We start from the raw sequence: 110,993 nt of genomic DNA, 5'->3' as shown, positions 1-110,993 counted from the left end.
GCGCTGTCGGGTCCCGGCGCCTATTCGGTCGAACTGTGCGGCGGCACCCACGTCTTCCGCACCGGCGACATCGCCCTGTTCAAGATCGTGTCCGAAGGTGGCGTGGCTGCGGGCGTGCGCCGCGTCGAGGCCCTGACCGGTGACGCCGCCCGCCGCTTCTTGCTGGATCAGGCCAATGTCGCGCGCCATCTGGCCCAGGGCTTCAAGATCCAGCCCGCTGAGGTTCCGGCCCGCGTTGAGGGTCTGCAGGCCTCGGTCAAGACGCTGGAGAAGCAGGTCGCCGACCTGAAGAAGCAGTTGGCGCTGGGCGGCGGCGCGGGCGCCAATGCGGCCCCTGAAGAGATCGGCGGGATCAAGCTGATCGCCCGCGTTCTGGACGGCGTAGACGGCAAGGGCCTGCGCGGCGTGGCCGAGGACTTCAAGAAGCAACTCGGCTCGGGCGTCGTCGCCCTGGTCGGCGTCACCGACGGCAAGGCGGCCATCACCGTCGCCGCCACGCCGGACATGGCCGGCAAGGTCAATGCGGCCGACCTGGCCCGCGACGCCGTCATCGCCATGGGCGGCAAGGGCGCCGGCGGCAAGCCCGACTTCGCCCAGGGCGGCGCGCCCGACGGCTCCAAGGCCGAGGACGGCCTGAACGCCATCCGCGCCGCGCTGAAGGGCTGATCTTACCCTCTCCCAATGGGAGAGGGCTTGAGCCTCCAAGAGCGCAGCGATTGGTGAAGGCGAAAGGGTGAGGGTTCGCGGGTGAAGTCGGCCGAAGGCCGTCGCTGATCAGCAACGCGACGGCTTACGCCGACTGACGGGACAGCCCCTCACCCTTTCGCGCAAGAGCGATCGCCTTCGGCTCTCGCGCGCTCAAGCCCTCTCCCGCCGGGAGAGGGACATCACTACTCCGGCGTCCCCAGATCAATCCCGGCCAGCTTCCAGCCGAACAGATTGCGACGCTTCATCAGCAGGGCGACCTGCTCATCCGGCCGGTCGTCGCGGGTCAGGGTGACGGCGAAGGTGTCCAGGTCGCGATAGCCCCAGGACTGGCGCACGCGCTTGTTCTCGGACTTCGCCTCCGGAGGCTCCTGGCGCGTGATCTCCGGCTTGGGCGCGCGACCCTCCTGCACCATCATCGAGATGGCCTGCGGCGTGACGAAGGCGTCGACCGCCCCGCCGACGAGAGCCGGCGCCAACAACATCCCCAGCCCAGACAGGCCGCTGTCGGCCAGACGCCGGTCCTTGCGCATCTCGACCATCATGCGGGCGTTCAGCTCGTCCTTGAGGCTGGCGCGGAAGGCGGGAAAGTCGACCTGGCGCTCCAGCGCCTTCTCGTCCCCCGTCCGGGCCGCCTGGATCAACGACCGCGCCGCCAGCAGGGGCGAGGCGGCGTAGGCGAGCACGAAGACGGCCCCCGCCGTCAGCCCCAGACGAATGATCAGCTTGCGGTTCATCGGCCCTCCCCTGCCTTACGAACGCGACGGGACGACGACGAAACGGCGCCAAAATCCCTAAACGGATTAGGGACATGGATCGCAGGCCGGTTCAATGCGTGTTTTCACCGGCTCCGTCCCGCCGTCCCCGACACCCCCGCGCCGTCATCCTCGGGCTTGACCCGAGGATGACGGCGCGCTCGACCTCGCCCACGTTCAGCACGCGGATGGCTGGATCCTCGGGTCAAGCCCGAGGATGACGGCAGAAGGTTGAATGACGCCACCAACAAAAAGGCCCGCCGGATCGCTCCGGCGGGCCTTGATGTCATTCTGAGCTAAACTCAGCCGATGCCCGGCAGAGCCTTCTTCAGGTTCTCGGACACCTTGTCCAGGAAGCCTTCGGTCGTCAGCCAGGACTGCTGATCGCCGACCAGCAGGGCCAGGTCCTTGGTCATGAAGCCCGACTCGACGGTCTCGACCACCACGCGCTCCAGCGTATCGGCGAACTCGGCCAGCTGGGCGTTGTCGTCCAGCTTGGCGCGGTGCTTGAAGCCGCGCGTCCAGGCGAAGATCGAGGCGATCGAGTTGGTCGAGGTGGCCTCGCCCTTCTGATGCTGGCGATAGTGACGGGTCACGGTGCCGTGGGCGGCTTCCGTTTCCATGACCTTGCCGTCCGGCGTCATCAGCACCGAGGTCATCAGGCCCAGCGAGCCGAAGCCCTGGGCCACGATGTCCGACTGCACGTCGCCGTCGTAGTTCTTGCACGCCCAGACGAAGCCGCCCGACCACTTGATCGCGGCCGCGACCATGTCGTCGATCAGGCGGTGCTCATAGGTCAGGCCGCGCTTCTTGAATTCCTCGGCGTAGTCGGCGTCGAAGACTTCCTGGAAGATGTCCTTGAAGCGGCCGTCGTAGGCTTTGAGGATGGTGTTCTTGGTCGACAGATAGACCGGATAGTTGCGCTGCAGGCCATAGGCGAAGGAGGCGTGCGCGAAGTCGCGGATCGAGGAGTCGAGGTTGTACATGCCCATGGCGACGCCGGCGCCCGGCGACTTGTAGACCTCGTGCTCGATCACTTCGCCGTCGTCGCCGACGAACTTGATCGACAGGGTGCCGGCGCCCGGCATCAGGAAGTCGGTGGCCTTGTACTGGTCGCCGAAGGCGTGACGGCCGACGACGATCGGCTGGGTCCAGCCCGGCACCAGGCGCGGCACGTTCTTGCAGATGATCGGCTCGCGGAAGACCACGCCGCCCAGGATGTTGCGGATGGTGCCGTTCGGCGACTTCCACATCTTCTTCAGGCCGAATTCGGCGACGCGCGCCTCGTCCGGGGTGATGGTGGCGCACTTCACGCCGACGCCGTGCTTCTGGATGGCGTGGGCCGCATCGATCGTGATCTGATCGTCGGTGGCGTCCCGGCTTTCCATGCCGAGGTCGTAGTAGTCGAGTTCGAGGTCCAGATAGGGGAAGACCAGCTTGTCCTTGATCATCTGCCAGATGATCCGGGTCATTTCGTCGCCGTCGATGTCCACGATGGGATTGGCGACCTTGATCTTGGCCATGCTTACGCCTCTGTCTCTCAGGGAAGGAATTCGGTGCAGGCGGTATAGCGACCCCTGCGCGCGGGCGCAAAGGGGACGAAAGCCGCACGGCTCGAACCGAACCGCCGGAACGAAACCGCAGCTTGGCCGCTTGGCTTCTTCACGGCTACGCTTGGCGTCGCCGATCGATTAACGCATGGAACGCCTGATGTCGCTTCGCCGCCTGCGGTTCGCCGCCTCCGTCGCCCTTCTTCCTCTCGTCCTTGGCGCCTGCAAGGGCGGCGAGGCCGCCGCGACGCAGGACTCCCCGCCCGCGCCTCCTCCTGCTGAAGCCGCCGCCGCGCCTGCCCCCGCCGTTCAGATCGCCGCCAATCCGCCCAGCATGACGCGCGAGTTCCGCGACTGGACCGCGACCTGCGACAACACCAACCACTGCGTCGCCTTCGGACCGGGCGCGAACCAGATGGGCTTCGTCCTGGTCGCCCTGGCGCCGGGGCCGGACGCCCGCCCGGTCGTCCACATGGGCGGCTGGGGCCTGGAGGACGGCGAGGGCTCCGTCTACGCCGAGATCGACGGGCGTCGCTATGCGGGTCAGAATGCGAAGATGGACGAGGAGGGCGAGATCGTCGCCTTCAACACCCCCTCGCCCCAGCTTCTGCACGATCTGGGCGGCGGCGCGGCCATGGCGCTGAGGCGCGGCGACCGGCAGATGAAGGTCAGCCTGGGCGGGGCCGCCGCCGCCTTCCTGTGGATCGACGAACGCCAGGGACGGCTGGACACCGCCACCGCCCTGATCCGGCGCGGCGAGCGCCCCGCCTCCGAGGTGCCGGCCGCTCCCGCCGCGCCGCGCGTGACCATCGCCTCCGCCGCGCCTCAGGACGGTCTGGTGCAGGACGACCTGTCGCCCGCCCTGCTGGCCCATCCCAAGATCCAGGAATGCCTGGCCACGTCCCGCAAGGGCGAGCGGTTCGAGCCGGACGTCGTGGTGTCCCGCCTGGCCTCCGACAAGCTGTTGTGGAGCGTGCCCTGCGGCGAGGGCGCCTACAACTTCACCCAGGTCTACTTCATCACCCCGGCGGACGGGACTTCGCCTCAGCCGGTCGACTTCCCCACGGCCACGGGCAGCAACGATGAGCTGGTCAACAGCCGCTATGACCCCAAGAGCCGCACCCTGTCCGCCTTCGGCCGCGGACGCGGCATCGGCGACTGCGGCCGCATGGGAAGCTGGGCTTGGACCGGCGAACGCTTCGCCCTGCTGAACGAAAAGGCGATGCCGATCTGCACGGCCGTGCCGCAGGACCTGTGGCCGACCACCTGGCGCGCGGCGACCTGACAGACCGACGACGCCCGACAGGAAATCGGCCCGGATGCGCAAACGTCCGGGCCGTCTTTCGTTTCAGGCCTCAGCCGCGCGTCAGACGCGCATCCGCCCTTCCAGCACCGCCAGCGGCAGGGAGCCGCTGCCCAGCACCTTGTCGTGGAAGGCGCGCAGGTCGAAGCCGTCCCTCGCCTGCGCTTCCTCACGCAGGCGGGCGATGACGGTATGGCCGACCTTGTAGGCGCAGGCCTGACCCGGCCAGACCGAATAGCGGTTGATCTCGCTGTTCGAGGCGTCCAGCGGCTTGGCGCCCGAGGCCGCCATATATTCGACCGCCCGCTCACGGCTCCAGCGTTCGGAGTGAATGCCGGTGTCGACCACCAGACGCACCGCCCGGAACAGATAGGACATCAGGAAGCCGACCCGGCCCAGCGGATCGGCCGCATAGGCGTCCAGGTCGTTGGCCGCCACGGCCTCCGCGTACAGGGCCCAGCCCTCGTTGAAGGCCGAGAAGCCGCCGGCGCGGCGCCATTGCGGCAGTTCGCCCGACTCGCGCTGCAGGGCGACCTGCAGGTGGTGGCCCGGCGAGGCCTCGTGATAGGTCAGGGTCGGCAGGGCGAACTTCGGCCAGTTCCCGCTGTCGCGCAGGTTGATGTAGTAGGCGCCCGGACGCGAGCCATCCAGCGGCGGTCCCTGATAGTAGCCGCCCGGCGCGCCCGACTGGATCGACACCGGCACGCGGCGGATTTCGACGTGGGTCTTGGGCAGACGGCCGAACACCGTCGGCAGCTTCGGCTCAAGCGCGGCGACCTGTTCGTTCAGCCACTTCAGCAGCTCTTCCTTGCCCGCGTCGGTGTTGGGGAACAGCTGGGCGGGGTCCTTGTTCAGGGCCTGAACCCGCTCGCCGACCGTGCCCTGAGTATAGTCCTGCGACTTCAGGATGGCGTCGATCTCGGCCGAGATCTCGGCCACCTGCTCGACGCCCATGGCGTGGATTTCCTTGGCCGAGAGCGTGGTCGTGGTGTTCGACTTCAACCCGGCGGCGTAGAAGGCTTCGCCGTCCGGCAGGCGCCACACGCCCGCGTCGTGCACCGCTTTTGGACGGATCGCTTCCAGCGCCTCGATCTGACGGGCCAGGGCCGGCTTGACCTTCTCGTCCACCAGGGCGGCGGCGCGCGCGTCATAACCCGACAGATTCAGCGCTCCGGCCTTGCGGACCAGCGACTTGATCATGGCCATGTCGGCGGCCGGAGTGTCGCGCAGGGTGCGGATCTGCGGCAGCATCCGGTCGATGATGAAGTCCGGCGGGATCACGCCTAGACCGGCGTCTTCCTGAACCTTGGCCGTCTCGCCGTCCAGCACGCCCGCAAAGGCCTCCAGGCGCGACAGGAAGGCGTCGGCGCCGGCCGCATCCTCGATGCGGTGCTGGTTGTCCATGAAGTCGGGCGTGGAGAAATAGGCGCCCGACAGCTGGGTCACGATATAGGGCGAGGGACGCCCCGGCCCCGAACCATAGTCGAAGCGCGCCGTCTCGGCCGACGTCTCGCGCCCGAAGGCGGCGATGGCGTAGTTCAACGCCCCGGCCTCGGACAGCCCCTTCTGATCGAACGCCTTCAGCTCGTCCCAGCGCCGGACCGCCTTTTCGCGATCCTTGCGGATGGCGTCGGGCCCCGCTTCGCTGAGCTTGGACGACAGGCCGGCGCGGGCGTCCTTGTCCAGGCCCAGGTTGGTGGCGCGTTCAGGCCTCTCGTCGATGTCGGCCTCGAACCAGCCGTCCAGCAAGGCGTTCAGGCGCGCATCGGCGTCGTTTGCGGCGGCGGCGCATTGGGCCAGCATGGGCGCTGCGGCCGCAGTCGCGGCGGCGCTCAGCAGAAGATTGCGGCGATTGATCATTCGGATACTCCCCCCAACAGAGCCGCGCCGCGCCGGGCGTTGCTCTCATCACACTCAATGACGGACCGGCGCGTCCGGGAAAGATCAGGCCGTCAGACCGGGGTCCAGGCGTTCATGGTCCGCTCCAGCACCGTCAGCGGCACGCCGCCGAGGTTCAGACCCGTGTCATGGAAGCCCTTGATGTCGAAGCGGCCGCCCAGACGCTTCTTGGCGTCCTCGCGCAGACGCACCCAGGTGGTGTGGCCGACCTTGTAGCTGGACGCCTGACCAGGCCAGACGCAGTAGCGCTCGACTTCGGTGGCGATGCTCGATTCCTGGTCGCCCAGGGTGTCGACCATGTAGCGGATGCCCTGCTCGCGGCTCCAGCGCTTGTGGTGAAGGCCGGAATCCACGACCAGGCGCGCGGCCCGGAACATCAGCGACTGCAGATAGCCGATCTGGCCGAAGGGATCGTTCTCATAGGCGCCGATCTCGTCCGCCAGCTGTTCGGCGTAAAGGCCCCAGCCCTCGGAATAGGCCGAGAAGCCCATGACCTTCATCAGCAGCGGCGTGTCCGGCTTCTCCTGCTGCAGGGCGATCTGGAAGTGGTGGCCCGGCACCGCCTCGTGATAGGTCAGGGTCGGCAGGGTCCATTTGGGCCATTCGGCCGTGTCGCGCAGATTGATGTAGTAGGCGCCCGGACGCGACCCATCCAGGGCCGGCGGCATGTAGTAGCCGCCCGGCGCCCCGGCCTCGATGGCGACCGGCACGCGCTTGATGTCGCACGGCGACTTGGGCAGACGGCCGAAGTATTCCGGCATGCGCGCCTGGATGGCGACCATCTGCGCATTCAGTTCCTGGATCAGCTCATCCTTGGCTTCGTCCGTGTTCGGATAGACGAAGCGAGCATCCTCGCCGAGCGCGGCGACGCGGGCGCCCACCGAGCCCTGCGTCAGGCCTTGCGCTTTCAGCAGGGCGTCGGTGCGGGCCGAGATTTCAGCCACCTGCTCCAGCCCCATCTGGTGCACCTCGTCCGGCGTCATGGAGGAGGTGGTGTAGTATTTCAGCCCAAACCGGTAATAGGCCTCGCCGTCCGGCAGGCGCCAGACGCCGCCGTCGTGGGTCGCGTTCGGGCGCACGGTCTTGAAGGCGTCGGCCTGACGCTGGATGGCGGGATAGACCTCATTGGTCAGGATGGCCTCGGCCCGCGCGGCCCAGTCGCCGGAAATATCCTTCTCGGCCGTGCGGCGCGCCAGGGACTTGGTCATGACCGAGTCGGCGACAGCGGTGCCGGTGATGGCGTCCATCTGGGTCAGGGTGCGGTCGATGACGAAGTCCGGCGGCACGGCCCCGGCGGCGAACTCGGCCTGCATCCGCGCCCGCTCGGCGTCCATGCCCGCCGCGAATGCGGACAGGCGCGACAGATAGGCCTCGGCGTCGTCGGCCGTCTCGATCCGGTGCTGGCTGTCCAGGAAGTCCGGGATCTGCTGGTAGGCGCCGCCCAACTGGCTGACGGTGTAGGGCGAGGGCGAGAAGCCGCCGCCGTAGGGGAAGTCGTAGCCGGTCATCACCGTGTCGCCGAAGAACTCCAGCGTGTCGTAATAGACCTGATCCGCCGCGTTCAGCTGTCCCTGATCGATGGCCTTCACCGCCTTCATGGCGTCGACGAACTTGGCCTTGTCGGCGTCGATCTTGGCCTGAGAGCGATCGCTCAGCTTGAAGCGGGCGTCGGCTTTCGGTCCCCGGTCCATGCCCAGCATGGTCAGCAGTTCCGGGTCCGACAACAGCATCTCGTCGGCGATGCGGTCCAACAGGGCGTGGAACGCGGTCGTGGCCGCGTTCGGCGCGGCTTGCGTCAAGGCTGTCGAGGCCAGGGCGCGAACCGGGCCGACGGCGGCCAGCGCGCCCCCGGCGGCGACCGACATCAACAGGCGGCGGCGATCCATCATGAGCTTCCTCCCAAAAGCGATGGTCGGGGATGCTAACGATGCAAGGGCCGCCCGCAAGGCTTGATCGTCGCCTTGCGGATTAAGTCTGAGTCATGCGCCCGGTCGGGGCGCGCCCACATGGGCCTTGATGCAGTCGCGCACGGCGCGCTTCAGGTCGCCCGGCGCGTTCGGCTCGTCCACGCCCTCGGCGGCGAAGACGGCGCGGACGGCCGCATCCAGCCCCTTGGGCAGGGCGGCGATGACCTTCTTCTGTCCCTTCTCATGCAGGCAGAAGCCGACCTGGGTGCACAGGTCGGCGAACATGGAGTCGAAATCGGGGGCGGCGTCGGTCATCACACTCAGGCTTTCAGCCGCTTGGCGTGGAAGGCCACATGGTCGTCCACGAAGCTGGCCATGAAGAAGTAGGAGTGGTCATAGCCCGGCTGCATCCGCAGGGTCAGCCCCTGCCCGGCCTTTTCCGCCGCCGCCTTCAGCAGTTCCGGCTTCAGCTGATCGGTCAGGAAGGAATCCGCGTCGCCCTGGTCCACCAGGATGTCGTCGAAAACGCCTTTCGCCGCCCCGCCTTCGATCAGCAGGGCCGCGTCATGTTTAGCCCATTCCGCCCGGTCCTCGCCCAGATAGGCGGAGAAAGCCTTCTCGCCCCACGGACAGCGCGTCGGCGACGAGATGGGCGCAAAGGCCGACACCGACCGGAACAGTTCGGGATGGCGCAGCGCCAACGTCAACGCCCCATGCCCGCCCATCGAATGGCCGAAGACGGAGCGCGTCTTCGTCGTCGGGAACTCGGCGTCGATCAGCTCGATCAGCTCGCCCGTGACATAGCTTTCCATGCGGAAATGCGGCGCCCACGGCGCCTCGGTCGCATCGACATAGAAGCCCGCGCCCTGCCCCAGATCATAGGCCGGATCGTCCGCCACGCCTTCCCCGCGCGGCGAGGTGTCCGGCGCGACGATGATGACGCCGTGTTCGGCGGCGGCCTTGTAGGCCCCAGCCTTGGTGGTGAAGTTGTCCTCGGTGCAGGTCAGGCCCGACAGCCAGATCAGGACCGGGAACGGCCCCTCTCCCGCTGGAACAAAGACCGTCAGCGTCATGGGCGTGCCCGTCGTCGCGCTGTCGTGCTTCAGATAGCGCAGCGTCCCGCCGTGAACGACGTGGCTCTTGACCGTTTCCATAGGACTCAAACTCCAGATCAGTCCGGCCAGACCGTGGCCATGAAGGCGTCGTCCAGTCGGCCGCCGTCCTTCGAGAAATGCGCATACCAGTCGCGCGGGATCGGCGGCTGGGCCCCGGCCGGCGCCGCGCCCCCGCCCCAGGCGTCGAAGCCGATGCCGACCAGCACCGGCCCCTCGCGCACGGCAGGGGCCGGCACGGCCTCGACCGCGGCGACTGCCGCCGCCAGCGTCTCCGGACTGGGCGCCGGTTCGCCCGTGACGACCCAGGCCTTCGACCGACCGCCCGGCTTGACCATCACCAGCACCATGCCCGAGGCGCCGGGCTGGACCGGGGCGGCGCGCACCGCCGTTTCCGCCGCCGCGCCCGCCGCCTGCAGATAGGGCGACAGGGTCGCCTCGTCCGCACGCTTCTTCATCACGCGATCGGGCAGGTAGAGGACCACGTCCTTGCGGACCCAGGCCTCGGCGGACGCTCCGGCCTCCGGCGGCGCAGCGGGCCGATCTCCGCCTCGATCGCAGGCCGACAGGCTGAACGCCGCCAGCCCGACCAGAATCGCCGCCTTCGCCTTCATCGCCTTATCCTCAGCCCGGCCGGTGAACGGCGCAGATCTTATTGCCTGACGGATCGCGCAGATAGGCCAGATGCAGAACGCCGAAGGGGGTGGTGCGCGGCCCGGCCGGGTCCTCGATCGCCACGCCGCCCGCCGCGACCCCGGCCTCGGCGAAGGCGACGACCGCCTCGGGGCTGGACGCCGCAAAGCCGATGGTCCCGCCGTTGGCGTGACAGGCCGCCTGGCCGTCGCGCGGCTTGACCACGCCCAGCATCCCGCGCGGCGTCATGTACCAGACGCCCGGCAGCGGCACGTCGCTGAACGCGCCCGGCTGATGGCCCAGGGCGCCGAGAACGGCGTCATAGAATTTGTGCGAGGCCTCGACGTCGTTGGCGCCGACGGTGACGTGCGTGAACATGGTGATCCTCCCAGATCCGCCCGATCCTTTCGCCGGGCGCGTCCAGCTAAGCCGAGCAGGTTTCATTTGGCAACGAACTTTGCTGCACCTGCTCAGTCCGCCCTCATTTCGGGCGCGCGCCCTCTCGGGCATAGGCGCCCATCAGTTCGCCATAGTCCTCGGGCGGCGGGAATTCCGGATAGCCGACCTTGGCCCCCGACTGCACGCCCGGCAGGCGCTCCGTCGTCCAGGTGTCGGCATGGGGAACGAACCACGCCCCGTCGTCCAGCAGGCTGGGCCTCAGGTTGACGAACTGCCCCCCGGCGATGCCGCGCGTGAACAGCCAGGTCTTGCACGACGGACAGAAGTGATGCTCCGGCACGGGATTGTGCAGGCCGCCGATCTCCGTCTCGCCCTCGACCGTCAGCCCCTCGCTGGGCAGCATCAGGCTCAGGGAATAGGCGCCGCCCGTCAGCTTCTGACAGGCGCGGCAGTGACAGGCGGCGGCAAAGACCGGGGCTTCGACAACCCTGACCCGCACCTGTCCGCACAGGCAGGCCCCCGTCCACGGCAGCTTCCAGTCGCCCATGGCTGAACCCTTTTCCTAGAAAACGATCACCGAACGAATGCTCTTGCCTTCATGCATCAGATCGAAGGCCTCGTTAATACGCTCCAGCGGCAGGGTGTGGGTGATCATCGGATCGATCTCGATCTTGCCGTCCATGTACCAGTCGACGATCTTCGGCGTATCGGTGCGGCCGCGCGCGCCGCCGAAGGCCGAGCCCTTCCAGACGCGGCCGGTGACCAGTTGGAACGGACGGGTGGCGATCTCCTTGCCCGCCTCGGCCACGCCGATGATGACGCTCTCGCCCCAGCCGCGGTGGCAGGCTTCCAGCGCCTGACGCATGACCACGGTATTGCCGGTGCAGTCGAAGGTGTAGTCGGCGCCGCCCCCGGTCAGCTCGACCAGATGGGCCACCACGTCCGACACCTCCTTCGGATTGACGAAGTGGGTCATGCCAAAGCGACGGCCCCACTCCTCCTTGTCGCCGTTGATGTCGACGCCGATGATCATGTCGGCCCCCACCATCTTCAGCCCCTGAATGACGTTCAGGCCGATGCCGCCCAGGCCGAAGACCACGGCGTTGGCGCCCGGCTCGACCTTGGCCGTGTTGACCACTGCGCCCACGCCCGTCGTCACCCCGCAGCCGACGTAGCAGGCCTTGTCGAAAGGCGCGTCTTTGCGGATCTTGGCCACCGCGATCTCGGGCAGGACCGTGTAGTTCGAGAAGGTCGAACAGCCCATGTAGTGGTGAAGGGTCTGGCCCTTGTAGGAAAAGCGCGAGGTGCCGTCGGGCATCAGCCCCTTGCCCTGCGTGCCCCGGATCGAGGTGCACAGATTGGTCTTGCGGCTCAGGCACGACTTACACTGGCGGCATTCCGGCGTGTACAGCGGGATGACATGGTCCCCGACGGCAAGGCTGGTCACGCCTGGCCCCACCTCGACCACCACGCCCGCGCCCTCATGGCCCAGGATCGAGGGGAAGAGGCCCTCAGAATCCAGACCGTCCAGCGTATAGGCGTCGGTGTGGCACACGCCCGTCGCCTTGATCTCGATCAGCACCTCGCCAAAGCGCGGACCTTCCAGATCGACCTCGACGATCTCGAGCGGGCGTTTGGCTTCGAACGCGACGGCGGCGCGGGTTTTCATGATGCTGGTCCTTCGGACGTCCCTATCGCTCGCGACGCGGTCGCTCACTGCTTCAGGGACCAAGGCGGGAGAGGTGACGATTGGCGACCTTACTACGCCCGTTGCGGCCGGGTCGAAACGGCGACAACCGCAAAACATTATTGCTGTTGAGCAATAATCCTGATCCAACGTCCCCATGAGCCGCTGGGACGGGATCGACGAATTCACCGCTGTCGCCGAACAGGCCAGCTTCTCGGCGGCCGCACGGCGTCTGAGCCTGTCGACCTCGGCCGTCAGCCGCGAGATCGCCCGGCTGGAGGATCGCCTGCAGACCCGCCTCCTCCATCGCACCACCCGCCGGGTCGAGCTGACCGACGCAGGCCGCGATTTCCTGGCCCGCTGCCGCCGCCTGATCGACGAACGCGACGAGGCCCTGGCCGCCGTCCAGCCCGACGATCAGGCCCCGCGCGGCCTGCTGCGCATGACCTGTTCCGTCTCCTATGGCGAACGCTTCATCGCCCCCGCCGTCAACGCCTTCGCGAAGCTGAACCCCGAACTGCGGATCGAACTCGACCTCGACAACCGCCTGCGCGATCTGGTCGGCGACGGCTATGATCTGGCGGTGCGGTTCGGCCATCTGACCGACTCCCGGCTGATGGCGCGGCGGCTGGCGTCACGGCGACTGATCCTGTGCGCCAGCCCCGACTATCTGGCCCGCCGCGGCGCCCCGCGCGACCTGTCCGAGATCGCCAGCCACAACGGCCTGATCGGCTCGGCCGAACACTGGCGCTTCACCGAGGCGGGGCGTGAAGTGTCCTTGCGCCCCTCCGGCCGCTGGCGCTGCAACTCCGGCGCGGCCGTGCTGGACGCGGCCCTTCAGGGGCTGGGCGTGTGCCAACTGCCCGACTTCTACGTCGCCGAAGCCCTGTCAGCGGGTGCCCTCGTCTCCCTGCTGGACGAAGCCCGCCCGCCCGACGAAGGCGTCTGGGCCGTCCACCCTCACCCTCGCCACGTCCCGCCCAAGGTCCGCGCCATGATCGACTGGCTGCACGACCGCTTGTCCGCGCCAAGGAGCCCCGCATGAACCTCGTCATCCTGACCGGCGCCGGCGTCTCGGCCGAGAGCGGGGTGCCGACCTTCCGCGCCTCCGACGGCCTGTGGGAAGGGCATCGCGTCGAGGCCGTCGCCACGCCCGAGGGCTTCGCCGCCAACCCGGCCCTGGTGCAGGACTTCTACAACCAGCGGCGACGGCAACTGGCGAGCGTCCACCCCAACGCCGCGCACCGGGCCCTGGCCGATCTGGCGGCGCGGTGGGCGGGCGACGTCCTGCTGGTGACGCAGAACGTCGACGATCTGCACGACCGGGCGCACATGGACACGCCGCCCGCGTCGGGCTTCGAACTGATCCATATGCACGGCGAGCTGAAGAAGGCGCGCTGCACCGCCTCGGGCGTCGTCTGCGACTGGCATGAAGACCTGGAGGCCCTGCACGTCTCGCCCCATCACCCGCACGGACGTTTGCGCCCGCACATCGTCTGGTTCGGCGAAATCCCGCTGGAGATGGAGCGGATCGAGCGGGCGCTGGCGCGATGCGACCTGTTCGTCTCCATCGGCACCTCGGGCGCGGTCTATCCGGCGGCGGGCTTCGTCCAACTGGCGCGCATGGCCGGGGCGCGGACGGTCGAGATCAATCTGGAGCCGACGCAGGGAGCGGGCCTGTTCGACGAGGGCGTCTACGGCCCCGCCAGCGAGACCGTGCCCGCCTTCTTCGAGGCGCTCTAACCCTCTCCAACTGCCGTCACCCTCGGGCTTGTCCCGAGGGTCCATAACCGCCGCCATGGCAGGCGCAGACGCCGACGCTCGAACCGGCAAACCTCGAGGATATGGATCCTCGGGACAAGCCCGAGGATGACGAAAGGAGGGAAACGCCCTACCCCCTCGGCCCGAACAGGATGATCGCCGCGCCGATCAGGCAGACCGCGCCGCCGATGACGTCCCAGCGGTCCGGCGTCGTCTTCTCGACCAGCGCCATCCACGCCAGCGACGCCACAATATAGACCCCGCCATAGGCCGCGAACGCCCGCCCCGCCGTCTCGGCCGGAACCATGGTCAGCAGCCACGCGAAGGCGATCAGACTGAGCACGCCCGGCGCCAGCCACCACGGCGAGCGATCCAGCTTCAACCAGGCCCAGAAGGCGAAACAGCCGCCGATCTCGGCGAGGGCGGCCAGGGGGTAGACGAGGGCGAGTTTCATGCGGTTCCTTCAGAAACGGGCTGCGCGCTCTATCCCCGCTCATCCCGGCGGACGCCGGGACCCAGTGCTTTGGCTTCAAAGCGCAGCGGCTAAGGGTAATGCTTGAGACTGGCGCTCTCACTGGGTCCCGGCGTCCGCCGGGATGAGCGGGTGGAAAAGACCGCCCTACCCCCCTTCTTCGCCGCCTCAGCCCGCTCGGCCGCCAGCTTGGCCAGCACCCGGCCTCGCCCCTTGGCCAGGGCATGGATGGCGCCGCGCATGGTGGCGACCTCCTGCTCGGTGAAGGCGGCGCGGCCCAGCATGACGCGCAGGTTCTGGCTCATCGAGCGCTTCTTCTCGGGCGGATAGAAGAAGCCGCCGTTGTCCAGCTCCGCCTCCAGATGCTCGTACATGCCCAGCAGCAGGTCGTTCGACGCGGGCGGCTCGCCCTCGCGGAAGCGCGGCGGCGGGGCGTCCAGGATCAGGGTGCGCCATTCATAGGCGTTGATCGCCACCGCCTGGGCCAGGTTCAGCGAATGGTGCCTGGGGTCGATCGGGATGGTGGTGATCCCGGCGCACAGGGCGATGTCGGTCGTCTCCAGCCCGGCCCGCTCGCCGCCGAACAGCAGGCCGGTCTTCAGCCCCGAGGCCGTGTCGTCATACAGGATGCGCACGCTCTCGCGCGGGGTGCGCACCGGCTGGCGCGTCTCGCGCGGACGGGCGGTGGTGGCGAAGACGGTGTGCAGATCGGCGACGGCCTCGGCCACGCTGTCGAACACCCTCACCCCGTCCAGCACCCAGTCGGCGCCGGACGCCGTGGCCCAGGCGCGGTCCTGGGGCCAGCCGTCGCGCGGGCTGACCAGCCGCAGTTCCGACAGGCCGAAATTGGCCATGACGCGGGCGACCGCGCCGATGTTGTCGGCCATCTGCGACTTGTCGAGGACGACGACGGGAGGGGTGAGTTCAGTCATGGGCGCTCTTTAATCCTTCTCCCCTTGCGGGAGAAGGTGGCAGTCCTCGGGCTTGTCCCGAGGGCTGACGGATGAGGGGTCTCGCGACCTTTCTAATCACGCGGCTTTGGCCCCGGTCAGAGAAACCCCTCATCCGAGCCCTTCGGGCCCACCTTCTCCCGCAAGGGGAGAAGGAAGAATCAGTCCTCGCCGACCATGGAGGTCCACGGGTCGACGCGGCCCGCCTCGACCTCGGCGACCTTCACCGCCGGCCAGCCGATGCTGCTGTTCGCCGACACGCGCCACGCGGCCGACACGAAGTCGCGCAGCTCCGAGGCCCCGGCCGCCAGCCGCTCGTTGACGAAGACGGCGCCGCGCGGGTCCGCGTCCTTGAACGCTCCCGCCTTCTCCATCCGATAGAAGGGGATCACCGTCGTCAGGGTGGCGTTCAGGTGCGAGGCGGTGCGGGCGCGCAGGTCGAAGCCCTCGACGTTCGGCGGCGCCATGGCCGCCTCGACCGCATCCAGACGCAGGGTCCGGCTGGTGAAGGCGCCTTCGAAATCGCCGTGGGTGCGGCGCGACTTGGTGAAGCCCTCGGGGTTGGTCTCGCCCGCCCAGCCGTTGAAGTGGATGGTCGTGTGGTGCGGCTGGGACGCGTCGCCGACGAAGTGGCTCAGCACGCCGATGTCGCGCAGGATCAACTGCTCGCGGCGTTCGCGGTCGGCGCGATACCAGGCCTGCTTGCCCAGGTCCGGCTCGCGCGCCTCGGCCGCCGTCAGCACGCGCCAATAGGCGAAGTCGCGCTCCAGATTCTGCCAGGCGTCCATGATGGCGTAGGGCAGGTATCCCGCCTTATCCACGTCCAGACCCGCGCGGATCAGGGCGGCGTCGTATTCCGACTTCAGGCGCGGCAGGTCGGCCATGGTCATGCCGCGCGCATCCATCACCCGGCCCTCATCGTCCATGTCGACGAAGTGGGCGGTGTCGCGCTCGCGGTCATGCGGCTGGCCCGCGCCCTTCCAGCGATCGGGCTCGCGCGAATATTCGCCGACGTCGGCGGCGGCCCCGGCCGTGCGCAGGAAGGCGGGCAGATCGCCCGGCAGGTGGCGCATCGCCGCCACGCCGATCACCCGGTGGCCCGAACTGCCCCAGGCCTCGACCTGGACGGCGGGCGCCGCGACCAGCATCAGGGCGGCGGCGGAAATCATCAGTCGTTTGACTTGTCGGTTCATGAGACGGCGCCGTCGGAAATTTCAGAAGGAGAAACGACCGCTTATCGCATTCCCGCGCGCGCCTCCACCCGCCGCCTTCGCCGGGAAGAACGCCGATCACGCACCCGTTATCTTGGCTAGTTCGCCAGCTTTTCTTGCCAATAAAGTGTTAGCGCCGATGATCAAGTCATTAACGATCAAGGCCAGCGCAGAAGTATAGAAATGAAATAGGTCGAATATTTTACATATATAGTCTACCCGAGCCGACACAGACCGGCGATAGACTGGCCCCATTCGCGCCTCATCCATTACCGATACAGCGACTGATCTCATTTGCCGCAATTGCGCCGCAATTGGCCGTCAGAAACTCGCCGCCGGCGCGTGTTGGGACCGGTGCTTCCACGAGTTTGATCGATGTTGAGCACGGCCGCCGCGCTTGCCATGCTGTGGACCATGGCCTTCTCCGGGTCCGGAGAGCCTGTCCCTTACGAAACGGCCGTCGCCCGCGACGCCGCCATCGTAGAAGCCGCCGCGACGGCCCCCGGTTCCATCGATTCCGCCGAAACGGCGGACCTGTCGGCCGAACAGCTTGAGCTGATGGCCGGCGATCCCGACTGGCGCGCCTCGGCCCGCCTCTATCACGCCGGCGGCGGCGGGGCGACCGGCAACGATTCCCTGGGCTGCCGCCCGATTCCGATGCGCACGGTCGCGGTCGACCCGCGCGTCATCCCACGCCGCACCAAGCTGTTCATCCGCGAGACGGTCGGCCTGCGCATGGCCGACGGCACGGTCCACGACGGCTACTGGTACGCCTCGGACACCGGCGGCGCGATCAAGGGCGCCAAGATCGACCTCTACACCGGCCATGGCCGCGCCTCGATGCGCCCCGCCATGAGCCTGAACATGAAGACCCTGACCATCGCCGACGCGGGCGATTTCGACGGCTGCCCCCCGGCGTGGGAGACGGCCTCGAACTGAGGCCTTTCAGCCTGACGACAAAAAAGGGCGGCCGGATCGAACCGGCCGCCCTTTTTCGTTGCGCGCCGCCCGTCGCGCAGCTCCACCCTGCGCCGACGCACTCACCCCATTCCTTATGCCGTCATCCTCGGGCTTGACCCGAGGATCCAGCCACGCCGACGCTTCTTCCCTCGCCCCGCGCCTTAAACGCGCAGGTTGCTGGATCCTCGGGTCAAGCCCGAGGATGACGGCGAATAATGGAGGAATGTCCGCGTATAGTCCGAAGCTGCTGACGGCCTCAGAACTTCCGCTTGCCGCTGACCGTCTCGAAAAACAGGCGGAAGTCGCCCATCAGACTCCACAGCGGATATTTGAACGTCGCGGGCCGGTTCTTCTCGAAGAAGAAATGCCCCACCCAGGCGAAGCCGTAGCCGACCACAGGCATGGCCAGCAGCCACCAGGCGTTCAGGGTGAAGCAAAACGCCAGAAAGGCCGCGATCACCAGCCCCGTCCCGACCACATGGATGCGGCGGCACGTCCGGTTGGAATGCTCATGGATGTAATAGGGGTAGAAGGCCTCGAACGAGGCGTACCGCCCTTGGGGTTGCTCGATGCTCATGACCCCAGCCTGCCCCCGGATCGCGCCGGGAGCAAGTCGCTCGCCCCGGCCGCACCGCTCATCCCCGCGGAGGCGGGGACCCAGTGCTTTGGCCGAAAGCGCGCGGATAGCCGTTCTGAACGATGAGCGTGTCGCTCTTGCTGGGTCCCCGCCTCCGCGGGGATGAGCGGGTGTTTAAGCCCGCTTGCTCTTCGGCCCCTTGGCGAACGGCTTGCCGCCCGCCTTGAAGTCGGGCTTGCCCTTGAAGCCCGCCTTGGGCGTGAAGGGCTTCTTGTCGCCCTTGTCCTTGAAGCCCGGCTTCTTGTTGAAGCCGCCCTCGCCCGGCGCCGCATCGGTGCGGGGCGCATAGGGCTTCTTCTTGAAGGGACGCTCGCCATCGGCGCTGCGGCCTGCGTCGCCCTCAGGGCTCCACGGCTTCTTCTTGAACGGCGGGCGGGCCTGACCGTCCTCGTCGCGACGGAAAGGCTTCTTGGCGTAGGGGCGAGCCTCGCCGTCCTTCTCGAACTTGCGGTTGCGGGCGCCCTTCATCGAACCGGGCGTCGGCGCCTCGGACGGGGTGATCCTCGCCTCTTCCTTGCTCTGGGCCGCCGCCGCGCGGAAGGCGTCGGCGTGGGTCAGGGCGACCTCGAAGCGCGTCTCTTCGGGGAAGGTGCGGATCGAGCCGATCTGCTGCTTGGTGATGCCGCCGATGCGGCAGATCAGCGGGATCAGCCATTTGGGATCGGCGTTGCGGTTGCGGCCGATGTCCAGACGGAACCAGGTCACTTCGTCCGGCTGCAGGCGGTCGCCCGGCCACGGCGCGGGGGCGTAGTCGTCGCCGCCCGCCGCGTCCCGATCCTTGCGCTGACGGCGCTGCGGGCCTTCGCCCGGATCGGTCAGGTCTTCCGGCGCCGGCAGGTCCTTGCGCAGCAGCACCAGCAGGGCGCGGGCCAGATCGTCCGGCGTGCGCTCCTTGACCAGCGTCGCGATCAGGCCCGCATCCTCGTCCGCGCCTTCCTCGGCGAAGACGGGGGCGGCCAGCAGGCGCTGCTCGTCCTGAGCGCGGATCTCCTCGGCGGTCGGAGCGCCGGACCAGACGGCCTCGACCCCGGCCGAGCCCAGCAGCATCTCGGCCTTGCGGCGACGGCTGTGCGGGACCAGCAGGACCGAAATCCCCTTCTTGCCCGCCCGCCCGGTGCGGCCCGAGCGGTGCAGCATGGTCGCCTTGTTGATCGGCAGTTCGGCGTGGATCACCAGCCCCAGATCGGGCAGGTCCAGACCGCGCGCGGCCACGTCGGTGGCGACGCAGACGCGGGCGCGGCGATCGCGCAGGGCCTGAAGCGCCTCATTGCGCTCGCGCTGGCCCATCTCGCCCGACAGAGCCACCGAGGCGAAGCCTCGCTCGACCAGCGAGGCCTGCAGATGACGCACGGAATCCCGCGTCGAGCAGAACACCAGCACCCCCGGCGCCTCGAAATAGCGCAGGACGTTGACCACGGCGCGCTCGATCTCGTTCGGCGCGATCCGCAGGGCGCGGTATTCGATGTCGTTGTGCGGCTGGCTGCGGTCGACGGTGTCGATGCGCACCGCGTCCTTCTGATAGCGCTTGGCCATGATCGCGATGTCGCGGGCGATGGTGGCCGAGAACAGCAGGGTGCGGCGCTCTTCCGGCGCCTGGTCGAGGATGTATTCCAGATCCTCGCGGAAGCCCATGTCCAGCATTTCGTCGGCTTCATCCAGCACGACGACGCGGGCGGCCGACAGGTCCAGCGCCCCGCGATCGATGTGGTCCTTCAGACGGCCCGGCGTGCCGACCACGACGTGGGCGCCGAAGTTCAGCGCGCGCGCCTCCTTGCGGGCGTCCATGCCGCCGACGCAGGTGACGATCTTGGCCCCCGCCTCGGCGTAGAGCCATTGCAGCTCGGCCGCGACCTGCAGCGCCAGCTCGCGCGTCGGGGCGATGGCCAGCATCAGCGGCGTGTCCGGCTGGCCGAACTGCTCGGCCTCGCCCAGCAGGGTCGGCGCCGCCGCCAGGCCGAAGGCCACCGTCTTGCCCGATCCGGTCTGGGCCGAGACCAGCAGATCCGCCTCGCCATGGCCTTCCAGCACGGCCGCCTGGACCGGCGTGGGCTCAAGATAGCCCTTGTTCAGCAAGGCGCGGTCAAGCGCGGGATGGATCGCGGGAAAGGGCATGAAGGGCCTGGAAATTCAGATGAGGCGACCGTTAAACGGCCGCGCCCGGCGAGGCGTCGCAGCCTGCCGGGCGTCGGGAAAGGCGCTCCCTATACACGAATAAGGGCCGCGGTGGGGCGAAATCGCCCGGCGTTCGCCGACACCCCCTTCGCGCGCGCCGCTTCACCCCGTCCCGCCCTCCCTTCCGTCATCCTCGGGCTTGACCCGAGGATCCAGCAACCTGGGCGTTTGAGACGCGGGGCGACGGTGGAGAGGTCGGCGCGGCTGGATCCTCGGGTCAAGCCCGAGGATGACGGCCAATGGGGAAAGCCTCACCCCGCCTTGTCCGGCAGATGGAAGAAGTCGACGAACCGCTCGAACACCGCCCGATCGCCCTCGATCGTCATGGCCCCCTCCCCTTCCAGCGCCACCAGCGGGACCTTGCCGTAAACGGCGCCCGCGATCGCCTGGGCCGGGGCGCGCACCACGACGTCGCAGGCCTCGACCTCGCCGCGCACGGCGTCGATGACGCCGTCGGCCACGCTGACGACCATCCGGTCCTCGCCCACGGCGAAGCCCAGCCGCATGGCGGCGCCCCCGGTCCGCGCGGGATCGAACATGGTCTTGAACGACAGCATGATGGAGACGGCGCTGATCGGCAGCGTCGGGTCGTGCTGGGGCGAGCGCGCGGCCCAGCGGCCCAGCACCATGAACACCGGCTCGATCTCATAGCCCCAGTCGGTCAACTCATAGACCTGGACCGAGGCGGGCGGCGGCAGCTTGCGGCGGCGGACGACGCCCGAAGCCTCCAGCCCCTCCAGGCGTTGAGTCAGCACATTGGCCGACAGGCCGCACAGGTCTTTTCGCAGGTCGCTGAAACGGCGCGGCCCCATCATGAGTTCTCTGATGACCAGCAAGGCCCAACGCTCGCCCACCAGGTCCAGCCCGTGCGCCGCGCCGCAGGCGTCGTGATAGCGCCGGGATCGGGATTCGGACTTAGTGGTTACTTTTTCTAACTTCATGGTTGACTAACATAACATCAAGGCGCAGAACGACCAACATCATAGAGCAGGCCGTCCAGGGAGGGAGGGCCGCGCAAGGGAGGACCACCGCCGATGCCCAAGCTGATCTTCATCAACCTGCCGGTCGCCGACCTGGCGCGCTCCGTCGCCTTCTATGAGGCGGTGGGGGCGAAGAAGAACCCGATGTTCTCGGACGAGACGGCGGCCTGCATGGTCTTTTCCGACACCATCCACGCCATGCTGCTGACGCATGAGAAGTGGGCCACCTTCACCGACCGCGCCATCCCCGACGCCCACAAGACGGCCCAGGTGCTGATCTGCGTGTCGGAGGACAGCAAGGAAGGCGTCGACGCCGTCGTCGATCGCGCGGCCAAGGGCGGCGGCCAGGCCGACCCCAGCGCCAAACAGGACTACGGCTTCATGTACGGCCGCAGCTACGCCGACCCCGACGGCCACATCTGGGAGATCATGTGGATGGACCCGGAAGCCGCCGCCCAGGGGCCGGAAGCCTTCGCCTCCCAGGTCGGCGGGGGCTGAGTCATGAGCGACCTCTACGAACTCAGCGTCAGCCGCTTCATCAAGGCCCCGCCCGAGACGGTGTGGCGGGCCTGGACCCGACACGGGACCGAATGGTTCACCCCCCGGCCGTGGACGACGGTCTCGGTCGACTACGACCTGCGCCCCGGCGGCCGCGCCGACATAGTCATGCAGTCGCCCGAGGGCGAGAGGCATGAATATCGCGGCGCGGTGCTGGAGGTGGAGCCGGAGCGCCGCCTGGTCACCACCAGCGCCCTCGTCGAGGGCTGGGTCCCGCAGGCGGGCGACATGAACTTCGTCCGCATCGACACCTTCGAGCCCGAGGGCGACGGCACGCGCTACACCGCCCGCGCCCGCCACTGGGACGAGAAGGCCATGCTGGCCCACCGCGACATGGGCTTCGAGCTCGGCTGGGGCGCCGCCGCCGACCAGCTGGCCCAGGTCGCCGAGAACCTCACCCCGCAGGAGAGCGCGTCATGAGCGACAAGATCATTCCCTGTATCTGGTACGACCTCGGCCAGGCGAAGAAGGCGGCCGAGTTCTACGTCTCGCTCGGCCTGCCCGACAGCCGCATCGACCGCGTCGTCGCCAGCCCCGCCGACAATCCGTCCAGCCCGGCCGGGTCCGAACTGGTGGTCGAGTTCACCCTCGCCGGACAGCGCTACGTCGGGCTGAACGGCGGCCCGATCTTCCCCCAGACCGAGGCCGTGTCGTTCATGATCATGACCGACGATCAGGCCGAGACCGACCGCCTGTGGGACGCCATCGTCGGTAACGGCGGGGCCGAAAGCGCCTGCGGCTGGTGCAAGGACCGCTGGGGCGTGAACTGGCAGATCACCCCGCGCCGCCTGATGGCCTTCTACGACGACCCCAACCCCGCCCGCACCAAGGCCGCCTTCGAGGCCATGATGACGATGCACAAGATCGACATCGCCGCCATCGAGGCCGCTGCTGACAGGATCGGGTAGGCCGCAAGGCTAAGCCGTCCGACCTGTCGCTTTCGACCAAGACGCCGACCCCGCCCGCCCCGACCATCCGCCCATGCCCCTCAAACAGCGAGCCGCCCCGCGGCGAGCGAAAGGGGTCCATCAAAGGAGAACCACGATGAGCTACGTCACAGGCTTCCTGACTCCCGTGAAGGCCGAGAACAAGGACCGCTACGTCGAGTCCGCCCGCGTCGCCTGGCCGCTGTTCAAGGGCTACGGCGCCCTGGCCCATGTCGAGACCTGGGGCGTCGACGTGCCCGACGGCAAGGTCACCAGCTTTCCCATGGCGGTGAAGCTGGAGGACGGCGAGGTCGTCGTCTTCTCCTGGCTGATCTGGCCCGACAAGAAGACCGCCGACGACGCCTGGGCCAAGATGCAGGACGACCCCGCCATGGCGAACATGGACATGCCCTTCGACGGCAAGCGCATGATGTGGGGCGGCTTCGAGACCATCTTCGACGAGCGCAGCTGACAAACCGCGCCGGGGTCGGTCGCGCACCGGCCCCGACGTCTGCGCCTATGCGCCGCCATGCGCGACGCCCGGTTTCGCCTTGTGGGCGCGCAGGCAGGCAGCGACGCTGAGCGCCACCAGAACGAAGGCCAGCGCCTCCATCGCCGTCGGCAGGCGTCGCTCCCAGCCGAAGCCGTAGATCAGGGCGAACAGGGTCTCGAACAGGATCATCTGGCCGACCAGGGTCAGCGGCAGCAGCCGGCTCATCCGGTTCCACAGGTTGTTGCCGACGATCGAGGCCAGCACGGCCACGCCGACCGAGACTCCCGCCAGCCTCATCCAGTCCGCCGCCTCATGCTGCGCGCCCGAAGCGGTCAACAGGGCGACCGGCAGAAGCAGCAGGCTTTGCGCCCCGGTGACGACGCCGGTCAGCAGATTCCAGTCGTGGGCGGAGACCGTCTCCAGTTGGCGAAGCCGCCGTGCGTTCTGAACCGCGAAAAAGGTCCATGAGGCCAGGGCGCCGACCGCGCAGGCGAAGCCGATAAATCGTGTCATGGGCGAGGTCTCGGCCGGCGCCGCCAGGGCCTGCCAGCCGATGCAGACCGCCCCGGCGATGCAGAGCAGCAAGGGCAGATGCAGCTGCTTCAGCGGCGCCGCGCCGTGATCGCGGCTGCCGATGATGGTCACCGCCACCGGCAGGAAGCCGATGACCAGGGAGGTCATGGCGATGCCGCCCGTCTGCACGGCCCCCGACAGCAGGATGTAGTAGAGGGTGTTGCCGGTAAGGGCGAGCCAGAACAGGTTCAGCCAGTCGCGCCGTCCGATCCGCGCCGTCACCGCCTTCCACCGCGGCGCCAGCAACGCCCAGGCGATCAGGCCATAGGCGAGGTAGCGTCCCACCGTCAGTTGCAGGGGATTGAAGTCCCGCGCCAGCTCGGGCGCCAGGAAGACCAGCCCCCACAGCGCGCCCGCGCCGATGCCGCAGGCGACGCCGAGCGCCGTCCGGTTGTTTCGACCCTGCCCGATGATTTGCGCCGTCATTTCCAGTTCCCGCTTGGCTTGGCGGCGAGCTATACCAAGGGGCGGACGGGGCGTTTCCTCTCGATCACAGGCCCAAACGCAACAAAAACTCGCGCAAAAAAGACCGCTGATGGCCGCACGACCCGCTTCTCCACAACGCTCGCTGGACAGCTTTGATCGCGCGATCCTGCGCATCGTCCAGCGCGACGCGCGGACGCCGCAACGCGCCATCGCCGAAGCCGTCAATCTGTCCGCCGCCGCCGTTCAGCGACGGATCGCGGCCATGGAGGCCAGCGGCGTCATCCGCCGCAACGTCGCCCTGGTGGACCCGAAGTCGATCCCCCTGACCATCACCTCCATCGTCGAGGTCTATCTGCAGGACGAGCGGGCCGAGACGGTCCAGAACGCCAAGGCCCGCTTCCTGGCCGAACCCGAGGTGCAGCAGTGCTACTACGTCACCGGCGGCACCAGCTTCATCCTGATCGTCGTCACCACCGACATGGCGGCCTATGAGGCGCTGACGAAGCGGCTGTTCGAAGAGAACGACAGCATCAACCGCTTCCGCTCCCTGATCGCCCTGGACCGAGTGAAGACGGACGCCTCGCTGATCATCCCCTGAAGTCCCGTCGCAGCGCGCAGCGCCCCAGAACGAAAAACGCCGGCGAGATCGAAACCCCGCCGGCGCACATCTTCGGACGATCAGATCGATCAGCTGTCCAGGAAGCTCCGCAGCTTCCGCGACCGCGACGGGTGCTTCAGCTTGCGCAGGGCCTTGGCCTCGATCTGACGGATGCGTTCGCGCGTGACCGAGAACTGCTGGCCGACCTCTTCCAGGGTGTGGTCGGTGTTCATGCCGATGCCGAAACGCATCCGCAGCACGCGTTCCTCGCGCGGGGTCAACGACGCTAGCACTCGCGTCGTTGTTTCACGAAGATTGCTCTGGATGGCGGCGTCGATCGGCAGGACGGCGTTCTTGTCCTCGATGAAGTCGCCCAGGTGGCTGTCTTCCTCGTCGCCGATGGGGGTCTCCAGGCTGATCGGCTCCTTGGCGATCTTCAGCACCTTGCGGACCTTCTCCAGCGGCATGGCCAGGCGTTCGGCCAGCTCTTCCGGGGTCGCCTCGCGGCCGATCTCGTGAAGCATCTGGCGCTGGGTGCGGACGATCTTGTTGATCGTCTCGATCATGTGCACCGGAATGCGGATGGTGCGCGCTTGGTCGGCGATCGAGCGGGTGATCGCCTGACGAGATCCACCAGGTGGCGTAGGTCGAGAACTTGTAGCCGCGACGGTACTCGAACTTGTCGACCGCCTTCATCAGGCCGATGTTGCCTTCCTGGATCAGGTCCAGGAACTGCAGGCCGCGGTTGGTGTATTTCTTGGCGATGGAGATGACCAGGCGCAGGTTGGCCTCGACCATTTCCTTCTTGGCCTGACGGGCCTCGCGCTCGCCCTTCTGCACCATCTGGACGATGCGGCGATAGTCGTCGATCGGCACGCCCGCCTCGGTGGCGACGGCGGCGATGTGGGCGCGGATGTCGGCGATCTGGGTCGCCTCGTTCTCGCTGAACTTGGTCCAGCGGACGCCCATCTCCTTGACGCGTTCGGCCCAGGTCGGGTCCATCTCCGAGCCGAAATAGGCCTTGAGGAATTCGGGCCGCGAGATGCCGTAGCCGTCGGCCAGGCGCAGCAGCCGGCCTTCCTGACCGATCAGACGCTTGTTGATGGCGTACAACTGGTCGACCAGCGCCTCGATCCGGGCGTTGTTCAGCTTCATCGTCTTCAGGCGATCCGAGATCGCCGTCGACAGGGCCTCATAGGTCTTCTGGTCCTTGGCGGTCAGGACCTCGCCCTTCAGGCGCGCCTCGACCAGCTTGTCCTGCAGCTTGCGGAACTCGCCGAAGTCCGAGGCGATCGCGTCGAGAACCTCCATGACGCCGTCGCGCAGCTCGGCTTCCAGCGCCGAGATCGACATAGCGCCGCCGTCGTCGAAGTCCTCGTCGTCGTCCTCTTCGCCGTCGCCGTCCGGCTCGCCGGTCGGCTGGGCCGGGGCGGGCTGGTTATGCGGCAGGGACGAAGGGTTGAGGATGCCGTAGGTGGCGTCCAGATCGATCACTTCGCGCAGCAGGATGCGGTTGTTGGCCAGTTCGTCGCGCCACACCATGATGGCCTCGAACGTCAGGGCGCTTTCGCACAGCCCCGAGATCATGGCGTCGCGGCCGGCCTCAATGCGCTTGGCGATGGCGATCTCGCCCTCGCGGCTCAGCAGTTCGACCGTGCCCATTTCGCGCAGATACATCCGCACGGGGTCGTCGGTGCGGTCATAGGCGGACTTGGCGGGCGTCTCGGCGACCGAGGTCTCGGCGGCGGCGGCCACGTCGGTGCCGGTCGCCTCGGCGGCGTCCTCTTCGGCTTCGACGACGTTGACGCCCATCTCCGACAGCATGGCCAGGATGTCTTCGATCTGGTCGGGCGTGACTTCCTCGGACGGCAGGACCTTGTTCAGCTCCTCCATCGTCACATAGCCGCGCGTCTTCGCCTGGCGGATGAATTTCTTCACCCCGGCGTCGGTGAGATCGAGCAGGGGCCCGTCGGTGTTGGTTTCGGCGTCCTGCGTCTCGGTCTGCGCGCTCATTCAGTCTGTCTCCACGGCCGGCGGGGGGTGATCAGGCCCCTGCGGCGAAAATACAACGCCCGACGACTTCGTTGGTTACGAAGAAGTCGAGTCTTCCCAAATCGTTCCGGTCTTGATGGCCCGCCGCAAAGCATCGCGCTCGGCCTTCACCAGAGCGAAAGCCGAGTTATCGAAAGCCTTGTGAGCCTCCGACTTCGCCGACGCGAGCGCCTCGTCCAACGCCGCTGCGCGGGTCAGAGCGTCGAACGCCTGCGACCACCGGGTCCTCGCCTCGCCGAGGGGCTTGTCTGTAGCCAGGAATGGCGCGCCGGACTTCGCCGCCGCCTTCTCGACCTCGCGCAACATGGCGTCATGACCCGATTGGGCCAGATGGCGGCGCAGGGCGGCGGAGTCAAGGGTTCGGCCCGAGAAACGCAGCCGCACCATCTCCTGCGCCAGCCCGTCCAGGGCCGGGTCGCCGAAACCGTAGCGCGCCACCGCCTCCATGTGGTCGTCCAGCCGCTCCGGGTCGTCCAGCGCCCCGTGCGCCAGGGCGGCGGCGATAGGCTCGACCGATCGGAACAGGGCCTGCATGGCCTGGGCGCCCTCGACCGTCTGCCCCTGCAGCGGCGGCGGCCCGCGCCAGCGCCCGCCCGGCCCCGGCCGACCGCCCGGCTGTTGCGGCCTCTGCGGCTGGCGCGGGAACAGGGCGTCGAACCGGTCGAACAGGTCGCGGCGGTACTGTTCGGCCAGATCCTTGTCCTGCACCGCATTGGCCGCCTGGCGCAGCCGCCCCTTCAGCCCCGCCTTGCGCTCGGGCGTGTCCAGCGGTTCGGCCTCGACCTCGCGGCGGAACAGCACCTCGGCGAAGGGCCGCGTCGCCGCCATGACCTGACGCAGGGCGGGCGCCCCCTTGTCCCGCAGGATGTCGTCGGGGTCCTGCCCCCCTCCAGCAGGGCGAAGCGGAACGACTTGCCCGGCTTCAGCAGCGGCAGCGCCCGCTCGATCGAGCGATAGGCGGCGCGCAGGCCCGCCGCGTCCCCGTCGAAACTCAGCACCGGCTCGGACGAGACGCGCCACAGCACCGCCATCTGCTCCTCGGTCAGGGCCGTGCCCATCGGCGCGACCGCAGGCAGCCCGGCCCGGTGGCAGGCGATGACGTCCATATAGCCTTCGACGACGATGATCCCCTGCTCGCCCCGGCTCTCGGCCCCCAGGATGCGGCGCGCCTCGGGCAGGCCGTAGAGGGTCGCCCCCTTGTGAAACAGCGAGGTCTCCGGCCCGTTCAGATACTTCGCCCGGTCGTCCGGATTCATCGCCCGCCCGCCGAAACTGACGATGCGCCCGCGCGCGTCCAGGATCGGGAACATCAGCCGGTCGCGGAAGCGGTCGTAGGGCTGCCCCCCGCTCTCGGGCGCGATCAGCAGCCCGGCCTCGACCAGATCGCCCGGCCGCGCCCCGCGCTGGACCAGCGCCTGCTTCAGCCCTTCGCGGTCGTTGGGCGCATAGCCGAGACCGAAGCGCTCCCACTGGTCCTCGGGCAGACCGCGCTTCTCCAGATAATCGCGCGCCGCCTTGCCGACATTGCGGCGCAGATTGGCGGCGAACCACTTCTGGGCCAGGTCCATCCAGTCGGCCAGCCCCTGACGCTTCTGCTCGCGTTCGGCGGCCTGAGGGTCCTCGGCGGGAAGCTGCATCCCCGCCTCGCCGGCCAGTCGGCTGACCGCCTCGACGAAGCTGAGCCGCTCCGTCTCCTGCAGGAAGGTGATGACGTCGCCGTGCTTGCCTGAGCTGAAGTCGTGAAAGAAGCCCTTGTCGTCGTTGACGAAGAAGCTGGGCGACTTCTCCTTCGAGAAGGGGCTCAGGCCGACGAACTCGCGGCCCTGACGCTTGAGCTTCACCGTCCGTCCGATGATGTCGGACGGCCGAAGGCGGGCCTTCAGCTCCTCGATGAACCGTTCGTCAAATCGCACGCCTGACCTATGCCGTCCGATGGCGGGCGAAAGCCAGCCCCGCCCCTCTCCCGGCCGGGACGGCGCCCGTCCAAATACGCCGCTGGGGATAAGTCCGGGGACAACGCCGACTTCCTTCCGTCCTCCGAGTGGGCTTTAACACCCTCAGCCTCGCCGGAGCCCAGCGACCATGCGCCGCCTTCGTCTTCTCGTCCTGATGCTGCTGCCCGTCGCCCTTCTGGCGCTCGGCGCCTGCCAGACGATTCCGCGCCCCGTCTTCGACGCCGCCGACCTGGCGGCCGCCAGCCCGCCCTGGCGTTATGACTTCCTGACCCCCGAGGCCCGCGACCGCTTCGTGCGCGAGACGGTCAACGCCCAGAACGCCACGGCGGACGGCACGTTCGACATCCTGGCCCTGTCCGGCGGCGGGGCCAACGGCGCCTATGGCGCGGGCGTCATGGTCGGCTGGAGCCAGGCCGGCGACCGACCCCAGTTCGAGGTGGTGACCGGCGTCTCCACCGGCGCCCTGATCGCCCCCTTCGTCTTCGCCGGCCCGCGGTTCGACCCGGCGCTGGAGCATGCCTATACCAGCGGCCAGACCGACGACTTGCTGAAGTCGCGCGGCCTGCTGGCCCTGATGCTGCCCGGCGTGTTCAAGCCCGAACCCCTGACCAATCTGGTGCTGAACAACATCTCGCCCGAGCTGCTGGCGGCCATCGCCGAGGAGCACCGCAAGGGCCGCCGCCTCTACGTCTCGACCACCAGTCTGGACACCCAGACTCAGGTCGTCTGGGACATGGGCGCCATCGCCCAGCGCGACGACGCGGCCTCGCGCCTGTTGTTCGTCAATGTGCTGATCGCCTCGGCCAGCATCCCCGGCGCCTTCCCGCCCGTCCTTCTGGACGTCGAATACGAGGGCCGCCGCATCCAGGAGTTGCACGTCGACGGCGGCACGGTCTCCAGCTTCCTGGTCGTGCCCCAGGCCCTGCTGCTGGAGGCCCCGAACGCCCGCCCCCTGGGCGACGCCCGCATCTGGATCGTGGTCAACGGCAAGTGGGACCCGCGCTTCGAGGTCTCGCGCATCTCGGCCATCAGCATCGCCGCCCGCAGCTTCGACACCATGATGAAGGCCCTGCAACGCTCGGACCTGACCGCCATCACCCAGTTCGCCCGGCGCTATGATCTGACGCTTTCGGTGGCCGCCATCCCCGACCACGCCGAGGCCAACACCCTGGACTTCACCCAGGCCCATATGACCGCCCTCTTCCAGACCGGCGAGGCCGAAGCCTTGGCCGGCCGCGCCTTCGAGCGGCGCGTCGATCCGTCCGAGCCGCGCCAGAGCCGCCGCAGACACGGAGCGCAGACGCCGCCCACGGTGGTCATCGCCCCGCCGGTCGATTAGGAATTCATTAACCATATTGACCGCATTGCGGCCACAACCATCTGATTACGAACAATATTTTTCGTATAACAGCGGAACTGTCCACAGCGCCTGTGGATTCTTCTCGCGTCTCTGAGAAACAGAGGCCGTTCCCGACAGCGCCGCCGCAGACCGTGACCGACGCCGTCCGCAGATGGGTTTTCTCATGTTCATCGCCATCGCCCGCCCGGCGGTGGAGCCCCAAGGCCCCGACGCCGTCGCCGTCCCCGGCTCTCCTGCTGTCCCCCTGCTCAAGCCGCGCGCGCTTCACGCCCGCCTGCTGGCCAACGCCGCTCTGAGGCGGCGACGCGGCTGGCGGCGGCGTCAGGAGAACCGCCGCGAAGACGCCGACTACTGGCTGCACGCGGCCGCCGTCGCCGTCGGCAAGGCGGCCCAACTCCGTCGCGCCCAGGCCGCGCCCCTGCCCTGAGCAGGTCAGCGCAGTGAAGGCTCAGCGCAATTCGGGCAGGCGCCGCGCCAGGGATTCCTTCAGCTTGCGCCCGCGCTCGGACAGGCTCTTGCCTCGCCGTCGTTCGCGCGCCTCGAACCCCTGGCCCCAGCGTTCGTGCATGGCGGCCATCAGGGCCGGGTGGCGGTCGTACTGGTGCACGATCGGACTGATCCCGCCGTCCGGGTTCACGATCCGCCCGTCCGCCAACGACAGGGCCTCGCCCGGCGTCAGGCCGACGGTGGCGATCCGGCCGTAGTTGGCCGCCGCCTCGCCTTCGACCAGGCCCAGATGAAGGGCGATGTTGCAGGCCGCCTGATCCGCCCCGAAGGCCCCGCCGATCTCTGAGCGTGGAATGGCCGCCAGCATCAGCAGGGTGCGGCAGAAGCGGATCATGCACGCGCGCGGTCCCATCACGGTGCCGACGCAGACGCACGGCTTGTCCGCCAGGGCGCGCGCCACGTCCTCGCCGCCGACGCCGCGCAGATATTTCATGTTGAAGGCATGGCCCTTCAGCCCGCCGTCATACTCGACGAAGAACTCGGGCTTCTGGGGCGGCGGGTCGAACGGCGGCGCCTGGAAGACCACGTCGCGCACGTCCGTCAGCAGGACGCTGCGCGCCCAGGGCCGCTCGCTCATCAGGGCGTCGAAGGCGGCGAACCGCTGCATCACCGGATGCGGCCGCCATACCCCGTTGCACAAAGACCGCGGCGGCGCCGACTCCACCCCATGCGCCGCCAGGAAGGCCAGCAATTCCGGCTCCTGGTCCGTCACCAGCACGACGGGCCCTGCGTAGACGGCGCGCAGGGAGCGCACGAAGACCGCCACATCCGCGGCTTCATAGCCGGTGGCGTAGCCCAGGATCAGATCGTGCTCGCCCGCCGCAAAGGTCGGAGAGGCCCCCTCTCGCCCGCGATCGCGGCGGCGACCCAGCCCAGGTAGGCCGACTTCGCCGCCGGTGAAGCCATTTACGCCCTCATGGAATCCACGAAACGCTTGAACAGATAGAGGCTGTCGGTCGGGCCCGACGAGGCCTCCGGGTGATGCTGAACGCTGAACACCGGACGGTCCTTCAGCGCAATGCCGCAATTCGTACCATCGAAAAGCGACACATGCGTTTCAACCACCGCCTCGGGCAGGCTGGCGCCGTCGACCGAGAACTCGTGGTTCATCGACACGATCTCGACCTTGCCCGTGGTCAGGTCCTTGACCGGATGGTTGGCGCCGTGGTGGCCCTGCTCCATCTTCAGCGTCTTGGCGCCCAGGGCGATGGCCAGCATCTGGTGGCCCAGGCAGATGCCCATCAGCGGCTTGCCGCTGTCCAGCAGCTTCCTGATCTCGGGCACGGCGTATTCGCCGGTCGCGGCCGGATCGCCCGGACCGTTCGACAGCACCACGCCGTCGGGATCGCGCGCCAGGATGTCCTCCGCCGTGGTCGAGGCGGGCACCACGGTGATCTTCACCCCGGTCGAGGCCAGGGCGCGCAGGATGTTGCGCTTGACGCCATAGTCGACGACCACCACCGACTTGTCGCCGGCCTCGGGCTGGGCGTAGCCCGTCGGCCATTCCCAGGCGCCCTCGGTCCATTCGAAGGCCTGGGTGGTCGAGGCGTCCTTGGCCAGATCCAGGCCGACCAGGCCCTTCCAGTCGCGCGCCTGGGCCGTCAGGGCCTCCAGGTCGAACTTGCCGTCGGGGTCATGGGCGATGACGGCGTGCGGGGCGCCCTTTTCGCGGATCAGCTGGGTCAAGGCGCGGGTGTCCACGCCGGCCAGGCCGATGACGCCGCGCGACGTCATCCAGGCGTCCAGCCCGCCCGTGGCGCGCCAGTTGGCCGGATCGGTCGGCACGTCGCGCAGGATGACGCCGCGCGCCGCGCGCTCGGGCGCCTCGCCGATCTGTTCGACGTCCTCCAGGTTCACGCCGACGTTGCCGATGTGCGGGAAGGTGAAGGCCAGGATCTGGCTCATGTACGAAGGGTCGGTCAGGATTTCCTGATAGCCCGTCATGGCGGTGTTGAAGACCACCTCGCCGACGGCCGAGCCGGTCGCGCCGACGCCGATCCCCGACAGGACCGTTCCATCTGCGAGCACGAGGACGCCGGTGGCGCCGGACAGGATGTGAGTCGTCATGGCGCAGGGCTCCTAGCAGTGAATACGGGCGGACAAACGGCGGCGTCGCTAAAGAGATGAAGGGGGCGTGTCAACACAGGCCTTCGACTATGCCCCCTGCGCGCGTCCCTGTCGCTTGCGAACCCACAGCCAGGCCAGGCTGGTCACGGCGAAGAAGCCGACGCTGGGCCAGATGTAGCCGCCCGCCGCCGCCGCGACCGCAAAGGCCGAGAACACGGCCCCGCCGACGGCCAGCAGGCGCCAGCCCGGCCTGGTCGTCAGCTTCCACAGCGTCACCGAGCACAGGGCGTACAGGCATAACGTCAGCACCGAGGTCACGCCGATCAGCTTGCTGAATTGTTCTCCCAACCTCGGCTGGGTGCTGGCGATCACCAGAACGCTCATGATGACGCCGTTGATCAGGGGATTGGACAGGGGCGTCCTGCCCTTCTGCGCCCCGCCGAACCAGCGCGGCAGCCACCCGGCCTCGGCCGAGGCGCGGGCCGTCTCGCCGCCCATCATGGTCCAGCCCGCGATGGTGCCGGTCGCCTTGATGACGGCGCAGGCCGCCACCAGACCGGCCACCGAGGCCCCCATCACCCGCGCCACCAGATCGGCGTAGGGGCTGGTCGAATGGGCCAGGACGTCGGCCGGAATGACGCCGAACACCGCCACGCTGGCCGCCACATAGACGACGAAGGCTAGCAGAACCCCGCCCAGCGAGGCGCGGCCCACGTCGGTCGCCGGGTTCTTGACCTGGCTGGACAGGGCGGCGGCGCTCTCAACACCAAGGAAGGCCCAGAAGATGACGGCCAGCGACGCCGGAACCGTCTTCATCAGCGGCTCGCCCGCCGGGCTCCACGAGGCGGCGAAGGTCTCGCCGCTGAAGGCGATGACGCCGGCGATGATGGCCAGACCGATCGGGATCAGCCCCAGCACCAGGGTGATCGCCCCGAACCGCGCCGCCGTCTTCGACCCGGCCGCATAGGCCGCCGTCGTCAGCCAGATCAGCGCCAAATTGCTGAGCGCCCCCCACATCGGCTCCTTCAGCGCCGGAAAGAAGAAGGCCAGATAGCCGGTCCCCGCCACCGCCACGGCGACGTTGCCGGTCAGGCAGGCGGCCCAATAGGCCAGCCCCGTCTGATAGCCCAGAAACCGCCCCAGACCGCGCCGGGCGAAGTCCGACAGGCCGTCGGCCTCCGGCTGCATCCGCCCCAGACCGCCGAACACCAGCGCCAGGGTCACCGCCCCGACGCCGCAGACGATCCAGCCGATGACGCTCGAGCTGCCGGTCGGCGCCAGGGTGGCGGGCAGCAGATAGACGCCCGATCCGATCATGTTCCCCGCCACCACAAGGGCGGCCAGACCCCAGCCGATGCGGTGCGAGGGTTCAGGCAGGATGTCGACTTGGCTCATGCCCGCCGCATAGACCGAAATGTCGCAGCCGTCGCCATGAAGATTCTTTCCACATCGCCTCCTTCCTCCCGCTCATCCCGGCGGACGCCGGGCTCCAGTCCTTTGGCTTCAGGCGTACCCTGAGGGCGTCACCCTGCTTTCGATCGGCCGCAGCGAAAAAGGCTCTTACTGGATCCCGGCGTCCGCCGGGATGAGCGGTCGGCGCAGGCGTGCTAATCCCCCGCCGAAATTCTGGAGTTCGCCATGCCCGTCACCACGGTCGGCCTCGATGCCGACGACACCCTCTGGCACAATGAGACCATCTTCCGCCTGAGCCACAAGCGGTTCGCCGAACTGCTGGCCGACCATGCCGAAGAGCCGGTGATGATGGACCGCCTGGCCCAGGTCGAGCGGCGCAACCTGCGGCTCTACGGCTACGGCGTGAAGGGCTTCACCCTGTCCATGCTCGAGACGGCGATGGAGCTGTGCGACGGCTCGGCCCCGCCTCACATCGTGCGCGAGATCCTGGCCGCCGGGCGCGAGATGCTGGTCCATCCCGTCGAGACCCTGCCCGGCGTGGCCGAGACGGTCGCCGAGCTGTCGACGCGATACCGCCTTATTCTGATCACGAAGGGCGACCTGATGGACCAAGAGCGCAAGCTGGCCGCCTCACGCCTCGGCGAACACTTTTCAGCCGTCGAGATCGTGTCGGAAAAGGATCGTTCGACCTATGAACGGGTTTTCGCGCGCCAGGGCGTGACGCCGGACCACGCGGCCATGATCGGCAATCCCATGCGGTCGGATGTCCTCCCCGCCATCGCCGCCGGCGCCTGGGGCGTGCACATTCCCTACCACCTCACCTGGGCTCACGAACTGGCCGACGCCCCCGAAGGCCACCCCCGCTACGTCACCCTCAGCCGCTTTGACGAGGTGCCGAATTGGCTCGCCGATCACACGGAATAAATCGAACATAGTTCTTCAAAATTACCGCAATAACTCGACGTTATTCCGCCTTAATTGGGCACAATTTGTCCCAAATTTGCAACAACGACACATTACCGTCTCGTCATATTCACCTTGCCGTCGATCCAACTTGACCCGCGTCCGATGAGGCAATCCTGTGGCGCTCCATGGTCTATACCGTGACGTTTTGTAAGGCTCATTCGCATGCGTTTTAATCGCTCCTCCCTCCTCGCCAGCACCGTGCTGGCCGGCGTCGTCGCCGCCGCCGCCAGCGCCGCCAGCGCCCAGGTCGATCAGCCGGCCTCTGACGCGCAGGCCACCGAAGTCGGCGAGATCGTCGTCACCGGCTCGCGTATCCGCCGCAGCGCCGCCAACGCCCCGACCCCGATCATCCAGGTCTCGCAGGAAGAGATCCTGTCGACCGGCCAGACCAGCGTCATCGACTATCTGGCCACCATCCCGGCCCTGCAGAACTCGACCGTTCCGTCCGACACCACCGGCTCCAGCCTGAACACGGGCGGCCTGTCGCTGGCCAACCTGCGCTCGCTGGGCGCCAACCGCACCCTGACCCTGGTCGACGGCCGTCGCCACATCGGTTCGTCGGGCGGGGAACTGTCGGTCGACGTCGACGCCATTCCGCGTCTGCTGATCCAGAACATCGAAATCATCACCGGCGGCGCCTCGTCGGTCTACGGCGCCGACGCCGTCTCGGGCGTGCTGAACTTCATCCTCAAGAAGGATTTCGAAGGCCTGGAGATCGACGCCAACTACGGCCAGATCAACGACAACGGTGAAGCTACCCGCCGCATCTCGGGCCTGATCGGCAAGAACTTCTTCGACGACCGTCTGAACGTCTATGCTCACGCCGAGTACGAGAAGATCGACAACGTCGATTCGATGGACATCGACTGGATCCGTCGCGGTCCGGCCCGTCTGGCCATCGACGCCGATCCGACGAACAACCCTTATGACGGCCGCCTCGACGCTCAGGTCTTCTACGGCCTGAACCGCCTGGACATCCTGCCCTGGGGTCAGACCACCCTGGCCAACCTGCAGCGTCCCAGCGACCTGACCAACCCCAACGTCCCGTACCAGAACTGCTTCTCCGACGGCGACTTCACCTATGCGGCCAACTGCTACGGCATCATGCCGGGCAAGACCTTCGTCTACGACGGCGGCGTGGCCCGTGAAGCCAACTTCGGCCAGCGCGTCGGCAACGTCGGCATCAACCGCCCCTACAACATCGGCGGCGACGGCATGCCGATCGGCGAAGTTTCGGGCTTCAGCCGCGTTCCGGCCTCGGAATCGCAGCGCTATCAGGTCGGAACGAACTTCAAGGTCACCGACTCGATCAACTTCCACGCCTCGGCCAAGTACATCACCGAGGAAACCTTCATGCGCGGCCAGCCGACGTTCTTCGACATCGACCTGGACAACAGCTCCTACGGCGCCGGCCAAACCAACTCGATCTGGGCGACGTCGGCCTTTGATCTGCGCTGGGCGGACAACGCCTTCCTGCCGCAGTCGATGAAGGACGCCATCGCCAACAACCGCATCGACGTCTACGCGCCGCCGACCGCCGAGAACGCGGGCGAGCTGATTGACTCCGTGGCCCTGCCGATCGCGCGTCACAGCTTCTTCGGCCCGCAACGCTCGCAGCGGAACACCCGCGACCTGCAGCGTTACGTCGTCGGCTTCAACGGCGACCACGGCCCGGTCGGTTTCGCCAAGTCCCTGTCCTGGGACCTGGGTTACACCTACGGCAAGATCGAGATCGAGAACATCGAGCGCGGCGTGGACGTGCAGCGCATGGCCCTGGCGGCTGACGCTGTGGTCGACGCAACGGGCATCCTGGGAACGCCCGGCGCGATCGTTTGTCGTTCGACGCTCATGAACGCCCGCGGCGACGCCACGATCGCCGACCGCGTCCGTGGCGGCGATCTGCGTGACACCGAGTACGGCCGCAACGCCATCGCCCAGTGCACGCCGCTGAACATCTTCGGCGAAGGCAACCAGTCCGCCGAGGCCCTGGAGTACGTCGACGCCTTCGTCCGCGTCGAGGAAATGAACGAGCAGCACCAGCTCCTCGGCTCGTTCTCGACCGAGCTGTGGGACTTCTGGGGCGCCGGCAACCTGGGCTTCGCCTTCGGCGGCGAATGGCGCAAGGAAACCACCTCGGCCGTCGGCCGCAGCACCACGGCGGGCGACCGCCTGCTGTTCCTGAACACGGGCGCCGACTTCCCGGAAGTCAGCTATGAGTCCAAGGAACTGTTCACCGAACTGTCGGTGCCGCTGTTCCGCGACTCCATCCTGGGCGAATACGCCGAGCTGAGCGGCTCCTACCGCTGGGCCGACTATTCGACCGTCGGCAACGTCGACGTCTACGGCGTGAACCTGGTCTACCGTCCGATCCGCGATCTGACCTTCAAGACCAGCTTCAACACCTCGGTTCGCGTTCCGAACCTGGGCGAGAACTTCTCGCCGTATGGCCAGACGTTCGCTAACGCCTTCACCGACCCGTGCGCTACGACCAGCATCGCCGGTCTCGACGACCAGCAGATCAAGGCCAACCGCGTCAAGAACTGTACGGCGCTCGCCGCGCAGCAGGGCCTGACCTTCGACTTCGCCGGCGACACCGCCACCAACACCGACGACTTCAACCCGAACTACACCTCGGGCATCGCCGGCGTTTCGGGCGGCAACCCCAACCTGGAGCCGGAAGAGTCGGAATCCTTCACCTTCTCGACCGTCTATCAGCCGAGCTACGTTCCGGGCCTGACCCTGTCGCTGGACTACTACGAGATCCGCATCGACAAGGTCATCGCTGCGGTTTCGGCCGCCAGAATCGCTGAAAACTGCGTCAACGGCGCCGAACTGAACATGGACGCCTGTAACTCCATCTTCCGGAACAACCCGGACATCGAGTTCGGCATCGGCGCTCCCTCGGGCGACCCGATCGGCGGCTTCATCGAGCGCTCGTTCAACTATGCGGCCCTGGAAACCCGCGGCCTCGACTTCGGCGCCAACTATTCGTGGGACACTGCGGATTGGGGCAAGAACTGGGGCGCCTTCGACTGGCGTCTGCAGGGCTCGTGGCTGATCGAGCAGAAGCAGTTCCTGAACGAGTCGGATCCGTCCGACTACACCGAACTGGCGGCCAGCATCGGCCTGAGCGGCACCAACGCCTATCCGCGCGTCCGCATGGCCTCGTCGCTGTCGTGGCGTCCGAACGACATCTGGAACGTGAACTGGACCGCCGACTGGCAGTCCGCCACGAACATCGTCCGCGCCCGCGACTTCGTGAACAACGCGGACTCGCGCCTGGTCGACCAGATGAACACCGGCAACTTCGTGCGTCACGACCTCACGGTGCGTTACAACGTCCGTGACGACCTGACGCTGCGCGCCGGCGTGGTGAACCTGTTTGACGCGGAACAACGCGACATCCTGGGCACCACCATCTACTCCAACTTCGACCCCTACGGCCGCCGCTTCTTCGTCGGCCTGAACTTCCGTCCCTTCTAAGAACGGACAAGGTTCGAAACTCTGCGGGGGCGGTCCTTACGGGCCGCCCCTTTTTCTTGAGCGGTAAGGCCGGATAAGCCCTTGCCCCCCGGCCCCTCCCTCTCTAAACGGGCCGCTTAACCGACAACCCGAACGGATCGGCCGCGAGCGCGCTCGCGCCCGTCCGTCTGCGCGCGTGGAGACCGCCGCCCTGACCAGTCATGAAGAAAAGGACGCCATGGTGCGCGCCGCGCTCGCAGAGCAGGGCGACAGCGGGATCACCCCGCGCCATACGCTGTTCTACTTCTACGGCGAGGAAGAGGCGCACGGCGACCTGTGCGAGGTGGCCCGCCGTGCGGGCTTCCTGACGCGGGGCCAGGGCGACATGACCGTCCTGGAGACCACCATGCCGGTCGACGAGGCGTCGTTTTCGCCTGTGTCGGCCATGATGCAAACCTGGGCCGCGGCCTTCCAGCTCGACTACGACGGCTGGGAGTGCGCGGTCGTGACGAACTGAGTAGACGCCGATGCCCAAGCGCACAGACATCCAGTCCATCCTGATCATCGGCGCCGGTCCGATCGTCATCGGCCAGGCGTGCGAGTTCGACTATTCGGGCGTTCAGGCCTGCAAGGCGCTGAAGGCCGAGGGCTACCGGGTCATCCTGGTCAACTCGAACCCCGCCACCATCATGACCGACCCGGAGGTGGCCGACGCCACCTATATCGAGCCGATCACGCCCGAGATGGTCGAGAAGATCATCGCCAAGGAGAAGCCGGACGCCCTGCTGCCCACCATGGGCGGCCAGACGGCCCTGAACACCGCCCTGGCCCTGAACGCCTCGGGCGCCCTGGCCCGTCACGGCGTCGAGATGATCGGCGCCAAGGCCGAGGTCATCGACAAGGCCGAGGACCGTCAGAAGTTCCGCGACGCCATGGACAAGCTGGGCCTGGAATCGCCCCGCTCGCGCGCCATCCACCACATCGAGGAAGCCGACGAGGCCCTGGCCTTCGTGGGCCTGCCCGCCATCATCCGCCCGTCGTTCACGCTCGCCGGCACCGGCGGCGGCATCGCCTACAACGTCGAGGAATTCCACGAGATCGTGGAGCGCGGCCTGGACCTGTCGCCGACCACCGAAGTGCTGATCGAAGAGTCGGTGCTGGGCTGGAAGGAATATGAGATGGAGGTCGTCCGCGATCATGCGGACAACTGCATCATCATCTGCTCGATCGAGAACATCGACCCGATGGGCGTCCACACCGGCGACAGCATCACCGTCGCCCCGGCCATGACGCTGACGGACAAGGAATATCAGATGATGCGCGCGGCCTCGATCGCCGTGCTGCGCGAGATCGGGGTCGAGACGGGCGGCTCGAACGTCCAGTTCGCGGTCAACCCCAAGGACGGCCGTCTGGTCGTCATCGAGATGAACCCGCGCGTGTCGCGCTCCTCGGCGCTGGCGTCCAAGGCCACCGGCTTCCCGATCGCCAAGATCGCCGCCAAGCTGGCCGTCGGCTATACGCTGGACGAGCTGAAGAACGACATCACCATGGTGACCCCGGCCAGCTTCGAGCCGGCCATCGACTATGTCGTCACCAAGATCCCGCGCTTCGCCTTCGAGAAATACCCCGGCTCCGAGCCGTCGCTGACCACGGCGATGAAGTCGGTCGGCGAGGTCATGGCCATCGGCCGCACCTTCCAGGAATCCATGCAGAAGGCCCTGCGCGGGCTGGAAACGGGCCTGAACGGCTTTGACGACATCGAGATCGACGGCGTAACCGGCGCCGAGGACGACGCCGCGATCAAGGCCGCCGTCATCCGCGCCCTGGGCCTGCCGACGCCGGACCGCATCCGCGTCATCGCCCAGGCCTTCCGCCACGGCCTGACCGTGGAAGAAGTTCAGGCCGCCTGCGCCTATGAGCCGTGGTTCCTGCGCCAGATCGCCGACCTGATCCGCACCGAAGGCCACGTCCGCGTTCAGGGCCTGCCTACGGACGCCACCGACTTCCGCAAGCTGAAGGCCAAGGGCTTCTCGGACGCCCGCCTGGGCGCCCTGACCGGCAAGACCGAGGGCGAGGTCCGCAAGGCCCGCCGCGCGCTTGACGTGCGCCCGGTGTTCAAGCGCATCGACACCTGCGCCGCCGAGTTCGCCAGCGCCACCGCCTATATGTATTCGACCTATGAGACCGGCGCCCTGGGCCAGGTTCCGGCCTGCGAGGCCGAGGTGTCGGACCGCAGGAAGGCCGTCATCCTGGGCGGCGGTCCGAACCGCATCGGTCAGGGCATCGAGTTCGACTACTGCTGCTGCCACGCGGCCTTCGCCTTCGACCACATCGACGTCGAGAGCATCATGGTCAACTGCAACCCCGAGACGGTCTCGACCGACTACGACACCTCCGACCGCCTGTATTTCGAGCCGCTGACGGCCGAAGACGTGCTGGAGCTGATCGACGTCGAACGCTCCAAGGGCGAACTGCTGGGCGTGGTCGTCCAGTTCGGCGGCCAGACCCCGCTGAAGCTGGCCCATGCGCTGCAGGAAGACGGCGTGCCGATCCTGGGCACCAGCGTCGACAGCATCGACCTGGCCGAGGACCGCGAGCGCTTCCAGCAGATGCTTCAGGCCATCGGCCTGCAACAGCCGCCCAACGCCCTGGCCCGCTCGGCCGAGGAAGCCGCGATCAAGGCCGAGGAGGTCGGCTATCCGGTCGTCCTGCGCCCGTCCTACGTCCTGGGCGGCCGCGGCATGATGATCGTCCACGACCGCGAGGGTCTGGACCGCTACGTCGGCGAGGCCATGCGCGTCTCGGGCGATGATCCCGTCCTGATCGACCACTATCTGAACCGCGCCACCGAGGTGGACGTCGACGCCCTGTGCGACGACGAGACCGTCTTCGTCGCCGGCGTGCTGGAGCATATCGAGGAAGCCGGGGTCCACTCGGGCGACAGCGCCTGCTCCATGCCCCCTTCTCCCTGCGTCCCGAGACCGTGGCCGAGCTGAAGCGCCAGACCACCGCCATGGCCAAGGCCCTGAAGGTGCGCGGCCTGATGAACGTGCAGTTCGCCATCGAAGAGCCGCACAGCGAGAACCCGCGCATCTTCGTGCTGGAAGTGAACCCGCGCGCCAGCCGCACGGCGCCCTTCGTGGCCAAGACCATCGGCCAGCCGGTCGCCGCCATCGCCGCCAAGGTCATGGCCGGGGTTCCGCTGTCGTCCTTCGGTCTGGTGGACAAGGAACTGGACCACATCGCGGTCAAGGAAGCCGTCTTCCCCTTCGCCCGCTTCGCCGGGGTCGACACCATCCTGGGCCCGGAAATGCGCTCGACCGGCGAGGTCATGGGTCTGGACTGGAAGCGTGAAGGCGAGACCGATCTGGCCCCCGCCTTCGCCCGCGCCTTCGCCAAGTCCCAGACCGGCGGCGGCACCATCCTGCCGACCGAGGGCACGGCCTTCGTCTCGGTGCGCGACGCCGACAAGCCCTTCATCGTCGAGGCGGTGAAGACCCTGCTGGCGCAGGGCTTCTCGGTCATCGCCACCGGCGGCACCCACAGCTACCTGACCGAACAGGGCCTGGACGTCGGCCTGGTCAAGAAGGTGCTGGAAGGCCGTCCGAACATCGTCGACGCCATGAAGAACGGCGAGGTCCAGTTGGTCTTCAACACCACGGACGGCAAGCAGGCCCTGGCCGACAGCTTCTCGATCCGTCGCACGGCGCTGATGATGAAGATCCCCTACTACACCACGGCGTCCGGCTCGCTGGCCGCCGCTCAGGGCATCGCCGCCGTCCGCCACGGCGAGATGGATGTCCGCCCGATCCAGAGCTACAACTGAGATCAGGCCCTGTCCTGAACCAGAAGGCCCCCGCCGAGCGATCGTCGGGGGCTTTTTCGTGCCCCGCCTCGGCGCCGCCACCACCCTATAGTCACCGTCATCCCATATAGTCGCCGTCATCGGGCTTGCCCCGAGGATGACGCAGAGAGGGCGCGCACACGACCTCTTCCCCGGTTGCCCCCTCCCCTCCAGCGGCTAAGGTCGCTCCCGACACCGGAGGGGACACCATCATGAAGAAGACCACGCTCACCGCTATCCTGGCCGCCGTTCTGGCGGCCGGTTCCGCGCCCGCCATCGCCCAGGACGCGGGGCTGAAGGCCGCCGTCAAGGCGGACTACGACGCCAACCTCGGCGCCCTGTTCGACCACTTCCACCGCAACCCGGAACTGTCGGGCCTCGAAGTCGAGACCTCGGCGCGCATGGCGCAGGAACTGCGCGCCCTGGGCTATGACGTCACCACCGGCGTCGGCGGCACCGGCGTGGTCGCCGTCCTGCGCAACGGCCCCGGCCCCACGGTCATGATCCGCGCCGACATGGACGGCCTGCCGGTCGAGGAGACGTCGGGCCTGGCCAACGCCTCCACCGCCCGTCAGGTCGACAGCGACGGCGTCGAAAAGCCCGTCATGCACGCCTGCGGCCACGACGTGCACATCACCGCCCTGGTCGGCACGGCGCGTCAGATGCAGGCGCGCAAGGCCAACTGGTCCGGCACCCTGGTTCTAGTCGCCCAACCGGCCGAGGAGCGTATCTTCGGCGCCCGCGCCATGGTGCAGGACGGCCTTTACTCCCGCTTCCCCAAGCCGGACTACGCCCTGGCCTTCCACGTCTCGGCCGACACCCCGACGGGACGGATCGGCGTGCCGCTGGGCATCACCTCGTCCAGCTCGGACAGCGTGGACATCGCCGTGCACGGTGTCGCCACCCACGGCGCCTCGCCGCATCTGGGGGTCGATCCCATCCTGGTCGCCTCGCACATCGTGGTGGGCCTGCAGTCCCTGCGCAGCCGCGAGACCAGCCCGCTGGAGGGCGCCGTGGTCACGGTCGGCGCCATCAAGGGCGGCATCAAGCACAACATCATCTCCGACCGCGTGGACATGCAGCTGACCGTCCGCGCCGACAGCCCCAAGGTCCGCGCCAAGCTGCTGGACGGCATCGACCGCATCTCGGCCAACACCGCCCGCGCCCTGGGCGTGCCCGAGGATAGGCTGCCGACCGTCGTGCGCTCGCCGCTGGAGAACACCCCGCCCACCATCAACGACGCCGAGACCGCCGCACGCGTCCGCGAGGCCCTGACCGCCGCCCTGGGCGAAGGGGTGCTGATCGACAATCCGCGCACCGGCATGGGGGCCGAGGACTTCGCCGAGTTCGTTACCCCCGAGCTGGGCGTGAAGGGCGTCTATTTCCGCGTCGGCGGCACGCCGCCCGATCAGGTGGACGACGCCCCCGGCCACCACTCGGGCCTGTTCCGCATCACGCCCGAGCCCGCCGTCACCCTGGGCGTGGAAGGCTCGGTTCTGGCCGCCGAGGCCCTGATGCCCAAACGCGCGGAATGAGACGATAAGGCGAGGCCGGGGCGCTGAACCCGGCGGCGTCCCGGCCGTTGCTCCCGCAGGTTCCGCATCCGTAGGAGACGCCGTCCATGCCTCTGCCTCGCCTTTCCGCCCTGCTGGGCGGCCTGCTGCTGTCGCGTCGGGGCCGCAGCCTGGCCGCGCGCCATGCCGGCAAGATCGCCCTGGCGACCCTGGCCTGGCGGTTGTGGAAGAGCCGCCGCGCCCCGGTCCATGACGTCCCGCGCGGCGCCCGCACGACGTCCCCGCCGCCCCATCGGCGCCGTCGCTGGAGCGGGCGGCGGCGCTGAGGTCCGCAAGCCGACCGAGGAAACCCGGCCTGCCCGGCGGCGTTAACACTTTCATGCGTCTGTCTGTTCTCCAGGTCATCGCGGCCCTGTTCGCGGCCGTCTGTCTCGTCATCGCCTTCATCGCCGCGGGCGTCGCGGTCGTGTCCGGCGTCTTCATGCTCCTGGCCGTGGCGGCCCTGGGGTTCATCGCCTGGACGGCGCTGCGCCGCGCCTTCAGCCGGGATCGCCGGCCCTCCGTCCCGCCCGCTCCGACCACAAGGCCGTGAACAGGGACTGAATCGGGGCTGCGCGCTTCCGCCACGCCGAATGGCGCCGGTCGGCCATCTTGAGTTTGGGCGTCGGGCGCCCTACCTTCTTGGGCCGGTCACGCAACGCCCCCGTGGCCGCAGCGGTACCGGAACGTCTCTCACCTGTCTTCGGGCGTAGCAAGAAACTCACGACACAATGGAAAAAGTGCCGATGACGGCCGAGGGGTATCGCGCCCTCGACGATCAACTCAAGCAATTGAAGTCGGTGGAACGACCCAGCGTGATCGCCGCCATCGCGGAAGCCCGCGAGCATGGCGATCTGTCTGAAAACGCCGAATATCACGCCGCCAAGGAGCGCCAGGGCTGGATCGAAGGCTCGATCGCCGAGATCGAGGACAAGCTGTCCCGCGCCCAGGTGATCGACGTGTCCAAACTGTCCGGCGATCAGGTCAAGTTCGGCGCCACCGTCACCTTCGTGGACGAGGACACCGAGGAAGAAGGCGTCTATCAGATCGTCGGCGAACACGAGGCCGACGTGAAGCTGGGCAAGATCTCCATCGCCTCGCCGATCGCCCGCGCCCTGATCTCCAAGGAGGTCGGCGACGTGGTCGAGGTCAACACGCCCGGCGGCGTGAAGGCCTATGAGATCCTCAAGGTCGAGTGGAAGTAACCTCCGCCGACATCGAGGCTGAAGGCAGGGCGCGCGGCATGGCCGCGCGCCCTCTTTCCATCTGGGTCGTGTCCGACGGCCGCACCGGCATCCAGAACCAGGCCCTGGGCCTGGCCGAGGCCGTCGCCCGCCTGACCCCGGCCGAGATCACGGTCCAGACCGTCCGCTGGCGCCCCGCCTTCGACCGCTGGCCCTCGGGCCTGAAGACCCCCGCCATGCTGGCGCCGGGGTCGTTCGATCCGCGCGGCGTCGCCGAATGGCCTGACCTGTGGATCGCCACGGGCCGCGCCAGCCTGCCCCTGTCGGCGCGCGTGCGCGACTGGAGCGGCGGCAGGACCTTCGTCGTCCAGACCCAGGACCCGCGCTGGCGCAACGACCGCTACGGCCTGATCGTCGCCCCCGCCCATGACGCCCTCAGCGGCCCCAACGTCCTGTCGATCACCGGCAGCCCTCACCGCATCACGCGCGAAAGGCTGGCCGAGGCGGCGCCCGCCTTCGCCGCGCGCATCGCCCCCCTGCCCCATCCGCGCGTGGCGGTGATGGTGGGCGGAGCGTCCGCCGCCTTCGACCTGCCGCCCGCCCACGCCGCCGATCTGGCCGGCCGCATCGCCGAGGCCGTGACCGCCGCGAACGGCGCCCTGCTGCTGACCTATTCGCGGCGCACGCCGCAGGCGGCCAAGGCGGCGATGACCGAACGCCTGTCGGCCCTGCCCGGCTGGATCTGGGACGGTACGGGCGACAACCCCCTGTTCGCCATGCTGGACGGCGCTGACCACATCCTCGTCACCGAGGACAGCGCCAACATGGCCGCCGAGGCCGCCTCGACCGGCAAGCCCGTCCATATCCTGCCCATGATCGCCAGGAAGGCGCCAGGCAAGTTCGCCCGCCTGCACGCCGATCTTCAGGCCCGCGGCGCCGCCCGCCCCTTCGACGGGACGCTGACGCCCTGGGCCTATGAACCGCTGAACGAAACCGAGCGCGCCGCCTGCGCCGTGCTGGCGGCCATGCCGAAGCGCTGAGGCCCCAGGCCGCTCCCCAGCGGCCCCTCCCAGCGGCCAAGGTGGCGAAAGGCCCTCGCCGTCCCCATATGTCGGGATCAAGGCAAAACCCGGCCCATGAATCGACGGCGGCAACGCCGGCGGTCGGCTGCGCCTTGGCCGAAGCTCAGTCACGGAAAGGACGTTCTAATTGATCGTGGAAAATTTCATCCGCCTCTACGCCCATGACTTCAGCCAGATGGCTGGCCGCGCCGAGATGGGACAGGATGTCGATGAAGCCCTGGCCCGGCGTGTTCGCGACGCCGACAATCACGCCCAGGTCATGGACCAGCGCAAGGGCAAGGGCCATCTGACCGCCCTGGTGGCCCGCATCCGCGAAGAGGCCGCCCTGTTCAACGGCCGCGTCATGCGTCATGGCGCGGACCCCGCCGAGGCGGCGGAGCGCCGTCAGGTCTTCCTGTCCGACGTCGCGGACACCCTGGAGCAGCTGAGGGCGGCCCGCGCCGCCGACGCCAAACAGCCGGCTCACGCCTGAATCCGGCCTGTGAATGTCGCATCGGCATCGCGCTTGAGGGAATCAGCGCCTAAATAGGCGCCATGACCCAAGCTCGTACCGTCCGTGTCGCCATCATCGGTTCCGGCCCCGCCGGCTGGACCGCCGCCATCTACGCCGCCCGCGCCTCGCTGAACCCGGTGATCATCGCCGGGCTTCAGCCCGGCGGCCAGCTGACCATCACCACGGACGTCGAGAACTATCCCGGCTTCGCCGAGACCATTCAGGGCCCCTGGCTGATGCAGCAGATGCAGGCCCAGGCCGAGCATGTCGGGACCGAGGTCATCCACGACATCGTGGTCAAGGCCGACCTGTCCCAGCGCCCCTTCCGCCTGACGCTGGACTCGGGCTCTGAAATCCTGGCCGAAACCGTCATCATCTCCACCGGCGCCCAGGCCAAATGGCTGGGGCTGGACTCCGAGTCCGAATATCAGGGCTTCGGCGTCTCGGCCTGCGCCACCTGCGACGGCTTCTTCTATCGCGGCAAGCAGGTGGTGGTCGTCGGCGGCGGCAACACCGCCGTCGAGGAAGCCCTGTTCCTGACCAACTTCGCCGAGACCGTCACCGTCGTTCACCGCCGCGACGAGTTCCGCGCCGAGAAGATCCTGCAGGATCGCCTGTTCGCCCATCCCAAAATCAAGGTCGTCTGGGACGTGGCCGTCGAGGAGGTGGTCGGCGTGGTCGACGGCGTGGCCCGCAACGTCACCGGCGTGCGCCTGAAGAACGTCAAGACCGGCGAGATCAGCGAAATCCCCGCCGACGGCGTCTTCATCGCCATCGGCCACGCCCCCTCGTCGGAGCTGTTCAAGGGCCAGCTGGAGACAAACTCCGGCGGCTATCTGCGGGTCCGGCCGGGCACGGCGGCGACCGCCATCGAGGGCGTCTGGGCCGCCGGCGACGTCACCGACGACGTCTATCGTCAGGCCGTGACCGCGGCGGGCATGGGCTGCATGGCCGCCCTGGAAGCCGCCCGCTTCCTGGCCGAGGAAGACCACAAGGCCGCCCAACACCCCATCAGCCACAAGGAAGCCGAGAAGATCGGCGCCTGGTGAACCTCGGCCGCTCCGGCGGCCGATCCTTCCCGCCTCGAAGGGCGGCGGTTCGCGATCAGGGCCGCCGCCTGATCGTCCAATCTCCCTCGCGCGGTCCCGTCGTCGCCATCCACTCCGGCTTCAGCGTCAGGGTCCAGCCGTCCCCCGTCATTCCATCCTGCGTGGCGCTCGCTTCGGCAAGGGCCACGGACAGGCGTGACCAATCGCTCGACAGAAGGGCGCCGCCCTTCTCGACCTCCAGCACGCCCCAGTCCGTCGCGGCGCGAATGACGCCATAGACCGATCCTTCCGGCGGCAGAGGGGTCACCTGATTGGGATCAAAGCTGAAGCCGGCGCCGGATACGGGCGCGACCAGAACGGGACCGTCCACCAGTCCGGCCCTCAGGGCGGCGACGCGCGCCGCCTGTTCGCGCGCCCTTGCCGATTCCTCGGCCTCGATCTGCGCCGCGCCGTATCTCGCCCCGCGTTCCGCGAAGGCCGCGTCATCGGCGGCGACCTCCAACCCCAGCGCGCGCGCCAGCATCCGCCCCAGTCCCTCGCGGCGATCCCAGTCCGCCTTCCAGCCCGGCGCCGCCTCATCCAGAAGGACGCCATAGGCGGGGCCGGTGTAATAGGCGAAGGATCGGGCGTATGCGCGCACCCGGTCGCCCCTGGGCAGGTGCGCGGCGAGGCGGGACGTCATCTGATCATCGCGCGACAACAGGCGGCCGGTGTATTCGGCGACGCCCTCGTTCCGCTCCATGGCGTCCTCGGCGGCCTGCGCCTCCGGGAACCGGGCGTGCCGCCAGGCCCGAAAGGCCAGAGTGTCCTCGACCGCCCGACGGCGCTCCACCGGCTCGACCGCCGCGAGCGCCGCCGACAGGGCCCGCAACTCCAGACGCAGGGACAGCCGCCCCGCCTCGGTCTCCAGTTGAGGCTGGTCCGCGTGGATCGCCTTCAGACCGATCTGGTCCTGGATGCGATGCCAGGCCTCGTGCATCAGCAGGATGGACCGCGCCGTCTCATCCTCCGGCAGCGGCGCCATCAGCATGGTCCAGACCCGACCGTTCCAGCGCACCGCCGTATTGGCGATGGGCACGGCGTCCGGCAGCCGCCCTGTGAAGAGCGCGCCTTCCCGCTCCAGGGGCGCATCGACGCCGTCCGCATTGGCGATGAAGTCGCGCGTCGCCGGATCGGCGATCAGGATCGGCCCGCACAGCGACACGCCCCACGCCCGACCGCCGTCCGCGTCGCACAAGGCCTGGGCCTGTCCGAAGACCGTCGCGGCCGAGGCGGCGTCCAGTCGCGCCTGCGCCAGGGCGGCCTCCGCCGAGAACAGGACCAGTCCCATGGCCAGGCCGAGCCGCCCTCCCCCGATACGCAACGTCATGACTTCCCCTTCCGAACAACAGCCCCCGCACGCCCTCCAGCGCGGGCTCCCCACATATGGTGAAGCTCGAAGCGACGATAGTATGGCCGGAAGCGGGCTGAATAGGGCGATCGCCCCGCCCTCACCCCTGCGGCTTGCCGACCTCTTCGACGGCCATGGGCGTGACGCCGGCGGGCGGCGGGGCGGTCACGGTCACGCTGGGGACGGCGCCGGCCTCGAAGGCCTTGAGGCGCTCGTTGATGGCGGCGATCTCCTCCTTGCCGGCCTGGCGGCGACCGCCCAGGCTGGCGATGCCGACGACGCGGGTCTGGCCGTCGATCTCGACCGTGCGCAGTTCGCCCGACTTGGCCCCGTCGAGCGCCTCTTCCACGCTGTCGGCAGCCGTGGCCAGCAGGACGCGAGACTGGGCGAAGCGGGCCTCGTCGATCGACGGCTCGCGGCCCGCGTATGCGTTGACGAAGGCCGCCGTCTCTCCGGCCGCGCCCTTCCAGCGATAGAAGATGTGCGCCCCGACCTGGGTGATCTTGGCCAGGGTCGGCGACCACCAGGGGTGGACGTAGTCGGCGTGGTAGTGGGTGGCCGTGCCCACGCGCTCGGACACATGGCCGTTCAGGGCGCGCGCCGCGACCCGCTCGGCCCGATCCCAGGCCCAGCGCACCGGCCCGCGCGCCAGGGAGCCGTCGCAGGTGAAGCTGAACTGGCAGCCCGTGGTCCGCTCGGCGCCCTGATAGACGACGCCGCAGACGCTGGAGGGATAGTTGGGATCGCGCACCCGGTTCAGCACGACCTGGGCCACGCCCTCCTGCCCCTCGGTCGGCTCCAGCGCCGCCTCGTAATAGACGGCCTGGGTCAGGCAGCGCAGGGCGCGCCGACGCGACGCCTCGTCCGCCGGACGGAAGACGAAGGGCCGTGCGGGCTGAAGCGCGCCGAAGGCGTTGGGCATGGCGGCGTTCAACTGTTGCGCCGCAACGCCCGCCACGCCCTGATCCAGGCTGGGTTTGCCGCCCAGGGTCAGGCTCTCCCAGCCCGGCGTCAGCCCATACAGTTCGGGCAGGCCCAGGGCCGGATCATGCCGCCGCGCGACGGCCAGCTGCCCCGCATCCATCCGCGCCGTCACCGCCGCCAGGCCGTTCGGGCCCAGGTCGCCGCCGGTGGCGCGGGCCACGGCTTCGGCGGTGCGGTCGATGTCGGGGCGCGGGGTCGAACTGGCCGACATGGCCACGCCCATCGCCGCCAGGGTCACGGCCATGGCGGCAGGCGCCGCTGCCACAGCCCGGCGTCCGGTCGTCTTCAGCGGCGTGAGGCGGCCGAGGTTCATGCGACGTCCGTATAACGACGCCTGACGGCGCCGGAAATCGACGATCTGCATGACCGCCCAATCCGGCGCTTTTCAGACGCGAAGATTACCGTTCCGTGAGGCGAAACGGCGCTCCTCTTCCCGCTTAACGCTCGCCCAGGCTGGAACGCAGCATCCAGGCGGCCTTTTCGTGCGCCGCCAGACGCACGGTCATCAGGTCGACCGACGCCTCGTCCCCGACCTCGTCGGCGGCGTCCAGGGCCGCGCGGGCGGTGGCGATGACCACGCCGTGGTCCTTGATCAGCTCCTTGAGCATCTCGGAGGAATCCTTCTCGGGATCGCCGTCCTTGATCGAGGTCAGGTTGGCGAAGGCCGAGGCGCTCTGCGGCGCCAGTTCGCCCAGGGCGCGGATGCGCTCGGCGATTTCGTCCAGGGCGGCCCAGATCTCGCGATACTGCTCTTCCAGCAGGTTGTGCAGGCTGAAGAACTCCGGCCCGCGCACGTTCCAGTGGTAGCCGTGCGTCTTCAGATAGAGGGCGTAGCTGTCGGCCAGGGCCTTGGACAGTTCGCGCGCGACGTCGGCGCGCTCCTTGGGCTTAAGACCGGTGTCGATGGCGTTCATGACGGCTCCCGTTTGCAGTGCGGTGTGAAGATCAGCCTTGCAGTTAGGTCGTCCGCCCCGCGATCCAAGGGGTCGGCTGCGACCCGCCGCAGGAATCTTCGCCCCTGTAACGTCGAAGCCGCAGGGATGTTGCAACGCAAACCCCTCTCCCCCTGCGGGAGAAGGTGGCCGATCCCGGATTTCAGTCCGGGTGAGGTCGGATGAGGGGTTGCTCGACGCTGGCTTCGCCCCTCGTCAGACTTCGGAGAGCCCCCTCATCCGTCGGCCTGCGGCCGCCACCTTCTCCCGCAGCGGGAGAAGGGCGCAGCCCTTTAGCGCTGGCGCGCCTTGCGGGCGGCGTAGCGGGCGTCGCGCGCGGCCTTCTGCTCTTCCTTGGTCAGCTGCTTGCGCTCCTTGCGGGCCGCGCGCTTGGCGGCGTCCACCTCTTCCTGGGCGGCCATTTCGGCGGCCAGGCGGGCGGCTTCCTTCTCGGCCTTCTCGCGGCGCACTTCGGCCTTGGCCAGTTCGTGCTGCTGGCGGACGGCCTCCTTCTCGGCGGCGCGCTTTTCGGCCAGTTTCTCGAACTCGGGATCCTGAACCGTCGGCTTCGGCTTGAACCGGGCCAGGAGGGCTTGTTTGGCGTCTTTCTGGGCGGACAGGCGGTCGTTGAAGCCGGTGTTCTTGAGGTCGCGCATGCTGAGAGGCGGGTGTCCTTGATAGGGAATGGAGACGGCGAAAGGGGCCGATCGCCGAGGCGACGGCCTTGGATCGGGCCGGGAGGCGCATCTCGACGCGCTCGGCCCGGCGGGAGGCCAAAGCCGAATTTCGCGCCGAAATCAAGCTCCACGGCCCAATTTCATTGGATTTAGGGGGCGGAGAGGCCGCCCGGACGCACAATGCAGCCGCGCGAGGCGGCCGCGTCAGCCTTCAGCGCGGCTGGAATCAGTGCGGCTGGAATCAGTGAGGCTTTTGGGCGTGGCCGACCGCCGCGCCTGCGGCGCCCCCGACGGCCGCCCCGACCGGACCGGCCACCACGGCCCCGGCGACGGCGCCGGTGGCCGCCTTCTGTTCAATGCTGTGGCCGCAGGCCGACAGGGCCAGGGCTCCGGCGCCGGCCAGCGCCAGTACGGCCAGGCGGGAAGCGGTGCGGGTCATGGGGCAACTCCTTGAAATAGCTCAGCTTGGAACGCGAGAATCGACCGCAGGTTCCCATCTATGGCGTGACTCTGACAACCAAGATGTCGACCCCCGGCCAATAGCTTATTCATCCCCCGATCGCTCCAAGCTCAATCTTCGATCAACATACCAATACAGTCTTCGCAAGAATGTCTAAGGCGCAATTTCGTCACGATTAAAACGACGCGGAATAATGACTGATAGGCGTTTTTCTTATGCTGAAGAAATTACAATTCTAGCGAATCAGTCACATTGAGGCCATGATCGGATGGATAAAGGCCCGCCTTCGAGGGTCGGCGTTCAGTCGGCGTTCGCCCGACCCGCTTAAGCGCGACGCGTCCTTGTCGCCGGGGTTCGGGATCTACGGGGGCGGCATCCTCGCCCTGTTGTACAGGACTACGCCTTTGTCTCTCTCCTCGCAGACGCGTGCGCTGATGCACGCCGCCCGCTCATTCCGCCTGCGCCCCACGACGGCAGCGGCGGCGTTCGGCGGCGTCGTCGGCCTCGCTGTCGGAGGGGCCTATCTGGGCGGCCTGGCCGCCCAGGCCTCGACCGTGCGCGCCCAGGCCGAGCGCCTGCAGGGCGCCGGCGCCGGCGGCTATACCCAGGAAGCCCTGGCCGAAGCGGCCGGCGGCCTGGACGCCAGCGCCCTGACCATCGCCCATCGCCATGACCCCTATTCCGTCGCCGGCTCGGCCCAGCGCGACCGTCAGGCCGAACTGCTGACCGCCCGCCTGGAGCAGCTTCAGGGCCAGGACGGCCTGCGCCGCGCCAGCCTGCAAGGCCCCGGCGCGACCAGGGTTTCCGCCGCTCGTCCCTTCCGCCTCGACGGCGCCCTGGACCAGTCGCGCGACCTCGATTGCCTGACCCAGGCCGTCTATTATGAAGCCCGCGGCGAAGGCCGCGACGGCATGAAGGCCGTGGCCCAGGTGGTGCTGAACCGCGCCCGCCACCCCGCCTTCCCCAAGACCGTCTGCAGCGTCGTCTATCAGGGCGCCAACCGCGGTTCGGGCTGCCAGTTCAGCTTCACCTGCAACGGCGCCATGCGCGGCGCCGTCAACCGCGCGGCCTGGAACCGCGCCCGCGACGTGGCGGCCAAGGCCCTGTCCGGCCAGGTGTTCGCCGCCGTCGGCAACGCCACCCACTTCCACACCACCGCCGTTTCGCCGTCGTGGCGCAACAATCTGGTGCGGGTGAACCAGGTCGGCGATCACCTGTTCTACCGCTTCGGCGGCCGCTCGGGCGCCAGCCAGGCCTTCGCCTACAACCCGCGCCCGTCGGGTCCGGCCGAGAACGCCCCGCGTCTGGTCCAGGCCAGCCTCGATCCCGTAGAGGCCGCCCGCAACGCCTCGGGCGCCGTGGCCTACACCGCCGTCCTGGCGCGCGAAGCCCTGGCGTCGGGCAAGACGGAAGAGCGTCCCGCCGCTGCGCCGCGCGCCGCCGCTGCGCCCGCCCCGGTAGCGACGCCCCCGGCCTCGCCCAAGCCCGCCGCCGCGACCGTCATGATCAACGCCGAAGCCTGATCGATCCTGGTCTAGGGATGCGTCTTGCGGTGGGTCGTCAGATTCTGCTGCAGATTGCCGTAACGCCCCTGCTGGCTCAGGTTGACGTCCGCATCGCCCGGCTGGCCGGATTGCACGCCGTCCGCCCGGTCGCGCCGATCCACGGCGGCCGCCTCATCCATCAGCTGGGCGCCGCGGTCGGCGAAGCTGCGTTGCTCCCTGGGCGGCTGTGGGGCCCTGGTCATGGCGTCTCTCCTTCGAGGTCGCGCCCTCCTGCCTTCTGAAAACGGCCCCCCGCCGGGCCCGTTCCCCGAAAAACCCCGGTCCGCGTCCGCTCAGCCGGCGTCCAGCCCGATGTCCAGTTGCATGACCGAGTGGGTCAGGGCGCCCACGGAGATGACGTCCACGCCCGTCGCGGCGATGCCTGCGACCGTGGTCAGGTTCACCCCGCCCGACGCCTCCAGCACCACCGATCCGAAGGCGCTGTCCCGCACCCGCCGCACCGCCTCGGCCATGTCGTCCAGGCTGAAGTTGTCCAGCATGACGACGTCCGGCCGCTCGGGCAGCACCTCGTCCAGCTGATCCAGGCCGTCGACTTCGACCTCGACCTTCATCAGGTGGGGGGCGAAGGCCTTGGCCCGGCGTACCGCCTCGCCCGCCCCGCCGCAGACGGCGACGTGGTTGTCCTTGATCAGGATGGCGTCATCCAGCCCGAAGCGATGGTTCAGCCCGCCGCCGCAGGCGACCGCGTGCTTCTCCAGCGCCCGTAGCCCCGGCGTGGTCTTGCGGGTGTCGGCGATGCGCGCCTTCGTCCCCTCGACCGCCTGCACATAGGTCCGCGTCAGGGTCGCGATCCCGCACATCCGGCCCAGCAGGTTCAGCGCCGTCCGCTCGGCCGACAGCAGGGCGCAGGCGTTCGCCTCGACCGCGATCAGCACGGCTCCGGCCTCGAACGCCTCGCCGTCGGCGACCTTCACCGTCACCGTCGCCTGGGGGTCCAGCGCGTGGACCGCGATCCGCACCACCGCACCGCCCGCCATCACCCCGGCCTGACGCGCGCAGAAGACGGCGCTGAAGCGGGCGTCCTCGGGGATGCAGGCCTGCGCCGTCACATCGCCCGTGCGCCCCAGATCCTCGGCCAGCGCCATGCGCACCACGGGCTCGATCAGCAGGTCCGGCAGGGTTCGGGTCACGGAAACGTCCTTCATCATTCAGATCACGGCCGCCAGGGCGGCGAGCGTCGCCGCCTCGGCCTCTTGGTCGCGCGCAGGCGACGGCGCTGCGCGCATCCGCGTGTGCTCCGCCCTCGGCAGGCTGTCGGGGAAGTCGCGGCGATAGTGGCCGCCCCGGCTCTCGCGCCGGTTCAGCGCCCCCTCGGCGACCAGCCGCGCCGCCGTCAGGCACGCCGCCGTCGAATGCGCCTTCGCCAGGTCGTCGATCAGGGCCAGCAGCGCTGCCAGCCCCGCCTCGTCCCGCACCACGCCCGCATGGCGCGTCATGGCCGCGCGCAAAGCCGCCAGCGCCTCGGGCGGCAGATCCGTCATCGCCTGCACAGCCGCCAGCGGCCGCCGCTCGGGCTGGACCTCGCCCGCCGCCGCCCGACCCGCGCGCCGCCCGAAGGCGCCCGCCTCCAGCAGGGAGTTGGACGCCAGCCGGTTGGCCCCATGCACCCCCGTCGCCGCGCACTCGCCGATCGCAAACAGGCCGGGGACGGTCGTACGCCCCTCGTCGTCGGCGACGATGCCGCCCATGTGATAGTGAGCCGCCGCCGCCACCGGAATCGGGCTGACGCGCGGGTCCAGACCGGCCCTCATGCAGGCGGCGAAGACGGCCGGAAACTCATGCGGAAAGGCCTCGCCCACCGCCTTCGTCGCATCGAGAAAGGCGCCGCGCCCCTCGACCCGCGCCGCGTGCACCGCCCGCGCCACGATGTCCCGCGGCGCCAGATCGGCGTCAGGATGATCGCCCAGCAGGAAGGCGCCGCCGCCATCGACCAGCCGCGCCCCCTCGCCGCGCAGGGCCTCGGTCGCCAGCGGCGCCGGGTCCAGCCCCACATCGATCGCCGTCGGGTGGAACTGCACGAACTCGGGGTCCAGAATTTCGGCCCCTGCCTGCCAGGCCAGCGCCAGCCCCTCGCCGCGCAGGGCCGATGGATTGGTCGTCGCCTCAAACAGGCCGCCGACGCCCCCGGTGGCCAGAACCACCGCAGGCGCGAACACCTCGTCCAACCGGCCTCCGCGCCGCTCAATCACCGCGCCGCGCACCCGGCCGTCGACGTCACGGATCAGGCCGCGCAGCCGGCCGTCTTCCCAGATCTCAATGGCCTTCGTGGCCCGCGCGGCGGCGACCACGGCCGACAATATGGCCCGGCCCGCGCCGTCGCCGCCCACCCGCGCCACGCGCGGCAGGCTGTGCGCCGCCTCCAGACTGACCGAGAAGCCGCCGTCGTCATCGCGGTCGAAGGGCGCGCCCAGCGTCGCCAGCCACTCGACCGTCTCACGCCCGCGCGTCGTCAGGGCGCGCGCCGCCTCGGCCTCGACCAGACCCGCGCCCGCGCCTTCGGTGTCCTTTGCGTGCAGGGCCGCGCTGTCCTGCGGCGACAGGGCCGCCGCCATCCCGCCCTGCGCCCACGCCGAAGAGCAGGCGTTCAGCAAGGGCTCGGGCGTCACCACCAGCACCTTGCCGTCCGACCCCAGCGCCTCGGCCGCCTCCAGCGCCGCCGACAGACCCGCCAGCCCGCCGCCGATGATCAGAGGCCCATCATGCCGCATGCGCGCCATCGCCCTAACGGGCCCCCACGCCGAAGAACCGCAGCCCCATCTCGAAGGCCGGCTCGACCGCTCCGCCCGTCAGCGGCAGCAAGGCGGCGATCGCCGCCGCCGCGCAGACCACGGCCGTCAGCAGGTAGAGGGCCAGGCTGCGCCCCGCCTCGGGCCAGCTCAGCCGCCCCCACGCCGCGCGCCAGACGCCGCGCTTCAGATGGCCGAACACCGCCAGCCCGAGAAAGACCGCCAGGATGAATCGCCCCGTCGACAGTCCCCACCACACGGCCAGACCGCCGACGACCAGCAGGGCGACCTGCTCCAGCCGCGGATGCACCCGCGTCAGCACCGGCCCCAGCGCCTTGGAGCCGTCCAGCGGCGGCGCGGGCAGCAGGTTCAGCAGATTGATCATGGCGATGAAGAAGGCGCCCATCAGCCACTCCGGCGCCTTCAGCGCCAGGCCCACGGCCACGAAGGGGATCATGGCCAGCAGGCCGAACGCCGGTCCCGCCAGCGACACCAGCACGCCGTGCCACTCGCTCTTCGGCTCGCGCTGGCCCTTCGCCAGCCCGCCCAGGAAGGGGATGATGTAGATGCGCGCCGGGCCCATGCCGACCCGGTTCATCGCCAGCACATGGCCGTACTCGTGCACGAACAGGCCGAACAGAACGGCGCCCGCCACCACCCAGCTGCCGGTCAGGAACCACAGGAAACCCGCCATCAGCAGGGTCGAGACCACCGCCCAGACCGGGTGCTGGCCCTTGTCCTCCTGCGGCGTTTCATGGCGCGCGCTGTAGCGCGGCGTCTCGCGCGCGGGCGCAGGCGCCGCCTCTTCCGGACGCGGGTCCCAGGGTCCGGGCCTGCGGCCGCCGGGGGGAAGGGTGTTGTCTGTGTCGCTCATGGATTCGAACTGGGCGCGCGGCGACGGCCCCGCAACGGGCCGCGTCGCCGCAGGGCCGTCAGATCAGCTCCACATCGACATGATGCCGCGCCTTGACCAGGTCATAGCGCGCCGGCTTCGACGGCGGCGGCAGGTCGATCATCCGCTGCACCGCCAGAGCCGCCTTCTCCAGCATCTCGTCCGGCACCGTCACCTCGAACTGCATGTGCAGCAGGCAGTCGCGGATGTTCTCCAGCGTGATGCGCTTCATGTGGGGGCACAGGTTGCAGGGGCCGACGAACTCCACCTCGGGCACGTCCCCCTTGATGTTGGAGGCCATCGAGCATTCGGTGATCAGCACCACCCGCTTGGGCCGACGCTTCTCGACATATTCGGTCATGGCGGCGGTCGAACCGGCGAAGTCGGCGGCGCGCAGGATCTCTTCGGGGCATTCGGGGTGAGCCAGCACCTCGGCGTCCGGCCAGGCGTCGCGCATGTCGGCGATGTCCTGCGTGGTGAAGCGCTTGTGCACCTCGCAGTGTCCCGCCCAGGCGATGATGCCCACCGTCGTCTGGGCCGCCACGTTGCGCGCCAGATATTCGTCGGGGATCAGGATGACCTTGTCGACGCCCCACTCCTTCGCCGCCCATTCGACGACCTGCACGGCGTTGGCGCTGGTGCAGCAGATGTCCGTCTCGGCCTTCACATCGGCCGTGGTGTTCACATAGGTGACGACCGGCAGGCCCGGATGCCGCTCCTTGATCAGCCGCACGTCCGCCCCCGTGATCGAGGACGCCAGCGAACAGCCCGCGCGCAGGTCGGGGATCAGCACCGTCTTGTCCGGCGACAGGATCTTGGACGTCTCGGCCATGAAGTGAACGCCCGCCTGAACGATCACCCTGGCCTTGGACTTGGCGGCCTCCTTGGCCAGCCCCAGGCTGTCGCCGACATAGTCGCCCACCCCGTGAAAAATCTCGGGCGTCATGTAGTTGTGGGCCAGGATGACCGCGTCGCGCTCGCGCTTCAGCCGGTTGATCTCGCTGATCAGCCGGGCCTGTTCGGGCCACTCCAGCGGGGTGACGTGGTCCTTGACCTTCTCCCACACCGGGGCGGTTTCTTCCGCCAGTTCCTTCGACAGACCGAAAGCGCCGTCCGCCATCGTCCCTACTCCCTATCGGCCGTCTGCGCGGCCCCGACTTATGCTCAAACTTAGCATAAGCAGAAACAATGTAGGCTCTTCCGCACCCGGCGCAAGGAAATCAACCACGCGCATCCTTCTCCCCTTGCGGGAGAAGGCGGCTCGCGCAGCGAGACGGATGAGGGGTCTCTTTGCGCCTTCCATTAAGCTAAAGCCCAGTGCTCAAGGTTGCGAAACCCCTCATCCGACGACCTTCGGTCGCCACCTTCTCCCGCAAGGGGAGAAGGACAGGCGCGCAATTTTCATTCTCATGCGTCGCAGCATCGCCTAGACCGGGACACGCTTCATCCTCCCCTGCGCCGCCTGACCGAGATCATCGTGCAAGACACCGTCCGCCGCATCCTGACCGCCCGCGTCTATGACGTGGCCGAGGAGACTCCGCTCGATCCGCTGAAGCGGCTGTCGGCCCGCATCGGCCGCCCGGCCCTGCTGAAGCGCGAGGATCTGCAGCCGGTCTTCTCGTTCAAGATCCGCGGCGCCTACAACCGGATCGCGGCCCTGAGCGAGGCCGAACTGGCGCGCGGGGTCATCTGCGCCTCGGCGGGCAATCACGCGCAGGGGGTGGCGCTGGCGGCGGCCAAACGCGGCGCGGCGGCGACCATCGTCATGCCGACCACCACGCCCGGCATCAAGGTGGCGGCGGTCCAGGGTCTGGGCGGCCAGGTCGTGCTGCACGGCGAAAGCTTCGACGACGCCTACGCCCACGCCCGCGCGCTAGAGAAAGAAACCGGCGCCGCCTTCGTCCACCCGTTCGACGACCCCGACGTCATCGCCGGCCAGGGCACGGTCGGGCTGGAGATCCTGCGCCAGCACCCCGATCCGATCGACGCCGTCTTCATCCCCATCGGCGGCGGCGGGCTGGCGGCGGGCGTGGCGGCCATCGTCCGCTTCCTGCGCCCCGAGACGCGGCTGATCGGCGTGGAACCGGCCGAGGCCCCGACGATGAAGAGCGCCATCGAGGCCGGGCGCGTCGTCGATCTGGATCAGGTCGGCCTGTTCGCCGACGGGGTGGCCGTGCGCCGTGCAGGCGACGAGACCTTCCGCCTGTGCCGCAATCTGCTGGACGAGATCGTGCTGGTCGACACCGACGCCATCTGCGCCGCCGTGAAGGACATCTTCGACGACGTGCGCGCCGTGGCCGAGCCGTCGGGCGCCGTCGCCCTGGCCGGGCTCAAGGCCTGGGCCGCGCGCAACCCCGGATCGGGGGCGCTGGTCGCGATAAACTCGGGCGCCAACGTCAATTTCGACCGCCTGCGCCACGTCGCCGAGCGGGCCGAGATCGGCGAGGGCGCCGAGGCCCTGTTCGCCGTCTCCATGCCCGACCGGCGCGAGGACTACCACCGCTTCCTGCAAAGCCTCGACGGCCGCTCGATCACGGAATTCAACTACCGCTGGTCCGGCGACGGCACGGCCCAGATCTTCGTCGGCGTGGCCCTGCGCGACGGCGCCGCCGAGCGCGAAAGCCTGCTCAGACACCTGACCGCCGGCGGCTATTCCGTCGTCGACATGAGCGACAACGAGACCGCCAAGCTGCACGTGCGCCACATGGTCGGCGGGCGCACCATCGGCCTGCCGCACGAGCGGCTGCTGCGCTTCGAATTCCCCGAGCGGCCCGGCGCCTTCCTGCGCTTTCTCAACAGCCTGCAGCCCGCCTGGGCCCTGACCCTGTTCCACTATCGCAACCACGGCGACGACGCGGGCCGGGTGCTGGCGGGGGTCAGCGTTCCGCCGGACCAGGCGGCGGCCCTGACGAAGGCGCTGGACGAACTGGGCTACCCCTACGCCGACGAGACCGACAACCCGGCCTGCCGCCTGTTTCTGGACGGGGCGGCCTGAACGGCTACGCCCGGCTGATCGCCTCGGCGATCTCTTCGGCCGGCCGGCCGGCCAGGGCCTTGGGAATCTCGCCGACCAGACGCTCCTCCAGCGTCTTGTGCCAATGCTTGCGCAGCTGGCCCAGGGTCTTGGGCGCGGCGACGACGGCCAGAGCCTCGATCTTGTTGGTCAGGGCCATGTGGTTCAGCGCCTCGGCCACGCCCATGGCGAAGCCGTCCTCGGCCTGGGTGTCGTTGTCGGGGTTGGCGTCGCTGGAGCGGCGGCCCGGCGCGCCGGACAGGCGTTCGGGGATCTCGGGCGTCGCCATCGGCTTGAGCTGGATGTCGAGGTTGTGGCCGGTGTTGCGGAACAGGCTCAGCTTCTCGCCGTCGGCGACGGCGACCAGGGCCCCGTTGGGCAGGTTCATCATCAGACTCCAGAAAAATGAGCGCCGAAAGGGAGGGCGCTGTCAGTCCAGCGCAAACGCCCCCTGTCCCGTTCCATCATCGCGGCCGTCCTGCGACGCTTCGTGCGCCAGCAGCCAGCGCTTGCGCTCCAGCCCGCCCGCATAGCCGGTCAGGGTTCCATTGGCCCCGACGACCCGGTGGCAGGGCACGATGACGCCGATCGGATTGGCGCCGTTGGCCAGGCCCACGGCCCGCACGGCGGCGGGCTTGCCGATGGCCTGGGCCAGTTGGCCGTAGCTCCAGGTCCGTCCCGCCGGAATGGTCCGCAGCGCCGCCCAGACCGCGCGCTGGAAGTCCGTGCCGCCGGTCTTCACCGCGAGCCCGTCCAGCGCCGTCAGATCGCCGTCGAAATAGGCGGCCACGGCGTTCCGCACCGCCTCCGGCGCCCGCCCCGGCGTCAGCCGCGCCTCGCCGTAGTGGCGGGCCAGCAGCTTCATCATCCGCGCCTCATAGTCGGTGAAGTCGAAGGCGCGCACGGCGCCGTCCGCATCGGTGACCAGCAGCACCTCGCCCACCGGCGTGGCGATACGGTCCAGGGTGAAGGCTTCAGGCTGCGTCTTTTTCATCGTCGTTCTCCATGATCGTCATGCCGTCGATCCCCGCCTCGCGCAGGTGCAGCACGCCATAGGCCCGCCAGGGCCGCCACCGCTCGGCCCGCTCCGCCAGCCGTTCGTCCTCAAGCCGGTCGCTGGCCATGTCGGCCGCCTCATCGCTCCAGACGCCCGGCAGGCGCAGCCCCGACCGCGCCTCGACCAGCGGGGCCAGCACAGGGTCCGCCGCCAGGTCGCGCCGGATCGCCTCGGGATCGGCCGACAGGTCGAACAGCCGCCGCACCCGCGCCAGCACCCCCGGCAAAACCTTCAGATCGTCCAGCGCCGCCGTCACCGCCAGCCGGTCGCCCGCCTCGAACCGGGCCGAAACCTCGCCCGTCGCCCCGTCCGTCGCCGGGGTCAGGACGCGGCGCCAGACACCGCCCTCGACCGTCTCGCCGCTCGCCTTCAGGGCGGCCAACATAGCCTCGACCTCATAGGGCGGGCGATAGGGCAGGCTCAGCCGCACCCCTTCATTCGACCTGGCGTCCCACGGCCGCTCGGCCCGCGCCCGCAGCGCCGACGGCGGCCGTCCATAAAGGGCCTGAAACGTCTCATTGAAGCGGCGCACGCTGCCGAATCCAGAGGCCATGGCCACCTCGGCCATCGGCAGGTCGGTCTGGTGGATCAAGGCCTTGGCCAGCAGAACGCGGCGCGTCTGGGCCACGCTGACCGGGGCGGCGCCCAAGTGCTGGCGGAACAGGCGGCGCAGGTGCCGCTCGCCCACCCCCAGCCGCGCGGCCAGGGCGTCGACGTCGCCCTCATCGAGCGCCCCCGCCTCGATCAGGTTCAGCGCCCGGCTGACGGTGTTGGAAGTGCCGCGCCACGCGCCCATGTCCGGCGCCGTCTCGGGGCGACAGCGCAGGCAAGCCCGAAAGCCCGCCTCCTCGGCCGCCGCCGCGCTGATGACGAAGGTCATGTTCTCGCGCTTGGGCGTCCGCGCCGGGCAGACCGGGCGGCAATAGATCCCGGTAGACTTCACACAGGTGAAGAAGCGCCCGTCGAAGCGCGGGTCGCGCGTCAGGACGGCCCGGTAACAGGCCTCCTGATCCAGCATGTCGCGGGCGTTTTCCATGCCCGCAACATGCGCCCGCCGCGCCGCCGTGTCTCGCGGTTTTCGGACATGACGGCGCCGCAGCCTGGCGGATTACCCCTCGCGCGTCGTCGCGAGCCGCCAGACATAGGTCGCGATATTGACCACGAAGCTGATCGCCATCACCGCGAACACCCAGGTCAGCACCGTACCCAGCGTCAGGGCCGTCCCATCCAGATCACGGCCCGCATCGTTCACCGCGCGCAGGGCGTCCAGGCTGATGTTCGTCGTCCCGCCCTCGACGCGGGCGCTCGCCGCGCCCTGGGTCAGGGTGAGCCACCAGCCCGCATCAAACAGCCGCCACAGCACCCAGAGCGCCGCGCCCGCCAGCGGGATCTTCATCAGCCAGGTCAGCCGCCCCTCGCGTCCACGGATCAGGCTGACCGCGTCCACCGCCATGCCGCCGACGGCCAGGGCCAGGATGGGGCCGTAAAGGGCCGCCCACACCGGCGCCGCCTCGATCCCCACCGCGCCGCTTCTCAAGGAGAACTCGCCCAGGCCCGGAAAGCGGATCACGCCAATCCACCACATCACGAAGACGCCCCCGACAATCAGGGAGGCCAGCGCCTCCAGTCCCGGCTTGTCATTCGCCGTCACGCCCCAGACGCGCGCGCCCTTCGGCAACCACTCGGACTTGGCCTTCTCGGTTCCGGCCAGGGACGCGCCCCACTTCGCCGGATCGGCCAGGCCGAAGGCCGACAGGTCGCGCACCCGCCACTTCGTCAGCCACTTCGGCTTGATGTCGTAATGCTCCATGATCGCCCCGGCCACCGTCAGCGCCCCCAGCAGGGTCAGCCCTCCGGAGAAGAAGCCGTGGAAGGCCTGGCTGATCGCTCGCCCGAAATCGGCCGGCGCGCCCAGCACGCTGATCAGCAGCCCCAGCGCCTGCACCGCCGCGATGACGATCAGCCCGGCCTTGGCCCCGAACAGCCAATAGGGGAACAGCTCCGGCCCGATCAGGCTGTCCGGGCCCTTGCGATAGCGGGCGGCGACGATCAGCGGGTGGCCGATCTCGTGCAGGATCACCTCCTTCTCCTCGTCGCTCAGCGCCCGGCCCAGCTCCTCCTCGCGCGCCTCGACGCGGCTCAGGATCAGGTCGCGCAGCTCGGCGACGATGTCCTCGCGGTCCTCGGTCGGCAGCTGCGCCGCCACGGCCTCCAGATAGCGTTCGATGATGTCCATCGCGCCCTCTCCCGTCCCTTCAGAGCAATCGTTCCAGCGAGGCGTTGATGCCGCGCCATTCCTCGGTCAGGGCGGCCAGCATGGCCTCGCCCCCCGGCGACAGGACGTAGAAGCGCTTCTTGCGCTTCTCCTCCTCGCGCCATTCGCTGGTCAGCAGCCCCTGCCCCTCCAGCCGCCGCAGCAGGGGGTAGAGGGTGGATTCCTCCATCTCCAGCCCGTCCGCCGCCAGCGCCTGACGCAGGGTGTAGCCGTAGCGTTCGGTCCGCAGGCAGGCGAGCACCGCCAGGACCAGCGTCCCGCGCCGCAGCTCCAGCCGCATCGTCTCGAACAGTTCCCGGTCCACGGCGTCGCCTCACCTGCCGCCACATAGTGTGTGACACACAGTGTATGCGACATACTGTATGAGGCTGTCAACGACCTTCGCTATCCCGGACGGCGAACCGCCTAATCCCTGTCGAAATACGGCGTGCAAAGCGGAAGAAATGACGGCGCGGCGCCGCTTCCTTCGCCTCGGCTCCACGGTTAAGGTCGTCGATCTGAAGGGGGAGTTTTCTTATGTCGTCTCGTCGCCGCGCCGCCTGTTCCTTGCTGGCGCTCAGCCTGGCCCTGGGCGCCGCGCCCGCCCTGGCTCAGCAGAACCCGCCCGAGCTTCAGGCCGTCGTCGGCCACGACAGCGGCGAGCGCATCACCCGCTCGGCCGATGTGCGCCGCTATTTCGAGGCGCTGCGGACCGCCAATCCCGACCGCATGGTCATGGGCGACTACGCCCAGACGTGGGAAGGCCGCCCCCTGTTCTGGGCCGCCGTCGGCTCGCCGCGCAACATCGCCCGTCTGGACGCCATCAAGGCCGCGACCAACGCCCTGGCCGACCCGCGCAGGACCAGCCCCGAGCAGGCTCGCGCCCTGATCAACGACACCCCCGCCATCGTCTGGATGGCCTATTCCGTCCACGGCAATGAGATCAGCCCCGCCGACGCCGCCCTGATCGCCGCGCGCCGCCTGACCGACGGCCTCGACGCCGAGGCGCAGGGCTGGCTGGAGAACGTCGTGGTCGTCTTCGTCCCGACCCAGAACCCCGACGGGCGCGAGCGCTTCATCAACAGCTTCGAAGCCGGTCTGGGCGCCCAGCCCAACGGCGATCCCCTGTCGGCGGAGCGGGCCGAGCCGTGGCCGTCCGGCCGCTACAACCACAATCTGTTCGACCTGAACCGCGACTGGTTCATCCAGTCCCAGCCGGAGACGCAGGGCCACTCGGCCCTCATCCGCGAATGGCGCCCGCAAGTGGTGGTCGATTCCCACGAGATGGGCACCGACTCCAGCTTCTTCTTCCCCCCGAAGCTCAGCCGCTGAACCCGTGGATATATCCGCCGATTCTGGACGCCCGCGAACGCTTCGGCCGCAACACCGCCGGACGCTTCGACCAGGCCGGGCTGGACTATTTCACGCGCGAGACCTTCGACGCCTTCTATCCCGGCTACGGCGACGGCTGGCCCGCCTATTTCGGCGCCGTCTCCATGACCTATGAGCAGGGCTCGTCGCGCGGCCTGCTGGCGCGCCGCTCGTCTGGCGAAATGCTGACCTACGCCGACACGGTCAAGGGCCACCTGACCGCCACCCTGTCGACCATCGAGACCGCCGCCCGCGACCGCGAGAAGCTGCTCAGCGACTTCTACGCCTTCCACCGCGACGGGATTTCGGGCGGTCGCGGCGCCTATGTCCTGTCGCGCTCCGCCGCCGCCGACCCGGCCGCCGCCGACAAGCTGGCGGGCCTGCTGGTGCGTTCGGGGCTGGAGGTCGGGCGCGCGACCGCATCCTTCTCCGCCTGCGGCCAGACCTATCAGGCGGGCGATTACATCGTGAACCTGGCCCAGCCCCAGCGCCGCATGGCCGAGACCCTGCTGGCCAAGGACGTGCCGCTCGACCCCAAATTCCTGGCCGAGCAGGAAGCCCGCCGCGCGCGCGGCCTGGGCGATGAGATCTACGACCTGACCGGCTGGTCCCTGCCCCTGCTGTTCAATGTGCCGAGCCAGCGCTGCACCGGCGCTCCGTCGGTGCAGACGGCCGCGGTCGGCCCCGAACTGATCCGTCCCGCCGCCGTGGCGTCCGGCGACGCGACCTATGGCTACGCCATCCATCCGGGCACGGCGGGGATGCGCTTCCTGACCGCCGCCCTGACCGACAAGCTGCCGGTCCGCTCGGTCGAGGAGCCCTTCACCCTGGACGGCCGCGCCTATCCGGGCGGAACCTTCATCGTGACGCGCGCCGGTTCGCCCGACGACCTGGACGAACACGTCCGCCGTCTGGCCGCCGGCAGCGGCGCCCAGGTGACGCCGCTCGCCACCTCCTGGGTCTCCAGCGGCCCCAGCGTCGGTTCGGACAAGGCGACGATCATCGCCGGCCCGCGCGTCGCCATGGCCTGGGACGACCCGACCGAGCCGGAATCCGCCGGCTCCATCCGCCATGTGCTGGAGCGCGAATACGGCTGGCCGGTCACGGCCGTGCGCACCCGCCGCCTGGCGAACGCCGACCTGTCCCGCTACCAGGTGCTGATCCTGCCGTCGGGCGGAAACTATGAGCAGATCCTGGGCGAAAGCGGCGTCGCCAACCTGCGCGCCTGGGTCCAGGCGGGCGGCGTCCTGATCGGCGTCGGCTCGGCCAGCCGTCTGCTGACCGATCCCGACTCCAAGCTGCTGGAGAGCCGCCGCGAGAGCGCCCTCTCCGGCGACGGCGACAAGGACAAGAAGGACGGCGGCAGCGAGATCGCCACCGACGCCGAATACCTGGCCCTGACCGGCCACCACGGCGGGGCGCCCGATCCGGTCGCGGGCGTCCTCGCCAGCGCCGTGGTCGACAACGAACACTGGCTGGGCGCGGGCGTCGCCCCGACCCTCAGCGTCATGGTGCGCGGCTCGGACATCTACACCCCGCTGGCCCGCGACCAGGGAATCAACGTCGTGCGCCTGGCCGGCCCGGATCAGGTGCTGGCGTCGGGCCAACTGTGGGCCGAGAACCGTCGTCAGCTGGCCTACAAGCCCGTCGCCATGGCCTCCGAGGTCGGTCGCGGCCAGGTCGTCGCCTTCACCCAGGACGTGACCATGCGCGCCTTCCTGGAAGGGCTGAAGCCGCTGTTCCTCAACGCGGTGTTCCGGGGACCGGCGCATACCTCAGGGACGAGGGGCGATTAACCGCCCTTCTCCCCTTGCGGGAGAAGGTGGCCGAACGGAGTGAGGTCGGATGAGGGGTTGCGAGACCTCAGCCTCGGCCTCTCGTCAAACGTCAAACAGACCCCTCATCCGTCCGGCTTCGCCGTCCACCTTCTCCCGCAAGGGGAGAAGGAACAACGCACCAGCTTTGACAACTCGAGCCTACGCAGGCTTTCCTGCTTCCGCCAGCAGGGGAGCTGATGCGCATGACCTTCCACACGCCACGCCCGCCGGCCGACGACGGCGACTGGACCCTGCTGCAAAGCCGGATCGACCGCAGCTTCTGGCAATGGGACCGTCGCCCCGAGCCGGACGCGCCCGTCCTCAGCCGCTTCGTCATCCTGCGCCCGCCCGAGCGGCTCGACTACGACGACTTCGACGAGGCCGAGGCCATGTTCGAAGCGATGGAGGACTAAGGGAGGCGGTTGTCCGTCGCCTCTGCGCCCTCGACGATGCGCACCACGGCCAGATCGGCGGTGACGTTGCCCAGGGTGCGGAAGATGTCGGGCACGACCTCGACCGCCAGCAGCAGCGGCAGCAGCTCCAGCGGCACGCCCATGGCGATGCAGATCGGGGCGATGGAGGCGAAGAAGCTGGCCTGACCGGGCAACCCCACCGTGCCGATCGAGATCAGCACCGCCGTCAGCATGGCCGCCAGCAGTTGTCCCGCCGAAGGCTCCAGCCCGAACAGATGGGCGCAATAAATGGCCACGCCCAGATTGGCGACCGGGCTGGTGATGCGGAACACCGCCACCGCCAGCGGGAGGACCAGGCCCGCCGTGGCCCGCCTGACGCCCAGTTCGTCGACCGCCCGCTCGACCATGACCGGCAGGCTGGCCAGCGACGACTGGGTCGAGAAGGCCACCACCTGCGCCGGCGCCGCCGCCCGCGCGAACCGGCCCAGGCTCACCCGCCCGAAGATGACGGCCAGCGGATAGAAGATCAGGCCGATGCCGATGCAGGCGAGCGAGATCAGCGCCACATAGTGCAGCAGCACCCCCGCCGCGCTCGCCCCCGCCGTCAGCCCCACCCCGACCGACAGGGCGAAGACGCCCAGCGGCGCGACGCTCAGCACCCAGCGGACGATGACGATCATCGTCTCGCCCACCGCCTCGAAGAAGGTGATCAGCGGAACCCGCAGCCGCTCGGGCAGCCCCGAGGCCGCAAAGCCGAAGAAGACGGCGAACACCACCATGCCCAGGATGGCGTCCTCGGCCGCCGCGCGGATCGGGTTGGACGGGGCGATGGTCTTGACGAACTCGCTGAACGGCGCGCCGGCGCCCAGACCCTCGGCGCCCTCCGGCTTGATCGCCAGCAGCAGGCGCGCGCCTTCGGGATCGATCGGCCAGACGGCGTGCAGCCCATAGGCCGCCGCGACGGCGTAGACGGTCGCAAAGACGATCAGCCCCCCGAACCAGGCCACCGCCTTCAGCGCCAGACGCCCGGTTCTCGCCGCATCGGCGATGGAGGCGATGCCCGTCACCAGCAGGCTGAACACCAGCGGGATGATCGTCATCCGCAGCGCATTCAGCCACAGCTGGCCCAGCGCCTGGATGAAGTCGGCCGTGACATGGCCGCCCGGCAGACCCCACTTCTGCGCCGCCGCCCCGGCCAGCAGGCCCAGCACAAGCGACAGCAGCACCAGGGTGCTGAGAGAGGTCAGAAAGGAGAGCGCCGATTTCATACCGGCCACGCTAGCAGCCGCCGCGCCGCGCGCCAGTGCAAAACGCCGTAGACGCCACGCCCTACTTCGGCGCGCCCGAGTTGGCCGGGTCCAGCGGCAGGCCCGCCGCCTGGCGCGCCTTCATCACCCGCAGCCAGCCGTGCATGGCCTCTGAATCCAGCCCGTGCATCATCAGCCGATAGCCCGCCTGCAGCGTCGACAGCGCCACCAGCGGATGGCCGTTCTTGACGAAGGCCATGTGGTAGCTCGTGCCCAGAATGCGGGCGATATAGATGGCCATCACCTCATCCAGCTGCAGCGAACTGGACGCCCGCACGAAGTCGTCGCGCGGCAGCATCAGCGCATAGATCGGGGTGTAGAACTCCACCGCCGTCTGCACGTCGACGAAGTTGTGCCATTTGCGCGGAAACTCCTCGAACGGCGGGAATTCGTCCGAGATCATGGAGAAGTCGATCCGCTCGGGCGGCGTCAGCTCCCGCCCCTCGGCGCGCAGGGCGGCGTTCATCTCGATGACGAAGTTGAAGATGTTCAGGTCGTGCTGAAGGAACAGGTCCGGCTCGATGTCCTTCAGCCGCGTCGGCGTCAGCGGCCACTTCGTCACCTTGTCGCCCACGCCCGCATTCTCGCGCACGAAGGCGGTCAGTTCGGACCCGACGTGGAAGTGCCGCAGGATCACCCGGTTGCCCTCGGGCGTCACAAAGGTCCGCAGCCCCCAGTGGATGGTCTTGTGCAGCAGGCCGTTCAGGTTCGGATATTTCGGCGAAATGACCCGCAGCACCTTCACCAGACAGAAGAACAGGAACACCAGCGGCCGCGCCACCGGGAACAGCCAGCGCCGCGACCGCGACCGCGCCCCCAGCAACAGATCGCGCTTGGCCCCGTCGTCGATCGGCAGACTGTGGTCCAGATACAGCGCCATCCACGGATCGGGATCCTTGGGGTCGAACCGCGCGGGGTCGAACGGATCCTCGTGCGGCTTGTAGTATCTCACGCCGCGATCTCCTCGATCTGCAGGGCGTAGAGGCGGGCCGTCACCTTGGCCGTCGTGACGATGCGTTCGGCGATGAAGGGATCGGGCAGGACCATGCCCAGCATCTCCTCGAACTCCTTCATGTGCTCGGCGTCGTTGTCGCCGTGATACAGCAGGAAGCGCACCGCCTCGTCGGGCAGTTCCAGCCGCTCCTGCACCTTCAGGCCCCACGGCCGCGCCTTGATCGAGCCCAGCCCCTCGATGATGAACATGGCGCCCAGCAGGCCGAAGGGATCGGGCTTCGACGCCTCATGGAACATCCAGGCCGACAGGGCCTCGGACCCCACATTCTTCGGCGCCGACTGGATGTCGTCCAGCGCCCCGCCCGAGGCTGTGAAGTCCGCCTCCAGCAGACGGAAATCCCGATGCTCCGTCACCGCATGGCGCATCAGGGTCGAGCGCAGCTCCAGGTGATCCTCGCCGATGTTCGACGCCGCCCGGCTCATCCACAGCGCCCCGTCCTTCACCTGCTGGCGCAGGTTGATCAGGAAGGCGTGGTAGTCGGCGACCTCGAACCGCCCCCGCGTCAGCTTGCGGATCAGGGGCGTGGCCTCCAGCCGCTGCTCGAAATCGGCGAAGACGACCGCCAGCTTCCGCAAGCAATCGGCCACCGCCGCCTCGGCCAGTTGTTCCGCCATCACACAATCTCCAGCATCATGAAGCCGATCATCGCCCGCCCGCTCTCGGGCACGATGCACAGCACCCTGTCTCCGCGCTTTCCGCGTCCCGACTTCAGGAAGGCGTCCAGCATGACCCAGATCGAGGCCGAGCCGACATTGCCGCTGTCGGACAGGGTCGTGAACCACTTCCCTTCCGGGATCATCGCGGCGGTGCTTTCCAGCAGGCCGACGATCTCCTGACGCAGCGACCGCGCCGAGTAGTGACACAGCAGATGGTCGACCTGATCCGGGACGATCCTTCCGGCGTCCACCTTCTCCAGCCAGACGCCGATCCAGGCGCGGATGACGATCTTCAGCAGCTCGAAGTCCTGCAACAGGGCCACCGCCCCGGCCGCATGGGCCGCCGCCGGTCCGGCGTGGCTCCAGGCGCTGGTCATGTCGGCGCGTGCCTGCGGCGTCGATCCCGCCCACATGCAGGGATCGAAACGCCCGGCCAGCGAGGTCATGTCGATCCACTCGACCTTGAGGCTCAGCCCCTCGGGTTTCGGCCTCGGCTCCATCACCACGGCGCCCGCCCCGTCCGACAGGGTGAAGCGCAGAAAGTCCGCCTCGATCCGCGCCCGGCCCTTCTCATCCACCAGCGCCGTGCCCTCATAGAAATGAGGGCGGAACCAGCGTGACGAGAACTCGCCCGCACAGGCGGCGGCGACCTCCGCCTCCCCCGCCCGCACGCTCAGCCACGCCCCCTTGGCCGCCATCAGGGCGCTGGCGCAGACGGACTGATAGCTGAACGCCTCCAGCGGCCCCGCGCCCAGTTCGGCCTGAACCGCGCTGGCGTGGCCGGGCACCAGATAGTCGCCCTGCGTCGCCGCCGCGCCCAGATGCTGCAGATCGCCCAGGCTTAGCCCCGCCCCATCCAGCGCCGCCCGCACCGCCCCGGCGCACATGGAGGCGTTGGAGTGCAGCGGTTCGCCGTCAACGTTCAGGGCGTAATGCCGCCCCTCGATCCCGTTCCAGCGCAGGGCGCGGCGCCCGACGGCGGACGCCCGCCCGCCGATGCGGCCGATGAAGTCCTCCATCCGATCGTTGCCGATCCGCTCGCCGGGCAGCACGGCGCCGGTCCCGGTGATGAAGACGTCGCGAAGCATACTCATGGCGCGAACCTTGGCGACGCGCCCGACGCCGCACAAGCCGGAAAGCGTCGGTTCGGACGCCGCGCTTTATCGGAATCGCCGTTCCGCTCGCCCTAGCGTCGCGCAGGCGCACGCATTACCTTCATGTTCATGGCCCGTTCTCCTGCGAAACCGACCAAGCCCGTCCACACGCCCAATGCCGGCCTCGGCGAGGCGCCCGTCGCCTTCGACCACGGTCGTGCGCCCGCCTTCGCGCCGGTGAACGGGCCGCGCCTGACGCCCGAGGAGGCGCCCGCCGCCCCCGCCGACTGGGTCCCCCACCGCCCCGACCGGCCGACCAACAAGAAGCGCATCCCCTTCCGGCTGGAGACGAAATACCAGCCCGCCGGCGACCAGCCCTCGGCCATCGCCGAGCTTGTGGCCCAGGCCGACGAGGGCGATCGCGAGCAGGTGCTGCTGGGCGTGACCGGCTCGGGCAAGACCTTCACCATGGCCAAGGTGATCGAACAGACCCAGCGCCCGGCCCTGATCCTGGCCCACAACAAGACGCTGGCGGCCCAGCTCTATTCCGAGTTCAAGGCCTTCTTCCCCGACAATGCGGTCGAATATTTCGTCAGCTATTACGACTACTACCAGCCTGAGGCCTACGTCCCGCGCACCGACACCTACATCGAGAAGGACAGCTCGATTAACGAGCAGATCGACCGGATGCGCCACGCCGCCACCCGTGCGATTCTTGAGCGGGACGACGTCATCGTCGTCGCCTCGGTCAGCTGCATCTACGGCATCGGCTCGGTCGAGACCTACACCGCCATGACCTTCGGCCTGAAGGTCGGGGACCAGATCGACGAGACCAAGCTGCGCGCCGACCTCATCGCCCTGCAGTACAAGCGCAACGACGTCCACTTCGAGCGCGGCATGTTCCGCAAGCGCGGCGACACGCTGGAGATCTTCCCCGTCCACCTCGAGGACCGCGCCTGGCGCATCAGCCTGTTCGGCGACGAGATCGAGGCCATCGACGAGTTCGATCCCCTGACCGGCAAGAAGACCAATGCGCTGGACGAGGTCACCGTCTACGCCGCCAGCCACTACGTCACCCCGCGCCCGACGCTCAATCAGGCCGTCAACGGCATCAAGGCCGAGCTGAAGGAGACGCTCGACTGGATGGTCGAGAACGGCAAGCTGCTGGAGGCCCAGCGGCTGGAGCAGCGCACCCGCTTCGATCTGGAGATGATGGAGGCCACCGGCTCCTGCGCCGGCATCGAGAACTACAGCCGCTGGCTGACCGGCCGCGCGCCGGGCGAGCCGCCGCCGACCTTCTTCGAATACATCCCCGACAACGCCCTGCTGTTCGTGGACGAGAGCCACGTCACCGTCGGCCAGATCGGCGCCATGTTCCGCGGCGACTACCGCCGCAAGTCGACTCTGGCCGAGTACGGCTTCCGCCTCCCCTCCGCCATCGACAACCGCCCGCTGAAGTTCGAGGAATGGGACGCCATGCGGCCCCAGACCGTCTTCGTCTCGGCCACCCCCGGCGCCTGGGAGCTGGACAAGACCGGCGGCGTCTTCACCGAACAGGTCATCCGCCCCACCGGCCTGATCGACCCCCCGGTCGAGATCCGCCCCGTCTCCGGCGCCACCCGCAACCAGGTCGACGACGTCATCGACGAGGTGAAGGCCACCGCCCGCGCCGGCTACCGCTCCCTGGTCACCACCCTGACCAAGAAGATGGCCGAGGACCTGACCGAATACATGCATGAGCAAGGGGTGCGCGTCCGCTACATGCACTCCGACGTCGACACGCTGGAGCGGATCGAGATCCTGCGCGACCTGCGCCTCGGTTCATTCGACGTCCTGATCGGCATCAACCTGCTGCGCGAGGGCCTCGACATTCCCGAGTGCGGCCTGGTCGCCATCCTCGACGCGGACAAGGAGGGCTTCCTGCGCTCGGAGACCTCCCTGATCCAGACCATCGGCCGCGCCGCGCGCAACGTCGACGGCCGCGTCATCCTCTACGCCGACCGCATGACCGGCTCGATGGAGCGCGCCATCGCCGAGACCGACCGCCGCCGCGAGAAGCAGCAGGCCTACAACCTCGAACACGGCATCACGCCCGAGACGGTCAAGCGCGACATCAAGGAGATCCTCGACAGCCCCTATGAGTCCCGCGACCTGGACCGCCTGACCCGCCCCGGCGTCGCCGAGGAGGCCAAGCCCTTCGTCGGCTCCAACTTCCAGGCCGCCCTCAAGGATCTGGAAGGCAGGATGCGCGACGCCGCCGCCAACCTCGAGTTCGAGGAAGCCGCCCGCCTGCGCGACGAGATCAAGAAGATGAAGCTCCTCGACCTCGAGTTCGCCAACGAAGCCCTGACGGGCGCAGGCGAGGAAGTCGACAAGTCAGCCCCCAAACGCTGGCGCAAGGAGGCGGCGGCGGAGAAGGCGGAGGCGTTCAGGAAGGGGCGGTAGGGGGCGGCAAGTGAAACCCTAGTCTTCTAGATACCGCCTCAAACGCCGACCAAGTGCTCCAACATCACGAGCGAAGGCATCCTGCCTTTTGGACGCACGGCCACGTGCAGCGTTGTCAAAGCATGACTGCTCCACGAGCATCTTCAAACCGGATCGAGCCGCGATAGCCCACGGATCTTCTTGTCGAAAATCACCCGGTCGGTTCTCGTGAAGATTTTCCGTCGCACTGACGCAAAGCAGATGCGCACTAATCGGCTCAGGCGACCTTTGAATGAGTTGGAACATCATCGATAGATTGGTCGCAGCCCGAATAGTGGCAACAGCTGGATCATCAGACGCAAAAGCGCGCATCATATCCCTCAGAACATCGGCAAATTTAGCCGAGATAAATTCCGCGTTGGCATTGGCTTCCAAAATTAGCTCGCCGTATTCGCTCGGGTTGTCCCAGTCGGTCACTGTACGTTTCTAAGCTCCAGATTTTTTCTCAGCTGCCGGGTCTGTATGAGCCGAATGTTACCGTCATTCTCCCTTTGCGGAAGAAAGTGTCAGCCTGAGGCTGACGGATGAGGGGGCTCGCGACGCCTGCTGGCGAGCGGTCTTCTTCATCCGCCCCCAGACACTCCCCCGAAAAGGAGAACCAGCCCTGAATACTCAACTCGTGTGGCAGGATCGGCTGCAAGTGTAGCAGCCATTAGACTGCGAATAATATTGCTTGGCCTTGGCGACAGCCGTGCTGCAGCCAGCATGCTCGCCTAAGTAGGTGCGATCCGCCGGCAGATAGATACAGCTCGACGTATGCACCTCGTGATCGCCGTTGGGCTGAGCTTTGTTGTTTACGTAATACGACGTCATTTATCGTGCTTCCATACAGTGTGGCTGACCCGCGCCAACCTCAATCGTCGCGAATCTGGTTCCCAATATGTTCTCACCTCTTGTACTTACGTCAATGTAATTTGCAAGCTTGCCGCACACTATCAAACGGCTCCCCTCGCCCCATGGACGACTGGCTGCACTCTCGCGCCAAGGCGATGCGTCGCGAACCCGCCCTCTATGAGCGGCGGCCGTGGGCCATTCTGCGGGACCGGCGGCTGGAGGGTCTGAAATTCCGGCGACAGGTCGTGATCGGGCGCTATGTCGCCGACTTCGTCTGTCTGCGTCATCGCCTGATCGTCGAGGCCGACGAGCCGCAGCACGATGCGCGCGCCGAGGACGCCACTCGCGACGACTGGCTGCGCGGCCAGGGATTTCAGGTATTGCGCTTTCCCAACTCGCAGATCGAGAACCGCCCCCACGAGGTGCTGGCGGCGATCATTGCGGCCGCCGATGAAAAGCTGACGCGCGACTGATCCTTCTCCCCTTGCGGGAGACGGTGGCCGAGCGGAACGAGGTCGGATGAGGGGTCGCGCTGTGGGTGGCCGATCGCCTTCGTCCTCGAGTGAGAAACCCCTCATCCGTCGGTCTCCGGCCGCCACCTTCTCCCGCAAAGGGAGAAGGACGAACCCGCCAACTTCCCCGCCCCAAGCCCAGCAAATCCCCGCCTTTCCTCCTCCGCTATCCCCTTTCAGCCCGCCCTACCTCGCCGCCATGCCACCCTGTCCTCGTTCCGTCGCATGGAGGGCTCGTGAGGCCTGCGACCTTGCGGGCGGCGGGAGCGGATGGAGCGGGGTTCTTGTCGGACCGCGCGGCGTCCGTCGCGGCGGCCGGTCGAGGGCGGGAGCCCAGCGGCGCGTCGGGCGGAGCGCGCCGGGCGGTCCAGGATGCGAAGGGCGACGATGCGGGCGAACGCCGGCGCCGGCGCCCGGCTTGCCACCCAACGGGCGCTGGCTGCTTTCGCGGCCTCAAGTAGCCCGAAGGGCGGTAGGCCGCACCCAACAAGAAGCCGACGGAGCCTAGCGACGGGGCGTTCGACCCGTCCGTCAGAGAGGCTTCGGCCAGGGTCGCGGGGGTTACGCGGACCGTTCCGGGAGGCCTGTCGCAAGCAGGCCCCCGCCCGCCGCGGGCGCCGGGGGTAGCCGATAAGACCGGCGCCTGCCCCGAGCTCGTGGAAGCCCGTCCGCGCGGAGCGTCTGTCGGCGTCGAAACGGTACTACACATCAAACTCCGGGCGTCGGCCCGGCGCTCCGCTCAGCCCTCCAACCGCCCGCCGAAAGGCGCGGCAGCCAAACCCGTGCGCCCAATCTCCCTCCCCTTCATGGGGAGGGCGGCTGAGGGCCAGCCGAAGCCGGGTGGGGGCGACGCCGCCAGCCACACGCCGCGCCCAGCCCTTGCCCTCCCCACCCGGTCGCTGCGCGACCACCCTCCCCATGAAGGGGAGGGAGAAAGAGGACCCCATGACCCGTCCGCGACCGCCGCGCGCGCCTGCGTCCCCGCCTGTCCCCGATGACGACGACCGGCCCCTGCATCCGGCCGAGGAACGGCGGCTGCGGCGCGAGCTGGCCAGCCGCATCGACCATCTGTGGGCCATCGCGGAGCGGCGTCGCGCGCGCTGGGCCGCGCCGCCCTTCATCCCCGATTCATGAGGCCCGGTTCATGAGGCTTACGGGCAACATGGCGGCGCGCCGTCGAGCTTGGCCGCAAAATGGGATGCGACCTTGCGGCGAAAATGCGGCATGGTGCGTTAAGGAGAGACGCCGATGACCAAGTCCAGCAATGAATCCGACGCCCGCGCCGCCCTGCGCGTGGTCTCCTCGCCGGAAGCCGAGGTCTATGACCTGATGCGCGCGCCCGAAACCACCGCCGAACGGGTCAAGCGCCTGCAGGCGGAAGCCCGCGCCCTGGCGCTCGAACAGGTCGAGGCCCTCGAGGTCGCCCTGTGCAAGGCCGCCGACATGGCCAAGGAGATCGCCGACGGCGGCGACGCCTATCCCGTCGGCGCCCGCGAACTGGCCGCCCGCCTGGTCGCCGACCTGCCGTCCAAGGCCGAGACCATGAAAGCCATCGTGGCGAAGAGTCATTCCTGATCGGCCGCGGTCAGAAGGCTCCGCCTTCTCGACCCGACGCGAGTGATGTTAGCGGGCCGCGGTCAGAAGGCTCCGCCTTCTCGACCCGACGCGGCCTGGGCGCTTTGCCGCGCCTCTCCCTTCAACGCCGTCATCCTCGGGCTTGACCCGAGGATCCAGCAGGCGCGCCGCTACGCCCCCACCACGTCTTCGTACTCGGGATGGCGCTTCAGCCAGGCGACCGCATAGCTGCAATGCGGGATCAGGGTCAGCCCCTCGGCGCGGGCGTGCTCGGCCAGGGCCTGCATGAAGCGGCCCGCCGCGCCCGAGCCGCGCAGGGCCGGGTGGGCCTCGACGTGCAGGATGACGCGGGCGTGGCCGCGCACGGCATACTCGGCCCAGACAGGATGCTCGGTCCCGTCCGCATCGGCGAACATCTGCTGGAAGCGGCGATCGGCGGCGTGGTCTTTGAAGGCGGGCACGGCGGCTCCTCCCGAATGGATCAGTTCAGGCCGGCCGGTCGCTCAGCAGGGCCAGCAGACCCAGAACGCTTTTCACCGTGAACCAGATCGACACCAGCAGCAAAAGAAGCCCGAACAGCAGAAGGAACGGAATCCCGATCAGGAAGGCCGAGGCCACGGCGCTGACCGCCACCAGCACCCACAGGACGGCGCTGATCCAGAACACCGACCAGAACAGCCTGATCTGCGCCTCGACGTGCTGGGCCGCCAGCCCCGTCGCCGAGCCCCGGTTCACATAGGCCAGCACCAGTCCGACCAGCACCAGCACGTTCGCGCTGGGGATCGACAGGATGTAGAGAATCCACGCCACCACGGCGCCGTCTCGGCCCGCGACCGGCGCGGCGGTGTTCTGATCGCTCATGACGGCGGACCTTTCAGTAGAAGAGACGACGCGGCTCGGCGATGGGCCGCCCGGTCAGCAGATCCTTCAGCCCCAGGGCGCCGCGCACGATGGTCCAGACCGCCATGACGAACAGGACGAAGACCCCGACGTTGACCAGGATCAGCACCGCGCCGGCGATGATGGCGCACACCGCCGCCAACAGGGTCCGCTGCTGGAAGACGAAGTGGCTGCGCAGCATCGGATCGGCGGGCGCCGGTCGGCGCCACACGCGCAGCAGGCCGATCGCCGCCGCCGCCCCGAAGGTCGGCGCCGCCAGCAGGATCAGGGCGTAACCCGCGTAGAGGCCCGTCAGGTCGGCCGAGACCTCGCCGCCGCTGTTGCTGCTGTAATCGCCGGACTGGACCATCGGAACCTCTTGTCAGGCCGGGATGATGGCGGGACGAACGGCCCCGCGCAACCGGCCTCAGCGGGAATAGGCGACTTCGCAGGCCGCCGCCGCCGCATCGGGAATGGCGCCGGGCTTCTCGACCCGCACGACGACGCTCAGCACGCGGGGATCGGCCAGGCAGGCGACGGCCGTGCGCTCGGCGAAGGTCTCGATCAGGGCGATGTGCGGCCCCGCCGCCAGCTCGCGCACGATGCGGGCCACGCCGTCATAGTCCAGCGTATCGGCCAGCCGCTCGACCGGCGCGGCGCCCAGGTCCAGCTCGACGTCCACCACCAGGGGCTGCAGCCGCCCATGCTCATGATCATAGAAGCCGATGGAGGCCTCGACCTTCAGGGCGCGCACCATGACCTTCAGGCCCAGGCGGCGCGGTTCGACGGACGGCAGGGGGGTGACGACGGCGCTCAAGACCAGGTCTCCGACGGCAGAAGATCATTGATGCTGAAATCGGCCCGGTCGCACCAGGCGCCCAGATCCCAGGCCCGCTCCGCCTCGGTCAGGCCGCGCGCCAGGACGGTGTTGGTCGGCGTCTCCTCAATGGCCAGCTCGGCCAGGCGGAAGGGCGGGCCTTCGGCTTTGAGGATGGCCTCCAGCTTGCGCCACAGGGCGATGACCAGGGCCTCGGTCGTCGGGTCGCCGTCCACGGTCAGCACCTGGTTCAGGCGATGCGGCTCATGCTTCTGGAACCAGGCCAGCAGGGGATCGGCGCGGTTCAGCTGGAAGGCGTGGTCCAGACTGCGGTCGACGAAGCCGTGCCAGCGCGCCTTCAGCCGCTCGAACGAGGCCGCATGATTGGCCCCGCCGAAATCGATCTCTGCCGTCGGCTCCAGCGTCACCGTCACGAACTCATTGTGCCCATGCGGCACGGCGCATTTCGACCCCGCATCGGCGATCAGCCGGTGCGCCATCGAGAAGCGGCGGGTGAAACGGACAGCGGGCATGAAGATCTCAGGATGAACGGCGGCAGCTAAAGCACCAACCTATCGGCAAATAAAGGTCATGTGGCGGCGAAGCCGACGAGGCTCAGGCGAACTCCAGGTCTCGGTCGCGGGGCGTCAAGCCGGCCCCGGCGTCCACCACCAGGTTCTGGCCGGTCAGGCTGCGCGTCGTCAGGATGAAGGTCAGGGCCGCCGCCAGGTCCTCGACCGCCACCGGCCGCTTCAGCGGCGTCGCCTCCGCCCCGGCCTCATAGTCGGCCTCGGGCCACCCGGCCGAGGGCAGGGTCAGACCCGGCGCGATGCCGCAGACGCGGATGCGCGGCGCCAGGGCCAGCGCCAGGGCGCCGGTCATATGGGCGATGCCCACGCGGCTGACCGTATAGGAGAAGAAGTCGGGGTTCGGAGCCGTGACCTTATAGTCCAGCATATTGACCACCACGCCCCCCTCCCCGTTCTCGTCCCCGTCCGACAGGCGCGCGGCGAAGTCGCGGATCAAGGCCAGGGGCGCCAGGACGTTGACCTCGTGATGAAGGCGCAGATCCGCCTCACGGAAGGTCTCCAGCTGGTCATAGACGAACAGGGAGGCGTTGTTGACCAGCGCCCGCAACGGCCCGAAGGCGGCGGCCTGGTCGATCAGGGCGGTCCGCGCCGCGGCGTCCGTCAGCTCGGCCTGGACGGCGACGGCGCGCCGTCCCATGGCCTCGATGGCCTGGACGACGCCCTGTGCGCCGTCCGCGTCGGAACGATAGTGGACGACGACGTCATAGCCCGCCTGGGCCGCCGCCTTCGCCAGCACCGCCCCGATCCGGCGCGAGGCGGCCGTGACCAGCGCCACGCCTCGAAACGAGGCGTCAGCCGACCTGAAGTCAGTCAACCCGGCCGAACTCGAAGTAGTTGAAGGCGGCGATGACGGCGATGAAGGCGAAGATGATGGCGATGGCCAGCATGATGGGTCTCCTGATTTTGTCCCCGAATAGGGGCAAGCGCGCCCCTGTTCAAGCCGCCCGACGACAGCCTATCGTTCGCGCATGGCGAACTGGCGCACCCGCATCGAACCCTTCACCCGTCCGCTGTTCTTCGCCTGGTCGCGGATGAGCCGAGGCATGACGCTGGGCGTGCGCGGCGCGGCGGTCGACGACGAAGGTCGGGTGCTTCTGGTCAAACACACCTATCTGGAGGGCTGGTGGCTGCCCGGCGGCGGAGTGGACAAGGGCGAGACCACCCAGGCCGCCGTCATCCGCGAACTGCGCGAGGAGGCGGGGCTGATCGTCAGGGGCGAGCCGCGCCTACTGTCGGTCCACTCCAACGAACGCTTCTTTCCGGGGGATCACGTCCTGGTCTTCCGCATCGACGCCTTCGACATGACCGAGCGGACCAGCCACGGCGAGATCGCCGAGATCGGCTGGTTCCGTCCGGACGCCTTGCCCGAAGACACGACCCGCGCCACTCGCGACCGTCTGGCCGAGATCTTCGGCGGCGCCGCCCCCGATCCGAACTGGTGAGACCATCAATGCAGCTTCCCGTCCTCGCCCTGCTGGCCATGATCCTGGGCGGCGCCGCCACCGCCCTGCAGGGACCGACCAATGCGCGACTGGCCAGCGCCGTCGGCTCGCCGGTCAATGCGGCGCTCGTCTCCTTCGCCGTGGGAACCGTCGCCCTGGCTCTCGTCGCCGTGACGCTGCAGGCGCGGCCGGACGTGCAGGCGATGAAGGCCCTGCCTGCCTGGGCCTGGCTGGGCGGGCTCTACGGCTGCGTCTTCGTGGTGGCCGCCGCCTGGGGCGTGCCCAAGATCGGCGTGGCGCTGACCATCACCCTGATGGTGGCGGGCCAGCTGGCGCTGAGCCTGATCCTCGATCATTTCGGCGTCATGGGCGTGCCGCAGCAGCCGATCAGCCTGACGCGCATCGCCGGCGTGCTGCTGGTGATCGGCGGGGTGCTTCTGGTCCGGCGCGGCTGAGCCTATATCCCGCCTGATGACCGACCCGACGCCCGACATCCCGGAGACGCCCGACTCGCAGGCGAACGCCCTTCCGCTTCAGGCCGCCGAGCTGATCGCGGACGAGGCCCGGCGCGCGCCCGACAAGCCCGGCGTCTATCGGATGTACGGCGAGGACGGCGCCTGCCTTTATGTCGGCAAGGCCAAGTCGCTGAAGAAGCGGGTTGTCCAGTACGCGCAAGGCCGCTTCCACACCCAGCGCATCGGCCTGATGGTCAGCCTGACCCGCTCGATGGAGCTGGTGGTCACGGCGTCCGAGACCGAGGCCCTGCTGCTCGAATCCAACTTCATCAAGAAGCTGAAGCCGCGCTTCAACGTGGTGCTGCGCGATGACAAGTCCTTCGCCGAACTGATGATCCGCCGCGACCACCGCGCGCCCCAGGTCCGCAAGCATCGCGGCGCCCATACGATTCCGGGCGACTATTTCGGCCCCTTCGCCTCGACCTGGGCGGTCAACCACACGCTGAACACGCTTCAGAAAGCCTTCCTGCTGCGGTCCTGTTCGGACAGCGTCTATGAGACGCGCACCCGCCCCTGCATGCTGCACCAGATCAAGCGCTGCTCGGCGCCCTGCACCGGCCTGATCTCGCTCGAAGATTACGGCGATCTGGTCACCGAGGCGGAGCAGTTCCTGCGCGGCAAATCGCGCGCCGTCATCGGCCGCCTGTCGCAGGAGATGCAGGCGGCGTCGGACGACCTGGACTTCGAGACCGCCGCCCGCGTGCGCGACCGCATCCGCGCCCTGTCGGCCATCGCCATGGAGAGCAGCGTCAACGCCGACGGTGTGGCCGAGGCCGACGTCTTCGCCCTGCATTCCGAGGGCGGCCAGGCCTGCGTCCAGGTCTTCTTCTATCGGGCGGGCCAGAACTGGGGCGGACGCGCCTATTTCCCGCGCGTGGACAAGAGCGACAGCGACCCCGAAATCCTCGCCGCCTTCCTGGGCCAGTTCTATGAGGACAAGCCGGTCCCGCGCCTGATCCTGTCCAACGTCCGCCCGCACGAGCTGGAGCTGCTGGAGGAGGCCTTCAGCATGAAGGCCGGACACCGGGTCGAGATCGCCCGCCCCCAGCGCGGCGGCAAGGCCAGTCTGGTCGATCACGCCCTGACCAACGCCCGCGAGGCGCTGGGCCGCAAGCTGGCCGAGAACTCGGCCCAGTCGAAGATTCTGGACGAGGTGTGCGAAGCCTTCGGCCTGGACGCCCGGCCCGAGCGGATCGAGGTCTATGACAACGCCCACATTCAGGGGTCCAACGCCGTCGGCAGCATGATCGTCGCCGGCCCCGAAGGCTTCCGCAAGAACCAGTACCGCAAGTTCAACATCAAGGGCGAAGACCTGACGCCCGGCGACGACTACGGCATGATGCGCGAGGTCATGCGCCGCCGCTTCGGCCGACTGGTCAAGGACGAGGAGGCCGGCGAGGCGGTCGAACGCCCCGACCTGCTGCTGATCGACGGCGGAGCGGGTCAGCTGGCCGAGGTGCTGGCCGTCATGGCCGATCTGGGCGTCGACGACATCGCCGTGGTCGGGGTGGCCAAGGGGCCGGACCGCGACGCGGGGCTGGAGAAGTTCTTCATGCCCGGCAAGCCGCCCTTCATGCTGCCGCTGAAAAGCCCTGCCCTCTACTACCTGCAACGCCTGCGAGACGAGGCGCACCGCTTCGCCAACGGCGCCCACGCTAAGCGCCGCTCCATGGACATCAAGAAGAACCCGCTGGACGAGATCGAGGGCGTCGGGCCGGGGCGCAAGAAGGCCCTGCTGCACGCCTTCGGCTCGGCCAAGGGGGTCAGTCGCGCCTCGGTCGTCGATCTGGTCAAGGTGGACGGCGTCAGCCAGGCCCTGGCTGAGCGCATCCACGGTTTCTTTCACAAGTCCTGAACCAGACGCATTTCGGCCAGCGGCGTTTTCGGGTTGAGCGACGAACCGTCGCGGGTCTAAGGGCTAGGTCATGACCGACGAACTGACCAAGGGCTATCACCGCTTCCGCCAGAATCGGTGGCCGTCCGAACACGCCGAATACGAAGCCCTGGCCGCCAACGGCCAGAAGCCGCACACCCTGGTCGTGGCCTGTTCCGACAGTCGCGCCGATCCGGCCCTGATCTTCGACACGGCGCCGGGCGAGCTGTTCGTGGTGCGCAACGTCGCCAACCTGGTTCCCCCCTATCAGCCGGACGGCAAGCTGCACGGCGTCTCGGCGGCGCTGGAGTTCGGCGTCAACGTCCTGCAGGTCCGGCATGTCGTCGTCATGGGCCACGCCTCCTGCGGCGGCGTCACCGCCATGCTCAAGGGCTCGCCCGCCAACTGTCAGGACTTCGTCGCCCCCTGGGTCGAGCAGGCCGCCCCGACCGTGCGCCGCGTGGTCGAGACGCTGCCCGCCGATCAGGTCGAATGCGCGGCCGAGGAGGCCGTGGTGCGCCTGTCGCTGGACAATCTGCGCACCTTCCCCTGGATCGCGGAGAAGGAGGCGGCGGGCGAACTGAAGCTCAGCGGTCTGCACTTCGGCATCGCCCTGGGCATCCTGTCCAAATTGACTGGGCCAGGACGGTTCGAGCGGCTGGACTGAGGACGGCGCCCTCGCCTCCACCCTCGCCTCTGGCCGCGAACCGTGGCACACCCGGCGTGTTGCAACGGAAGACGTCATGGCCCCTGCCTACAAAGCCATCCCCAACATCCTGACCAGCCTGCGGCTGGCGGCCGGGATCGTCATGTTCCTGCTGCTGGCGGGCGCGACCAGCGGCTTCCCCTTCGTCTCGGCCTGGCTGAGCCCTGACGACCAGTTCGCCATGTATCGGACGGGCTTCTGGATCTTCGTCATCGCCGCCTCGACAGACTGGATCGACGGCTACCTGGCCCGCCGCTGGAAGGCCGAGACTCGCTGGGGGGCCATTCTGGACCCGATCGCCGACAAGATCCTGGTCACCGGCGCCGTGCTGGGCGTGCTGACGAGCGGGTCGGTGCAGCAGATCATCATTCCCTGCGGCCTGATCCTGTTCCGAGAGTTCGCCGTCTCGGCCCTGCGCGAGACGATGGCGGGCCGCATCACCCTGCCGGTGACCCTCGCCGCCAAGTGGAAGACCACCCTGCAGATGGTCGCCCTGGGCTGCCAGCTGTTCGCGCGCAACTGGGACGGCTGGGGCCTGCCGTTCGACTATCTGCCTGCCTTCCAGTTGTTCTCGGACGCCCTGATCTGGCTGGCCGCCCTGGTGACCCTGTGGACCGGCTGGCAGTATTTCAGCGCCGCCCAAAAGCAGATGCGGGATCTCTAAATCCTTCTCCCCTTGTGGGAGAAGGACGTCAGAGCGTCTTCTCGAGCACCACGAACTCCAGCTCGCGCGTCTGGGGCAGGCCGAAGCGTTCGTCGTCCAGCGGGAAGGGCCGCGTCTCGCCGGTCAGGCGATAACCGCGCCGTTCGTACCAGGCGATCAGTTCGGCGCGTTGCCGGATGACCGTCATCTCCATGCGGGCGGCGCCGAAGCGGGCAGCGGCTTCGGCCTCTGCGGCCGCAATCAGCACCCGCCCCAGACCGCCCGCCTGACGCGCCGGATCGACGGTCAGCAGGCCGAGATAGGCCAGCCCCTCGCCCTGATCCGCCACCTGGACGCAGCCGGTCAGGCCGCCCTCGACCTCGGCCAGCAGAATGATCCGCGAGGCGTCGGCCAGGATGTCGCGCAGTTCAACTTCATCCGTGCGCTGGCCGCCCAGCAGGTCGGCCTCATGGGTCCAGCCCGCCTTGGCGCTGTCCCCGCGATAGGCGCTTTCGATCAGACGATGCAGCGCCGGAACATCGTCCGGCGCTGCAGGGCGCAAGCTCAGCTCGCTCATTGAACGCCGAGTTCCTCGACCAGGTGATCCATGCCGTAGACGTCGCGCAGGGCCGTGGTGACGGCCTGGGTGGTGACGATGACGCTGCGGTTGACGTTGCGGTCATAGCCATAGGCGTTGCGCTGGGTCAGGACGGTGGAGTCGAAGTTGGCGCCGATGATCTCGCCCCTGGCGTTGACCGCAGGCGAGCCTGACGAACCGCCGATGGTGTCCGACGACACCGCCATATCCATCACCGTCGCGGGGTCGATGCGATCCTTGGCGGCCAGCAGCTTGGGCGCGACGTTGAACGGCTCGGCGCCGGTAGCGCGGTCCCACAGTCCGGCGAAGGTGGTGAAGGCGGGGATGCGCTGCCCCGGCACGTCGGTCCCCTCTACCCGGCCGTAGGTCAGGCGCAGGGTGCCCGTGGCGTCCGGATAGACGGCGTCTCCGAAGACGGCGAAGCGCGCGGTGGCCAGTTGTTCGGACGCGCGGTCGGTCGGCGCCTGCACCCGGTTCTCCCAATCCGTGCGGACGACGCGGGCTTGCGCGTCGATGGCCAGGACGTACTGGATCAGCGGATCGGTCGAGGCCTGGACGGCGGGCAGGCCGCCCTCCCACAGGGCGCGGCGCACGGCGGGGTCGGCCAGCTTCGTGCCCTCGATCAGACGCGCGGACAGGCCCTCGGGGCTTTCCTTGCCCAGCAGGGTGCGGACATAGGGACTGTCGACCGTCAGCCATTCGCGGGTCTTGGACAACCACCACTCCAGGCGGATCTGCTCCAGCGCCGGATAGGTCGGGCGCGCGGCGAAGAGGCTGGACTGGACCCCCGCCAGGCGGCTGTCGGAAAACTCGGACAGACGCTGTTCAGACGGCTTGGCGCGCTCCTGGGCGCCGCGCACGATGGCCCGCGCCCATTGGAACAGGGGTGAGCCGCCCGCGACCGAGGTGGTGCCCATGCCGGTGCCGCCTTCCAGCAGAGCCATGGCCGGATAAAGCTCGCGCGCCAGCGGCTGGACATCAGCAAGAACAGCCCAGGGATCGCCGACTTCGGCGGACAGGGCCTCGTTCTCGGCCACGCCGCGACGGAAGACGGTCTCCTGCCCGGCCAGTTGGTCCATGAAGGCCGGGTCGATCAGGGCCGCCATGCGGCCGCGGCCGCGCTTGTAGGTGTTCTCCACCCCCGACAGCGGGTCCATGGCGATGAAGGCCTGATCGGCGCCCTCTTCCGAATAGCGGATCAGACGACCGCGCAGTTCGGAAGCGATCAGCTGGTCCAGCGGCAGGACCACGTCGCGAATGGTCATCAGCTGGGCCTGCGTCAGCAGGCGCTGGGTCGAGCCGGGGTTGCCGGTGACGAAGACAGGCTCGCCCTCGGTCGGCTTGTTCGGGTTCCAGGTGAAGTGGGTCGGCGTCGCGGCGGGCTTGCCGTCCTCATACAGGCGGATGAAGGCCGCATCGATGGCGAAGCGAGGGAAGGAGAAGTTGTCCAGGTCGCCGCCGAAGGTCGCGGCGCGGTCTTCCGGCGCCCAGGCCAGACGCACGTCCGAGTATTTGCGGAACTTGTAGAGCTTGAACTGACCGCCGCGATACAGGCTAACGACCTGACAGCGGATTTTGGAATCGGAACCGCAGGCTTCCGCTTCGATACGGCCGGCCTCGGCCTCGCGCGCCTGGGTGAAGGCTTGACCGTCCAGACCCTCGCCCGCCTTCTGCACCCGCTGGGTCACGTCCGTGATGTCGGTCAGGATCTCGGCCGAGGCGCCGGGGCACTGCAGCTCTTCCTCGCGGCTCTTGGGCGTGAATCCCGTCTCATTGTACTGAAGCTGCGGCGTCGACAGGTTGGCGACACACGAGGAGACGCAGTGATTGTTGGTCATCACCAGCCCCTCGGCCGAGATGACGCCCGCCGAACAGCCGCCGAACTTCACCGACGACAGGCGAACCCTGTCCAGCCACGCCTGGTCGATGTTCGTGCCCAGGGTCTGGTTGGCGCGGGCGATGGGGAAGTTGTCATAGGTCCACATGCCCTCCTCCGCCTTGGCCGAAGAGGCGGCGGCGAAGGCCAGGACGGCGGCCGAGGCGAACAGAAGGGGGGCGTAGGTGGTGCGCATGAGACATCCTCGGCGTCGCGGCCTTGGTCATCGCCGAGGCCCGGTTTCAGCCCCTTAAACCCGAGGCCGTCTTTGCGGTCAGTCTGAACAGAACCTGGAGGCAAACCGCAACCCCCGGCGAAAGCATTCACATCGCGCCTTCGCGGGTCTAGATTCGGCGAATGACGAAACGGGACGGGATTGACGCGATGTCGGACGACTTCCCCCAAGGCGTAGCGCATCAGGTTCCGGACGACATGAGGGCGCGACTCTCATACGAGCCTGAAACCCTCGACCTGTGGCGCGGCCTCACCCCGCTGGGGCGCAATGAGTTCATCTGCTGGGTCGAAGACGCCAAACAGGCCGCCACCCGTCAGAAACGGATCGAGCGTGCGGTTGAGGAATTGCACGAAGGCAAGCGGCGGCCGTGCTGCTGGGTCGGCTGCATCCATCGCTCCGACAAGGCTCCCGGCCGTTGGCAACAGGCTGTGCTCATCGAGAAGCAGGGCAAGTCGAGATAGGCCTGCGGGCAAAGAGAAAGGGGCGCCCGCAGGCGCCCCCAGATCCCGGATACCAATCCGACAGGCTCAGCGGCGCACGCCCAGTTCGCGCAGCAGGCGCGGCTGGTCGTAGACGTTGCGCAGGGCCTCGGTGACGGCGGCGGTCGAGACGCTGACCGTGCGGTTCAGCTCGCCGTCGTAGCCGAACGAGCCGCCCAGGGAGTGGATGTTGCCGTCGAAGGCGGCGCCGATCACTTCACCCTTGGCGTTGATCACCGGCGAGCCGGAGTTGCCGCCGATGATGTCGTTGGTCGAGACGAAGTCATAGACGACGTCCTTGTTGATCCGGTCCTGCGCCGCCAGGAAGCGCTCGGCGGCGTTGAACGGCTCGGCGCCGGTGGCGCGTTCGTACAGGCCGCCCATGTGAGTGAAGGACGGAACGGTCACGCCGCGATAGGTCCAGCCCTTCACCTGGCCGTATGACAGGCGAAGCGAGAAGGTGGCGTCCGGATACTGGTTCTCGCCATAGACGGCGAAGCGGGCCTGGGCGACCTTTTCGGCGGCGCGGGCGGTCGGAGCGTTGACGCCCGCGTCCCACTGAGTGCGAACGGCTTGCGCCGCATCGTCATTGGCCAGGACGAAGGCGATCATCGGGTCGCCCGAGGCGGCCAGCTGTTCCGGCGTCATGGCCAGGGCCTCGGCGCGGAAGGCCGGGTCGATCAGGCGGCTTTGCGACAGGCGGGCGGCGATGACTTCGGGGCTTTCGGCGCCCAGCATGGTCTTCACGTCGGCGCTGTCGACCGTCAGATATTCGCGGGTCTTCAGCATCCAGTGCGACAGCTGGATCTCCTCGACGCCGACCGGGATCGGCGCGTCCGAGGCCAGGCGGCGGCCCAGGGCGGCGATGTCGCTGTCGGCGTAGCCTGCGCGGCGTTCGGCGACGGGCTTGGCGCGTTCCTTGGACGCGCGGACGATGGCGCGGGCGTAGGAATAGAGGGTCGAACCGCCGCCGGCGTTCGCTTCAAGCTGGCGATAGGGCAGATAGAGGTCGCGGGCGGTCGCCTGCACCTTTTCCAGATCGGCCCACGGGTCGCCGATGCGTTCGGCCACAGCCGGATCGGCGGCGACACGCTGGCGCAGTTCCGCCTCTTCCTGGCGCTTCTTGGCCATGAAGGCCGGATCGGTCAGGGCACCCTGCTGGCCGTAGTAGACCTTGAAGCTGTTCTCCAGGCCGAAGATGGGATCGAGCGCGACGCGCTTCTCTTCCTCGCCGATCGTCGAATATTCGATCAGGCGGCCGCGCAGCTCTGCGCCCTGGATCAGGGTGATCAGGAATCTGCTGGTCGCGCAGGCGCTCCAGCTGGCTCATGGTCAGCAGGCGCGAGGTCGAGCCGGGGTTGCCCGCCACGAAAGTCACTTCGCCGTCGACCGGCGCGTTCGGGTTCCACTTCAGGTGGTTGGGCGTGACGACCGGCTTGCCGTCCTCATACGCGCGCAGGAAGGCGGCATCGAGGGCGTAGCGCGGGAAGTTGAAATTGTCCGGATCGCCGCCGAAGAAGGCCGCCTGGAACTCGGGCGCGAAGACCAGACGCACGTCTTCGTACTTGCGGAACTTGTAGAGGGCGTATTTGCCGCCGCGATAGAAGCTGATGACCTGGCAGGTCAGCTTGCGGTCGTCGCCGCAGGCTTCCTTCTGGATGGCGTCGATCTCGGCCGAGCGGGCGGCGACGAAGGCCGCGCCTTCCAGACCCGCGCCGGCGCCCAGGACGCGATCGGTCACGTCGGTGATGTCGGTCAGGACCTCGGCGGTCTGGCCGGGGCAGGTCTTCTCTTCCTCGCGCGTGGCCGGCATCCAGCCGTTCTTGACGTAGTCGTTCTGGGCGCTCGACAGATCCTGGACGCAGGAGATGACGCAGTGGTGGTTGGTCAGGATCAGGCCTTCGCCCGACACGAACGAGGCCGAACAGCCCTGCAGGCGCACCGCCGCATTGCGCACGCGATCCAGCCAGGCCTGATCGATGCGCGTGCCGTACTTGTCGTTCACCGTCTGGATCGGAAAGTTGTCGAAGGTCCACATGCCCTCGTCCGCGCGTGCGGCGGAAGCAGGGGCGTTGACCACGACGGCGGCCATGCCGAGGGCGGCCAGAGAGGCGGCGAAGGAAAGGGTGCGGCGAAGTGACATGGGCGTCTCCCTAGAGCGTGACATCACGCCCCGTCTTGCTGTGGCGCCGTCACTAGACCCGCAAGGCCCGCCCCCTCAAGCCCCGCAATAGATCCGGCCGAGCCAGCCTTACCCCGATTTAACTTGGCCTCCGGCGGGGCGGCGGTCAGATAACAGCGCAAGTCAGGGGAATGAATACGCGTCATGTCGCTCGCGCTATCCACGCTGCTCTTCGAGTGGCGCCGCTATATGGCCGCCGTCATGGCGCTGGCCCTTTCGGGCCTGCTCGTGCTGGCCATGACCGGGGTCTTCATCGGCATCGGCAAGGGCTTCACCGCCGCCATCGAGCGCTCCAGCGCCGACATCTTCATCATGCAGCCCGGCGCCAAGGCCCTGTTCAGCGGCCCGATAGGAATGCCGCGCCGCTTCGTGCCCCTAGCCTATAACCACCCCGAGGTGGTCGAGGTGAAGACGCTCGACATATCCGGCGGCAATTTCCAGAACATCAAGGACGTCGACCCGACCATGTCGGCGGCGGACCGCGCCAGGCAGGGCGCGCCCAAGCAACGGAGCGTCCTGGTCAACATCATCGACACGGCGCCCGGCTCGGTCACCATCCCGCGCGACTATTCCGAGGAACTGGTCGACGCCCTACGTCAGCCCTTCACCGTGGCGGTGGACGAGACGGCGCTGACGCCGCTGGGCGTCAAGCTGGGCGACAAGGCCCTGTTCAACGGCCAGACCGTGACCGTGGTCGGGGTGCTGCGCGGCTATCCCAACATGATGCAGCCGACCATCGTCATGTCGCGCGACTCCTTGCGGATGCTGGGTCAGGCCTTCGAGGGGCCGCGCGTCGGCCCGCTGATGATCAAGATCAAGGATCCGGCTCGCGCCGAACATGTGGTGGCCCAGTTGAACGCCATGGGCAACGGCCAGTGGAAGGCCTGGACCCGTCAGCAGCTGGCCGACGCCAACGCCGGCGCCATGTTCGAGGAAGGCATACTGGTCATCATCATCGGCGGCTGCGTGGTGCTGGGGATCATCATCGGCGTGGCCATCACCTGGCAGACCCTGCGCGGCGCCATCATGGCCAACATCAAGGAGTTCGCTTCCCTGCGCGCCCTGGGCGTCGGCATGGGCTCGCTGCGCCGCATTGTCATGGAGCTGAGTTTCTGGGTCGGCATGGTCGGGGTCGGCGCGGCCATCCTGCTGACCTGGCTGCTATCCCTGCTGGCCCTGTCCAACGCCGTCATCATCTCCATGCCCCTCAGCCTGCTGCTCGTGGTCGGCGGAGGCCTGATCGGCATCTCCATGCTGTCGGGCTTCCTGTCGATGGGCATCCTGAAGAAGAGCCAACCTGCGGACCTGCTGCGATGAACACCATGGCTTTTGGGCACACGAAAGTTCACGGCAAGCACGGCGAGTTCGCCCTGGAGGCCAAGGGTCTGGTCAAACGGTTCAAGTCCGGCCGGTCCTATGTCGAGGTGCTGAAGGGCGTGGATTTCGACGCGCGCCACGGCGACCTGACCATGGTCATGGGGCCGTCCGGTTCGGGCAAGTCGACGCTGATCGCCGCCCTGTCCGGCCTGCTGCGGCCCGAGGAAGGGCGCGTCGACGCCCTGGACGTGGATGACCTGTGGAAGCTGTCGGGCGGCAGGATCGACAAGTTCCGCCTGGATCACTGCGGCTTCATCTTCCAGGGCTTCAACCTGTTCCCGTCGCTGACCGCCCTGCAACAGGTGACGACGGTGCTGAAGTTCCAGGGCCTGTCGCCCGATCGCGCCAAGAAGCGCGCCGCCCTGGCGCTGGAGGAGGTCGGCCTCGGCCATCGCCTGCACCAGCGCCCGGCCGCCCTGTCCGGCGGCGAGAAGCAGCGCGTCGCCATCGCCCGCGCCCTGGCCAAGGACCCGCAGATCCTGTTCGCCGACGAACCGACCTCGGCGCTGGACGGCGAGAACGGCCAGGTGGTCATCCGCCTACTGCGCCGGGCGGCCACCGAACACGGCGCCGCCGTCATCTGCGTGACGCACGACCCCCGCCTGGAGGCCTGGGCCGACCGGGTCATCCACATCGAAGACGGCGTGATCATCGACGATCAGCGCCGCACCCCCAATCCCGAAGCCATCCTGGCCTCGCACTGACACCGATCCCCTTGAGGACCCCCATGCCCGCATTTCTGAAAAACAAATGGCTCTGGATCGGCCTGGCGCTGCTGGTCGTGCTGATCGTCGGCTTCGGCATGGTGCAGAAGGCCGGGGCCGCCAAGAAAGCCGAACTGGCCGAGGCGGCCGAGAAGAAGGTCGAAAGCCCCTACTCCGCCATCGCCAACGGCAAGATCGACATCGAGGGCGGCATCATCCAGATCGCCGCGCGACGCGGCGGCGTGGTCCGCGAGGTGCTGGTGCAGGAAGGCGATCTGGTCAAGGCCGGTCAGATCCTGGCCCGTCAGGAGGACGACGAGCCGCGCCTGGCGCTGCAGACCGCCTCGGCCACCCTGGCCGAAGCCGAGAGCCAGTTGCGCCTGATCAACGTCGACATCGCCGCGGCCCAGCGCGAATACGACCGCCTGCAGAAGCTGGTCGCCACCAACTTCGTCGCCGCCCAGCGCATGGATCAGGCCCGCGACGCCATCGCCCAGGCCCAGGCCCGCCTCGGCTCGCAGCAGTCGGCGGTGCAGAGCGCCCGCGCCCGTCGTGATCAGGCCGCATACGATGTCGAACTTACCGTCATCCGCTCGCCCGCCGACGGCCGCATCGTGCGTCGCTACGCCAACCCCGGCGCCGGCGCCTCGACCCTGAACGTGTCGAATATGTTCGATCTGGAGCCGGCCGCCCCGCGCATCGCCCGCGCCGAGATCGTCGAGGCCGACATCCCGAACGTGGCAGTGGACCAGGCCGTGGAGATCACCCCCGAAGGCGATCCGTCCAAGGTCTATGTCGGCAAGGTGCTGCGCCGCGCCGCCGTCTTCGGCGCCCGCAAGCTGGCCTCGGACGATCCCTCGCAGCGCACCGACGAACGTGTGGTCGAGGTGGTGGTCGCCGTGGACGACGCCCCGCTGCTGATCGGCCAGCGCGTGCTGGTCAAGTTCATGAAGCCAGGTGAAACGGCCGGCGCCAAGCGTGACAACGTCTCCACCGGCGTGCCCGCCGCGCGCGCCATGAAGACGCCTGCGCGCCAATAGGCTGGCGGAATGAGAATGGAAAAGGGCCTCGCACGAGGCCCTTTTTGTTAGCGGTTCGCCCTCTTCACCCGCTCATCCCGGCGGACGCCGGGATCCAGTGTTTTGGCCTCAAGTGCGGCGTCAGAACTGGCAGACTCAGCGCCCAGCGCTCTCACTGGGCCCCGGCGTCCGCCGGGGTGAGCGGAAGAGGAAAAATCAGCGCCCCGTAAATTCCCCCGGCCGCTTCTCCAGCACCGCCGTCACGCCCTCGATGTGGTCGTCGGTCAGGTGGGCCAGGGCCTGCATGGCGGCGGACAGTTCCAACATCTGATCAAAATTCATGTCGCGGCCCTGACGCAGCAGACTCTTGGCCATGCGCAGGGCCTGGGGCGGCTGGGCGGCGATCTGTTCCGCCGTCTGCATCGCCTCGTCCATCAGCGTCTCATGCGGGACGACGCGGTTGACCAGGCCCCACTGGTCGGCCGTCGCCGCGTCGATCGAGCGGGCGGTGAACAGCAGTTCGGCGGCGCGGGCGTAGCCGATGTTTCGCGGCAGCAGCCACGAACCGCCGTCGCCTGGAATGATGCCCAGCTTCATGAAGGGCACGCCGAAGCTGGCGCGGTCCGAGGCGATGCGGATGTCGCCCAGCCCGGCGATGTCGCAACCCAGCCCCATGGCCGGTCCGTTGACCGCCGTCACCAGCGGAACCTCCAGGCCATAGAGGGCGCGCACGATGCGATGGACGACGCGGCGATAGCGTTCGCGGATGGCGGCGCCCGAGCCCTCGAACAGGTCGCGGCGATCCTTCATCGCCTTCAGGTCGCCGCCCGCCGAAAAGGCCCGCCCGGCGCCGGTCAGCACCACGCAGCGGATGGAGGGGTCGGCGTTGACGGCGTCGCAGGCGGCGGCGAAGGCCTCGCCGTCCTCCAGATCCGGCAGGGCGTTCAGTCGATCGGGCCGATCCAGGGTCCAGACCATGACCGCGCCCGTGCGCTCTTCGACGATCAGACCCATGCCGCATTCCCTTTCACCAGTGAAGCCGCCGGTTTCGGCCAGGGCGTGCGGCGCTGGCAAGGGCGCAATTGAAAAACCCCGGTCGTTCTGACCGGGGCTTCTGGCTGGATCATCCAGTCTCGCGACTACGCGCGCGGCCGTTTGATCGTTATGGGCACGAAGTTGGACGGATGGCTGACCACGCGGTCGCCGGCGCCGTTCATCTGCTTCGTGTTCACCAGCATCCCGCCGAAAAGGGCGAAGGACAGCATGGCGTGCTGGAGATTGCGCTCTTTGTTTTCGTTCATTTTTGGCGTCTCCTTTCGTTGAACGATGAAAGAAGACACGTCGTGCTTTTTGGGACTCTCACCCTGTCAGTCGTTTCGCGTCGAGGATGAACATAGCCGCCCGGCGCGAAAAGTCAAGAAATTATAGTCCGTTCTCGGACTCATTGTTGCGATATCGTCACGAACTATGCCCCCTGCTCCCACCTCCGCCCCCCGCGTCCGATCGTCAGTCCCTGCATCATGGTCTGCACCGTCGACGGCGCGTCCGGCCTGTGCCTGGGCTGTTTGCGCACCCTTCAGGAGATCGCGACCTGGAGCCGGATGACGGACGAGGCCCGCGCCGCCGTCATGGACGATCTGCCGGGTCGCAAAAAGCGGATCGACCCTCGGCTGCTGGGCGAGTGAAGGGCGGGCGTCGTCAACCTTTCGTTCGCCACGTCGCTTCACCGCATGGGAAGACGCCAGCCCGCATAGTCCGCGACATGATCCGCTTTGACCTACGCTCCGCTGTCGTCTTCGCCGCCGCCCTGGCGTCGGCCTCGGCCTGCGTCGGCGCCCTGATGTGGTGGGAAGGCCCGGCCCAGGCCTACGCCGCCGTGGCCCTGAAGGAGGCGCCGTCGGTGACGCGCGCGGCCGACGGCCACTACTGGGCCGAAGCCACCGTCGAAGGGCGGCCCATGCGGATGCTGGTCGACACCGGCGCCAGCGTGGTGACGCTGAGCCGCGCCGACGCCGAACGGCTGGGCGTGCGGCTGAAGCCGCATGACTTCAACCAGACGCTGAACACCGCCTCGGGCCAGACGCCCGCCGCGCGGGTGCTGCTGACCTCCGTATCCGTGGCGGGGGTGGAGATGACCTCGGTCGAAGCCCTGGTGATCGACCGCGACATGCCCGCAGCCCTGCTGGGCATGAGCTTCCTGGGCCGGCTGTCGGCTTTCGAAGCGCGGCCCGACGGCTTGATCCTGAGGGGTTGAGGGCGGCTCAGCCTCGCGCGCCGAAGGGCACCACCTTATTATCCCGGTCATGGCCGATGTCGGCGTCGCCCAGATAGGGAATCCCCGACCGCACGCACCAGTAACGCACGATCTCTTCCGCCGTCAGGCCGAAGTCGGGATCGTTGACGGTGACGTCAGAGACACGGCCCAGCCGGATGCCCGCCACACGACGGATCGAAGCCTGGCTGGTCAGGTGGAACATCATCCGGTCGACGCGATAGAGAGCCTCGGACACCTCTTCCAGCATCAGAACGTGGCCGGTCAGGTCCGGCTCGATCGCCGTCCCGACCAGTTCGTTGAGAATGGTCAGGTTGAAGCCGACGGCGGGTCGGGCGTCGGTCAGCAGGGACGGCTCCAGCGAGGCCGGATCGCCCGACCTCAGCCAGTTCACCGCCCGGCGCCCGGTGGCGTCATGGCGCGATCCGTCCGACGCCATCGGCCCGTGCGCGACATCGGGAAAGCCCGCGCGATAGAGCGCCGCCAGCAGGCTGCCCGCATCGGAATAGCCGAGGTAACGCTTGGCGTAGGCATGGGCGGTCAGCTCTGGGATCACCGCCTCGGCGATGCGGCAGGCGCCATAGCCGCCGCGTGCGAACCAGACGGCGTCGATGGCGGGGTCGTTCGCGGTCTCGACGAAGGCGCGGGCGCGGGTGGCGTCGTCGCCGCCGAAATGACCGTGGACCTCATGCAGGGCCGGGTGCATGACCAGTTCGACCGAGCCGTCCGGCCAGGTCGCCGCCGCCCAGGCCCGGATCGCCTCGCCTCGCGCCGGATCGAGACGAGAGCTGGCGTTGACGACGCCGATTCGGAACGGTCTGGTCTGCATGGACGGGGTGGCCTTGAGCGTCTTGCGTGCTAGTCAGACCGGACATTCCCCGGTTTCCCGCATTGAAATCAAGCCGATGAACAAAGACTACTTCTTCTGCGGCGTCGGCGGTTCCGGCATGATGCCGCTGGCCATGATCGTTCAGGCCTCGGGCGCCCGTATCGCCGGGTCAGACCGGGCGCTGGATCAAGGCCGCACGCCAGAGAAGTTCGACTGGCTGCGCGCCCACGGCGTCACCCTGCACCCGCAGGACGGATCGGGCGTGGTCAGCGCCGATCAGGTGGTCGTCGCCACCGGGGCCGTCGAGGACACGGTGCCTGACATTGGATCTGCAAAGCGCGTCGGCGCCGTCATCAAGACCCGGCCTCAGTTGCTGAGCGAACTGTTCAACGCGGCTCCGACCTCGATCGGCGTGGCGGGCACCAGCGGCAAATCCACCATCACCGGCATGGTCGCCTGGATTCTGGATCAGGCCGGCCGCGCCCCGACCGTGGTCAACGGCGCCGTGATGAAGAACTTCGCCTCGCCCGACCAGCCGTTCGCCAGCGCCCTGATCGGCGGACCAAACCTGTTCGTTGCTGAAGTGGACGAAAGCGACGGCTCCATCGCCCGCTATGCTCCGACGGTGGCGGTCGTCTCCAACATCTCGCTGGACCACAAGTCGATGGAGGAGTTGCGCGACCTGTTCGGCGGCTTCGTCGGCCGGGCGACGACGGCGGTGCTGAATCTCGACAACCCCGAGACGGCGGCGCTGGCGCAGACCCTGGCGCTCGGCAAGGCGATCACCTTTGCTCTGGGAGAGGAAGACGCCGATCTGTCGGCGCATGACCTTGAGCCCCTGCCGACCGGCATGAGGTTCGAGTTGCGCGTGCGCGGCGAGGCGGCGCGGGCGGTGACGCTGAACGTGCCGGGCGCGCACAATGTCGCCAACGCCCTGGCGGCGCTGGGCGCGGTCAAGGCGCTGGGCGTGCCGGTGGATCAGGCGGTCGCGGCCCTGGAGACGTTCAGCGGCATCCGGCGCCGGCTGGAGGTCGTGGGGACACGGAACGGCGTCACCGTCATCGACGACTTCGCACACAACCCGGACAAGATCGCCGCCACCCTGAAGACCCTGCACGCCTTTGACGGGCGGCTGCTGATCCTGTTCCAGCCGCACGGCTTCGGCCCGCTGAAGCTGATGAAGCAGGAATTCATCGAGGGTTTCGCCGGGCTGATGCGGCAGGACGACCTGCTGCTGATGCCCGAGCCCGTCTATTACGGCGGCACCACCGACCGCAGCGTCGGCAGCGAGGACATCGCCGCGGGCGTGCGCGCGGCCGGTCGTCAGGCGCAGGCCCTGGCGACCCGCGCCGACTGCGGCGACCGCATCGTCGAGACGGCGCAGCCCGGCGACCGCGTGGTGGTCATGGGCGCGCGCGACGACAGCCTGTCGACCTTTGCGGCCGAACTGCTGGCGCGCCTCTGATCATCCGTTACCGGATAATCTGTCAGATTATTCTTGCAAAACATTCATTTACGGAAAAGCGGCTGTTAAGCGGCCTGACCTAACCCTGCGCTCGCAGAACGCAGGGGACGGCTGGGAATGGCCAGGATCGGAGACTTCGTGGACGCCTCGGCGCCCATGGCGCCGGACGCGCCGGGGGCGGACGCCCTGGCCCGTTTCGAGGCCGAGCCCGCGACCCTGGTCATCGCCGTGGCCGACGCCGACGGCCGGCCCGTCGGTCTGATCGAGCGCAACGCCTTCACCCTGAAGCTGGCGGCCGAGTTCGGCCGGGCCCTCTACGCTCGACGGCCGGTCTCGGCGCTGATGGACCCTGCTCCCATGATCGTGGAGGCCGACGCCTCGGCCGACGTCCTGTTCCAGTCGATGGACGCGGCGGGACTGGGTGCCTTGCTGAAGGGGTTCATCGTCGTCTCGCGCGGCCGCTACGTCGGCGTGGGGGCGGGGCTGCACGTGTTGCAGGCCGGAGTGGCGATCCACAAGCGGCGCGCCGAGGCCATGGCCGAACTGGCCCAGAACCTGGTCCGCGCCGAGGCCGAGGCCCGCGCCTCCAGCCGGGCCAAGTCCGAGTTCCTGGCCGTGATGAGCCATGAGATCCGCACGCCCCTGAACGGGGTTCTGGGCGTGGCCGCCCTGATGGAGCGGCAACTGACGCAGGAGGCTCTGCGCCCCCACGTCCGCACCATTCTGGATTCGGGAAACAGCCTGCTGCGCCTGCTGACCGACGCGCTGGACATGTCGCGCGCCGAGGCCGGGATGCTGACGCTGGAGCCCGCCCCGCTGGACCTGCAGGCGGTGTCGGCGGACCTGTCCGCCCTGTGGAGTCCGCGCGCCGAGGAGAAGGCGCTGGACCTGCGGGTCGAGAACGACCTCGGCGCCGCCCGCTGGATCGTCGGCGACGAGATGCGGCTGAAGCAGTTGCTGAACAATCTGATCGGCAACGCCCTGAAGTTCACCGAAGCCGGTTCGGTCGCTGTGCGGCTGACCACGACGCTGGAGACCGGCCAGGTGCGCCTGTCGGCTACGGTGGACGACAGCGGCCCCGGCGTCAGCGACGAGGCGGCGCGCGCCATCTTCGAACCGTTCAACACCGGCGAGGCGGGGCGCCAGGGCGCCGGCGCCGGTCTGGGTCTGGCGATCTGTCGCCAGATCGTCGAGCGCATGGATGGCAAGCTGGCCGTCGAGCGTTCGCCGCAGGGCGGGGCGCGCTTCCGTTTCGACCTGCGCCTTCCCCTGGCCGAGGCGGACGGCCTCCGCAATCCCGAAGCCCTCGCCGACCCCACCGCCCATGCCACGCTGCACGTGCTGGTGGTGGACGACAACGCCGCCAACCGCTTCGTGGCGGGCAAGGTGCTGGAGTTGTTCGGCTGCACCCACGAGACCGCCGAGAACGGTCGCCAGGCGGTCGAGCGCGCGGCGGCGACGGCGTTCGACCTGATCCTGATGGACGTGAAGATGCCGGTGATGGATGGCGTGGCGGCGACGCGGGCGATCCGCGCCCTGCCCGGTCCGGCGGCCGCCCTGCCGATCCTGGCGCTGACGGCCAACGCCGATCCGCGCGATGAAACCGCCTATCTGGCGGCGGGGATGGACGGGGTGGCGCAGAAGCCCATCCAGCCCGAAGCCTTGCTGAACGCCATCCGCCTGGTCCTGTCGCGCGGCGAGGCGGCCCAGGCGGCCTGATCGCCCAGGCCCTTCACACCTCGGACCAGCGCCGCAACAGGTTGTGATAGACCCCGGTCAGCTCGATCACCGCAGCATCCTTCGGCCCCTTGTCCAGATTGACCCGCTGGATCGCCACGTCGAGGCGGAACAGGTTCTCGCGGTCGGCGTCGTCGCGGATCAGGCTCTGCAGCCACATGAAGCTGGAGACGCGCGCGCCGCGCGTGACCGGCGTCACCCGGTGCAGGCTCTTGGACGGATAGAGGACCAGATCGCCCGCCGGCAGCTTGATCGACTGGGCGCCGTACATCTCCTCGATGATCAGCTCGCCGCCGTCATAGTCCTCGGGTTCGGACAGGAAGAGGGTGGCCGACAGGTCGCTGCGGATGCGATGGCCGTCCCGCTGGCGGATGGCGTTGTCGACGTGGGTGCCGAACTCGCCGCCGCCCTCATAGCGATTGAACAGGGGCGGAAAGATCGTGTGCGGCAAGGCGGCCGAGACGAACATCGGATTGGCGTTCAGCGCCTGGACCACCAGGGCCGACACCTCGCGCGCCTGGGCGCTGTCCTCGGGCAGCTGCTGATTGCGCTTGGCGCTCGCCGACTGATGGCCCGAGGTCATGTTGCCGTCGGCCCAGGGGCCGGTGTCCAAAGTCTGGCGCAGGGCCTTCACCTCGGCCTTGGTGAAGACTTCGGGGATGTGCAGCAGCATGGCTCTCTCACCGTCTGGAAACGCATCGGCCCCGCCGCTCGAACGAACGACGGGGCCGACATGATGGCGCGAAACGCGACCTCTTAGTAGCGGACGTTCAGCGTCAGGATCGCCTGGCGCGCCGGGGCGACATCGGCGTGATGCACCCCGTTGGTGCGGATGATGTACTCCTCATCCCCGGCGTTCTGGACGTTCAGCTGCAGCGAGGCGCGGTCGTTAATGTCGTAGGAGGCGAACAGGTCGACGCGGGTGTATTCCGGCGCATAGACGCGGTTGCCGCCGCCGCCGGCCCCGCCCTGGTTCCCGCCCCAGGACTTGGAGACGTAATAGACGCCGCCGCCCAGGCTCAGCTTGGGCAGGACGCGATAGGTGGTGAACAGGCTGGCGCTGTGCTCGGGCGTATTGGCCAGCGGATCGCCCAGATTGATGCTGTTGTAGGCGCCGCGCACCAGTTCGGAGTCCATCCAGGTGTAGCCGCCGAAGACCTGCCACTTGTCGGTGATGTTGCCCGACACGCCCAGCTCCACGCCCTGGACCCTGGTCTCGCCCGCCTGTTCGAACAGGCCCGGCGCCACTTCGATGGCGGCGTCCTTGCGCGTCAGGTGGAACAGGGCGCCGCTGAGCGCCAGCCGGTCATCGAACAGATTGGCCTTGGCGCCGATTTCGAAGCTCTCGGTCTGCTCCGGATCCAGCACGGTGCTGGCCAGGTTGCCGCTGCCCACGCCGCCGACGCCGTTCTGATCGCCCGCCGAGATCGTGGGCGGCGTCGAAGCGGTCGAGAAGGAGGCGTAGACGCTGCTGTTCGCGGTCGGCTTGTAGACCAGACCCACCTGATAGTTGACGAAGTCCCAGTCCGCCTCGCGCATGATGGGCGCCGTGGCGCCGCGCGGCAGTTCCGTGCCCTCGACGTCATAGCGGTCGTAGCGCAGGCCCAGGTTCAGCTTCCACCGCTCGCCCAGGCTGACGGAATCAAAGGCGTAAAGCCCCAAGGCATCCGTGTCCGAATAGGTCTCCGGCCCGCGCGTGATCGTACCCGTCCACGGGTCGTTCGGGTTCGGCGCATAGACCTGGGTGCAGTCCAGTCCCGTCAGCGGCGCCGGGCAGGCCGTGCCGGTCAGGGTGGTGACATTATAGGAGGCGTTACGGTTCTTCTCACGCGACAACTCCAGGCCGACGTCGAAGTCATGCTTGATCGCGCCGGTCAGGAAGGAGCCGTGCAGGTCGGTGACGTTGGCCAGGGTCTCGGCCGGGTTCCAGCGCGACTTCAGACCCCTCTTCATCCACCAGACGCCGTTGATCTGCTCGGCCGCGCCGCCGTCGCCGGGGTTGGTGACGACATAGTCGTTCAGCGTCTGCGAGTAGCGGGTGACGTTGCGCAGAGCCAGGGTGTCGCTGAAGCGATGCTCGATCTCCAGCGTCAGGCTGTCGACCGTATTGTTCAGATAGTCGCGCGCCTTCAGGCCGTAAAAGCTGTCGTAGGGCACGTCCAGCACGCCCGAGGCGTCCGGGCGCGGCGCCGTCGTCGCCCCGCCCAGCTTGGTGTAGAGCGGGATGCCGTAGTCGGGCGTCTGATTGCTGTCGAGGTGGTAGTAGCTGGCGGTGACTGTCGTCGGCGTGCCCAGGCCCGCGGCGATCGAGGCGCCGACGCCCCACTTGTCGAAATCGGCCCCGTTGCGGCCCGGCACGTCGCCCTGCGAGGCCATGACGTTCAGACGCATGGCGGCGGTCGGACCGACCTGCCAGTTGGCGTCCACCGTGCCGCGCAGATAGTCGTCCGTGCCGACGCCGGCTGAGCCATGGACGAAGTCGGTCAGACGCGGCGACTTGGAGCCCAGATTGATGCTGCCGCCGCCCGAACCCCGACCCGAGTAAACGGAATCGGCGCCCTTGATGACCTCGACCTGCTCCAGGTTGAAGACTTCGCGCTGCTGGCCGCCCGTGTCGCGGATGCCGTCGACGAAGATGTTGTTGCCCGAAGCCTGTCCCCGGATGAAGGGCCGGTCCGCCAGGGGCTGACCGCCCTCGCCCGCGCCGAAGGTGATGCCCGGCGAGGTGCGCAGAATATCCTGCAAGGAGGTGGCGGCGGTCTGTTCGATGATCTGTTGCGGGATCACCGTCACGGTGCGCGGCGTGTCGACCAGAGGCGCCACGAACTGCGGGTCCTTCGGCTCGCGCTTCACGCGATGGCCGTTCACATCCACCGTGCCCAGATTGGTGGCGTCCTGACTGACCACGCCGTCGGCGGGCGCAGCCTCGTCGGCGACCGCAGCCATCGCCGGCGCCGCGCACAGCATCCCGGCGGCGCTGGACGCAAACAGGAGCGCCTTGAGGGCGGCGGAGCGAGTGTCGGACATGGGGAGGAACCGGTCAGTGATTGAGACCGGCTCGCATTAGCACCATTTCAAGGTGCGACAATCTGACTCCTGCGACTAAATCGCACTTGCGGGTCAGGTGTCACACAGAAGTCACACCTACCCCTTGGCCACCGCCTTGATCGACGTCGAGGGATCGCCCAGCAGGGCGTCGTCGACCGGCGTCCCCTTCCCGATCAGCAGTCGCCCGCCCATGAAGTCGGCCGGGGCGTTCACCGCCTCGACGCAGACGATGCGTTCGCCGCTGAGGTGGAAGACGGAGAAGGCGCCGCCGGCCGGATCGCCGCGCACCAGCTGGCGGTCGGCGTCGAAGGGCACGCCCGCGATCTGCAGCTTGACGTCGTATTGGTCGGACCAGAACCACGGCACTTCCGGCGCCGGGGCTGCGCGGCCGACGATGGCCGAGGCCGCCTGCTTGGCCTGCTCCAGGGCGTTGGGCACGCTCTCCAGCCGATGCATGACGCCGCCGTGGACCGGGATGGGCCGCCGCGTCACATCGCCGATCGCGTAGATGTTCGGGTCATTGGTGCGGGCCGCCGCATCGACGACCACGCCATTGTCGCAGGCCAACCCCGCCGTTCGCGCCAGAGCCTCGCAGGCGAAGGCGCCGACGCCGACCAGAACCGCGTCCGCCGCGATCAGTTCGCCGTCCGCCAGACGCACGCCCGCATCCTCGAACCCCGCAACCTCGACGCCGGTCAGGATCTCGACGCCGTGCTTTTTGTGCAGTTCGGTAAAGAAGGTCGACAGGGGCTGCGACGCCACGCGGGCCAGCACCCGGTCCATGCGCTCGATCACCACCGCCTCGGCGCCCAGCGCACGGGCCGAGGCCGCCGCCTCCAGACCCACATAGCCGCCGCCGACCACCGCCAACCGCTTGCCGGGGGCGAGAACCGCCTTCAGCCGCTCGGCGTCCTCCAGGGTGCGAAGCTCCAGCAGGTCGGGCCGATCCGCGCCGGGGATGGCCAGCTTGCGGGCCGTCGATCCGGTGGCCAGGATCAGGACATCGTAGGTCTCGACCGTCCCGTCGGCGAAGGTCACGGTCCTGGCGTCCGCGTCGATGGCGGTCGCCGTGACGCCGGTGCGCAGGTCGATGTCCTGCTCGGCGTAGAAGCTCTCGGGGCGCAGCAGCAGGTCTTCCAGACCCGCCTCCCCCTTCAGCCAGGCCTTGGACAGGGGCGGTCGCTGATAGGGCGGTGCCGTCTCCTGCCCCGCTAGGACGATCTCGCCCTCGAACCCATACTGCCTCAGCAGCGCCGCCGCCGAGCCCCCCGCGTGTCCCGCGCCGATGATCAGAACCTTGCTCATGAAAGCGCAGATAGAGACGCCGGAAGCGAAGCGCTACCGCGTTTGCGCACCATCGCTGGGCCGATAGGCGGGAAAACCGGTTGACCGTTCCATTGTTACAGCATAATGGAACACACCATGAGCACCGACGCCGCCAGGACTGCATTGCTGGACGCCCTGCTCTCGCTGAAAACGCGAGAGGAGGCAGACGCGTTTCTGGCCGATCTGTGCACCCCGGCCGAGCTGCGCGCCATGGCCGAGCGGTGGCAGGTGGCGCGGATGCTGGACGCCGGGGACAGGACCTATCGTGAGATCGCCGCCGAGGCCCCGGCCAGCCCGACCACCGTCGTGCGTGTCGCGCGCTCTCTGAAAGACATGCCGCACCAGGGCTATCGGCTGGTGCTGGACAGACTGAAAGCCTGAGTTGACATCATGAGCACGGTTCAGGGGCGGCTGCGCATCGCCGTCCAGAAATCCGGCCGTCTGGCCGAACGCAGCCTCGATCTGGTCCGCGATGCGGGCCTGCGCGTGGTCAAGGGCAACAACGACCTGCTGTACCGGATCGAGAACTATCCGATCGACCTGCTGCGGGTGCGCGACGACGACATTCCGACCTTCGTGGCGGACGGGGTCTGTGATCTGGGCATCGTCGGCGAGAATGTGCTGGAAGAGGTGAAGAACGGCGGGCCGAACGCCGAGGTCGTCATGCCGCTGGGCTTCGGGCGCTGCACGCTGAAGATCGCGACGCCGCCGACGCTGGATTACGCCGGGCCGGCGTCGTTGCAGGGCTTAAGGATCGCCACCTCCTACCCCAGGATCCTGCGTCGCTTTCTGGATGAGGCGGGCGTCGGCGCGGACATCGTCACCATGCGCGGCGCGGTCGAGGTGGCCCCCCGGCTGAAGCTGGCCGCCGCCATCTGCGATCTGGTCTCGACCGGGGCCACGCTGGAGGCCAACGGCCTGAGCGCGCGCGAGACGGTGCTGGACAGTCAGGCGGTGCTGATCAAGGCGCCGACGCCGCCCGAGGCCGGGCTTCAACACCTGCTGGACTCCATCGTCGAGCGGATGGCGGGCGTGGTTTCTTCGCAGGGCGCCAAATACGTGATGTTGAACGCGCCGCGCGCGGCGCTGGACCGGATCACGGCTCTTCTCCCCGGCGCAGGCTCGCCCACCGTCATGCCCCTGTCGGGCCGCGACGACGCCGTGGCCGTCCACGCCGTCTGTCAGGAGGCGGTCTTCTGGGAGACGCTGGAGAAACTGAAGGCCGAAGGGGCCTCGGCCATACTGGTCCTGCCCATCGAGAAGATGATGTGATGAAGCGTATCGACTGGAACCAACTCGACGCCGCCGGGCGCAAGGATGCGCTGGCCCGTCCGCAACGCCGCACCGAGGGCTTCGTCACCAGCGTGGTGCGCGAGATCTTCGACGACGTGCAGGCGCGCGGCGGCGAGGCCGTGACCGACTGGGCGACGCGTCTGGACGGCGCCGCGCCGCGCCGCATCGAGATCACCGAAGCCGCCGCCGCGAAGGCCCGCCGCGACCTGCCCCCCGCCGCCGCCCGCGCCCTGCGCGTCGCCGCCGACAATGTGCGCGTCTTCCATCAGGCGACCCGGCCCGAGGACACGCCCTCCATCGAGACGACGCCGGGCGTGAAGTCGAAACTGGTCTGGCGCCCCATCGGCTCGGCGGGGCTCTACGTTCCAGGCGGAACGGCGCCGCTGTTTTCATCGCTGCTGATGCTGGCCATACCGGCGGGCGTGGCCGGGGTCGGGCGGCGCATCGCCGTGACGCCGCCGTCGAAGGACGGCTCGGTCCACCCCGCCATGATCGCCGCCGCCGCCGAGGCGGGGCTGGACGAACTGTGGCTGCTGGGCGGGGCGCAGGCCATCGCCGCCCTGACCTTCGGCGTCGAGCTGGAAGACGGCGTCATCGCCCCCGTCGACAAGCTGTTCGGCCCCGGCAACGCCTATGTGGCCGAGGCCAAGCGATACGCCTCCGCCCTGCCCGGCGGTCCGGCCTGCGACCTGCCTGCAGGTCCGTCGGAACTGCTGGTCATCGCCGACCGCGACGCCGATTTCGAGATCGTCGCGGCGGACCTGCTCAGTCAGGCCGAGCATGACGCCGATGCGCAGGCTATCCTCGTGTCGGACAGCGGCACGGCCCTGAGCGAGATCATCGCCGAGGTCGAGCGTCAATTGGAGCGCCTGCCGCGCGCCGCCATCGCCCGCGCCTCGCTGGCCGAAGCCCGCGCCATCCGCGTGCGCGACAGGACCGAGGCGTGCGAGGTGGCGAACCTCTATGGCCCCGAACACCTGTCGATCCAGACGGAAGAGGCCGAGCAACTGGTCGAGCGCATCAGCGCGGCGGGCGCCGTCTTCGTCGGGCGCTGGGCGGCCGAAACTCTGGGCGACTATGCGGCGGGGCCCAGCCACGTCCTGCCGACCGACGGCGCGGCTCGGACGCTGGGCGGCGTGACCACCGCCAGCTTCATGACCGCCATGTCGGTGCAGACCGTCAGCGAACAGGGCGCCGCCGCCCTGGCCCCCGTCGCCGCCGCCCTGGCCCGGCTGGAAGGGCTGGAGGCCCACGCGAGGGCCGCCGATCTGAGGAGCGCGGGATGAGCCTGCCCGGCCCCTATCCTCCGCTGGTTTCAGGCGGCGACGGTCTGGAGCGTTATCCGGCCGACCCGGTCGCGCTGACGGCCCGCATGTCCGCCCTCTATGGCGTCGACGCCGGTCAGGTGCTGCCGACGCGGGGGCTGACGCACGGGCTGGAGCTGGTCTGGCGTCTCGCCGCGCGCGACGGGCAGAAGGTGCAGGCGCCCGACGCCGAGCCCTATACGCAACTGGCCGCCCTCTACGCCCGCCCGGCCGACGGCGCCGACACCGCCGCCGTGGTCGTCCGCGCCCTCGGTTCGCCCGAGGCCGTGGCCGAGATGGCCGCGCGCGTCGCCCCCGCCCTGCTGGTCGTGGACGAGGGACTGGTCGAGTTCGCCGAAGCGCCTTCCGCCGCCGCCGTGGTGAAGGACCACGCCAATCTGATCGTGCTGCGCAGCCTGTCGCTGGCCTACGGGCTGGCCGGGGCGCGGGTCGGGGCGGCGGTCGCGCAGTCGCAGACGCTGGCGCGGCTGGTCGGCGTGCTGGAGCCCTACGCCCTGCCCGAGGTCTCGGTGCGGCTGGCGATGCAGGCGCTGGACCCGTCGCGGATGATGGAGACGGCCGAACGCATCAGCAGCGTGCGCCGCGAGCGCGCCCGCGTCGCCGAGGCCCTGTCGCGCATCATGTCGCTGGAGGCCGGGGCGGGGCCGGTGATCATCGCCAGACCCTCCGACCCGGCGGGCGCGGTCGAGGCCCTGCGCCGCTATGGCCTGGCCGCCGATCCGGCGGGCGAACGGGTGCGCCTGCCCGTCTCGCTGAAGCCCGAGGTCAACGACCGGCTGCTGACCGCCCTGGGCGCCGCCAACCCCGGCGCGCGCCGCAATCGCATCGGTCAGGCCATCCGCGACACCAGGGAGACGCGCATCGTCTGCGCCGTCGATCTGGACAGCGCCGGGCCGGTAAAGATCGAAACCGGCGTCGGCTTCTTCGACCACATGATCGAACAGATGGCGGCGCACGGCGGCTTCTCCATCCGCCTGTCGTGCGAAGGCGACCTGCACATCGACCCGCACCACACCGTCGAGGACTGCGCCATTGCTCTGGGTCAGGCGTTGAAACAGGCGCTGGGCGAGCGGCGCGGCATCGGCCGCTACGGCTTCGTCCTGCCGATGGACGAGGCCGAGGCGTCCGTCTCCATCGACCTGTCGGGACGGCCCTATCCGGTGTTCGAAGGGACCTTCGCCACGCCGATGCTGGGCGATTACCGCACCGATCTGACGGCGCACGTGGTGCGCTCGCTGGCCGAGAATCTGGGCGCGGCGGTCCACGTCCGCGTCACCGGCGACGACGACCACCACAAGACCGAGGCCGTGTTCAAGGCGCTGGGCCGCGCGCTGCGTCAGGCGATCCGGGTCGAAGGCGACGCCGTGCCCAGCACCAAGGGCGTGCTGTGAACGTCACTCTGATCGGCTACGGCTCGGGCAATGTCGCTTCGGTACGGTTCGCGCTGGAGCGGCTGGGCGCGCGCGTGCGGATCACCGACGCCCCGGCCGATGTGGACGAGGCCGAGCGCATCATCCTGCCCGGCGTCGGCGCCGCAGGCTACGCCATGCAGCGGCTGAAGGCGCTGGACCTGATCGAACCGCTGCGCCGGTTTCAACGCCCCCTGCTGGGCGTCTGTCTGGGCCAGCAGCTGCTGTTCGACGCCAGCGCAGAGGACGAGGAGGCTGAGAATGGGGGCGCCGACCTGCTGGGTCTGATCCCCGGCCGGGTCGAGGCCATCCTTCCCGCCCCGTCGCGCCCCTCTCCGCACATGGGGTGGAGCCGTCTGACGACCCGTCGCGACGACCCGCTGCTGGATGGCGTGAAAGACGGCGACTGGGCCTATTTCGTCCACGGCTATGTCTGTCCCGACGGCCCGGCGACCCTCGCCGCCGCCGACTACGGCGTCCCCGTGCCCGCCATGGTCAACAGCGCCAATCGCTGGGGCTGCCAGTTCCACCCGGAACGCTCGGCCGCGCTCGGCGCGCGTATTCTGAAGAACTTCCTGGAGCTGCCCGCGTGATCATCTATCCCGCCATTGACCTGATCGACGGCCATGCGGTTCGCCTGCTGCACGGCGATTTCAATCAGGTGACCCGCTATGACTCCCATCCCGCCAACCGGCTGGCGGCCTTCACCGCCGAGGGGGCCGAGTGGATCCACGTCATCGACCTGGACGGGGCGCAGGCGGGCGAGGCGCGTCAGTATGCGCTGATCGGCGACATGGCCCAGGCCGTGGACATCAAGGTCCAGTCGGGCGGCGGCGTCCGCTCGGAAAAGGATATCGAGCACCTGCTGGGCGCCGGGATCAGCCGCGTCGTCATCGGCTCGCTGGCCGTCACCGATACGGATCTGGTGCTGAAATGGCTGGAGCAGTTCGGCCCCGAAGCCATCGCCCTGGCCCTGGACGTCCGCTACGAGGACGGCCTGCCCGTGCCCGCCCTGAAAGGCTGGACCCAGTCGTCGGGCGTGGATCTGTGGAGCGTGCTGGAGCGCTATCCGGTCGGGATGCTGCGCCATATCCTGATCACGGACGTCGGTCGCGACGGCGCCCTGACCGGCCTGAATCAAGAGCTGCTCGCCGAGGCCATCCGCCGTCGGCCTGAGTTGGAGATTCAGGCCTCGGGCGGGGTGGCCGATCTGGACGACCTGATCGCCGCCAAGGCGATCGGCTGCGCCGGCGCCATCACCGGCCGCGCCCTCTATACCGGCCGCTTCACAGTGGCCGAGGCGCTGAAAGCCGTCGCCCCATGACGGCGAGACGCATCATCCCGTGCCTCGACGTCAAGGACGGTCGCGTGGTCAAGGGCGTGCGGTTCGAGGGGCACGTCGACATGGGCGACGCCGCCGAACTGGCCGCGCGCTATCGCGATCAGGGCGCCGACGAACTGGTCTTCTACGACATCACCGCCAGCCCCGAGGGGCGGACGCTGGATTACGGCTGGGTGCAGGACATCGCCCGGCTGCTGGACATTCCCTTCTGCGTGGCGGGCGGCATCCGCACGGTGGAGCAGGCGGCGCGCTGCCTCGATCACGGCGCGGACAAGGTGTCGATCAACTCGCCCGCCCTCGAGCGACCCGAACTGATCGGCGAGATGGCCGCGCGGCTGGGGCGTCAGTGCGTCGTCGTCGGCGTCGACAGCGCCTTTCAGGACGGCGAATGGCGGGTGCATCAATACACCGGCGATCCGGACGCCCGGCGCGGCGCGGGGCGGCTGACGATGGAGTGGATCGTCGAGGCGCAGGGGCTGGGCGCCGGCGAAATCGTGCTGAACTGCATCGATCAGGACGGGGTGCGGAAGGGGTATGACGTGGGCCAACTGGCCGAGGCGAGGCGGCGTTTGACCATTCCGCTGGTGGCGTCCGGCGGGGCGGGCGCGGTGGAGCATTTCCGCGACGTGTTCGTGGAGGCGGATGTGTCGGGCGCGTTGGCGGCCAGCGTGTTTCACTCAGGCGCGATCACAGTGCCGGAGTTGAAGCGTTATCTGGATCAGCAGGGCGTGGAGGTGAGGATATGAACTGGCCCTCCCCTCCCGCTCATCCCGGCGGACGCCGGGATCCAGTGCTTTGGCCGCAAACGCAGACTTGCAGGCTTTCAGGCACATGATCTCCAACGCCGCGTCGCGTGGCTCGTACTGGATCCCGGCGTCCGCCGGGATGAGCGGATTAGAATGATGCTCGACCTTCAATCCATCGACTTCGCCAAAGGAAACGGCCTGATCCCCGCCGTGGTGCAGGACGCCGACACCCTGCAGGTGCTGACCCTCGCCTATATGGACGAGGCGGCGCTGAAGGAGACGCTGGACAGCGGGCAGGCGACCTTCTTCTCGCGCTCGCGCGGCGGGCGGTGGCGCAAGGGCGAGACGTCGGGGAATTTCCTCAACGTCGTCTCGGTGACGCCCGACTGCGACGGCGACGCCGTGGTGGTGAAGGTGCGCCCGGTCGGCAACGCCTGCCACCTGAACCGCATCAGCTGCTTCGGCGAGGAGGACGCGCCGGGGCTCGGCCGCGTCGGCCGGCTGGAGCGCACCATCCATGTCCGCGCCCAGGCCGATCCCAACGACAGCTGGACCGCGCGCCTGATCGCCCAGGGCCCCAAACGCGCCGCGCAGAAGGTCGGCGAAGAGGGGGTCGAAACGGCTCTGGCCGGGGCGGCAGGAGATAATGCGGAACTCGCCAGCGAGGCGGCGGATTTGATCTATCACCTGCTGGTGCTTCTGCACGCCCGTCACATGGTGTTTCAGGACGTGCTGGATGTCTTGGCCCGGCGGGCGGAACCGGCCAATCACTCTGGCTGACTACGGTCTCGCTTGGCGGGCCGATCTTCTGCGAGGGAGGCCCTAGATGGCGGCTTTGATCCTGTTCGGCGGCGGCGGCGACCTCGCCATGCGGATGCTTTTGCCGTCGCTCTACTTCCTGGATCATGACGGCCTCCTGCCCCAAGGGCTCAAGATCATCGGCGCCGCCCGATCTCAGGAGACGGCCGAGGACTACATCGCCAAGGTGCGCCAGGCGGTGCAGCCCCGCGCCGAGGCCGACGACGCCTGGGACGAGGCCAGCTGGGCGCGCCTGGCCGCCCGGCTCGACTACCTGGCGGTGGACGCCACCGACGCCGAGAGCCTGCGCGCGTTGAAGGCCCGGTCCGGCGAAGGGGACACCGTCTCCTTCCTGGCGGTGTCGCCCTCTCTCTACGGCCGCATCGTCACAGCCATGAAAACGGCCGGCCTGGCCGAGAAAAACGATCGCATCGTGCTGGAGAAGCCGGTCGGCCGCGACCTGGAGAGCTTCCTCGAAATCGACGACGCCGTGGCCCACGCCTTTGACGAGCGGCAGGTGTTCCGCATTGACCACTACCTGGGCAAGGAGACGGTGCAGAACCTGATCGCCCTGCGCTTCGGCAACGCCATCTTCGAACCGCTGTGGAACAATCTGACCATCGACCATGTGCAGATCACGGTCGGAGAGACGGTCGGCGTCGGCGACCGCTGGCCCTATTACGACGAATACGGCGCGCTGCGGGACATGGTGCAGAACCATATGCTGCAGCTGCTGTGCCTCGTGGCGATGGAGCCGCCCAGCGACCTGGACCCGGATTCGGTGCG

107 protein-coding genes and 4 pseudogenes (2 of these 111 running past the window's edge) are annotated in these 110,993 nt (G+C 68.5%); 54 read left to right on the top strand and 57 right to left on the bottom strand.

The window, feature by feature from the left end; all coding sequences use genetic code 11:
* Positions 1-666 carry the 3' end of an alanine--tRNA ligase gene (gene alaS / locus AC52GN_RS01935; protein ID WP_496528005.1) on the top strand. It extends 1,980 nt beyond the left edge of the window, so only the last 666 of its 2,646 coding nucleotides appear in the window; its start codon lies off the left edge, out of view; the stop codon is at positions 664-666.
* 224 nt (positions 667-890) lie between these two features.
* Here the strand turns inward: alaS and AC52GN_RS01930 are convergent, their stop codons facing one another.
* Together AC52GN_RS01930 and AC52GN_RS01925 are read right to left on the bottom strand one after the other, a co-directional pair.
* Positions 891-1,442 (bottom strand): DUF2939 domain-containing protein, encoded by a 552-nt coding sequence (locus AC52GN_RS01930; RefSeq protein WP_291779472.1) that lies wholly within the window; start codon positions 1,440-1,442, stop codon positions 891-893.
* A gap of 320 nt (positions 1,443-1,762) precedes the next feature.
* A complete protein-coding gene (locus AC52GN_RS01925; protein ID WP_291779469.1) occupies positions 1,763-2,983 on the bottom strand; it encodes an NADP-dependent isocitrate dehydrogenase in 1,221 nt (406 codons plus the stop codon).
* A gap of 187 nt (positions 2,984-3,170) precedes the next feature.
* On the opposite strand from AC52GN_RS01925, the gene AC52GN_RS01920 reads away from it, so the two are divergent.
* Positions 3,171-4,295: a DUF1176 domain-containing protein gene (locus tag AC52GN_RS01920; protein ID WP_496528004.1), complete on the top strand. Its 1,125-nt coding sequence runs from the start codon at positions 3,171-3,173 to the stop codon at positions 4,293-4,295.
* Positions 4,296-4,376: 81 nt separating this feature from the next.
* Here the strand turns inward: AC52GN_RS01920 and AC52GN_RS01915 are convergent, their stop codons facing one another.
* The 8 genes from AC52GN_RS01915 to AC52GN_RS01880 form a co-directional block, all read right to left on the bottom strand.
* Positions 4,377-6,173 carry a DUF885 domain-containing protein gene (locus tag AC52GN_RS01915; RefSeq protein ID WP_496528003.1) on the bottom strand — a complete coding sequence of 599 codons (1,797 nt, stop codon included), beginning with the start codon at positions 6,171-6,173 and terminating at the stop codon, positions 4,377-4,379.
* A gap of 92 nt (positions 6,174-6,265) precedes the next feature.
* Positions 6,266-8,101 carry a DUF885 domain-containing protein gene (locus AC52GN_RS01910; protein ID WP_496528002.1) on the bottom strand — a complete coding sequence of 612 codons (1,836 nt, stop codon included), beginning with the start codon at positions 8,099-8,101 and terminating at the stop codon, positions 6,266-6,268.
* 90 nt (positions 8,102-8,191) lie between these two features.
* Complete coding sequence (locus AC52GN_RS01905) at positions 8,192-8,434, bottom strand: hypothetical protein (RefSeq protein WP_291779457.1); 243 nt, start codon at positions 8,432-8,434, stop codon at positions 8,192-8,194.
* 5 nt (positions 8,435-8,439) lie between these two features.
* On the bottom strand, positions 8,440-9,273 hold the full coding sequence (gene fghA / locus AC52GN_RS01900) for an S-formylglutathione hydrolase (protein ID WP_496528001.1): 834 nt from the start codon (positions 9,271-9,273) through the stop codon (positions 8,440-8,442).
* Positions 9,274-9,290: 17 nt separating this feature from the next.
* Positions 9,291-9,845, bottom strand: coding sequence for a hypothetical protein (locus tag AC52GN_RS01895; protein WP_496528000.1), 555 nt, complete (start codon positions 9,843-9,845; stop codon positions 9,291-9,293).
* Between the two features lie 10 nt (positions 9,846-9,855).
* Positions 9,856-10,242: a VOC family protein gene (locus tag AC52GN_RS01890; protein ID WP_312219307.1), complete on the bottom strand. Its 387-nt coding sequence runs from the start codon at positions 10,240-10,242 to the stop codon at positions 9,856-9,858.
* A 103-nt stretch (positions 10,243-10,345) separates the two neighbouring features.
* Positions 10,346-10,810 carry a GFA family protein gene (locus AC52GN_RS01885; protein ID WP_453989057.1) on the bottom strand — a complete coding sequence of 155 codons (465 nt, stop codon included), beginning with the start codon at positions 10,808-10,810 and terminating at the stop codon, positions 10,346-10,348.
* Between the two features lie 15 nt (positions 10,811-10,825).
* A complete protein-coding gene (locus AC52GN_RS01880) occupies positions 10,826-11,932 on the bottom strand; it encodes an S-(hydroxymethyl)glutathione dehydrogenase/class III alcohol dehydrogenase (RefSeq protein WP_496527999.1) in 1,107 nt (368 codons plus the stop codon).
* A 175-nt stretch (positions 11,933-12,107) separates the two neighbouring features.
* Here AC52GN_RS01880 and AC52GN_RS01875 point away from each other — a divergent pair, with 175 nt between their 5' ends.
* Both AC52GN_RS01875 and AC52GN_RS01870 read left to right on the top strand, forming a co-directional pair.
* On the top strand, positions 12,108-12,995 hold the full coding sequence (locus tag AC52GN_RS01875) for a LysR family transcriptional regulator (RefSeq protein WP_496527998.1): 888 nt from the start codon (positions 12,108-12,110) through the stop codon (positions 12,993-12,995).
* Complete coding sequence (locus AC52GN_RS01870) at positions 12,992-13,693, top strand: NAD-dependent deacylase (protein WP_496527997.1); 702 nt, start codon at positions 12,992-12,994, stop codon at positions 13,691-13,693. Before AC52GN_RS01875 ends, AC52GN_RS01870 begins: the two co-directional genes overlap by 4 nt.
* Positions 13,694-13,841: 148 nt before the next feature.
* On the opposite strand, the gene AC52GN_RS01865 is transcribed toward AC52GN_RS01870, so the two are convergent.
* The 3 genes from AC52GN_RS01865 to AC52GN_RS01855 form a co-directional block, all read right to left on the bottom strand.
* Positions 13,842-14,165, bottom strand: a complete 324-nt coding sequence (locus tag AC52GN_RS01865; RefSeq protein WP_496527996.1) for a YnfA family protein — start codon at positions 14,163-14,165, stop codon at positions 13,842-13,844.
* An 89-nt stretch (positions 14,166-14,254) separates the two neighbouring features.
* Positions 14,255-15,115, bottom strand: coding sequence for an RNA methyltransferase (locus tag AC52GN_RS01860; protein WP_496527995.1), 861 nt, complete (start codon positions 15,113-15,115; stop codon positions 14,255-14,257).
* A 179-nt stretch (positions 15,116-15,294) separates the two neighbouring features.
* Positions 15,295-16,326 (bottom strand): phospholipase C/P1 nuclease family protein, encoded by a 1,032-nt coding sequence (locus AC52GN_RS01855; RefSeq protein WP_496527994.1) that lies wholly within the window; start codon positions 16,324-16,326, stop codon positions 15,295-15,297.
* A gap of 393 nt (positions 16,327-16,719) precedes the next feature.
* On the opposite strand from AC52GN_RS01855, the gene AC52GN_RS01850 reads away from it, so the two are divergent.
* On the top strand, positions 16,720-17,283 hold the full coding sequence (locus tag AC52GN_RS01850; RefSeq protein WP_343828531.1) for a 3D domain-containing protein: 564 nt from the start codon (positions 16,720-16,722) through the stop codon (positions 17,281-17,283).
* Between the two features lie 277 nt (positions 17,284-17,560).
* Here AC52GN_RS01850 and AC52GN_RS01845 read toward each other — a convergent pair whose 3' ends face one another.
* The 3 genes from AC52GN_RS01845 to AC52GN_RS01835 form a co-directional block, all read right to left on the bottom strand.
* On the bottom strand, positions 17,561-17,881 hold the full coding sequence (locus AC52GN_RS01845; protein WP_496527993.1) for an Mpo1-like protein: 321 nt from the start codon (positions 17,879-17,881) through the stop codon (positions 17,561-17,563).
* A 174-nt stretch (positions 17,882-18,055) separates the two neighbouring features.
* Positions 18,056-20,053: a DEAD/DEAH box helicase gene (locus AC52GN_RS01840; RefSeq protein WP_496527992.1), complete on the bottom strand. Its 1,998-nt coding sequence runs from the start codon at positions 20,051-20,053 to the stop codon at positions 18,056-18,058.
* 311 nt (positions 20,054-20,364) lie between these two features.
* A complete protein-coding gene (locus AC52GN_RS01835; protein ID WP_496527991.1) occupies positions 20,365-21,054 on the bottom strand; it encodes a winged helix-turn-helix transcriptional regulator in 690 nt (229 codons plus the stop codon).
* Between the two features lie 93 nt (positions 21,055-21,147).
* Between AC52GN_RS01835 and AC52GN_RS01830 the strand changes: the two genes are divergently transcribed.
* The 4 genes from AC52GN_RS01830 (at position 21,148) to AC52GN_RS01815 (ending at position 23,049) form a co-directional block, all read left to right on the top strand.
* A complete protein-coding gene (locus AC52GN_RS01830) occupies positions 21,148-21,591 on the top strand; it encodes a VOC family protein (protein WP_346484861.1) in 444 nt (147 codons plus the stop codon).
* A gap of 3 nt (positions 21,592-21,594) precedes the next feature.
* On the top strand, positions 21,595-22,071 hold the full coding sequence (locus tag AC52GN_RS01825; protein ID WP_338577977.1) for an SRPBCC family protein: 477 nt from the start codon (positions 21,595-21,597) through the stop codon (positions 22,069-22,071).
* Entirely contained in the window at positions 22,068-22,559 is a 492-nt protein-coding gene (locus AC52GN_RS01820; RefSeq protein WP_496527990.1) for a VOC family protein, read from the top strand. Before AC52GN_RS01825 ends, AC52GN_RS01820 begins: the two co-directional genes overlap by 4 nt.
* Positions 22,560-22,695: 136 nt before the next feature.
* Entirely contained in the window at positions 22,696-23,049 is a 354-nt protein-coding gene (locus tag AC52GN_RS01815; protein ID WP_291779362.1) for a DUF1428 domain-containing protein, read from the top strand.
* 45 nt (positions 23,050-23,094) lie between these two features.
* Here the strand turns inward: AC52GN_RS01815 and AC52GN_RS01810 are convergent, their stop codons facing one another.
* Positions 23,095-24,069, bottom strand: coding sequence for a DMT family transporter (locus AC52GN_RS01810; protein WP_496527989.1), 975 nt, complete (start codon positions 24,067-24,069; stop codon positions 23,095-23,097).
* Between the two features lie 109 nt (positions 24,070-24,178).
* Between AC52GN_RS01810 and AC52GN_RS01805 the strand changes: the two genes are divergently transcribed.
* Positions 24,179-24,667, top strand: a complete 489-nt coding sequence (locus AC52GN_RS01805; RefSeq protein ID WP_312219289.1) for an Lrp/AsnC family transcriptional regulator — start codon at positions 24,179-24,181, stop codon at positions 24,665-24,667.
* A gap of 89 nt (positions 24,668-24,756) precedes the next feature.
* On the opposite strand, the pseudogene rpoD reads toward AC52GN_RS01805, so the two are convergent.
* Together rpoD and dnaG are read right to left on the bottom strand one after the other, a co-directional pair.
* Positions 24,757-26,680 (bottom strand): annotated as a pseudogene (rpoD, locus tag AC52GN_RS01800) (RNA polymerase sigma factor RpoD).
* A gap of 75 nt (positions 26,681-26,755) precedes the next feature.
* A pseudogene (dnaG, locus tag AC52GN_RS01795) lies at positions 26,756-28,632 on the bottom strand (DNA primase).
* 169 nt (positions 28,633-28,801) lie between these two features.
* On the opposite strand from dnaG, the gene AC52GN_RS01790 reads away from it, so the two are divergent.
* Together AC52GN_RS01790 and AC52GN_RS01785 are read left to right on the top strand one after the other, a co-directional pair.
* Entirely contained in the window at positions 28,802-30,013 is a 1,212-nt protein-coding gene (locus AC52GN_RS01790; protein ID WP_496527988.1) for a patatin-like phospholipase family protein, read from the top strand.
* Positions 30,014-30,197: 184 nt separating this feature from the next.
* On the top strand, positions 30,198-30,461 hold the full coding sequence (locus AC52GN_RS01785) for a hypothetical protein (RefSeq protein ID WP_291779344.1): 264 nt from the start codon (positions 30,198-30,200) through the stop codon (positions 30,459-30,461).
* 21 nt (positions 30,462-30,482) lie between these two features.
* On the opposite strand, the gene AC52GN_RS01780 is transcribed toward AC52GN_RS01785, so the two are convergent.
* From AC52GN_RS01780 to AC52GN_RS01770, 3 genes are all read right to left on the bottom strand, one after another.
* On the bottom strand, positions 30,483-31,307 hold the full coding sequence (locus AC52GN_RS01780) for a hypothetical protein (RefSeq protein WP_496527987.1): 825 nt from the start codon (positions 31,305-31,307) through the stop codon (positions 30,483-30,485).
* 140 nt (positions 31,308-31,447) lie between these two features.
* A complete protein-coding gene (gene carA / locus AC52GN_RS01775) occupies positions 31,448-32,608 on the bottom strand; it encodes a glutamine-hydrolyzing carbamoyl-phosphate synthase small subunit (RefSeq protein WP_343828520.1) in 1,161 nt (386 codons plus the stop codon).
* An 87-nt stretch (positions 32,609-32,695) separates the two neighbouring features.
* Entirely contained in the window at positions 32,696-34,003 is a 1,308-nt protein-coding gene (locus AC52GN_RS01770) for an amino acid permease (protein WP_496527986.1), read from the bottom strand.
* Positions 34,004-34,246: 243 nt separating this feature from the next.
* On the opposite strand from AC52GN_RS01770, the gene AC52GN_RS01765 reads away from it, so the two are divergent.
* From AC52GN_RS01765 to trxB, 11 genes and pseudogenes are all read left to right on the top strand, one after another.
* On the top strand, positions 34,247-34,945 hold the full coding sequence (locus tag AC52GN_RS01765) for an HAD family hydrolase (protein WP_496527985.1): 699 nt from the start codon (positions 34,247-34,249) through the stop codon (positions 34,943-34,945).
* Between the two features lie 204 nt (positions 34,946-35,149).
* Positions 35,150-38,470 carry a TonB-dependent receptor domain-containing protein gene (locus AC52GN_RS01760; RefSeq protein WP_343828517.1) on the top strand — a complete coding sequence of 1,107 codons (3,321 nt, stop codon included), beginning with the start codon at positions 35,150-35,152 and terminating at the stop codon, positions 38,468-38,470.
* A gap of 175 nt (positions 38,471-38,645) precedes the next feature.
* The gene (locus AC52GN_RS01755) at positions 38,646-38,966 is read left to right on the top strand and encodes a ribonuclease E inhibitor RraB (protein ID WP_003166071.1); all 321 of its coding nucleotides are present in this window, start codon (positions 38,646-38,648) and stop codon (positions 38,964-38,966) included.
* Positions 38,967-38,976: 10 nt separating this feature from the next.
* Positions 38,977-42,275 (top strand): annotated as a pseudogene (gene carB, locus AC52GN_RS01750) (carbamoyl-phosphate synthase large subunit).
* 230 nt (positions 42,276-42,505) lie between these two features.
* The gene (locus tag AC52GN_RS01745) at positions 42,506-43,828 is read left to right on the top strand and encodes an amidohydrolase (protein WP_496527984.1); all 1,323 of its coding nucleotides are present in this window, start codon (positions 42,506-42,508) and stop codon (positions 43,826-43,828) included.
* An 86-nt stretch (positions 43,829-43,914) separates the two neighbouring features.
* Entirely contained in the window at positions 43,915-44,133 is a 219-nt protein-coding gene (locus AC52GN_RS01740) for a cysteine protease (RefSeq protein ID WP_496527983.1), read from the top strand.
* 53 nt (positions 44,134-44,186) lie between these two features.
* Entirely contained in the window at positions 44,187-44,399 is a 213-nt protein-coding gene (locus AC52GN_RS01735; protein ID WP_291779317.1) for a hypothetical protein, read from the top strand.
* A 178-nt stretch (positions 44,400-44,577) separates the two neighbouring features.
* Entirely contained in the window at positions 44,578-45,051 is a 474-nt protein-coding gene (gene greA / locus AC52GN_RS01730; RefSeq protein WP_003170051.1) for a transcription elongation factor GreA, read from the top strand.
* A 38-nt stretch (positions 45,052-45,089) separates the two neighbouring features.
* Positions 45,090-46,070: a mitochondrial fission ELM1 family protein gene (locus AC52GN_RS01725; RefSeq protein WP_496527982.1), complete on the top strand. Its 981-nt coding sequence runs from the start codon at positions 45,090-45,092 to the stop codon at positions 46,068-46,070.
* Between the two features lie 169 nt (positions 46,071-46,239).
* Entirely contained in the window at positions 46,240-46,584 is a 345-nt protein-coding gene (locus tag AC52GN_RS01720; protein ID WP_291779309.1) for a hypothetical protein, read from the top strand.
* Between the two features lie 62 nt (positions 46,585-46,646).
* Complete coding sequence (trxB, locus tag AC52GN_RS01715) at positions 46,647-47,654, top strand: thioredoxin-disulfide reductase (protein WP_291779307.1); 1,008 nt, start codon at positions 46,647-46,649, stop codon at positions 47,652-47,654.
* A 55-nt stretch (positions 47,655-47,709) separates the two neighbouring features.
* Here trxB and AC52GN_RS01710 read toward each other — a convergent pair whose 3' ends face one another.
* From AC52GN_RS01710 to AC52GN_RS01690, 5 genes are all read right to left on the bottom strand, one after another.
* Positions 47,710-49,023, bottom strand: coding sequence for a hypothetical protein (locus tag AC52GN_RS01710; RefSeq protein WP_496527981.1), 1,314 nt, complete (start codon positions 49,021-49,023; stop codon positions 47,710-47,712).
* 121 nt (positions 49,024-49,144) lie between these two features.
* Positions 49,145-50,341 (bottom strand): cell wall hydrolase, encoded by a 1,197-nt coding sequence (locus AC52GN_RS01705; RefSeq protein WP_496527980.1) that lies wholly within the window; start codon positions 50,339-50,341, stop codon positions 49,145-49,147.
* Positions 50,342-50,465: 124 nt separating this feature from the next.
* A complete protein-coding gene (locus AC52GN_RS01700; protein WP_291779301.1) occupies positions 50,466-50,942 on the bottom strand; it encodes a Dps family protein in 477 nt (158 codons plus the stop codon).
* 311 nt (positions 50,943-51,253) lie between these two features.
* On the bottom strand, positions 51,254-51,616 hold the full coding sequence (locus AC52GN_RS01695) for a DUF6481 family protein (protein ID WP_291779298.1): 363 nt from the start codon (positions 51,614-51,616) through the stop codon (positions 51,254-51,256).
* Between the two features lie 262 nt (positions 51,617-51,878).
* On the bottom strand, positions 51,879-52,076 hold the full coding sequence (locus AC52GN_RS01690) for a hypothetical protein (protein WP_338577956.1): 198 nt from the start codon (positions 52,074-52,076) through the stop codon (positions 51,879-51,881).
* A 425-nt stretch (positions 52,077-52,501) separates the two neighbouring features.
* Between AC52GN_RS01690 and AC52GN_RS01685 the strand changes: the two genes are divergently transcribed.
* Complete coding sequence (locus AC52GN_RS01685) at positions 52,502-53,620, top strand: cell wall hydrolase (protein WP_496527979.1); 1,119 nt, start codon at positions 52,502-52,504, stop codon at positions 53,618-53,620.
* A gap of 11 nt (positions 53,621-53,631) precedes the next feature.
* Here the strand turns inward: AC52GN_RS01685 and AC52GN_RS01680 are convergent, their stop codons facing one another.
* The 5 genes from AC52GN_RS01680 to nadA all read right to left on the bottom strand — a co-directional run bounded on the left by AC52GN_RS01680 (position 53,632) and on the right by nadA (position 58,400).
* Positions 53,632-53,844 (bottom strand): hypothetical protein, encoded by a 213-nt coding sequence (locus AC52GN_RS01680; protein WP_291779289.1) that lies wholly within the window; start codon positions 53,842-53,844, stop codon positions 53,632-53,634.
* 90 nt (positions 53,845-53,934) lie between these two features.
* Positions 53,935-54,810: a carboxylating nicotinate-nucleotide diphosphorylase gene (gene nadC, locus AC52GN_RS01675; protein WP_496527978.1), complete on the bottom strand. Its 876-nt coding sequence runs from the start codon at positions 54,808-54,810 to the stop codon at positions 53,935-53,937.
* Positions 54,811-56,379, bottom strand: coding sequence for an L-aspartate oxidase (locus AC52GN_RS01670; protein WP_496527977.1), 1,569 nt, complete (start codon positions 56,377-56,379; stop codon positions 54,811-54,813).
* Between the two features lie 4 nt (positions 56,380-56,383).
* Positions 56,384-57,262 (bottom strand): metalloprotease, encoded by an 879-nt coding sequence (locus AC52GN_RS01665; protein ID WP_496527976.1) that lies wholly within the window; start codon positions 57,260-57,262, stop codon positions 56,384-56,386.
* 58 nt (positions 57,263-57,320) lie between these two features.
* Positions 57,321-58,400, bottom strand: coding sequence for a quinolinate synthase NadA (gene nadA, locus AC52GN_RS01660; RefSeq protein WP_346520625.1), 1,080 nt, complete (start codon positions 58,398-58,400; stop codon positions 57,321-57,323).
* Between the two features lie 357 nt (positions 58,401-58,757).
* Between nadA and ilvA the strand changes: the two genes are divergently transcribed.
* Complete coding sequence (gene ilvA, locus AC52GN_RS01655; RefSeq protein ID WP_496527975.1) at positions 58,758-60,275, top strand: threonine ammonia-lyase, biosynthetic; 1,518 nt, start codon at positions 58,758-58,760, stop codon at positions 60,273-60,275.
* Between the two features lie 4 nt (positions 60,276-60,279).
* On the opposite strand, the gene AC52GN_RS01650 is transcribed toward ilvA, so the two are convergent.
* From AC52GN_RS01650 to AC52GN_RS01630, 5 genes are all read right to left on the bottom strand, one after another.
* The gene (locus tag AC52GN_RS01650) at positions 60,280-60,684 is read right to left on the bottom strand and encodes a host attachment family protein (protein WP_338577950.1); all 405 of its coding nucleotides are present in this window, start codon (positions 60,682-60,684) and stop codon (positions 60,280-60,282) included.
* A 39-nt stretch (positions 60,685-60,723) separates the two neighbouring features.
* Positions 60,724-61,287 (bottom strand): methylated-DNA--[protein]-cysteine S-methyltransferase, encoded by a 564-nt coding sequence (locus AC52GN_RS01645; protein ID WP_496527974.1) that lies wholly within the window; start codon positions 61,285-61,287, stop codon positions 60,724-60,726.
* Positions 61,268-62,386: a bifunctional transcriptional activator/DNA repair enzyme AdaA gene (locus AC52GN_RS01640; RefSeq protein WP_496527973.1), complete on the bottom strand. Its 1,119-nt coding sequence runs from the start codon at positions 62,384-62,386 to the stop codon at positions 61,268-61,270. The genes AC52GN_RS01645 and AC52GN_RS01640 overlap by 20 nt, the downstream gene beginning before the upstream one ends.
* 72 nt (positions 62,387-62,458) lie before the next feature.
* Positions 62,459-63,586, bottom strand: a complete 1,128-nt coding sequence (locus AC52GN_RS01635) for a hypothetical protein (protein ID WP_496527972.1) — start codon at positions 63,584-63,586, stop codon at positions 62,459-62,461.
* 19 nt (positions 63,587-63,605) lie between these two features.
* Positions 63,606-63,929 carry a PadR family transcriptional regulator gene (locus AC52GN_RS01630; protein ID WP_312218909.1) on the bottom strand — a complete coding sequence of 108 codons (324 nt, stop codon included), beginning with the start codon at positions 63,927-63,929 and terminating at the stop codon, positions 63,606-63,608.
* Between the two features lie 212 nt (positions 63,930-64,141).
* Between AC52GN_RS01630 and AC52GN_RS01625 the strand changes: the two genes are divergently transcribed.
* The 3 genes from AC52GN_RS01625 to AC52GN_RS01615 all read left to right on the top strand — a co-directional run bounded on the left by AC52GN_RS01625 (position 64,142) and on the right by AC52GN_RS01615 (position 67,205).
* Positions 64,142-64,936, top strand: coding sequence for a M14 family zinc carboxypeptidase (locus AC52GN_RS01625; protein ID WP_496527971.1), 795 nt, complete (start codon positions 64,142-64,144; stop codon positions 64,934-64,936).
* Positions 64,855-66,771 (top strand): zinc carboxypeptidase, encoded by a 1,917-nt coding sequence (locus AC52GN_RS01620; protein WP_496527970.1) that lies wholly within the window; start codon positions 64,855-64,857, stop codon positions 66,769-66,771. Before AC52GN_RS01625 ends, AC52GN_RS01620 begins: the two co-directional genes overlap by 82 nt.
* A 224-nt stretch (positions 66,772-66,995) precedes the next feature.
* Positions 66,996-67,205 carry a hypothetical protein gene (locus AC52GN_RS01615; protein WP_343828497.1) on the top strand — a complete coding sequence of 70 codons (210 nt, stop codon included), beginning with the start codon at positions 66,996-66,998 and terminating at the stop codon, positions 67,203-67,205.
* Here AC52GN_RS01615 and AC52GN_RS01610 read toward each other — a convergent pair.
* From AC52GN_RS01610 to AC52GN_RS01595, 4 genes are all read right to left on the bottom strand, one after another.
* A complete protein-coding gene (locus AC52GN_RS01610; protein ID WP_496527969.1) occupies positions 67,202-68,473 on the bottom strand; it encodes a dicarboxylate/amino acid:cation symporter in 1,272 nt (423 codons plus the stop codon). The genes AC52GN_RS01615 and AC52GN_RS01610 overlap by 4 nt on opposite strands.
* Before the next feature lie 61 nt (positions 68,474-68,534).
* Complete coding sequence (locus tag AC52GN_RS01605; RefSeq protein WP_455689989.1) at positions 68,535-69,464, bottom strand: DUF6999 family protein; 930 nt, start codon at positions 69,462-69,464, stop codon at positions 68,535-68,537.
* The gene (locus AC52GN_RS01600; RefSeq protein ID WP_496527968.1) at positions 69,461-70,201 is read right to left on the bottom strand and encodes an iron-containing redox enzyme family protein; all 741 of its coding nucleotides are present in this window, start codon (positions 70,199-70,201) and stop codon (positions 69,461-69,463) included. The genes AC52GN_RS01605 and AC52GN_RS01600 overlap by 4 nt, the downstream gene beginning before the upstream one ends.
* Entirely contained in the window at positions 70,141-71,277 is a 1,137-nt protein-coding gene (locus AC52GN_RS01595) for a beta-ketoacyl-ACP synthase III (protein ID WP_496527967.1), read from the bottom strand. The genes AC52GN_RS01600 and AC52GN_RS01595 overlap by 61 nt, the downstream gene beginning before the upstream one ends.
* 129 nt (positions 71,278-71,406) lie before the next feature.
* On the opposite strand from AC52GN_RS01595, the gene uvrB reads away from it, so the two are divergent.
* Positions 71,407-73,722, top strand: a complete 2,316-nt coding sequence (gene uvrB, locus AC52GN_RS01590) for an excinuclease ABC subunit UvrB (protein ID WP_496527966.1) — start codon at positions 71,407-71,409, stop codon at positions 73,720-73,722.
* Positions 73,723-73,740: 18 nt separating this feature from the next.
* Here the strand turns inward: uvrB and AC52GN_RS01585 are convergent, their stop codons facing one another.
* Positions 73,741-74,178 carry a hypothetical protein gene (locus AC52GN_RS01585; RefSeq protein WP_496527965.1) on the bottom strand — a complete coding sequence of 146 codons (438 nt, stop codon included), beginning with the start codon at positions 74,176-74,178 and terminating at the stop codon, positions 73,741-73,743.
* Positions 74,179-74,717: 539 nt separating this feature from the next.
* On the opposite strand from AC52GN_RS01585, the gene AC52GN_RS01580 reads away from it, so the two are divergent.
* The 3 genes from AC52GN_RS01580 (at position 74,718) to AC52GN_RS01570 (ending at position 76,682) form a co-directional block, all read left to right on the top strand.
* Positions 74,718-75,068 carry an endonuclease domain-containing protein gene (locus tag AC52GN_RS01580; protein WP_496527964.1) on the top strand — a complete coding sequence of 117 codons (351 nt, stop codon included), beginning with the start codon at positions 74,718-74,720 and terminating at the stop codon, positions 75,066-75,068.
* Between the two features lie 984 nt (positions 75,069-76,052).
* Complete coding sequence (locus AC52GN_RS01575) at positions 76,053-76,241, top strand: hypothetical protein (RefSeq protein WP_291779228.1); 189 nt, start codon at positions 76,053-76,055, stop codon at positions 76,239-76,241.
* Between the two features lie 114 nt (positions 76,242-76,355).
* The gene (locus tag AC52GN_RS01570; protein WP_291779225.1) at positions 76,356-76,682 is read left to right on the top strand and encodes a hypothetical protein; all 327 of its coding nucleotides are present in this window, start codon (positions 76,356-76,358) and stop codon (positions 76,680-76,682) included.
* 170 nt (positions 76,683-76,852) lie between these two features.
* Here AC52GN_RS01570 and AC52GN_RS01565 read toward each other — a convergent pair whose 3' ends face one another.
* The 6 genes from AC52GN_RS01565 to AC52GN_RS01540 form a co-directional block, all read right to left on the bottom strand.
* The gene (locus AC52GN_RS01565) at positions 76,853-77,143 is read right to left on the bottom strand and encodes a GNAT family N-acetyltransferase (protein WP_496527963.1); all 291 of its coding nucleotides are present in this window, start codon (positions 77,141-77,143) and stop codon (positions 76,853-76,855) included.
* A gap of 25 nt (positions 77,144-77,168) precedes the next feature.
* The gene (locus AC52GN_RS01560) at positions 77,169-77,543 is read right to left on the bottom strand and encodes a hypothetical protein (RefSeq protein WP_269298737.1); all 375 of its coding nucleotides are present in this window, start codon (positions 77,541-77,543) and stop codon (positions 77,169-77,171) included.
* Positions 77,544-77,556: 13 nt separating this feature from the next.
* Positions 77,557-77,931 (bottom strand): serine/threonine protein kinase, encoded by a 375-nt coding sequence (locus tag AC52GN_RS01555; protein WP_313041158.1) that lies wholly within the window; start codon positions 77,929-77,931, stop codon positions 77,557-77,559.
* Between the two features lie 57 nt (positions 77,932-77,988).
* Positions 77,989-78,378 (bottom strand): dihydroneopterin aldolase, encoded by a 390-nt coding sequence (gene folB, locus AC52GN_RS01550; RefSeq protein ID WP_269298733.1) that lies wholly within the window; start codon positions 78,376-78,378, stop codon positions 77,989-77,991.
* The gene (locus tag AC52GN_RS01545; RefSeq protein ID WP_496527962.1) at positions 78,375-78,911 is read right to left on the bottom strand and encodes a 6-pyruvoyl trahydropterin synthase family protein; all 537 of its coding nucleotides are present in this window, start codon (positions 78,909-78,911) and stop codon (positions 78,375-78,377) included. The genes folB and AC52GN_RS01545 overlap by 4 nt, the downstream gene beginning before the upstream one ends.
* 82 nt (positions 78,912-78,993) lie before the next feature.
* Complete coding sequence (locus AC52GN_RS01540) at positions 78,994-79,743, bottom strand: SDR family NAD(P)-dependent oxidoreductase (protein ID WP_496527961.1); 750 nt, start codon at positions 79,741-79,743, stop codon at positions 78,994-78,996.
* A gap of 193 nt (positions 79,744-79,936) precedes the next feature.
* On the opposite strand from AC52GN_RS01540, the gene AC52GN_RS01535 reads away from it, so the two are divergent.
* The 5 genes from AC52GN_RS01535 (at position 79,937) to pgsA (ending at position 84,168) form a co-directional block, all read left to right on the top strand.
* Positions 79,937-80,410: an NUDIX domain-containing protein gene (locus tag AC52GN_RS01535; RefSeq protein WP_496527960.1), complete on the top strand. Its 474-nt coding sequence runs from the start codon at positions 79,937-79,939 to the stop codon at positions 80,408-80,410.
* Between the two features lie 8 nt (positions 80,411-80,418).
* Positions 80,419-80,865, top strand: coding sequence for a DMT family transporter (locus AC52GN_RS01530; RefSeq protein ID WP_338577930.1), 447 nt, complete (start codon positions 80,419-80,421; stop codon positions 80,863-80,865).
* 16 nt (positions 80,866-80,881) lie between these two features.
* Positions 80,882-82,780 carry an excinuclease ABC subunit UvrC gene (gene uvrC, locus AC52GN_RS01525; RefSeq protein WP_496527959.1) on the top strand — a complete coding sequence of 633 codons (1,899 nt, stop codon included), beginning with the start codon at positions 80,882-80,884 and terminating at the stop codon, positions 82,778-82,780.
* A gap of 70 nt (positions 82,781-82,850) precedes the next feature.
* Positions 82,851-83,465 (top strand): carbonic anhydrase, encoded by a 615-nt coding sequence (locus AC52GN_RS01520; RefSeq protein WP_338577929.1) that lies wholly within the window; start codon positions 82,851-82,853, stop codon positions 83,463-83,465.
* 76 nt (positions 83,466-83,541) lie between these two features.
* On the top strand, positions 83,542-84,168 hold the full coding sequence (gene pgsA, locus AC52GN_RS01515) for a CDP-diacylglycerol--glycerol-3-phosphate 3-phosphatidyltransferase (RefSeq protein ID WP_343828490.1): 627 nt from the start codon (positions 83,542-83,544) through the stop codon (positions 84,166-84,168).
* A gap of 28 nt (positions 84,169-84,196) precedes the next feature.
* Here pgsA and AC52GN_RS01510 read toward each other — a convergent pair whose 3' ends face one another.
* Positions 84,197-84,724: a GNAT family N-acetyltransferase gene (locus AC52GN_RS01510; protein WP_496527958.1), complete on the bottom strand. Its 528-nt coding sequence runs from the start codon at positions 84,722-84,724 to the stop codon at positions 84,197-84,199.
* Positions 84,721-86,817: a S46 family peptidase gene (locus AC52GN_RS01505; RefSeq protein ID WP_496527957.1), complete on the bottom strand. Its 2,097-nt coding sequence runs from the start codon at positions 86,815-86,817 to the stop codon at positions 84,721-84,723. Before AC52GN_RS01505 ends, AC52GN_RS01510 begins: the two co-directional genes overlap by 4 nt.
* A 188-nt stretch (positions 86,818-87,005) precedes the next feature.
* Between AC52GN_RS01505 and AC52GN_RS01500 the strand changes: the two genes are divergently transcribed.
* Positions 87,006-87,317, top strand: a complete 312-nt coding sequence (locus AC52GN_RS01500; RefSeq protein ID WP_496527956.1) for a YdeI/OmpD-associated family protein — start codon at positions 87,006-87,008, stop codon at positions 87,315-87,317.
* A gap of 66 nt (positions 87,318-87,383) precedes the next feature.
* Here the strand turns inward: AC52GN_RS01500 and AC52GN_RS01495 are convergent.
* Positions 87,384-89,478, bottom strand: a pseudogene (locus tag AC52GN_RS01495) (S46 family peptidase).
* Between the two features lie 183 nt (positions 89,479-89,661).
* Here AC52GN_RS01495 and AC52GN_RS01490 point away from each other — a divergent pair.
* From AC52GN_RS01490 to AC52GN_RS01480, 3 genes are read left to right on the top strand one after another with little or no spacing between them, the layout of a single operon-like run.
* Positions 89,662-90,834: an ABC transporter permease gene (locus AC52GN_RS01490; RefSeq protein ID WP_291779173.1), complete on the top strand. Its 1,173-nt coding sequence runs from the start codon at positions 89,662-89,664 to the stop codon at positions 90,832-90,834.
* Between the two features lie 5 nt (positions 90,835-90,839).
* Entirely contained in the window at positions 90,840-91,598 is a 759-nt protein-coding gene (locus AC52GN_RS01485) for an ABC transporter ATP-binding protein (protein ID WP_291779169.1), read from the top strand.
* Positions 91,599-91,621: 23 nt separating this feature from the next.
* Positions 91,622-92,638 (top strand): HlyD family secretion protein, encoded by a 1,017-nt coding sequence (locus tag AC52GN_RS01480; RefSeq protein ID WP_496527955.1) that lies wholly within the window; start codon positions 91,622-91,624, stop codon positions 92,636-92,638.
* Positions 92,639-92,833: 195 nt separating this feature from the next.
* Here the strand turns inward: AC52GN_RS01480 and AC52GN_RS01475 are convergent, their stop codons facing one another.
* Both AC52GN_RS01475 and AC52GN_RS01470 read right to left on the bottom strand, forming a co-directional pair.
* Entirely contained in the window at positions 92,834-93,631 is a 798-nt protein-coding gene (locus tag AC52GN_RS01475) for a crotonase/enoyl-CoA hydratase family protein (protein WP_496527954.1), read from the bottom strand.
* A gap of 125 nt (positions 93,632-93,756) precedes the next feature.
* A complete protein-coding gene (locus AC52GN_RS01470) occupies positions 93,757-93,918 on the bottom strand; it encodes a hypothetical protein (RefSeq protein WP_162938831.1) in 162 nt (53 codons plus the stop codon).
* Positions 93,919-94,137: 219 nt separating this feature from the next.
* Between AC52GN_RS01470 and AC52GN_RS01465 the strand changes: the two genes are divergently transcribed.
* Both AC52GN_RS01465 and AC52GN_RS01460 read left to right on the top strand, forming a co-directional pair.
* Positions 94,138-94,302 (top strand): DUF1289 domain-containing protein, encoded by a 165-nt coding sequence (locus AC52GN_RS01465; protein WP_496527953.1) that lies wholly within the window; start codon positions 94,138-94,140, stop codon positions 94,300-94,302.
* A 77-nt stretch (positions 94,303-94,379) separates the two neighbouring features.
* The gene (locus AC52GN_RS01460) at positions 94,380-94,871 is read left to right on the top strand and encodes a retropepsin-like aspartic protease family protein (RefSeq protein ID WP_312218626.1); all 492 of its coding nucleotides are present in this window, start codon (positions 94,380-94,382) and stop codon (positions 94,869-94,871) included.
* Positions 94,872-94,878: 7 nt separating this feature from the next.
* Here AC52GN_RS01460 and AC52GN_RS01455 read toward each other — a convergent pair whose 3' ends face one another.
* Positions 94,879-95,718, bottom strand: coding sequence for an LD-carboxypeptidase (locus tag AC52GN_RS01455; RefSeq protein WP_496527952.1), 840 nt, complete (start codon positions 95,716-95,718; stop codon positions 94,879-94,881).
* A 76-nt stretch (positions 95,719-95,794) separates the two neighbouring features.
* Between AC52GN_RS01455 and AC52GN_RS01450 the strand changes: the two genes are divergently transcribed.
* Positions 95,795-97,183: a UDP-N-acetylmuramate--L-alanine ligase gene (locus AC52GN_RS01450; protein ID WP_496527951.1), complete on the top strand. Its 1,389-nt coding sequence runs from the start codon at positions 95,795-95,797 to the stop codon at positions 97,181-97,183.
* 117 nt (positions 97,184-97,300) lie between these two features.
* Positions 97,301-98,902 (top strand): ATP-binding protein, encoded by a 1,602-nt coding sequence (locus tag AC52GN_RS01445; RefSeq protein ID WP_312218629.1) that lies wholly within the window; start codon positions 97,301-97,303, stop codon positions 98,900-98,902.
* Between the two features lie 13 nt (positions 98,903-98,915).
* Here AC52GN_RS01445 and AC52GN_RS01440 read toward each other — a convergent pair whose 3' ends face one another.
* From AC52GN_RS01440 to AC52GN_RS01430, 3 genes are all read right to left on the bottom strand, one after another.
* Positions 98,916-99,593 carry a Fe2+-dependent dioxygenase gene (locus tag AC52GN_RS01440; RefSeq protein ID WP_291779138.1) on the bottom strand — a complete coding sequence of 226 codons (678 nt, stop codon included), beginning with the start codon at positions 99,591-99,593 and terminating at the stop codon, positions 98,916-98,918.
* A gap of 83 nt (positions 99,594-99,676) precedes the next feature.
* The gene (locus tag AC52GN_RS01435) at positions 99,677-101,947 is read right to left on the bottom strand and encodes a TonB-dependent receptor (RefSeq protein WP_496527950.1); all 2,271 of its coding nucleotides are present in this window, start codon (positions 101,945-101,947) and stop codon (positions 99,677-99,679) included.
* 117 nt (positions 101,948-102,064) lie between these two features.
* On the bottom strand, positions 102,065-103,273 hold the full coding sequence (locus tag AC52GN_RS01430; RefSeq protein WP_496527949.1) for an NAD(P)/FAD-dependent oxidoreductase: 1,209 nt from the start codon (positions 103,271-103,273) through the stop codon (positions 102,065-102,067).
* A 117-nt stretch (positions 103,274-103,390) separates the two neighbouring features.
* Between AC52GN_RS01430 and AC52GN_RS01425 the strand changes: the two genes are divergently transcribed.
* From AC52GN_RS01425 to zwf, 9 genes are all read left to right on the top strand, one after another.
* Positions 103,391-103,675: a YerC/YecD family TrpR-related protein gene (locus AC52GN_RS01425; protein ID WP_035302824.1), complete on the top strand. Its 285-nt coding sequence runs from the start codon at positions 103,391-103,393 to the stop codon at positions 103,673-103,675.
* A gap of 9 nt (positions 103,676-103,684) precedes the next feature.
* The gene (hisG, locus tag AC52GN_RS01420; RefSeq protein WP_496527948.1) at positions 103,685-104,566 is read left to right on the top strand and encodes an ATP phosphoribosyltransferase; all 882 of its coding nucleotides are present in this window, start codon (positions 103,685-103,687) and stop codon (positions 104,564-104,566) included.
* On the top strand, positions 104,566-105,873 hold the full coding sequence (hisD, locus tag AC52GN_RS01415; RefSeq protein ID WP_496527947.1) for a histidinol dehydrogenase: 1,308 nt from the start codon (positions 104,566-104,568) through the stop codon (positions 105,871-105,873). The genes hisG and hisD overlap by 1 nt, the downstream gene beginning before the upstream one ends.
* Positions 105,870-107,303, top strand: coding sequence for an imidazoleglycerol-phosphate dehydratase HisB (hisB, locus tag AC52GN_RS01410; RefSeq protein ID WP_496527946.1), 1,434 nt, complete (start codon positions 105,870-105,872; stop codon positions 107,301-107,303). The genes hisD and hisB overlap by 4 nt, the downstream gene beginning before the upstream one ends.
* On the top strand, positions 107,300-107,914 hold the full coding sequence (gene hisH / locus AC52GN_RS01405) for an imidazole glycerol phosphate synthase subunit HisH (protein WP_496527945.1): 615 nt from the start codon (positions 107,300-107,302) through the stop codon (positions 107,912-107,914). Before hisB ends, hisH begins: the two co-directional genes overlap by 4 nt.
* Positions 107,911-108,645: a 1-(5-phosphoribosyl)-5-[(5-phosphoribosylamino)methylideneamino]imidazole-4-carboxamide isomerase gene (gene hisA / locus AC52GN_RS01400; RefSeq protein ID WP_496527944.1), complete on the top strand. Its 735-nt coding sequence runs from the start codon at positions 107,911-107,913 to the stop codon at positions 108,643-108,645. The genes hisH and hisA overlap by 4 nt, the downstream gene beginning before the upstream one ends.
* Entirely contained in the window at positions 108,642-109,409 is a 768-nt protein-coding gene (gene hisF, locus AC52GN_RS01395; RefSeq protein ID WP_496527943.1) for an imidazole glycerol phosphate synthase subunit HisF, read from the top strand. The genes hisA and hisF overlap by 4 nt, the downstream gene beginning before the upstream one ends.
* Positions 109,410-109,565: 156 nt before the next feature.
* Positions 109,566-110,189: a bifunctional phosphoribosyl-AMP cyclohydrolase/phosphoribosyl-ATP diphosphatase HisIE gene (gene hisIE, locus AC52GN_RS01390; RefSeq protein ID WP_496528834.1), complete on the top strand. Its 624-nt coding sequence runs from the start codon at positions 109,566-109,568 to the stop codon at positions 110,187-110,189.
* 46 nt (positions 110,190-110,235) lie between these two features.
* Positions 110,236-110,993: the 5' portion of a glucose-6-phosphate dehydrogenase gene (gene zwf, locus AC52GN_RS01385; protein WP_496527942.1), read on the top strand. The gene runs 697 nt beyond the window's last position; 758 of the gene's 1,455 nt are visible here — the first part of the coding sequence; its start codon is at positions 110,236-110,238; its stop codon lies beyond the right edge, outside the window.

This window comes from Brevundimonas sp. SS2672 (assembly GCF_059579685.1).
The sequence above is the reverse complement of the archived record's forward strand: the minus strand, read 5'-3'. Positions and strand labels throughout refer to the sequence as shown.

Excerpts from the sequence above, each read along its gene's own strand:
- AC52GN_RS01930 (WP_291779472.1), bottom strand. The coding sequence starts at position 1,442 with ATGAACCGCAAGCTGATCATTCGTCTGGGGCTGACGGCGGGGGCCGTC.
- AC52GN_RS01925 (WP_291779469.1), bottom strand. The coding sequence starts at position 2,983 with ATGGCCAAGATCAAGGTCGCCAATCCCATCGTGGACATCGACGGCGAC.
- AC52GN_RS01920 (WP_496528004.1), top strand. The coding sequence starts at position 3,171 with ATGTCGCTTCGCCGCCTGCGGTTCGCCGCCTCCGTCGCCCTTCTTCCT.
- AC52GN_RS01915 (WP_496528003.1), bottom strand. The coding sequence starts at position 6,173 with ATGATCAATCGCCGCAATCTTCTGCTGAGCGCCGCCGCGACTGCGGCC.
- AC52GN_RS01910 (WP_496528002.1), bottom strand. The coding sequence starts at position 8,101 with ATGATGGATCGCCGCCGCCTGTTGATGTCGGTCGCCGCCGGGGGCGCG.
- AC52GN_RS01905 (WP_291779457.1), bottom strand. The coding sequence starts at position 8,434 with ATGACCGACGCCGCCCCCGATTTCGACTCCATGTTCGCCGACCTGTGC.
- fghA (WP_496528001.1), bottom strand. The coding sequence starts at position 9,273 with ATGGAAACGGTCAAGAGCCACGTCGTTCACGGCGGGACGCTGCGCTAT.
- AC52GN_RS01895 (WP_496528000.1), bottom strand. The coding sequence starts at position 9,845 with ATGAAGGCGAAGGCGGCGATTCTGGTCGGGCTGGCGGCGTTCAGCCTG.
- AC52GN_RS01890 (WP_312219307.1), bottom strand. The coding sequence starts at position 10,242 with ATGTTCACGCACGTCACCGTCGGCGCCAACGACGTCGAGGCCTCGCAC.
- AC52GN_RS01885 (WP_453989057.1), bottom strand. The coding sequence starts at position 10,810 with ATGGGCGACTGGAAGCTGCCGTGGACGGGGGCCTGCCTGTGCGGACAG.
- AC52GN_RS01880 (WP_496527999.1), bottom strand. The coding sequence starts at position 11,932 with ATGAAAACCCGCGCCGCCGTCGCGTTCGAAGCCAAACGCCCGCTCGAG.
- AC52GN_RS01875 (WP_496527998.1), top strand. The coding sequence starts at position 12,108 with ATGAGCCGCTGGGACGGGATCGACGAATTCACCGCTGTCGCCGAACAG.
- AC52GN_RS01870 (WP_496527997.1), top strand. The coding sequence starts at position 12,992 with ATGAACCTCGTCATCCTGACCGGCGCCGGCGTCTCGGCCGAGAGCGGG.
- AC52GN_RS01865 (WP_496527996.1), bottom strand. The coding sequence starts at position 14,165 with ATGAAACTCGCCCTCGTCTACCCCCTGGCCGCCCTCGCCGAGATCGGC.
- AC52GN_RS01860 (WP_496527995.1), bottom strand. The coding sequence starts at position 15,115 with ATGACTGAACTCACCCCTCCCGTCGTCGTCCTCGACAAGTCGCAGATG.
- AC52GN_RS01855 (WP_496527994.1), bottom strand. The coding sequence starts at position 16,326 with ATGAACCGACAAGTCAAACGACTGATGATTTCCGCCGCCGCCCTGATG.
- AC52GN_RS01850 (WP_343828531.1), top strand. The coding sequence starts at position 16,720 with ATGTTGAGCACGGCCGCCGCGCTTGCCATGCTGTGGACCATGGCCTTC.
- AC52GN_RS01845 (WP_496527993.1), bottom strand. The coding sequence starts at position 17,881 with ATGAGCATCGAGCAACCCCAAGGGCGGTACGCCTCGTTCGAGGCCTTC.
- AC52GN_RS01840 (WP_496527992.1), bottom strand. The coding sequence starts at position 20,053 with ATGCCCTTTCCCGCGATCCATCCCGCGCTTGACCGCGCCTTGCTGAAC.
- AC52GN_RS01835 (WP_496527991.1), bottom strand. The coding sequence starts at position 21,054 with ATGAAGTTAGAAAAAGTAACCACTAAGTCCGAATCCCGATCCCGGCGC.
- AC52GN_RS01830 (WP_346484861.1), top strand. The coding sequence starts at position 21,148 with ATGCCCAAGCTGATCTTCATCAACCTGCCGGTCGCCGACCTGGCGCGC.
- AC52GN_RS01825 (WP_338577977.1), top strand. The coding sequence starts at position 21,595 with ATGAGCGACCTCTACGAACTCAGCGTCAGCCGCTTCATCAAGGCCCCG.
- AC52GN_RS01820 (WP_496527990.1), top strand. The coding sequence starts at position 22,068 with ATGAGCGACAAGATCATTCCCTGTATCTGGTACGACCTCGGCCAGGCG.
- AC52GN_RS01815 (WP_291779362.1), top strand. The coding sequence starts at position 22,696 with ATGAGCTACGTCACAGGCTTCCTGACTCCCGTGAAGGCCGAGAACAAG.
- AC52GN_RS01810 (WP_496527989.1), bottom strand. The coding sequence starts at position 24,069 with ATGACGGCGCAAATCATCGGGCAGGGTCGAAACAACCGGACGGCGCTC.
- AC52GN_RS01805 (WP_312219289.1), top strand. The coding sequence starts at position 24,179 with ATGGCCGCACGACCCGCTTCTCCACAACGCTCGCTGGACAGCTTTGAT.
- AC52GN_RS01790 (WP_496527988.1), top strand. The coding sequence starts at position 28,802 with ATGCGCCGCCTTCGTCTTCTCGTCCTGATGCTGCTGCCCGTCGCCCTT.
- AC52GN_RS01785 (WP_291779344.1), top strand. The coding sequence starts at position 30,198 with ATGTTCATCGCCATCGCCCGCCCGGCGGTGGAGCCCCAAGGCCCCGAC.
- carA (WP_343828520.1), bottom strand. The coding sequence starts at position 32,608 with ATGACGACTCACATCCTGTCCGGCGCCACCGGCGTCCTCGTGCTCGCA.
- AC52GN_RS01770 (WP_496527986.1), bottom strand. The coding sequence starts at position 34,003 with ATGAGCCAAGTCGACATCCTGCCTGAACCCTCGCACCGCATCGGCTGG.
- AC52GN_RS01765 (WP_496527985.1), top strand. The coding sequence starts at position 34,247 with ATGCCCGTCACCACGGTCGGCCTCGATGCCGACGACACCCTCTGGCAC.
- AC52GN_RS01760 (WP_343828517.1), top strand. The coding sequence starts at position 35,150 with ATGCGTTTTAATCGCTCCTCCCTCCTCGCCAGCACCGTGCTGGCCGGC.
- AC52GN_RS01745 (WP_496527984.1), top strand. The coding sequence starts at position 42,506 with ATGAAGAAGACCACGCTCACCGCTATCCTGGCCGCCGTTCTGGCGGCC.
- AC52GN_RS01740 (WP_496527983.1), top strand. The coding sequence starts at position 43,915 with ATGCCTCTGCCTCGCCTTTCCGCCCTGCTGGGCGGCCTGCTGCTGTCG.
- AC52GN_RS01735 (WP_291779317.1), top strand. The coding sequence starts at position 44,187 with ATGCGTCTGTCTGTTCTCCAGGTCATCGCGGCCCTGTTCGCGGCCGTC.
- greA (WP_003170051.1), top strand. The coding sequence starts at position 44,578 with ATGGAAAAAGTGCCGATGACGGCCGAGGGGTATCGCGCCCTCGACGAT.
- AC52GN_RS01725 (WP_496527982.1), top strand. The coding sequence starts at position 45,090 with ATGGCCGCGCGCCCTCTTTCCATCTGGGTCGTGTCCGACGGCCGCACC.
- trxB (WP_291779307.1), top strand. The coding sequence starts at position 46,647 with ATGACCCAAGCTCGTACCGTCCGTGTCGCCATCATCGGTTCCGGCCCC.
- AC52GN_RS01710 (WP_496527981.1), bottom strand. The coding sequence starts at position 49,023 with ATGACGTTGCGTATCGGGGGAGGGCGGCTCGGCCTGGCCATGGGACTG.
- AC52GN_RS01705 (WP_496527980.1), bottom strand. The coding sequence starts at position 50,341 with ATGAACCTCGGCCGCCTCACGCCGCTGAAGACGACCGGACGCCGGGCT.
- AC52GN_RS01700 (WP_291779301.1), bottom strand. The coding sequence starts at position 50,942 with ATGAACGCCATCGACACCGGTCTTAAGCCCAAGGAGCGCGCCGACGTC.
- AC52GN_RS01695 (WP_291779298.1), bottom strand. The coding sequence starts at position 51,616 with ATGCGCGACCTCAAGAACACCGGCTTCAACGACCGCCTGTCCGCCCAG.
- AC52GN_RS01690 (WP_338577956.1), bottom strand. The coding sequence starts at position 52,076 with ATGACCCGCACCGCTTCCCGCCTGGCCGTACTGGCGCTGGCCGGCGCC.
- AC52GN_RS01680 (WP_291779289.1), bottom strand. The coding sequence starts at position 53,844 with ATGACCAGGGCCCCACAGCCGCCCAGGGAGCAACGCAGCTTCGCCGAC.
- nadC (WP_496527978.1), bottom strand. The coding sequence starts at position 54,810 with ATGATGAAGGACGTTTCCGTGACCCGAACCCTGCCGGACCTGCTGATC.
- AC52GN_RS01670 (WP_496527977.1), bottom strand. The coding sequence starts at position 56,379 with ATGGCGCGCATGCGGCATGATGGGCCTCTGATCATCGGCGGCGGGCTG.
- AC52GN_RS01665 (WP_496527976.1), bottom strand. The coding sequence starts at position 57,262 with ATGAGCGACACAGACAACACCCTTCCCCCCGGCGGCCGCAGGCCCGGA.
- nadA (WP_346520625.1), bottom strand. The coding sequence starts at position 58,400 with ATGGCGGACGGCGCTTTCGGTCTGTCGAAGGAACTGGCGGAAGAAACC.
- AC52GN_RS01650 (WP_338577950.1), bottom strand. The coding sequence starts at position 60,684 with ATGATGAACCTGCCCAACGGGGCCCTGGTCGCCGTCGCCGACGGCGAG.
- AC52GN_RS01645 (WP_496527974.1), bottom strand. The coding sequence starts at position 61,287 with ATGAAAAAGACGCAGCCTGAAGCCTTCACCCTGGACCGTATCGCCACG.
- AC52GN_RS01640 (WP_496527973.1), bottom strand. The coding sequence starts at position 62,386 with ATGGAAAACGCCCGCGACATGCTGGATCAGGAGGCCTGTTACCGGGCC.
- AC52GN_RS01635 (WP_496527972.1), bottom strand. The coding sequence starts at position 63,586 with ATGGACATCATCGAACGCTATCTGGAGGCCGTGGCGGCGCAGCTGCCG.
- AC52GN_RS01625 (WP_496527971.1), top strand. The coding sequence starts at position 64,142 with ATGTCGTCTCGTCGCCGCGCCGCCTGTTCCTTGCTGGCGCTCAGCCTG.
- AC52GN_RS01620 (WP_496527970.1), top strand. The coding sequence starts at position 64,855 with ATGGCGCCCGCAAGTGGTGGTCGATTCCCACGAGATGGGCACCGACTC.
- AC52GN_RS01615 (WP_343828497.1), top strand. The coding sequence starts at position 66,996 with ATGACCTTCCACACGCCACGCCCGCCGGCCGACGACGGCGACTGGACC.
- AC52GN_RS01610 (WP_496527969.1), bottom strand. The coding sequence starts at position 68,473 with ATGAAATCGGCGCTCTCCTTTCTGACCTCTCTCAGCACCCTGGTGCTG.
- AC52GN_RS01595 (WP_496527967.1), bottom strand. The coding sequence starts at position 71,277 with ATGAGTATGCTTCGCGACGTCTTCATCACCGGGACCGGCGCCGTGCTG.
- uvrB (WP_496527966.1), top strand. The coding sequence starts at position 71,407 with ATGGCCCGTTCTCCTGCGAAACCGACCAAGCCCGTCCACACGCCCAAT.
- AC52GN_RS01580 (WP_496527964.1), top strand. The coding sequence starts at position 74,718 with ATGGACGACTGGCTGCACTCTCGCGCCAAGGCGATGCGTCGCGAACCC.
- AC52GN_RS01575 (WP_291779228.1), top strand. The coding sequence starts at position 76,053 with ATGACCCGTCCGCGACCGCCGCGCGCGCCTGCGTCCCCGCCTGTCCCC.
- AC52GN_RS01570 (WP_291779225.1), top strand. The coding sequence starts at position 76,356 with ATGACCAAGTCCAGCAATGAATCCGACGCCCGCGCCGCCCTGCGCGTG.
- AC52GN_RS01560 (WP_269298737.1), bottom strand. The coding sequence starts at position 77,543 with ATGAGCGATCAGAACACCGCCGCGCCGGTCGCGGGCCGAGACGGCGCC.
- AC52GN_RS01555 (WP_313041158.1), bottom strand. The coding sequence starts at position 77,931 with ATGGTCCAGTCCGGCGATTACAGCAGCAACAGCGGCGGCGAGGTCTCG.
- AC52GN_RS01545 (WP_496527962.1), bottom strand. The coding sequence starts at position 78,911 with ATGCCCGCTGTCCGTTTCACCCGCCGCTTCTCGATGGCGCACCGGCTG.
- AC52GN_RS01535 (WP_496527960.1), top strand. The coding sequence starts at position 79,937 with ATGGCGAACTGGCGCACCCGCATCGAACCCTTCACCCGTCCGCTGTTC.
- AC52GN_RS01530 (WP_338577930.1), top strand. The coding sequence starts at position 80,419 with ATGCAGCTTCCCGTCCTCGCCCTGCTGGCCATGATCCTGGGCGGCGCC.
- uvrC (WP_496527959.1), top strand. The coding sequence starts at position 80,882 with ATGACCGACCCGACGCCCGACATCCCGGAGACGCCCGACTCGCAGGCG.
- AC52GN_RS01520 (WP_338577929.1), top strand. The coding sequence starts at position 82,851 with ATGACCGACGAACTGACCAAGGGCTATCACCGCTTCCGCCAGAATCGG.
- pgsA (WP_343828490.1), top strand. The coding sequence starts at position 83,542 with ATGGCCCCTGCCTACAAAGCCATCCCCAACATCCTGACCAGCCTGCGG.
- AC52GN_RS01510 (WP_496527958.1), bottom strand. The coding sequence starts at position 84,724 with ATGAGCGAGCTGAGCTTGCGCCCTGCAGCGCCGGACGATGTTCCGGCG.
- AC52GN_RS01505 (WP_496527957.1), bottom strand. The coding sequence starts at position 86,817 with ATGCGCACCACCTACGCCCCCCTTCTGTTCGCCTCGGCCGCCGTCCTG.
- AC52GN_RS01500 (WP_496527956.1), top strand. The coding sequence starts at position 87,006 with ATGTCGGACGACTTCCCCCAAGGCGTAGCGCATCAGGTTCCGGACGAC.
- AC52GN_RS01490 (WP_291779173.1), top strand. The coding sequence starts at position 89,662 with ATGTCGCTCGCGCTATCCACGCTGCTCTTCGAGTGGCGCCGCTATATG.
- AC52GN_RS01485 (WP_291779169.1), top strand. The coding sequence starts at position 90,840 with ATGGCTTTTGGGCACACGAAAGTTCACGGCAAGCACGGCGAGTTCGCC.
- AC52GN_RS01480 (WP_496527955.1), top strand. The coding sequence starts at position 91,622 with ATGCCCGCATTTCTGAAAAACAAATGGCTCTGGATCGGCCTGGCGCTG.
- AC52GN_RS01475 (WP_496527954.1), bottom strand. The coding sequence starts at position 93,631 with ATGGGTCTGATCGTCGAAGAGCGCACGGGCGCGGTCATGGTCTGGACC.
- AC52GN_RS01470 (WP_162938831.1), bottom strand. The coding sequence starts at position 93,918 with ATGAACGAAAACAAAGAGCGCAATCTCCAGCACGCCATGCTGTCCTTC.
- AC52GN_RS01465 (WP_496527953.1), top strand. The coding sequence starts at position 94,138 with ATGGTCTGCACCGTCGACGGCGCGTCCGGCCTGTGCCTGGGCTGTTTG.
- AC52GN_RS01460 (WP_312218626.1), top strand. The coding sequence starts at position 94,380 with ATGATCCGCTTTGACCTACGCTCCGCTGTCGTCTTCGCCGCCGCCCTG.
- AC52GN_RS01455 (WP_496527952.1), bottom strand. The coding sequence starts at position 95,718 with ATGCAGACCAGACCGTTCCGAATCGGCGTCGTCAACGCCAGCTCTCGT.
- AC52GN_RS01450 (WP_496527951.1), top strand. The coding sequence starts at position 95,795 with ATGAACAAAGACTACTTCTTCTGCGGCGTCGGCGGTTCCGGCATGATG.
- AC52GN_RS01445 (WP_312218629.1), top strand. The coding sequence starts at position 97,301 with ATGGCCAGGATCGGAGACTTCGTGGACGCCTCGGCGCCCATGGCGCCG.
- AC52GN_RS01440 (WP_291779138.1), bottom strand. The coding sequence starts at position 99,593 with ATGCTGCTGCACATCCCCGAAGTCTTCACCAAGGCCGAGGTGAAGGCC.
- AC52GN_RS01435 (WP_496527950.1), bottom strand. The coding sequence starts at position 101,947 with ATGTCCGACACTCGCTCCGCCGCCCTCAAGGCGCTCCTGTTTGCGTCC.
- AC52GN_RS01430 (WP_496527949.1), bottom strand. The coding sequence starts at position 103,273 with ATGAGCAAGGTTCTGATCATCGGCGCGGGACACGCGGGGGGCTCGGCG.
- AC52GN_RS01425 (WP_035302824.1), top strand. The coding sequence starts at position 103,391 with ATGAGCACCGACGCCGCCAGGACTGCATTGCTGGACGCCCTGCTCTCG.
- hisG (WP_496527948.1), top strand. The coding sequence starts at position 103,685 with ATGAGCACGGTTCAGGGGCGGCTGCGCATCGCCGTCCAGAAATCCGGC.
- hisD (WP_496527947.1), top strand. The coding sequence starts at position 104,566 with ATGAAGCGTATCGACTGGAACCAACTCGACGCCGCCGGGCGCAAGGAT.
- hisB (WP_496527946.1), top strand. The coding sequence starts at position 105,870 with ATGAGCCTGCCCGGCCCCTATCCTCCGCTGGTTTCAGGCGGCGACGGT.
- hisF (WP_496527943.1), top strand. The coding sequence starts at position 108,642 with ATGACGGCGAGACGCATCATCCCGTGCCTCGACGTCAAGGACGGTCGC.
- hisIE (WP_496528834.1), top strand. The coding sequence starts at position 109,566 with ATGCTCGACCTTCAATCCATCGACTTCGCCAAAGGAAACGGCCTGATC.